The sequence below is a fragment of the Streptomyces sp. NPDC003247 genome (genome assembly GCF_042888135.1).
GTDB lineage: Bacteria > Actinomycetota > Actinomycetes > Streptomycetales > Streptomycetaceae > Streptomyces.
Map to the genome: position 1 here is coordinate 257,860 of NZ_JBIAPF010000009.1, position 115,343 is coordinate 373,202.

Below are 115,343 nucleotides of genomic sequence, written 5' to 3' on the forward strand. Positions count from 1 at the left end.
CGGATCCTGAGCCACCTCCGAGGCCTGGGCCGCGTGCCCGTCCGGGCCGCGATCCCGGTCCTCATCCCGGTCCTGGCCCTGGTCCCGGTCCTGGCACTGACCCTGGTCCCGGTCCCGGTCCCGGTCCCGGTCCAGACCCTGACCCCGGCCCTGACCCCGGCCCTGACCCCGGCCCTGACCCCGGTCCTGGCCCCGGCCCTGCTCCCGGTCCCGGTCGGCTCCCCGGCGCGGCCTCGCGGGTTCCTGTCCCGCGGTCTGCTGATCGTCCATCGTGTCGGCCCGTATGCCGTCCTGGGTGTGGGAGTCGGTACGTCCACTCATGGCGGGCGAGCGTAGCGCCTCGGCCTGAGAGGTCCGGGCGCGGGCGGACATGACGAGGGGGACGCACCGGTGGCGGTGCGTCCCCCTCGGGGGTCCGGCGGGGTCAGCCGACGCCCAGCTTCTCCAGGATGAGCTCCTTGACGCGGGCCGCGTCCGCCTGTCCGCGGGTGGCCTTCATGACCGCGCCGACGAGGGCTCCGGCCGCGGCCACCTTGCCGCCGCGGATCTTGTCCGCGACGCCCGGGTTGCCGGCGATGGCCTCCTCGACGGCGGCGGTGAGCGCGCCCTCGTCGGAGACGACCTTCAGACCGCGCTGGTCGACGACCTCGTCCGGGGTGCCCTCGCCCGCGAGGACGCCCTCGATGACCTGGCGGGCCAGCTTGTCGTTCAGGTCACCCTTCGAGACGAGCTCGGTGACCCGGGCGACCTGCTCCGGGGTGATCGCCAGCTCGTCCAGGGCCTTGCCCGACTCGTTGGCGCTGCGGGCCAGCTCGCCCATCCACCACTTGCGGGCGGAGGCCGCGTCCGCGCCGGCGTCGATCGTGGCGACGATCAGGTCCAGCGCGCCGGCGTTGGTGATCGCCTGCATGTCCGTGGCCGAGATGCCCCACTCCGCGAGGAGGCGGTTGCGGCGGGCCAGCGGAAGCTCGGGCAGTCCGGCGCGGATCTCCTCGACCCACTCGCGCGAGGGGGCCACCGGCACCAGGTCCGGCTCGGGGAAGTACCGGTAGTCCTCGGCCTCCTCCTTCACACGGCCCGAGGTCGTCGACCCGGTGTCCTCGTGGAAGTGGCGGGTCTCCTGGACGATCAGGCCGCCGCCGCCGAGCACGGCCGCGTGCCGCTGGATCTCGAAACGGGCCGCGCGCTCCACGGACCGCAGGGAGTTCACGTTCTTCGTCTCGGAACGCGTGCCGAACTTCTCGGCGCCCTTCGGCATCAGCGACAGGTTCACGTCGCAGCGCATCTGGCCCATCTCCATACGGGCCTCGGAGACGCCGAGGGCCCGGATGACCTCGCGCAGCTCCCGCACGTACGCCCGCGCGACCTCGGGGGCGCGCTCGCCGGCGCCGACGATCGGCTTGGTGACGATCTCGATCAGCGGGATGCCGGCGCGGTTGTAGTCGAGGAGCGAGTGCGAGGCGCCGTGGATACGGCCGGTGGCGCCGCCGACGTGCGTCGACTTGCCGGTGTCCTCCTCCATGTGGGCGCGCTCGATCTCCACGCGGAAGGATTCGCCGTCCTCCAGCTGCACGTCGAGGTAACCGTCGAAGGCGATCGGCTCGTCGTACTGGGAGGTCTGGAAGTTCTTCGGCATGTCCGGATAGAAGTAGTTCTTCCGGGCGAAGCGGCACCACTCGGCGATCTCGCAGTTCAGCGCGAGACCGATCTTGATCGCGGACTCGACGCCGGTCGCGTTGACGACCGGGAGCGCGCCGGGCAGGCCGAGGCAGACCGGGCAGGTCTGCGTGTTGGCGCCCTGACCGAGTGCGGTCGAACAGCCACAGAACATCTTGGTCTTGGTGCCGAGTTCGACATGGACCTCGAGGCCCATGACGGGGTCGTACGACGCCAGCGCGTCCTCGTACGACACCAGGTCGGTCGTGGTGGTCACGGTGAAACTTCCCTCTCAGCCCAGCAGGACGTCGTCGTCGCCCAGCCGCTTCAGCTCGCGGTAGAGGATGGCGAGGCCGGTGACGATGGCGGCGGCGGACAAGGTGGCGTCGATCAGGACGAGCGTGTCGTTCTCGACGCGGGCCTTCTTGAGACGCTTGGCGACACCGATCGCGCCGAACGCGGTGGTGGCCATGGTCAGGTACGTGCCGGACTTGGACTTCTTGAAGCCCTTGGCCTTGGTCAGTGCACTCACAGCGACGGAGCCTCCTCGAGCAGCGGGTGGCCCCACTTTTCCACGAAGGCGGCCTCGACGGCGGCGCCGACCTTGTACAGCCTGTCGTCCTTCAGCGCCGGGGCGATGATCTGGAGGCCGACCGGGAGGTTGTCCTCCGGGGCGAGGCCGCAGGGCAGCGACATGGCCGCGTTGCCCGCCAGGTTGGTCGGGATGGTGCACAGGTCGGCCAGGTACATCGCCATCGGGTCGTCGGCGCGCTCGCCGATCGGAAAGGCGGTGGTCGGGGTCGTCGGGGAGACGATCACGTCGACCTGCTCGAAGGCCTTCTCGAAGTCGCGCGTGATGAGCGTGCGGACCTTCTGGGCGGAGCCGTAGTACGCGTCGTAGTAGCCGGAGCTGAGCGCGTACGTGCCGAGGATGATGCGGCGCTTGACCTCGGGGCCGAAGCCCGCCTCACGGGTGAGGGAGGTGACCTCCTCGGCGGAGTGGTTGCCGTCGTCGCCGGTCCGCAGGCCGTAGCGCAGGCCGTCGAAGCGGGCGAGGTTGGACGAACACTCGGACGGCGCGATCAGGTAGTACGCCGACAGCGCCAGGTCGAAGGACGGGCAGTCCAGTTCGACGATCTCGGCGCCCAGCTCCTTGAGGAGGGCGACGGACTCGTCGAAGCGCTGGATCACACCGGCCTGGTAGCCCTCGCCGCGGAACTGCTTGACCACGCCGACGCGCATCCCGGCGACGCTGCCGTTGCGGGCGGCCTCGACGACCGGCGGCACCGGGGCGTCGATGGAGGTCGAGTCGAGCGGGTCGTGGCCGGCGATGACCTCGTGCAGCAGGGCCGCGTCCAGGACCGTACGGGCGCAGGGGCCGCCCTGGTCGAGGGAGGAGGAGAAGGCCACCATGCCGTAGCGGGAGACGGCCCCGTACGTCGGCTTCACGCCGACCGTGCCGGTGACGGCGGCCGGCTGGCGGATGGAGCCGCCGGTGTCGGTGCCGATGGCGAGCGGGGCCTCGAAGGAGGCGAGGGCGGCGGACGAGCCGCCGCCGGAGCCGCCGGGGATGCGGGTGAGGTCCCAGGGGTTGCCGGTCGGGCCGTAGGCGCTGTTCTCCGTCGACGACCCCATGGCGAACTCGTCCATGTTGGTCTTGCCGAGGATGACGACGTCGGCGGCCTTCAGCTTCTTGGTGAGGGTCGCGTCGTACGGCGGGATCCAGCCTTCGAGGATCTTGGAGCCGACGGTCGTCGGGATGCCCTCGGTGGTGAAGATGTCCTTGAGCGCGAGGGGGACGCCGGCCAGCGGGCCGAGCTTCTCGCCGCGCTCCCGCTTCTCGTCCACGGCGCGGGCCTGGGCCAGGGCACCCTCGCGGTCGACGTGGAGGAAGGCGTGCACCTTCTCGTCGACGGCCTCGATCCGGGCCAGGTGGGCCTCGGTGACCTCGACGGCGGTGAGCTCGCCGGAGGCGATCCTCGCGGCGATCTCGGCCGCGGTGAGCTTGATGATGTCCGTCATGGCGGTTAGTCCTCCCCCAGGATCTGCGGCACCTTGAAACGCTGCTGCTCCTGGGCCGGGGCGCCGGAGAGCGCCTGCTCGGGGGTGAGCGACGGACGGACCTCGTCCACCCGCATGACGTTCGTCAGCGGGAGGGGATGCGAGGTCGGCGGTACGTCTTGGTCGGCGACCTCACTGACGCGGGCGACCGCGCCGATGATGTCGTCCAGCTGTCCCGCGAAGTGGTCGAGCTCTTCGGGCTTCAGCTCCAGACGCGCCAGCCGGGCGAGGTGGGCGACCTCCTCGCGCGTGATGCCAGGCATGCAGCGTTCCTCTGGGGTGAGTATGTGTGGTGTGGGCCCAATCCTAGGGGGCGGGGCCCGCAACCCGTGAAACGGTCGCCGCCCGCGGGGCCCCGGGGTTCGACGCAGGCCCCCGGCGGTCGGTGACGCGGCCTCGTCCGGAGGGCGCGGGCGGGGACGGTGGGGACGGGCGGGGACGGGCAGGGACGGGCGGGCTATTCGTCGGCGGCCGCCGCCGGGAGGACCGCCGCGGGGCGCTGCCAGCCCCGGGAGCCCCGGGCCCGCAGCCAGGCCGTGGTCTCCTCGGGGGGCATCGCCGCGGCCACCAGCCAGCCCTGGACCGCGTCGCAGCCCAGGTCGCGCAGGCGTTCCCAGGTCTCGTCGTCCTCGACGCCCTCGGCGACCACCAGGAGTCCCAGGGAATGGGCGAGGTCGACCGTGCAGCGCACGATCTCCGCGTCCTCGGTGTCCACCGCCAGCCGGGCCACGAAGGAGCGGTCGATCTTCAGCTCGCTCACCGGCAGCCGGCGCAGGTGGACGAGCGAGGAGTAGCCGGTGCCGAAGTCGTCCAGGGACATCTTCACGCCGTGCCCGGTCAGCCCGTTGAGGGTGTCGGCGGCGCGCTGCGGGTCCTCCAGCAGGACGTGTTCGGTTATCTCCAGCTGGAGCGCTCCCGCGGGGACCCCGTGCCGGGCGAGGCGCGCGGCGACGGAGCCGGCGAAGCCGGGGGTGTGGACGTCGCGCGGGGAGACGTTCACCGCGACCGGGACGTACAGCCCCTGGGACCGCCACTCGGCGACCTGGCCGAGCGCGGTCTCCAGGACGTACTCCGTGAGGTGCGGCATCAGCCCGGACGACTCGGCGATCGCTATGAACTCGTCCGGCGGGACCTTGCCCCGCTCGGGGTGCACCCACCGCACCAGCGCCTCCAGGCCGGCGACCTGCCCGTCGAAGCGGACCTTGGGCTGGTAGTGCAGCTGCACCTCGTGCGCGTCGAGCGCGCGCCGCAGGTCGCCGAGGAGGCCGAGCCGGTCGGGGGTGTTGGAGTCGCGCTTGGACTCGTAGACCTCGACGGCCGTGCGGTCCCGCTTGGCCTGGTACATCGCGATGTCCGCCCGGCGCAGCAGCCCCTCGGCGTCGAGGGCGTGGTCGGGGAAGACGGCGACGCCGGCGCTGGCCTCCAGGACGAGGGTGAGCCCGTCGAGGTCGAGCGGCGAGCTGAGGGCGGAGACGAGTCCGCGGGCGACGCGGGCGGCGGAGGTGGTGGAGTCGGCGACGGGCAGTAAGACGGCGAACTCGTCGCCGCCGAGCCGGGCGACCTCGGCTCCGCGCGGGAGGGCGACCCGGAGCCGGTCGGCTATCTGGAGCAGCAGCCGGTCGCCGGCGAGATGACCGAGGGTGTCGTTGACGGACCGGAAACGGTCGAGGTCGATCAGCATGAGCGCGGCCCGGGCGCCGATGCGTTCGGCGTCGTCCAGGGCGGTCCAGATGCGCTCCCCCAGCCACTGGCGGTTGGGCAGTCCGGTGAGCGGGTCGCGCAGTTGTTCCTCGGCCCGGGCGCGGGCCATCCACAGGGTGGAGTCGAGGGCGATGAGCGGGATGGCGAACAGCGGCAGCAGGATCGGCTTGGCCACGGCGACCACGCACACCAGCGGGGCGATGCCGAGCAGGGCGACCGCGACCAGTCCCTGCCGGACCAGGGCGGTGCGGGCGACGGTGGGCAGACCGCCGGCGCGCGGCGCGTGCAGGTACCAGAGCAGGACGCGGGTGACCGCGAGGTAGGCGACGGCGACGAGGGCCACCTGGGGGGCGGTGTAGAGCGTCCAGGTGTCCGGGGTCCACGGTCGCTCGACGGACGGCACCCGGCCGCAGGCGGCCAGCAGCAGCGCGCCGGTGCCGATGCCGAGGATGTCCGCCGCGCCGTGCAGGACGCCCTGCCGCCAGCGGTGGCGCCGGGCTATGCCGACCAGGACGACGACGGTCAGGCTGACCAGTCCGGCCGGTACCCAGCCGTACAGCAGCAGGACGGCGAGGGTGAGGGCGGCGCCGGAGCCGGTGCCGCCCCACCAGCGGGCCCGGCCGAGCATGACCAGGTGTCCGACGATGACGCCGGTGAGGAGGGCCAGCGACCAGCCGGCGGTGCCGGCCGGGAAGAGCGCGTGGTGGCCGGTGAAGGCGCGGTAGAAGCCGGCGCCGAGGACGAACCCGGCCGCCGCGACGACCGCCGCGGGCAGCGGGGGCCAGGACGGGTGCCGGTCGGCGCCGCCGCCGGGCACCACCGCGGCGACGGCTCCGGGGGCGAGCCCGTCGGAGGCGCACCGGGCCATGGAGGCGTGCGGAGCGCCCACGCGCTCCTCCGCGCGTTCGGACCACACCACCCACCGGCTGCCCCACCAGGTGCCGGCGGTCCGGCGTCGGCGCAGCCGTGACTCCGTGGCGGCGCTCTCGGTCGGTTCCATTCCCGTCCCTCTCACAGCCGGCGGTGCCCACGCCACACGGCCCGTTGCCCGACAGCCTCCGGGCGGCGCCGCGTTGGGCGGCCCCTCCCCCTGCTCACCCGGAGCACGAGGATGCCCCGACCGCAGCTGGGCACGGCAGGCGCACATCTCAACAGTAGGCCGCAGAAGGCGTCCACGGGCAGCGGTCGTCGACGGTTGCCCGAATGCGCCCCGGCCACCCGTATGCATCTGATATGCGCCGATCGGGTGGCCTTCAACCGCCGTTGCCCGCTACCGTGTCACTGCTCCGGCGCCGGGAGCGCGGCCCCGGCCGCCGCGTCCGGGCCCTGTTCGAGCAGGACGGTGAAGCCGTCCTCGTTCAGAACAGGCACCTTGAGCTGCATCGCCTTGTCGTATTTCGACCCGGGATTGTCCCCCACGACGACGAACGACGTCTTCTTCGAAACCGAACCGGTCACCTTCGCTCCGCGGCTCTGGAGGGCGTCCTTGGCGCCGTCGCGGGTGAAGTGCTCCAGCGTGCCGGTCACGACGACCGTCAGGCCCTCCAGCGGGCGCGGGCCCTCGTCCTCCGCGGAGCCTTCCTCCTCCGTGCGGACCCCGGCGGCCTTCCACTTGCGGAGGATCTCCTGGTGCCACTCCTCGGCGAACCACTCCTTGAGGGAGGCGGCGATGATCGGGCCGACGCCTTCCGTGCCGGCCAGTTCCGCCTCGCTCGCCCCCTCGATGCGCTCGATGGAGCGGAACTCGCGCGCGAGCGCCTCGGCGGCGACCGGTCCCACGTGCCGGATCGACAGGCCGGTGAGGACCCGCGCCAGCGGCCGCTCCTTGGCGGCCGCGATGTTGTCCAGCATGGCCAGCGCGTTCTTCTTCGGCTCGCCCTGCTGGTTGGCGAAGACCGTGACGACCTTCTCCTCGCCGGTCTTCGGGTCGCGCTTGGGCAGGCCGCTGTCCTGGTCCAGGACGTAGGCCTTGATGGGCAGGAGCCGCTCGATGGTGAGGTCGAACAGGTCGCCCTCGTCGGCCAGCGGCGGATCCGCCGGTTCCAGCGGCTTGGTGAGGGCCGCGGCGGCGACATACCCGAAGTGCTCGATGTCCAGGGCCTTGCGGCCGGCGAGGTAGAAGAGGCGCTCGCGCAACTGGGCGGGGCAGGTGCGGGCGTTGGGGCAGCGCAGGTCGACGTCGCCCTCCTTCATCGGCCGCAGCGGTGTGCCGCACTCGGGGCACTCGGCCGGCATCACGAACTCCCGCTCGGTGCCGTCGCGCAGGTCGACGACCGGTCCGAGGATCTCCGGGATGACGTCACCGGCCTTGCGCAGCACCACCGTGTCGCCGATGAGGACGCCCTTGGCCTTGACGACGTCCTGGTTGTGCAGGGTCGCGAACTCGACCTCGGACCCGGCCACCGTCACCGGCTCGACCTGGGCGTACGGCGTGACACGGCCCGTACGGCCCACACCCACACGGATGTTGACGAGCTTGGTGTTGACCTCCTCCGGCGCGTACTTGTAGGCGATCGCCCAGCGCGGCGCCCGCGAGGTGGAGCCGAGCCTGCCCTGGAGGGGGATCTCGTCGAGCTTGACGACGACGCCGTCGATCTCGTGCTCCACCGAGTGGCGGTTCTCGCCGTAGTACGCGATGAACTCCCGTACGCCGTCGAGGCCGTCGACGACCCGGTTGTGCGTGGAGGTCGGCAGACCCCACGTCTTGAGCAGGTCGTAGGCCTCGGAGAGCCGGGTGAGGCCCTCGTAGCCCTCCAGCGCCCCGATGCCGTGGACGACCATGTGCAGCGGGCGGGTGGCCGTCACGCGCGGGTCCTTCTGGCGCAGCGAACCGGCCGCCGCGTTGCGCGGGTTGGCGAAGGGCTTGTCGCCGGCCTCCACCAGGCGGGCGTTGAGCTCCTCGAACTTCTCCATCGGGAAGTAGACCTCGCCGCGGATCTCCACCAGCGTGGGGACGCCGTCGCCGGACAGCCGGTCGGGGATCTCCGCGATCGTGCGCACGTTGGGCGTGATGTCCTCGCCGGTGCGGCCGTCGCCGCGGGTCGCCGCGCGCGTGAGGCGCCCGTGCTCGTAGGTGAGGTTGACGGCGAGGCCGTCGACCTTCAGCTCGCACAGGAAGTGGTGCGCGGACGCGCCCACGTCCTTGTGGACGCGCTCGGCCCAGGCGGCCAGTTCCAGGTCGTCGAAGGCGTTGTCCAGCGAGAGCATGCGCTCGCGGTGCTGGACCGCCGTGAACTCCGTCGCGTACGCGCCCGCCACCTTCTGGGTCGGCGAGTCGGGCGTGCGCAGCTCGGGGTACTCCTGCTCCAGCGCCTCCAGGGACCGCAGGAGCCGGTCGAACTCCGCGTCGCTGATGACGGGGGCGTCCTTCACGTAGTACCGGAAGCGGTGCTCCTCGATCTGCTCAGCGAGCTGCGCGTGCTGCTCCCGTGCCTCGGTGGGCACCGTCGTGTCCGCTTGCTTGTCGCCGGCCACCGTGTTGTCCTCCCGTTACTCTGGGTTGTCCGCGAGGGATCTCGCCGCCCGGACGCAGTGCGCGAGTGCCTGTCGTGCGTACGCGGGGGAAGCGCCCGCGAGGCCGCACGCCGGCGTGATCGTGACCGCGTCCGCGAGCAGGCCCGGTCGCAGCCCCAGCCTGCGCCACAGCGTCCTGACACCCATGACGCTACCGGCAGGGTCCGACAATGGGCCGTCCGTCCCCGGCACGACACCGGCGAACAGCCGGGTACCGGCTTCCACCGCCTCCCCGATCGCGTCGTCGTCACGCTCGGTGAGCAGGGAGAAGTCGAACGAGATGCCCGCCACTCCGGCCCTGCGCAGGAGCGCGAACGGGACGTCCGGGGCGCACGAGTGGACGACGACGGGACCGTCGCCGTGCACCCCCGCCACGTCCCGGAGGCCGGCCTCGACGACCTGGCGGTCGACGGCGCGGTGGGTGCGGTAGCCGCTGGCGGTCCGCACCTGCCCGCGCAGGACGGCGGTGAGGGAGGGCTCGTCGAGCTGGAGCACCACCCGCGCGCCCGGGACGCGGCGCCGCACCTCCGCGAGGTGCAGGCGCAGGCCCTCGGTGAGGGACGCGGCCAGGTCGCGGCACGCGCCGGGGTCGGAGAGGGCGGCCTCGCCGTTCCTGAGCTCCAGAGCGGCGGCGAGGGTCCAGGGACCGACCGCCTGGACCTTCAGGGGTCCCTCGTAGCCCTGGGTGAACTCCTCCAGCGCGTCCAGGTCCTCCCCCAGCCACGCCCTCGCCCGCCGGGTGTCCCGGCCCGGCCGGTCCCCCACGCGCCAGCCGCTGGGCTCCACGCGCGCGTACAGCTCCACCAGCAGGCCCGCCGTCCGGCCGATCATGTCGGCGCCGGGGCCGCGGGCGGGCAGCTCGGCGAGGAACGGGAAGTCCTCGAAGGAGCCGGTGACGGTCTTGGCGGCCTCCCGGGCGTCGCCGCCGGGCAGGGAGCCGATCCCGGTGGCGGGGCCGAAGGCGAAGTGTGCGTTCACGGGGGAAGCCTACGTAGGTCTCCGGGCGCGCGGTCGCCCCGCCCCGGGCGGCGGCCGCCCGGGGCCCTCCCTCAGCGACCGGGCCGCACCGTCAGGTCGTTGACCTCCGCGTCCCTGGGCAGGTCGAGCGCCATCAGGATCGTCGTCGCGACCGACTCGGCGTCGATCCAGCGGGCGGGGTCGTACTCCTCGCCCAGCTGCTGGTGGACCTTGGCCTGCATGGGGCTCGCCGTGCGGCCGGGGTAGACGGAGGTGACGCGGACGCCGCCCGCGTGCTCCTCGTGCCGCAGGGAGTCGGCCAGCGCCTTCAGGCCGTGCTTGGAGGCGGCGTACGCCGACCATTGGGCGTCGGCCCGCAGTCCGGCCCCGGAGTTGACGAACACCACGTGACCGCGGGCCACCCGGAGCTGCGGCAGGAAGTGCCGGGTCAGCTCGGCGGGGGCGACGAGGTTGACGTTGAGCTGGTGGTGCCAGGACTTGGGGGTGAGGTCGCCGACCGGGCCCAGGTCGACCACGCCGGCGATGTGCAGCAGGGAGTCGACCCGGTCGGGGAGCGTCTGGTGGGAGAAGGCCCAGGACAGCCTGTCGGGGTCGGCCAGGTCGCCGACGAGCGTCCTCGCCCCCGGGAACTCCGCCGCCAGCTCCTTCGCACGTCCCGCGTCGCGCGCGTGCAGCACGAGGTCGTCCCCGCGCGCGTGGAGCCGGCGGGCGACGGCCGCACCGATGCCGGAGCCCGCTCCGGTGATCACATGAGTAGCCATGCCCGCCATGCTCGCACCACCGGGCGCCGCACTCACACGACGCCCTGGCTCTCCTCCAGGTAGGCCAGCGCCCCGACCGGCTCCTCCGCGAAGAACACCAGCTCGGTCAGCGGCCGGGGCAGGAAGCCCTCGGCCTCCATCCGCCGGAACTGCTCCTTGAGGCCGTCGTAGAAGCCGGCGGTGTTCAGCAGGACGACCGGCTTGTCGGTGTGCCCGTGCTTCTTCAGCTCCAGGATCTCGGTGGCCTCGTCGAGCGTGCCCGTACCACCGACCATGATCACGACCGCGTCGGCCTTCTCCAGCAGGAGCCGCTTGCGCTCGGCGAGGTCGCGCGCGACGACCATCTCGTCGGATCCCTGCCGCGCCTTGGCCGCGAGGAAGTCCACCGACACCCCGCACAGCCGGCCGCCCGCCTCCTGGACGCCGTCCGCCACCACCTTCATCAGCCCGACGTCGGAACCGCCCCACACGAGCGTGTGGCCGCCCTTGCCGAGCAGTTCGGCGAACTCACGGGCGGGGCGGGTGTAGCGGTCGTCGAGGTCGGCGGCGGAGAGGAAGACACAGATACGCATGCCGTACACCGTACGCGGGAACACCCGGGCGGCCGCCCGCGCTGTTCCGGTATGGCACAAGGACACACGATCACGATCGAGCGAGCCGCCCTGCGGGTCAGGGCCGTCCACGGCGACCGGGTGCTGGCCGAGAGCGACCGGCCCCTCGTCCTGCGGGAGACCGGCTGTCCGGCGCGGTACTACCTGCCCGCCGAGGACGTCCGCGTGGACCTGCTCACCCCGTCCGACACCCACACCCACTGCCCCTTCAAGGGCACGGCGTCCTACTGGTCACTGCCCGGCGCGCCCGACCTGGTGTGGGCGTACCCCGACCCGAAGCCGGACGTGACCGCGATCAAGGACCACTTCTGCTTCTACGAGGTGACCGTCTCGCCGGTATGACGGCGAGACGACGGTACCGCGTGACGGCCTGACGGCGGGACGGCGGGTGAAGGGGATTCCCCGTGGTGCGGCCGGCGGCTTCCCCGTCGTCACCGGCCGCACCTCCCCCACGCCCCGGCGGGAGCCGTCCTGGCCCCCCGGGACGGCACGACCGAGCCTGTCGATCGCCGGGCGAGGACGCAACGGTGTCCGGCCGTCCCGGACGGGTGACGGCTGTCCGGGCTGGCCACGCCCTTGTCCGGGTTCCGTTCCGGACAAGGGCGGGCCTGTCCGAATCCCCCGTTGTTTCTCAAACGGGAACTGCAACACCATGCGTGCATGGGGAACCTGGGAGAGCTGTCGCCCTACGCGGCCCGGGACGCCGCCGGCTTCGTCGCGTCGATGCAGCGGCTCAAGGAGCGTGCCGGGCTGACCTATCGGGAGCTGGAGGAGAAGGCGGCCCTCAACGGTGACGTGCTGGCGCGCAGCACGCTGGCCGACGTGCTGCGCCGGACGACCCTTCCGCGCGCGGACATCGTCGCCGCGTTCGTCCGCGCCTGCGGGGACGGACAGCGCGTCGACGCCTGGCTCCAGGCCAGGGACCGGCTCGCCACCGCGGACCCGGCAGCACCCACGGCCCCCGCGGACCCGGCCGCCGCCACCACACCGGTCGGGTCGGCTTCGGCCCCGGCCGCCTCCCGCGCCAGGGCCGACGGGTCCCCCGACACCGAGCCCGGCCCCGGCCCCGGATCGCCCGCCCCCTCCGGTCCCCGTCCGGCCCGGTCCCGCACCCGGGTCCTCGTCGCCGCGCTGCTGGCCCCGCTGCTCGTCTTCGCCGCCTGGGTCCTGCTCGCCCACGGCACGGGCTCCTCCGACGACTCCGACGGCTCCGACGACGCGGACGCGGCCGCCGCCGCGAGCACCGCGTCCCGGGCTCCCGTCGACGGCTGGGTGACCGTGCGCCCCGCCAGCGCGCCGGAGCTCTGTCTGACGGACGGACGGGACCGGGGCGGCGCCTACCCGAACGCCGTCGCCGTCCAGCGCCCCTGCGCCGAGGTCCCGGTTCCGCGCACGTACCTGGAACCGGCGGGAGAGGGCCTCTACCGCATCCAGTGGCACCACCCCGAGATGGGCAAGGGCTGTCTGACGGTGATGGAGTCCGGGCCGGTCAAGGGCATGCTGGAGCCCCGCGACGACTGCACGCAGGGGACCCTGTTCCGGCTGGAGCCCGTCTCCGACGACGCCGACGACGGCTTCCGGATGCGGCCGGCCCACGCCGACGACTGCGTCGGACTGGCCGGGGACGGCAGCGCGGAGGGGGCGGAGGCCGTCGAGGAGCGCTGCACGGGCGCGGCCGACCAGCGCTTCCTCGTGCGGGCGGACTGAGCGCGGCCGGGACGGACCGAGCGCGCGGGACGGGCCGTGGCCGCGAGGCAGACCGTGGCCGCAGGACGGACCGTGGCCGCGGCAGGACCGAGCGCGCGGGCGGGACCGAACGCAGGGGCGGGACCGTGGGGCGGGGCGGACCGAGCGCGCACCGGGCGGTCGAGCGGTCGGTCGGCGAACCCGGCCGTCGCCCCGCCCGGCACGGCCCCGCCACCCCGACAACTCCCGCCGGGTCTGACAGTCTGCACAGACATGGACAAGAAGACCCTTTCGCGCGACGGCACCTCCCTCGCGTACGGCATCAGGGGACAGGGCCCGGCGGTCGTCCTCGTCAGTGGCGCGATGTCCACGGGCGCCACCGTCGCACCACTGGCCGGCCTCCTCGCGCAGCGCTTCACCGCCCTCTGGTACGACCGCCGGGGCCGCGGCGAGAGCGGTGACACGGCGCCCTACGCGGTGGAACGCGAGGTCGAGGACGTCGCGGCGCTGATCGACGCGGCGGGCGGCGAGGCGGCGCTGTACGGCGTCTCCTCGGGCGGCGCGCTGGCCCTGGAGGCGGCGGCGAGCGGGCTGCCGGTGAGCCGGGTCGCGGTGTACGAGACGCCGTACGCGGACTTCGCGGACGGCGGCGCCGAGGCGTGCGCCGCCTACACCGAGCGCCTCACCGAGGCACTCGGGCAGGACCGGCGCGGGGACGCGGTCGAGCTGTTCCTGCGGCGGACGGGCCTGGCCGAGAGCGTGATCCGGAACGCCCGCCAGTCGCCGATGTGGGCCGGCATGGAGGCCATCGCCCCCACCCTCGCCTACGACGACGCCCTGATGGGCGACGGCCTGGTGCCCCGGCGACGGCTGGCCTCGCTCGGCGTCCCGGTGCTGGCGGTGGCGGGCGGGGCGAGCCCGGCGTGGCTGCGCGAGGCCGCGCGCGCGGTGGCGGACGCGGTCCCGCACGGCACCTACCGCACGCTGGAGGACCAGACGCACATGGTGGACCCGAACGTCCTCGCGCCGGTGCTGGCGGAGTTCTTCGCGGCATAGATCCACATGCGTGGGCGTCGTCGTCCCGCTCCCGATCTCGTCTCCCCGGGACGACATTCCGCTTCGGCACCGGGCGGCGTCGGGAGTCGTGGCGCTGCCGCGAGGGAGCACCTCACACGGCTCCGCGCTACAACTCCCGCTCCGCCGCCTCCCGTTGCGTCGGCGACGGTTCCGTTCACCAGGCGGCGACCAGCCCGGGGCCTTCCTCCGGGGAGCCGAGCCCTCGGAGACTCCAGCCACCCGTTCGGCCTTGCGATCAGGCCACGGTGGCCTCCGACGGCAGGGCCAGCTCGAACCAGACGGTCTTCCCGGCGGGCCGGTACGGCCCATCGTCCGTCCCGCAGCCGCCCCAGCGGTCGGCGAGCAGGTCGAGGATCAGCAGGCCTCGCCCTCCGTCGGCGTCCGCCGGTACGGCCAGGGGCGGCGCGAGCGGCGGCAGATCGGGGCTCATGTCCCAGACGCTGATCCGGAGTACGGGGTCCAGCCAGTGCAGTCGGACGAAGGCGGGTCCCTTGGTGTGCCGTACCGAGTTCGTCGCGAGTTCGGAGGTCAACAGCTCGGCCCGGTCGACGAGTCCGGCGAGGCCGTGGGCGGCGAGGACGGCCCGGAGGGTGAGGCGGGCAATGCCGGGGGCGCGGGGGTCACAGGGGAAGTGGAGCTCGTAGGTCCAGGGGGCGGTGAACGGGAGGGGGGTGGGGTGGAGCAGGAGTTCGGGATCCTCGGCTTGGGGGGTGAGGGCGGTGGGGGTTGTGGGGGGTCGGGTCACGCGGCACCTCCGTTGGTGCGGGTGGCTGTGGTGAGGCGCGGGGTCGTGGCCCGCGCGGGCCACGGTCTCCGAGTCCATGCCGGTGCGGCGTCATCGGCGGTCCGTAAACCGCCCCTGCGAGCGAGCACGGTTGGGGACGGTCGGCGGTGTGCCGGTGCACTTCCGCCGGGCGGGGCGGGGGGTGGCCTGAGTCACAGGCTAGCCATGCAAATAAAACCCGTGCTACCTCATTCACTAAAACGGGTCATATCTCTGATGCGCGTGGACGATCGCGCACAGAGATCGGCAAACTGTGCGCGCGAGCAAGGAGTTGACCCATGGCACCACGTCACACCCCCACGATTCGTCAGCGGCGCTTCGGCGCTGAACTCAGACGACTCCGTGACTCCATCGGCATGTCCGCCCCTGTTGCCGCCGAGCGGCTGGGCGTGGATCGCACGATGATCTCCAACATCGAGTCCGGCCGCTTCGGCATCAGCGAGGAGCGCCTACGCCGTCTGGCGAGCATCTACGAATGCGACGACGGCGAATTGATCGACGCACTCGCCTCCATGACCGGCGGGCGCGCTCGGGGATGGTGGGACGAGTACCGGGGCAAGATCCCGCCCGACTTCCTGGACGTGGCGGAGCTTGAACATCACGCCAGAAGCCTGCGGACTCTCCAGACCGCCCACGTTCCCGGGTTGTTCCAGACCGAGGAGCACGCCCGCGCGTTGTTCGACCTCTTCATCCCGGCGTTGCCACGGCTGGAGGTCGAACTGCGCGTGGCCCATCGCCTGGCCCGGCACGATGTCGTGGCGGCCGAGCCTGGTGTTCCCTACGTGGGCCTGATCTACGAGGCCGCTCTCCATCTCCGGGTCGGTGGCCGACGCGTGGCCAAGGCCCAGTTGAACCACCTTCTGGAGGAGAGCGAGCGCCCCAACGTCACCTTGCTGGTCATTCCGCTCGCGGCAGAGGGGTTCCCCATGGCCGGGGACTCACTGATGTACGTCACCGCTGCGAGCCCCCACCTGGACACTGTCGAGGTGGACTCAGCCATCGGTGCCGTCTTCTTCGACTCACCGACCCAGCTGTCGCACTTCCGCCGGCGGCTGGACTTGGTCGAACGCGTGGCGTTGAATCCCGAGGAGTCAAGGAACCTCATCCTTGAGATCGCCGGAGATCTGTAAGAGGTGCCCCCGTGCCCAGCCTGAAGTGGATCAAGTCTTCCTTCTCGGAGGCAGCGGGCAATGCCTGCGTCGAGATAGCCACCCCGAGCCCCAATGGCATCGCCCTGCGCGAGAGCGAGAGCCCGGTCCGCGTTCTGAATACGGACCGTGCAGTTCTGGGAGCGCTGATACGGGGCGTCAAGGCCGGGGTCGGCGAGCGGGACGGATCACCCGCCGTTTAGAAAGCCGTTGTTGCCCAGGGTGGAACGTCGGGCTCGGCATCCTGGGCGCAAGCGGCATCCGGACCGGTTGGTGTTCCAGGGCATTCTGTTCGTGCTGCACACCGGGATCACCGGGGAGCATCTGCCGCAGGAACTCGGCTTCGGCTCGGGCATGACCTGCTGGCGCCGACTGGCGGAGTGCTTCGCCCACCTGCACTGGTTCCGCCGTCTGCGGATCCGCTGGGAGATACGCGACGACATCCACGAAGCCTTCCTCAGACTCGCGTGCGCATTGATCTGCCGGAGGCGGCTCAGGTCATCGCGTGGACAGTTCTAGAAGGGTGGCCAGCTAGAACCGGGGGGAGGCTGGGGGTTAACGCGATTCCCGCGACGCATCTCCAACGGCCAGCGCTCGTCAATGACGGCCGCGGCCTCCTTGCAGGCGCCACACGCGTTGCTCCGATCCGGCACCCACCAGTACGGAGAGACCGAGAGGTCCTTGTGTTCTATGCCACACAGGGTCGCTCCGGAATCTGTGTAGGCGTAGGCCGTGTCGTAGGCATGGGCCACGTCCTCAGGGAGGCTCGGCGATTCTGCCCGCTCCCAGCGCCCGTACATGGGCTGGTACTGCGGCCGTGAAACCTCATGGGGATCATGTCCCAGCTCGGTCCACGCGTAGCACCAGGAACAGAACCACCGTTCCTTCACCGGCAGGTCCCACGCCGCTCGCGGTTCCGCTACCGGCGCCTGCCGCATCTCGTGTCCACACACATCACACGTCACAGCCGGATCCTGCCATGGCAAATGCCCACCTACCGCTGGCAGCAGGACCCTGGGCCGAACCACATTCTGATAGGGGTTCTCAGTAGGACCGCACTCTCCAGCGAGCAGGTCCTCGACGACCGCACTCTCGATTACGGCTACCCCGACCGGTCGTCGACGACGCCGAGGCTGACCAGCAGCCGCCACACGTCGGTGGACGGGTCCCGCTGGAGAACGAGGCAGTCCTCGGCATGCCCCGAGCGGGCGGCCCACTTCCTGTCCGACTCCGGGACGCTGTCGCGCGGTACCGCCTTGGGCTTGCGGTTGTCGGCCTTGCAGCCGCCGTGCTCGCACTGGTTCACCAGGGACCGGGCGTGACGCACAGCCTTCCGCGCCGCGTCGTCGTCATCCAGCGCGTCCCGGCGATCGCCCTTGACGCTTTTGTCGTTCTTCACGTCGAAGGACCGGAACGCCGAATGCGCCGCCCGCAGCTTCTTCACGACGTCCTTGTTGCTGCCGCTCTGCCGCCCGCTCATCGCCTGGAAGTGCAGGAGCAGCCACAGGTCGAAGGAAGGGTGCGAGAAGCACACCTGGATGTTCGCGGCGGCCGCGTCCGCGAACGCCTTGGGGATGTCGTTGTGCCGGTCCCGGTCGAACAGAACCCACGCCTCCTCGCCGTCGGCCTGCTTGTGCCCCAGCACGGCGGCGACGGTCCTGGAGGGGATGAGACCGTTCTTGGCGCTGATCGGGTGGATCAGGAACGGCTGCCGCTCGCCGTCCCCTCCGTCGCCGTACCGGGCGTTGAGGTGATCGAGGTACTGCGGCTCGGTCACCTCGCCCTCACAGGCGATGAACAGGACCCGCTGCTCCTTGGAGACCGGCGGCCGGTACGGGACGGGCGCGAAGTGGTCGTTTCTGCTTCCCCTGCGCTTGCGTGACGCCCCTGCTCCCTCGGTCTCTCCGGCCCCTGTGCCGACGCCGTCGTCGTACTGCCGTCCACCCCGCCTGCTCACGCTGTTTCCTTCGCCTCCTGCCATGACAGTTCACGAGCGATCGCCCCCGCGCCGACCCGCGGTACGCCGCCGTAGCGGCCGCGCAGGTATCCGGTCTCCAGGTCCTCGTCCTCCGCCGGGTGGGCGGCGGTCACGGGATAGACGCTGGTCGCCCCGGAGCGCTCCTTCGCCGCGATCCACACCTGTTCCCGGTCCAGCGGACGGTCCAGTACCGCGCTGCCGAGCAGGGTGGCGTCATGCGTCGTGAAGATGAGCTGGGCGTTGTTCGGGTTGGCCTTCGGGTCCTGGAAGATCCGTACGACCTCGGCGGCCAGGGTCGGATGGAGGCTGGAGTCGAGTTCGTCGACCAGCAGGGTCGTGCCGTTGTCCAGCACCGTGAGCATGGGGCCGAGGAACGCGAACCACGCGTGCGTGCCGAACGACTCCTCGCGCAGGAACTCCAGCGGGACGTCCCCGCCGTCCGGAGTGCGGTGCCTGAGCCGGATGCCGCCGGACTCCGGGTCGACGTCGATGCCGGTGATGCCCAGGTCGGCGATGGCAAGAAGCTGGAGGATGCGTTCTCTGTAGGCGTGCTCCGAGTGCTTCGCGGACGTCCCGGTCAGCATGTGCTGGGTGAACGTCGTGCGTCCCGTGATGTCCTCACCCGGCGTGACCAGCCACAGATTGTCCAGGAACCAGCGGTGCAGTGCCGAGAGCACGGGATCATTGAGGGTGGCTCCGGTGGAGAGGAACAGCGCGTCCGCGCGGGTGTACTCCACCAGGTCCGCACGGCGTTTCTCGGCGATGCCCATCCCTTCGAAGACGAACTCCGGGCCTTCGGCGGACGGCCGGCCCGCCTCCCGGTCGAACCAGACCTGGCGCTCGCCGTCGGGATAGGCATGCAGCCATTCGGCCTCGACGCGCTCGTCGGACAGTTCGAAACCGTAGGTGTAACGGATCTTCCGTTGACCGAGGACCAGGTCGACCTCGAAGAGGGTCGTCTCGTCCGCGCTCTCACGGTCGAGTTTGAAGGGCTGACGGGGTACGCCGGGCGACTTGGGCCAGTCCGCGAACGAGGTACGCACCGCCTCGCGCATGGCGGTCATCGCGCTGAGCAGGTTGGTCTTGCCGGACGCGTTGGCACCGAAGACCCCCAGGACCGACAGTCCCGGAACCGGCCGGTGGTCGTACTCGATGCCGGTGTCCCGGGCAGTCCCGTCCTTCAGCCCGGTACCGATCAGTGAGAGTTCGCACTCGTCACGGATCGACCGGTGGTTCGCCACCCGGAAACGGAGGAGCACCCTCAACCTCCTGGCGGACGGGGAGGCGGCCCCGTCGGTCACTTCCCCTTGCGGACGATCCGCAGGGGAAGCCTATGACGGCACCGGGCCCGGGGCCAGCCCCGAAGATCTTTTCTAGGCCACCCCGGCCGTCGCGCGCGTGGTCGACGCGATCGTCGCCGATCCCACCACCCGGGTGCCGTCGTACAGCACGATCGCCTGGCCGGGGGCGACGCCGCGGACGGGGTCGGTGAACGTGACCTCCAGGCGGCCGTCGACGAGTGCCGCGGTCACCTCGGTCTCGCCGCCGTGGGCGCGCAGCTGGGCGGTGTAGGTGCCGGGGCCGGTGGGGGCGGCTCCGCACCAGCGGGGCTTGACGGCCGTGAGGCCCGTCACGTCGAGGGCGGCCGCGGGGCCGACCGTCACGCGGTTGTCGACCGGGGAGATGTCGAGGACGTAGCGCGGCTTGCCGTCGGCAGCCGGGGTGCCGATGCGCAGGCCCTTGCGCTGGCCGATGGTGAAGCCGTACGCGCCGTCGTGCGTGCCGAGCTTGTTGCCGGCCTCGTCGACGATGTCGCCCTCGGCCGTGCCCAGCCGCCGCGCGAGGAAGCCCTGGGTGTCGCCGTCGGCGATGAAGCAGATGTCGTGGGAGTCGGGCTTCTTGGCGACGGCCAGCCCCCTGCGCTCGGCCTCGGCGCGGATCTCGTCCTTGGTGGTGACGGTGTCGCCGAGGGGGAAGAGGGCGTGGGCGAGCTGCCGCTCGTCGAGCACGCCGAGGACGTAGGACTGGTCCTTGGCCATGTCGGAGGCCCGGTGCAGGGCGCGGGAGCCGTCGGGCAGGGTCACGATCTTCGCGTAGTGGCCGGTGCACACCGCGTCGAAGCCCAGGGCGAGCGCCTTGTCGAGGAGCGCGGCGAACTTGATCTTCTCGTTGCAGCGCAGGCAGGGGTTGGGGGTGCGGCCGGCCTCGTACTCGGCGACGAAGTCCTCGACGACGTCCTCGCGGAAGCGGTCGGCGAGGTCCCAGACGTAGAAGGGGATGCCGATGACGTCGGCGGCGCGGCGGGCGTCACGGGAGTCCTCGATGGTGCAGCAGCCCCGCGCGCCGGTGCGGAACGACTGCGGGTTCGCGGAGAGCGCGAGGTGGACGCCGGTGACGTCGTGGCCGGCTTCCGCGGCGCGGGCGGCGGCGACGGCGGAGTCGACCCCGCCGGACATGGCGGCGAGGACGCGGAGGGGACGCTGTGAGGTCTCAGTCATAGCCCTTCAAGAGTACGGGGGCGCGGGGAACCGCGGGCCGCGGATATCCGTTGGGCGGATCGAGGGGCCGGGTGGGCGCGGTGGGCGCCCGGGAGCGGGGACGGGCGCGGGGGGCGAGGATGCGGGACGAAGAGGGGCAGGGCGGGCGTATGGGGGCGCGGGGCAAGGACGCTGACCGACGGCTCGGGCGGCGGGCGCTGCTGGTCGGCGGGGCGGCGGCGGCCGTGGGGTCGGCGGTGCTGGCGCGGGACGAGCTGGCGCGGCTGTGGTGGCGGGTGCCGGGGGTGGAGAAGCCGCGGGTGGAGGGTGCGGTCGACTTCCGGGGCGCGCGGTGGGTCGCGGCGTCGGAGGCCAACTTCCGCTGGGCGGACCGGCCGGACGACTACGGCATCGACCGGGTGGTCGTCCATGTCACCCAGGGCGACTACGCGAGCGCGGTGCGGGCCTTCCAGGATCCGGAGCACCAGGCGGCCGCGCACTACATCGTCGGCCAGGACGGGCGCGTGGCGCAGATGATCCGCGAGCTGGACGTGGCGTACCACGCGGGCAACCGCGCGTACAACGAGCGGAGCGTCGGCATCGAGCACGAGGGCTTCGTGGACCGGCCGCAGGACTTCACCGACGCCATGTACACGGCGTCGGCGCGGCTGACGGCCGGGATCTGCCGACGGTACGGCATACCCGTCGACCGTGAGCACATCATCGGGCACGTGGAGGTGCCGGGGACGGACCACACCGACCCGGGCGAGCACTGGGACTGGGACCGGTACCTGCGGCTGGTGCGGGAGGCGCGCACGGCGTCCGCGTGACCGGGGTGGCCGCTTCCCACGCGGTGGCGGCGGCCCGGGGCGCCCCCCACCGTGTGGGGAGCGGGTCCGGGTCGGGCTCTACGTGAGTCCCGCGGCGCGGGCCCGTTCGACGGCCGGGCCGATGACCTTGGCGACGGCCTCGACGTCGGCCTCGGTGGAGGTGTGGCCGAGGGAGAAGCGGAGGGTGCCGCGGGCCAGGTCCGGGTCGGTGCCGGTGGCGAGCAGGACATGGCTGGGCTGGGCGACGCCGGCGGTGCACGCGGAGCCCGTGGAGCACTCGATGCCCTGGGCGTCCAGGAGCAGCAGCAGGGAGTCGCCCTCGCAGCCGGGGAAGGTGAAGTGGGCGTTGGCCGGGAGGCGGCCCTCCGGTGCCGGGTCGCCGCCCAGGAGGGCGTCCGGGACCGCCGTGCGGACCGCGGTGACCAGGGCGTCGCGCAGGGCGCCGATCTCGCGGGCGAACCGCTCGCGCCGCTCGGCGGCGAGGCGTCCGGCGACGGCGAAGGAGGCGATCGCGGGGACGTCGAGGGTGCCGGAGCGGACGTGCCGTTCCTGGCCTCCGCCGTGCAGGACGGGCACGGGGGTGCGGTCGCGGCCGAGGAGGAGGGCGCCGATGCCGTAGGGGCCGCCGATCTTGTGGCCGGAGACGGTCATCGCGGCGAGGCCGGAGTCGGCGAAGTCGACGGGGACCTGGCCGAACGCCTGGACCGCGTCGGCGTGCAGGGGGACGTCGAACTCGGCGGCCGTCCGGGCGAGTTCGCGGACCGGCATGAGCGTGCCGATCTCGTTGTTCGCCCACATGACCGTGGCCAGGGCCACGTCGGCGGGGTTGCGGGCGATCGCCTCGCGGAGCGCGTCCGGGTGGACGCGGCCGTACGCGTCCACGGGCAGGTACTCGACCGTCGCCCCCTCGTGCTCGCCCAGCCAGTGCACGGCGTCGAGGACGGCGTGGTGTTCGACGGGGCTGGCGAGGACCCGGGTGCGCGCCGGGTCGGCGTCCCGGCGGGACCAGTACAGGCCCTTCACGGCGAGGTTGTCGGCCTCGGTGCCGCCGGAGGTGAAGACGACCTCGCTGGGGCGGGCGCCGAGCGCTTCCGCGAGGGTCTCGCGTGCTTCCTCGACCGTGCGGCGGGCCTGGCGGCCGGCCGCGTGGAGGGAGGAGGCATTGCCGGTGACGCCCAGGTGGGCGGTCAGTGCCTCTGCCGCCTCCGGGAGCATCGGGGTGGTCGCGGCGTGGTCGAGGTAAGCCATGGTGAGGCGATTCTACGGCGCGCCGTCCGCGCGTCTCGGGCGGCCGCCCCCGGAGCGGCCCGACGGGTCGCACGGCGAGCCGACGGCATCCCCGGCGCGGACGGCCCCGGGGACGGCGGCACGCCCTGGGCGAACGGCCTCAGAGGCGGCGGCGGCGCGCCCGGGCGGAGCCGCACACCACGCCTGCCCAGCACCCGGCCTGGACGGCCACGGGACGGCTGCAAAGCCGAACACCGCACCCGCCCCACACCCGGACTGGACGGCCACGGGCACGGCGGCACGCCCCGCACGGACGGCCTCAAAAGCGGTGGCGCGCCCTGCGCGAACGGCCGCGGGAGTGGCGACTCGCGCCGCCCGCCCGTCCGCCCGTCAGAAGCTCCACGAGATCGTCGAGTCCGCCTGTATGAACGCGGCGAGGACCACCAGGTCGGCGACGCCGAGAGTGAGGCCCAGCAGGGCGCGGCCGCGGCGCTCGGTGCCGCGCCACAGCGCCACCGAGGCCAGGACGATGGCGATGGGCCCGAGGAAGACGTTGAGGACCAGGAGGCCCACGAGGCCGAGGACGAAGGACGCGACGGCCATGCCGTCGGTGTCCCGGATGCCCGTGCGGCGGGTGGTGGGCGCGGTGAGGTGCATGGTCGTTCCGCTCCTTCCGGTCAGTGGGTCGAGGTGTGACGGCGGCGGCCGTGGCGCTCGCGGAGCGCGAAGACGCCGAGCCAGGCGGCGATCACGGCGGCGGCGGCCAGGCTGAACCCGAGCGGCGCGTGGGCGACGGTGCCCAGGACGACGCCGAGCAGCAGAAGTGCGACGACGAGGAACAGCACGGGATCGGATCCCCTCCGTGGACGGTCGGTGAACAGTTGTGGGTACAGTTGTTCACTGACTACCCAGTCTAGCCCGCCCCACTGCTTTGCAATGACAGGTAACAGTTGTTAACTAAATGACATGAGTCACACGCTCGGCATTCGTCAGGCACAGAAGCAGAAGACGCGTCAGGCGCTCCTGGACGCGGCGCTGGTGCTGCTGGAGGAGCAGAGCCTCAGCAGCCTGGGCCTGCGCGAGGTCACCCGCGCGGTCGGGGTGGCCCCGACCGCGTTCTACCGGCACTTCCGCTCCACGGCGGACCTGGGCGTGGCCCTGGTCGAGGAGGCGCTGGGCAGCCTGCACCCGCTGATCCGCACCACCGTGACCGCCGCCGACTCCAGCGACGAACGCATCACGCGCGCTGTCGAGTTGATCGCCCGTCATGTTCACGCGTACCCCGCGCATGTCCGTTTCATCGCCCGCGAGCGACACGGCGGGGTCCAGCCGGTCCGCGAGGCGATACGGGAGCAACTGGGCCGGTTCGCCGAGGAGGTGAAGGCCGAGCTGGCCGAGGACGACGAGGCGGAGGGCTGGAGCGACGACGACCTGCTGATGCTCGCGCACCTCTACGTCGACCAGATGCTCATCACGGCCTCGCTGTTCCTGGAGGTCCAGGAGGCGGCGGCCGGCGACGAGCCCTCCGCGGAGGCCCGTGAGCGGGTCGCCCGGCTCGCGACACGGCGGTTGCGGCTCATCACCGTCGGCCGCCACCACTGGCTCGACTGAACCGGGCGGTCCGGCACACGCGGGAGGGCGGCGCACCCACCCCGAGTACGCCGCCCTCCCGCGCCCGCCGGTCCCCCGGCACCCGCCGGTCCCCGAGGCACCCGCCGGTTCCCCGGCACCCACCGGCCCTACTGCGCCCGCCGATTCGACTGCGCCCGCCGGTTCTACTGCGCCTGCTGGCTCTGCTGCGCCTGGCCGCCGCCCGGCCCGCCGCAGCCGCCCTGGCCGCCACCGGGACCGCCGCCCTGGCCGGGCCCGCCGCTCGGCATGCCCGACGGCATACCGCTCGGCATCCCGGAGGGCGACCCCGTCGGCATCCCCGAGGCGGCGCCCGACGGTGCCCCACTCGGCATCCCGGACGGCATGCCCGAGGGCATACCGCTCGGCATCCCGGAGGGCGGCTGACACGTCTGCTGCCCCGAACTGCCGCTGTCCGTGGACGACGAGTCGCTCGAACCGCAGGCCGCGAGGGCGAGCGGCGAGAGCGCCAGGAGGGCCACCGCGGGGACGAGACGCACCGACCCGAGTACACGCTTCATGAGAATCAGCTCCATGGAGGATGAGGAATTCCTGAGGTGCGGTACTCAACCAACGGCGGATAAGCCTTTGTTGGGGTCTTCCTGTTCCCCTCCTGTCAATCGGGCAAAGCGCGGCCCAAGGAACCGCCCTGACCTGGGAGTTCACCACGCCCGACGTCGGCGCACCGGTACAGCTCCGTGACAGAGACGGCCGCCCGCGGCCGTTCGCCGACGGGCCGCGCGGGTCCCTCAGCCCAGCCTGACCCGGGCCAACTGGCGTGACTGCGCCACCAGCCGGTCCTCGCTGTCCCACACCTCGGCGTCCTCCTCCAGGAAGCCGCCGGCGAGGTTGCGGGTGGTGATGGAGACGCGCACGGGTCCCGGAGCCGGACGGGAGCGGACGTGGACAGTGAGTTCGACCGTGGGCACCCAGCCGGCGATGCCCAGGTCGAACGCGGTGGGCGGCAGGGCGTCCACGGCGAGGAGCAGCGAGAGGGGGTCGGCGTCGCGGCCGTCCGCCAGCCCGAACCAGGCCCGCACCTCGCCCTTGCCGGACGGCTGCCCGAGCGCCCAGCCCACGGTCGACGGGTCGAGCTTGAGCATCAGCCGCTCGGCGATGGGCTGCTGGTCGGCGCCGGCGGCGGGGGCGGGCCCGTCCGCGGGGCCGAGGCACTGGCCGATCGGCGGGACGGCGGGGGGCTTCGCGGAGGTGCGGACGTCGTCGGGGAGGGCGTCGAGGTCGCCGTAGGTGGCGAGGACGCGGATGCGTTCGACCTCGCGGCCCTGCTCGTCGTACTGGAGGAGCGACGCCTGGCCGGTGGAGAGGGTGCGGCCGGTGCGGACCGTCTCGGTGCGGACGACCGCCGGGCCGGGGCGGGAGGCGCTGAGGTAGTGCGCGGAGACGGTGAACGGGTCGTGGTGCGGCAGGGTGTCCGCGAGGGCGCGGGCCACGACGGCGAGCAGGTAGCCGCCGTTGACGGCGCCGAAGATCGTCCAGCCGGCCGAGAGGTCGGTGTCGTAGACGCCGGGCTCGCGCGCGGTGACGGCGGTGTCGCGGTCGAACTCGCTGTCCCCGACGGCGGCGGGGGCGGTAGCTGCTTCAGGCATGGCTGAACGGTACAACAAGCGATTACTAAGCGGTAGCTTTTCAAGGGGCCCCAGGGCCCCACCTACTCCTCGCGCACCGTCGAGCGGCGGTTCCACGCGCGCGGCGCCCGCCAGTGGAACCGCATCGCGAGCAGCCGCAGCACGAAGGCGGTGGCCGCGGCGACCCCGCTGGCCAGCGGGGTGAGGGCGTCGTAGCGGATGCAGAGCACCACCATGGTGGCGCCCACGATCGCCGGGACCGCGTACAGGTCGCGGTCCCAGCGCAGCAGGGACGGCACCTCGTTGGCGAGGACGTCGCGCAGCACACCGCCGCCGACCGCGGTGGCCAGCCCCAGGGCCGCCGACGCGGTGAGGCCCAGGCCGAAGTCGTACGCCTTCGTCGTGCCCGTGACGCAGAAGAGGCCGAGGCCGGCGGCGTCGAAGACGTTCACACCGGTCTGGATGCGCTCCACGTGCGGGTGCAGGAAGACGACGAGGAGGGCGGCGAGCAGCGGGGTGAGGAAGTACCCCAGATCCGTGAAGGCAGCGGGCGGTACGGCCCCGATGACCAGGTCGCGGAACAGCCCGCCGCCCAGTGCGGTGACCTCGGCGAGGACGGCGATGCCGAAGACGTCGAAGTTCTTGCGGACGGCCAGCAGGGCGCCGGAGATCGCGAAGACGAAGATGCCGATCAGGTCGAGCGTGTGCTGGACGGAGGGGCTGAAGATTTGCTGGAGCACCCTTCCATTCTCGCCCAGCGATGAGCCCCCGCCTTACATTGCAAGGCGGGGGCTCGGCACTGCTTACTTCTCCTTGGAGGGGGTGTCCTCGGTGGTCGGGGACGGGGTGGGAGACGCCTCCTCGGCCTCCCCGGCCGCCTCCTCCGGGGCCTCCCCGGCCGCCTCCTCCGGGGCCTTCGCCGGAGCCTCCTCCGCGCCCTCCCCGGCCGCCTCTTCCGCCTCTTCCGCCAGTGAGGCCACCGCCTCCTCCGTCAGTGAGGCCACCGCCGCCGACGTCTCCGCCGACCGGGCGAGCACCTCGTCGGCCACCAGCTCCGCCGCCTCCTTCGCGGCCGTCAGCAGGACGGTGTCCTGCGGGGCCTGGTCCGCGAAGTTCTCCGGGTGGTGGCAGGCGACCTGCTGGCCGGGCCGCAGCTCGACCAGCTGGGGCTCGGTGGTCTTGCAGATCTCCGTCGCCTTCCAGCACCGCGTGTGGAAGCGGCAGCCGCTGGGCGGCGAGATCGGCGAGGGCACGTCGCCCCGGAGCAGGATCCGCTCGCTCTTGGCGGTGCGGCGCCTGGGGTCCGGGATGGGCACCGCCGACATCAGCGCCTTGGTGTACGGGTGCATCGGCGTGCGGTACAGCAGATCGCGGTCGGCGAGCTCCACGATCTTGCCGAGGTACATCACCGCGATCCGGTCGGAGACGTGCCGGACCACCGACAGGTCGTGCGCGATGATCACGTACGTCAGGCCGAGCTCCTGCTGGAGGTCGTCCAGCAGGTTCACCACCTGCGCCTGGATCGACACGTCCAGCGCGGACACCGGCTCGTCCGCGACCACCAGCTTCGGGTTGAGCGCGAGGGCGCGGGCGATGCCGACGCGCTGGCGCTGGCCGCCGGAGAACTCGTGCGGGTAGCGGTTGTAGTGCTCGGGGCTGAGGCCCACCAGCCCGAGCAGGCGCTGGACCTCCTTCTTGACCCCGCCCTCCGGCTCGACGCCCTGGAGCCGGAACGGCGCCGAGACGATGGTGCCGATGGTGTGCCGGGGGTTCAGCGAGCCGTACGGGTCCTGGAAGATCATCTGCACGTCCCGGCGGAGCGGGCGCAGGCCCTTGGTGCCGAGGTGCGTGATGTCCGTCCCGTCGAACGTGACCGACCCGCCGGTGGGCTCGATCAGCCGCGTGACGAGCCGGCCCATGGTCGACTTGCCGCAGCCGGACTCCCCGACGACACCGAGGGTCTCTCCCCTGCGCACCTCGAAGTCGATGCCGTCGACGGCCCTGACCGCCCCGACCTGCCGCTGGAGCAGGCCCTTCTTGATGGGGAAGTGCTTGACCAGGCCCTCGACCTTGAGCAGCGGTTTCTCGTCGTCGGTCCGCGGGGCCGGCACGGCGGCCCGGGTCTCAGTCTCGCTCACAGATTCGGCGCAATCTCTTCGGTCCAGATCCGCGTACGGTCCTCGGGCGAGAGGTGGCACGCGGTGAAGTGCCTGCTGCCGACCTCGTGCAGCTCGGGCCGTTCGGTGCGGGTGATCCCGCCCTTGGGGACGTCGGCGTACGGGCAGCGGGGGTGGAACGCGCAGCCCGAGGGGACGTTGATGAGGCTGGGCGGCTGGCCCTTGACCGGCTTGAGCCGGTCGGTCTGGTCACGGTCGATGCGCGGCATCGAGCCGAGCAGGCCCCAGGTGTAGGGGTGCTTCGGCTGCTCGAAGATCTCGTCGACCGGTCCGCGTTCCACACAGCGCCCGCCGTACATCACGAGGATGTCGTCGGCGATCTCGGCGACCACTCCGAGGTCGTGCGTGATGATGACGACCGCGGAGCCGAACTCCTTCTGCAAATCCCGGATGAGGTCGAGGATCTGCGCCTGGACGGTCACGTCGAGCGCCGTGGTGGGCTCGTCCGCGATCAGCAGCTGCGGGTTGTTGACCAGCGCCATCGCGATCATCGCGCGCTGGCGCATACCGCCGGAGAACTCGTGCGGGTAGCTGTCGACGCGCTTGTGCGGCTCGGGGATGCCGACGCGGTCGAGGAGTTCGACGGCGCGCCTGCGGGCGGTCTTCTTGTCGACGGCGTGGTGGACGCGGTAGGCCTCCACGATCTGGCTGCCCACCGTGTAGTACGGGTGCATCGCGGACAGCGGGTCCTGGAAGATCATCGCCATGTCGCGGCCCCGCAGCCGGCGCACCTCGTCGGGGCTCGCCGAGACGAGTTCCTTGCCGTCGAGCCAGATCTCGCCGGACATCCGCACGTTCTTGCCCCGGCTGCCGAGGCGGTGCAGGCCCATGACGGCGAGCGAGGTGACGGACTTTCCGGAGCCGGACTCGCCGACGATGCCGAGGGTCCTGCCCTTCTCCAGCTGGAAGGAGAGGCCGTCGACGGACTTGACCAGGCCGTCGTCGGTCGGGAAGTGCACCTTCAGGTCGCGCACGTCCAGGAAGGCGCGGTCGGCGCCCTCGGCGCGCACGGGCTCGCCCACGGCGGCCCCGGTCTTGGAAACGTCGGTCACGAGAGCCTCACCCGCGGGTCGACGGTGGCGTACAGCACGTCCACCACCAGGTTGCAGAGCACGACGAAGAAGGCGGCCAGCAGGGTGACGCCCAGGATCGGCGGCAGGTCGTTGTCGGTGATGGCCGCTACGGCGTACTGGCCGATACCGGGCAGGGAGAAGACGGACTCGGTGATCACGGCGCCGCCGAGCAGCAGGCCGATGTCCATGCCGAAGACCGTGACGATCGGGGTGAGCGCGGCCCGCAGGCCGTGCTTGAAGACGACCTTGCGCTCGCCCAGGCCCTTGGCCCGGGCCGTGCGGATGAAGTCCTCGCTCATGGTCTCGAGCATGCCGGACCGGGTGAGCCGCGCGTAGACGGCGGAGTACAGCAGTGCCAGCGAGCACCACGGCAGGAACAGGGTGTTGGCCCACTGCGAGGGGTTCTCGGTGAACGGCACGTAGGTCCGCCCGAAGATGCCCAGCTCGTAGCTGAAGACGAGCAGGGCCAGCTGGCCGGTGAAGAACATGGGGAGCGACACACCGGCGAGCGCCACGCCCATCGCGGTCCGGTCGAAGAACGAACCCGGCTTGAGCGCCGAGACGACTCCGGCGGCCACACCCGAGACCAGCCACAGCACGGCGGCGCCCGCGGCCAGCGAGACGGTCACCGGCAGCCGGTCGACCAGCTGCGGCCAGACCTCGACGTGGTTCTTGAAGGAGTAGCCGAAGCAGGGCACCTCACAGTCGGCCGTGGTGGGGCCGAGGTTGTAGGTGGTGCCGGAGACGATCCCCTTGATGAACTCGAAGTACTGCTCGTAGACCGGCTTGTCGAGCCCGAGGTTCTGCTTGACCGCCAGGATGTCTTCCGGCGAGGGGTTCTTCCCGATGTACTGCGCGGCCAGTTGGTCGGGGCTCTGCCCGGCCAGTCTCGGCAGCAGGAAGAAGATGCCGAAGGTGACCGCGGTGACGACCAGCAGCAGGATCACTGCCGCGACCGTCCGGCGGATGATGTACGAGATCACGGGGACCGGCGCCGGCGCCCGCGGACCGTCCGGCCCGCGGGCGCCAATGCCTTCACCTGCCTTCCAGGGCTTCTGCTGCGCGCTACTTCTTGGTCGTGCCGAGGTTCAGAGCGTCGTACTGACCGCTCCAGGCGGCCGACGAGACCACGTTGGTGGCGTACGGCGAGCGGTACAGCAGGACCTTGAAGTAGGTCAGCGGCACGATCACGGCCTCGTCCATCGTCTTCTTGTCGACCGCGGCGTAGGCGGCGTTGCGCGCCGACTCGTCCGAGTTCTGGATGGCGTCGTCGAGCAGCTTGTTGACCTCGGCGTTGTTGAACGCGGAGAGGTTCGTGTTGCCGGACGGGCTGATCGCCTTGCCGTTGAGGATCTGGTTCAGGAAGCCGTAGCCGGTCGGCCAGTCGGAGCCCCACTGCATCATCATGATGCCGATGCCCTGCTTCTTGGCGAACGCCGGGACACCCGCGTAGTCCGTGAAGTACTTGCCGGACGGGTACTGCTTCAGCTCGGCGTTGATGCCGATCTTCTTCAGCGAGTCGATGATCGCGGTGGCCGCGTCGACCTCCTGCTGGCGGTCGCTGCGCGCGGAGATGTAGGTCTTGAAGCCCTTCTCCTGGCCGCAGGCCTTCAGCTGCTCCTTGGCCTTGGCCGCGTCGCCCTTGTTGCCGGTGGTGGCGTAGGCGTCGAACTTCTGGTAGCCGATGACGTCCGGCGGGAGCACGGTGGTGGCGATGTCACCGCGGACCGGGCCGCCCTGCGCGGTCTGCACGGCCACCTTGTCGATGGCGTACTGCACGGCCTTGCGGCACTCGACCTTGTCGAACGGCGCGACCTGGGTGTTCAGCGCCGCGTAGACGAGCCGGCCACCGTAGGTGTTGTCGGTGTTGGCCTTGAGGTCCGCGTCGGCGAACAGCTTGGCCTGGGTCTGGGTGTCCACACCGCGGCCCGCGAGGTCGACGATGGTGCTGCCGTCGATCAGGTCCTGGTCGATGGTGGCCTGGTTGACCTTCAGGTTGACCACGATCTTGTCCGGGTACTGCTTGCGCAGCGGGTCGGTCTTGGCGTCCCACTGGTCGTTGCGGACCAGGGTGACCGACTTGCCCTCCTCGTAGCTCGCGAACTTGTACGAGCCGGAGGAGACGATGTTCTTGACGTAGTCGACGCCGGTGTCCTTCGCCTGCGGCACGGGAGCCGTCTGCGGCGCGGTGACCAGGTAGTCGAAGTCCGTGAACGCCTGCTTGAGCTTGAAGGTGATCGTGTACTTGTCCGGCGTCTCGATGGACGCCAGGCCCTTCGCGCTCTTGTCCTTGTACGGGCCCTTGTAGCTGTCGCCGCCCGCGAGGAACTGGGCGAAGTAGTTCGGGCCGAGGGAGAGGACGTCACGGGCGAAGTTGGAGCGCTCCACCGCGTACTTGACGTCGGCCGAGGTGATCTCGGTGCCGTCCTGGTACTTCACGCCCTGGCGGATCTTGTACGTCCAGGTCTTGCCGCCGTCGGACGACACGCCCTTGGACTCCGCCAGGTCGGGCACGATCTCGTTGCCCTTCTCACCCGGGGCCGGGTTGAAGGTGAGCAGCGGACGCGCGTAGAGCCGGCTGAAGTTGTACATGTACGCGTAGTACGTGTTGCCCGGGTCGAACGAGTCCGGGACGTCGGACATCGCGTAGGTGACCGTGCCGCCCTTCTCCGTCGAGGCGTTCACGACCCCCTTGGTCGCGGCGTTGGCAGCGGCCTTGTTCCCGCTGTCGTCACCGCTGCCGTCGTCGGCCTTGCTACAGCCTGCCAGGAGCAGGCCAGCGCTGCTGATGGCCGCGACTACGGCCAATGCTGACCTTCGCATGTTGGTCGCATTCCCCTTCGTAGGTGGACACTTGGTATGGACGCGGACAGCGTCCGCGACCGCAGACGTCAGCGGCTGCGGGGGTCGAGTGCGTCCCGGAGGCCGTCACCGAGGAGGTTGAACGCCAGCACGGTGATGAAGATGGCGAGACCGGGGACGATCATGTACTGCGGATCGACCTGGAAGAAGTCGACGGCCTGGTTGAGCATGCCGCCCCACGAGGCCTGCGGGGGCTGGATGCCGACGCCGAGGAAACTCAGTGAGGCCTCGAAGAGGATGTTGGTGGGGATCAGCAGCGTCGAGTAGACGATGATCGGCGCCACCAGGTTGGGCAGCAGCTCCTTGAACAGGATGTACGGCCCGCCGGCGCCCATGCCCCGGGAGGCGTCGACGAACTCCCGCTCGCGCAGCGCCAGCGTCTGGCCGCGCACGATGCGGCCCATGTACGGCCAGTTGAAGAAGCCGATGACGAAGATCAGCACGAGGATGTGCAGCGGAAGGCCCTCCAGCCCGAACGCGCCGCCCTGGAGCGTCGCCGAGATGGCGATGGCGAACAGCAGCAGCGGGAAGGCGAGGAAGGTGTCCATGAGACGGCTGATGACGGAGTCGACGCGTCCGCCGTAGTAGCCGGCGACGAGGCCGAGGACGGTGCCGATCACGTTGGACAGGATCGTCGCCCCGAAGGCGACGACGAGGGAGACCCAGGAGCCCTCGAGGATGCGGGCGAGGATGTCGCGCCCGAACTTGGGCTCCACACCGAGCGGATGGTCCCAGCTCATGCCACCGAAGTCCCCCTGGGGAAGGGTGGTGTTGGGGTCGATCAGGTCCTGGTGGAAGGCGTTGGGGTCGAGGCCCAGCAGCGCCTGGAGCGGACGCGACAGGGCGGCCGTCAGGATCAGCAGCACGACGATGACGCCGCCGGCCACCGCCGCCTTGTCCCGCTTGAAGCGGGTCCAGGCGATCTGTCCGAGGGAGCGGCCCTCGATCTGCCGGGACTCGGCGCCCGCCAGTACGGCCTCGGGTTGGGCCTCGGCCTGCGATCCGGTGGTCTCGATCGGTGCCGTCACAAGTGCCCTGCCCCTTCTCGCCGGCGGTGACCGGCCTTCATACCGCCGCTGTCGGCGCTGTGATTCGCTTGCGTGCTGCGCGGCGGCCGCAGGTGGTACGGCCCAACTGCCCAGCCGATCCCCGGACGGGTACGCCTTCACAGGATCGACACGGCCTCGCGTCTGAGAGGCGAGTCTTCAACGCGCTCATGATCACGCGCCAGATCTGTCGACGAAAGTATGCCTAACCGTGATGCCGACATGGGGAATCCGTTATCCGAACGCGGCATGTCGCCTTCCGGAGAGGCAAGGACCCAACATCAGTGCGACACACGCGAGTTGACGCACCACTCAGCGTGACGGAAGCCCCGCTCCGCGGCGCCGTAGCGACGAGGACGGCGAACTTCGCGAAACGGGCGGGCCATCGGGTGATCCCGTGTCACCACGGCCCGGAGGGGGTACCGCCGCGACCGGTTCCTCGGCGGGCCCGACACGCGCGCCGGACACGGGGGGTGACGGTCAGTAGGGGCGCGGGCCCGGGTAGCCGTATCCGGTGGCCGGGGCCTGGGCGGGGGCCGCCGGGGCGTGGGCCTCACGGTCGTAGAACGGGCGGGAGTGGCTGCGCATCCACATCACGACCGGGTCGTAGTCGTCGCTCATGGCGACCGTCGACACCGGCAGCCCCTCCGGCACGGCGCCAATGGACTGCTGCATCATCGCCCGCACCGCGTCCACCGCCGGCGGGGAGGTGTCGTACACGTCGAGGCCCAGGGCGAGGTAGGGCGCGCCCAGCGCGGGCTGCACCCAGGCGCGGCGCAGCGAGCGCAGGGCGGGGGTGCGGTGGGCGTTCTGGGCGAGGAGGGCGTAGAACTGCGGGATCTCGATGGCGGGTTCGGACAGCCGCAGGGGTCCGGCGGGCTGGCGCTCCAGGCCGGTGGCGATCCGCCGCAGATCGAGCCAGGGGATGCCGACGCCGCCGCCGGGGGCGTGCGGGTTCAGCCAGAGGCCGTAGTGGTCCGGGTAGAGCGTGCGCGCCACGTCCAGGCCGTCGACGACCTCGTACGACCTGTTCCAGCCGCTGGCGGAGAGCTCCTGGGCGGAGGTGACGCAGGGGGCGTAGCCGTGGCCCTCGACCTCCATGGTGCCGTACTGGGCGTCCGGGGAGCCGGCCTGTCCCTGCCACAGCAGCATCCAGACCTGGCCGGTGGTCGGTGTCGCGAGCGCGCGCAGGAGCGCCTCGTAGGCGTCGTAGCGCCCGGGCGTGACCTGGCGCAGCATGTGCTCGACCTGCCCGGCCGCGATGCCGCTGGCGCTCACCTGTACCGCCCCTTCTCTCGGTTGCCCCGCGTCGGGGACAAGCTTAGGCGGCTCCGCCGACAACGGGCGCCCACCGAGGGGTGGGTTGTCCGTCGCCGGCGGTCGCGGGGGTGTCCGGGCGGGCGCTCAGCCGGCCCTGGTGTAGAAGGGGCGGACCCGTTCCTTCATCCACCGGCCCACCGGGTCCTCCGTCACGTCGAGGAGGACGAGGTTGACCGGCCACTTCGGGGGCACGGCGCCCAGGGCCCGGCCGAGGGCCTCCAGGGGCAGCGCCCTCAGGTCGCCCTCCCACACGGAGAGTTCCACGCCGACGAACATGACCGGGTCGGCCGTCTCGATGGCGGCGAGGCAGCGGCGGGCCGTGAGGACGACGCCGGTCGCCTCGAACTCGGCCGAGGCCGCGGTGAGGAAGTCGACGGGGTCGTCCTGCCAGTCGGGCTCGAAGAGGCGGACCCGGCCGCCGCTCGACGGGCCGTCCAGCGGGGTGCGCACCGTGCGGCACAGCTCGGCCACGGCCGGCGGGGGCAGCGGCATGCCGACCACGCCGTCCGGGTTCAGCGCGATGCCCACCTGCGGTGGAAGGCCGCGGGCGAACTCGACGGCCGGCGCGATGGTGTACGACATGTGCGAGCCGACGACCTGGCGGAACTGCTCCTCCGAGCTGAAGACGGGCACGAAGGCCTGGCCGTCGAGTTCCAGCGTGGGCAGGTCGAGGGGGCCGCTGTGCGGCCCGCCGCCGCTGGGCAGCGGGATCCACACGAAGCTGCGGCCGAGCACCTCCACGATCCGCCCGCCGGCCTCCGGCACGCCGAGGGAGGCCGAGAGCACCTCCTCCAGCTCGTTGCCGGGCCATCCGCCGTGCGACGGGGGGTGCGCCTGTGCCGGGAAGTCCGCGAAGTGGTCCGCCGGGAAGTCCGCCGGGGGGAAATCCATCTGTCTACCGCCTGCTGGGAACCGCTGCTGGAGCTGAAAGGCTAGCGGGTACCGCCAGCCGACCCCACAGCCCACGGCACGGCACGGCACGGCAAGGGCACCCGCCGGCCGCTGCTTGCGGCGCGGCACCGCAAGGGCACCCGTCGGCCACTGCCCGCGGCGCGGCACCGGAAGGGCGCCCCTCGGCCACAACTCGCGGCGCGGTACCCGAAGGGCACCCCTCGGCCCCAGCCCGAGCCCGCGGCTCCTGACCGGCGGGGCCGGTCGAGGCGGGAGGGAGTCCCCGCGCGGCCCTAGCGCACCCGGGCGCCGGTCCGGTGCCCCACGCGGGCTGCCACCCCGCACCGCCGACCCGGCAGGGCCGGCCGAGGGGCAGGAATACGTCCCCGCGCCACCCGAGCGGGACGCGGGCGCCGGTCCGGTGAACCGTGCGGGCGACCGCCCCGTACGGCAGGGCCGACAGGTCCGGCCGAGGCGGGAGCGTGGGCCCCCGCGCCGCCCTAGCCGGGGCACCCGTCCGGTGCCCCACGCGGGCTGCCACCCCGCACGGCCGACCCGGCAGGGCCGGCCGAGGGGCAGGAGTACGTCCCCGCGCCACCCGAGCGGGACGCGGGCGCCGGTCCGGTGAACCGTGCGGGCGACCGCCGCGTACGGTCGGCCCGGCGGGGCACCGGGTCCGGGCCTGCGGCCTGCCGCGCCCCGCCGCCGGGGAAGGGAGGTCAGGGCGGACAGGGTGGACGAGGGCGGGCGGATCAGCCTGTGAAGGCGATGCGGCGGAGGGCGTCCGCCGCGGGGCGGTCGAGGAGGATCGCCGAGCCCCAGCCCTCGGGGAGGCGGCCCCGCTCGACGGAGCGCAGGAGGCGGGAGGCGGCCCGGCGGTGGCGCAGGAAGGCGTAGCGGGAGACGCCCCGGCCGCGCTCGCGCTGGCCCTCCAGGGCGGTGCCGGGGGTGACGTCGAGCATCAGCAGGTGCAGGGTGCCGCCGCGGCGGCGGGCCTCGCGGGCCAGCCAGGCGCGCACCCAGGCCTGCGTGCCGCAGTCGTGCACCACGACGCCCTCGCCGGTGCGCACGGCGCGGCGCAGCCCGGCGTAGTGGGCGACGCGGACGAGGGGGCGGTAGAGCGCGTAGGGCAGGAAGCGCGGCACGCGGACGTCCCAGCGGTCGCGGGTGTCCTGGGAGTCGATGCGGACGCCCTTCACCGTGCGCCGCATCAGGGTGGACTTGCCGCTGCCCGGCAGGCCGGTGACGACGACCAGGTCGCGGGGGCCGAACAGCAGGCCGTGCGGGCTGTGGCCGGCGCGGTCGCGCAGGTCGCGGACGACGGACGCGCGGGCCGTACCGCACGCCCCCCGGGCCGGGGTCGCGGGCTGCGTGGGCAGTGCGATCGCCGAGGTCGTCGCGTACGCCGTGGTCCTGTTCACCGTCATCGTCCTCCCCTGGGGTCAGACAAGTCTTCTCCCCTTCGAGCGTAAAGAGAAGGTAATGCTCGGTGTCTTCCTGTTTCGTACGCGTCCCGCCACAAGCCGGTTACAGATGCGGCCTGCCGTGACGGGGGCCGGGCGTGCAATGATGGCCGCGCCAACTGCATACCGGCCGTTTGAATCCGCGCGGGAGAGTCCCGGACCCTGTCCGGGCGCCGAAGGAGCAAGTCCCTCCCTTGAATCTCTCAGGCCCCGTTACCGCGCGGGCGAGGCACATCTGAAAAGCGGGCCGCTGCCACAGGGCCCCACCCAAGGTGCAAGTCAGAACCGCGTGATCGTCGCCGATCACCCGCGGTCATGGCGAACCTCTCAGGTTCCGATGACAGATGGGGAGGACTTTCCTCGCCCTCCCCCGCGCCCGGCTGTGCTCGCGCGGGGCCCCTCGCCCTGGGAGACGACCGTCCGATGAGCAGTACCGAACCCTCACGGCAGCGCCGTACCGCGCTCGACGCCGTGCACCGCTCGCTCGGTGCCACGATGACCGACTTCGCCGGCTGGGACATGCCGCTGCGCTACGGCTCCGAGCGCGACGAGCACCACGCCGTCCGCACCCGCGCCGGCCTGTTCGACCTCTCGCACATGGGCGAGATCACCGTCACCGGTCCGCAGGCGGCCGCCCTGCTGAACTTCGCCCTGGTCGGCGACATCGCGTCCGTCGGCGTCGGCCGCGCCCGCTACACCATGATCTGCCGGGCCGACGGCGGCATCCTCGACGACCTGATCGTCTACCGGCTCGCCGACACCCAGTACATGGTCGTCGCGAACGCCTCGAACGCGCAGGTGGTGCTGGACGCGCTCGGGGAGCGCTCCGCCGGCTTCGACGCCGAGGTCCGCGACGACCGGGACGCCTACGCCCTGATCGCCGTCCAGGGCCCCCGGTCGCCGGGCATCCTGGCGTCCCTCACCGACGCCGACCTCGACGGCCTCAAGTACTACGCCGGACTGCCCGGCACCGTCGCCGGGGTCCCGGCGCTGATCGCCCGCACCGGCTACACCGGCGAGGACGGCTTCGAACTGTTCGTGGAGCCGGAGCACGCGGTGGAGCTGTGGCAGGCCCTGACCAAGGCCGGCGAGGGCGCCGGACTGGTCCCCTGCGGCCTGTCCTGCCGGGACACGCTGCGCCTGGAGGCGGGCATGCCGCTGTACGGGCACGAGCTGTCGACCGCGCTGACCCCCTTCGACGCCGGGCTCGGCCGGGTGGTCAAGTTCGGCAAGGAGGGCGACTTCGTCGGGCGCGCGGCGCTCGCCGAGGCTGCCTCGCGCGCGGAGACGGACCCGCCGCGCGTCCTGGTCGGCCTGGTCGCCGAAGGCCGCCGGGTGCCGCGCGCCGGGTACGCGGTGGTCGCGGGCGGCGAGACGATCGGCGAGGTCACCTCCGGCGCCCCCTCCCCCACGCTGGGCAAGCCGATCGCGATGGCGTACGTCGACGCCGCGCACGCGGCACCGGGCACGCCGGGTGTCGGCGTGGACATCCGGGGCAGCCACGAACCGTACGAGGTCGTGGCGCTGCCGTTCTACCGGCGCCAGAAGTAACGGCTCAGAGCGGGGGTCGCCGCCGGGAACGGCCGGTGCGCGTGACCCTGCGCACATTTCCGCTGCTCACGAACGTATTCAGCAGTCCCCCCTTCATCAGCACTCCCCCGCGTACAGGAGAATTCAGGCCATGAGCAACCCCCAGCAGCTGCGCTACAGCAAGGAGCACGAGTGGCTGTCGGCCGCCGAGGACGGCGTCTCGACGGTCGGCATCACGGAGCACGCGGCCAACGCGCTCGGCGACGTGGTCTTCGTGCAGCTCCCGGCGGTCGGCGACTCGGTGACCGCGGGCGAGTCCTGCGGCGAGCTGGAGTCGACCAAGTCGGTCAGTGAGCTGTACTCGCCCGTCGACGGCGAGATCGTCGAGGTCAACCAGGATGTCGTCGACGATCCGGCGCTGGTGAACTCCGCCCCCTTCGAGGGCGGATGGCTGTTCAAGGTACGCGTCTCGGGCGAGCAGGAAGAACTGCTCTCCGCCGACGAGTACACCGCCTACACCGCCGGCTGAGGAGTCGTAGACGCATGTCTGTCCTGAACACGCCCCTGCACGAGCTCGACCCGGAGATCGCCGCGGCGGTCGACGCCGAGCTGCGCCGCCAGCAGTCCACGCTGGAGATGATCGCCTCGGAGAACTTCGCTCCGCTCGCGGTCATGGAGGCGCAGGGCTCGGTCCTGACCAACAAGTACGCCGAGGGCTACCCCGGCCGCCGCTACTACGGCGGCTGCGAGCACGTCGACGTCGCCGAGCAGATCGCGATCGACCGGATCAAGGAGCTGTTCGGCGCCGAGTACGCCAACGTGCAGCCCCACTCGGGCGCCTCCGCCAACCAGGCCGCCCTGTTCGCGCTGGCCCAGCCGGGCGACACCATCCTCGGCCTGGACCTGGCGCACGGCGGTCACCTGACCCACGGGATGCGGCTGAACTTCTCCGGCAAGCAGTTCGACGTGGTCGCGTACCACGTGGACGAGGCCGGCCTGGTCGACATGGCCGAGGTCGAGCGGCTGGCCAAGGAGCACCGCCCGAAGGTGATCATCGCGGGCTGGTCGGCGTACCCGCGGCAGCTGGACTTCGCCGAGTTCCGCCGGATCGCCGACGAGGTCGAGGCGTACCTGTGGGTGGACATGGCGCACTTCGCCGGTCTGGTCGCCGCGGGCCTGCACCCGAACCCGGTCGAGTACGCCGACGTCGTCACCTCCACCACCCACAAGACGCTGGGCGGCCCGCGCGGCGGCATCATCCTCGCGAAGAAGGAGTTCGCGAAGAAGCTGAACTCGTCCGTCTTCCCGGGCTTCCAGGGCGGTCCCCTGGAGCACGTGATCGCGGCCAAGGCGGTGTCCTTCAAGGTCGCGGCGAGCGAGGAGTTCCAGGAGCGCCAGCGCCGTACGGTCGAGGGCGCGAAGATCCTCGCCGAGCGCCTGACGGCCGCCGACGCCCGCGAGGCCGGGGTGAACGTCCTGTCCGGCGGCACCGACGTGCACCTGCTCCTGGTCGACCTGCGCGAGTCGGAGCTGGACGGCCGGCAGGCCGAGGACCGTCTGCACGAGGTCGGTATCACCGTCAACCGCAACGCGGTGCCGAACGACCCGCGCCCGCCGATGGTCACCTCCGGCCTGCGGATCGGCACGCCCGCCCTCGCCACCCGCGGCTTCACCGCCGAGGACTTCGCCGAGGTCGCCGACGTGATCGCCCAGGCGCTGAAGCCGTCCTACGACGCGCAGGCGCTCAAGGCCCGGGTCGTCGCCCTGGCGGACAAGCACCCGCTGTACCCCGGTCTGAACAAGTAGGTCCCCGGTTCTCGGCGGGGCGTCCCGCACACTCGTAGGTGGGTGTGCGGGACGCCCCGGACCGGCGCCACCCCGGTGCGGCGATCCCGCGCCGGTGGCACACGGGTGCGGCGACCTCGCGCCCGGTGACACGCCGAGCCCGCACCACCCCTATGCGGAGACCCCGCACCACCCCGATGCGGCGACCCCGCACCACCCCCGTCCCGAGGAGTCACCGTGGCCATCTCGGTCTTCGACCTGTTCTCGATCGGCATCGGCCCGTCCAGCTCCCACACGGTCGGCCCGATGCGCGCGGCGCGCATGTTCGCCCGCCGGCTGCGCAACGAGGACCTGCTGGCCTCCGTCGCCTCCGTCCGCACGGAGCTGTACGGCTCCCTCGGCGCCACCGGCCACGGCCACGGCACCCCGAAGGCCGTCCTCCTCGGCCTGGAGGGCGACTCGCCGCGCACGGTGGACGTGGAGACGGCGGACGAACGGGTGGAGTCGATCAGGTCGGCGGGCCGGATCCGGCTGCTCGGCGAGCACGAGATCCCGTTCTCCTACGACGACGACCTGGTCCTGCACCGCCGTACGGCCCTGCCGTACCACGCGAACGGCATGACCCTGTGGGCGTACGACGCGCAGGGCGCGGAGCTGCTGACGAAGACGTACTACTCGGTGGGCGGCGGTTTCGTCGTCGACGAGGACGCGGTGGGCGCGGACCGCATCAAGCTGGACGACACGCCCCTGAAGTACCCCTTCCGCACGGGCGACGAGCTGCTGCGCCTGACGAAGGAGACGGGACTGTCGATCTCCTCGCTGATGCTGGAGAACGAGCGGGCCTGGCGGACGGAGGAGGAGATCCGCGCGGGTCTGCTGGAGATCTGGCGGGTGATGCGGGAGTGCGTGGCGCGCGGCATGTCCCGCGAGGGCATCCTGCCGGGCGGCCTGCGGGTGCGCCGCCGGGCGGCGGTCACGGCCCGGCAGCTCCGTGCCGAGGGCGACCCGCACGCCCACGCCATGGAGTGGATCACGCTCTACGCGATGGCGGTGAACGAGGAGAACGCGGCCGGCGGCCGGGTGGTCACCGCCCCCACGAACGGCGCCGCCGGCATCATCCCCGCCGTCCTCCACTCCTACGTGAACTTCGTCCCGGGCGCGGACGAGGACGGCGTCGTCCGCTTCCTGCTCGCCGCCGGCGCGATCGGCATGCTCTTCAAGGAGAACGCCTCCATCTCCGGCGCCGAGGTCGGCTGCCAGGGAGAGGTCGGGTCGGCCTGCTCGATGGCCGCGGGCGCCCTGGCGGAGGTCCTCGGCGGCTCCCCGGAGCAGGTGGAGAACGCGGCCGAGATCGGCATGGAGCACAACCTCGGCCTGACCTGCGACCCGGTCGGCGGCCTGGTACAGATCCCCTGCATCGAACGCAACGGCATGGCCGCGGTGAAGGCCGTCACGGCGGCCCGTATGGCGATGCGCGGCGACGGCTCCCACAAGGTGTCCCTCGACAAGGTCATCAAGACGATGAAGGACACGGGCGCCGACATGTCCGTCAAGTACAAGGAGACCGCCCGCGGCGGGCTCGCGGTGAACATCATCGAGTGCTGAGCTGAGGGGCCCTGAACTGCGCCTTCTTGTCTTTCGGCGCTGTCGCGCTGTCGGGGCCTTTCCTGCTTGCGCGGCGGAAAGTCCCTGGAAACCCCCCTGGGACAGACGCGAAAGTCCCTGAAAACGATGGGCCGGCCCTCACAGAAACTTAGGACTACGGCACCAAGGTCCACGGCATCGAGGTCGACCCGAGCACCCACCAGGTCTACGCCGTCGCCCCGACGGACGACGCGGTGCTGGTCCTGGAACTGGACACCCAGCGCAACAAGCTCTACGTCGACAACTTCGGCGACGGCACGGTCTCCGTCATCAACACCTCCTCCGGCGAAATCACCAAGACCGTCACCGTGGGCACGTTCCCCCTCGGCGTGACCACCGACTCCGACACGGACACCACCCTGGTCGCCAACCGCACGGACGGCACGGTCTCCGTCCTGCGCGGCTGACCCCCGCCGTCCCACGGCGGCATCGACCCGCAACACGGCCCATATCCGCCCGGGGCGCCCATCGCCCGGGGCCACACCGCGTCATGGAAACCGTCCTTTTCCCCGGCGCAGGCGAGAACCCGCATCGCCTGATCAGTGTTTCGGGCACTCCGCACAAGGCTCGAACACCAGAGGACACGCGATCACTGCTCCCACTGTGGGGATTTCATGACCGGCCTTTCATTCGTGTCTCAGATCGCTGCGACACAGTCGCGGAGGCGGCCCAGCCGCTGAGCTGAAGCAACACCAGAACCACACTGAGGAGTTCACCGTCATGCCTGATATCGACGCGGACGACAACACGGTGCCGCACGAGGAGACACCGCTGGGAGCCGACGCCGACCGCCGTGGCTTCATGCGCCGGGTCTTCCTCGCGGGCGGAGCCGCCGCTTTCACCGCCATGGGCGGCGCGGGCGCGGTGGCGTTCGCCGACGACAGCGGCTCCACCGCCACGCCGACGGTGACTCCCAGTGCCAGTGCGAGCGGCACTCCCGGCGGCGGCTCCGGTCACAGCGGCAGTGGTGTCCTCGCGAAGCAGACCATCACCGAGGACTTCTTCGGTCTGACCACCGACGGCAAGCGCATCGACGACCTCTTCACGGTGCACTCCCAGGGCGTCGACACTGCACCGGTCATCTCCGCCGCCACAGCGTTCCTGGCCGGGCTCACCGACGATCAGAAGACCACGGCCCAGTTCACCGTCCAGTCCACCGAGTGGCGGCAGTGGAGCAACCTCGACCCTGGCGAGTTCGAGCGCCAGGGCGTCTCCCTGGCCGAACTGACCGATGCCCAGAACGCCCTGGGCACGGCCATGCTGAAGGCGGCGCTCAGCGCCGAGGGCCTGGAGACCACGGAGAAGATCCGTCGCATCAACAAGGCCGCCGGTGAGCTGGTGGGCAAGAGCGACGTCTTCAACGACGAGCTGTTCTACTGGACCGTCATGGGCACACCTTCGGCGACCGAACCGTGGGGATTCCAGCTCGACGGCCACCACCTGGCCGTCAACTACTTCGTCCTCGGCGACCAAGTGGTCATGAGCCCCTGCTTCTGGGGATCGGAGCCGACCTCCATGGAGATCGACGGCGAGACCGTCTCCGTCTGCCAGGAGGAGGTCGAGGCCAGCCTCGCCTTCATCCAGTCCCTCACCACCGCCCAGCAGAAGACCGCCATCGTCTCGGCCACCAAGGCCAACGAGGACATGCAAGCCGGCGCCTTCGCGGACAACGCGGTGGAGGAGTACGCCGGCATCCGCGCCACCGCCCTCACCGCGGCCCAGAAAGAGAAGCTCCTCGCGGTGGCCGAAGCCTTCGCGGGCCGCGCCAAGGCCGATGTCGCCAAGACCCGCATGGCCGAGATCCGCAACCACCTCGACGACACCTACGCCGCCTGGATCGGCGCGACCGGCGACGACGACCCCTTCTATCTGCGCATCCACAGCCCGGTCATCTGGCTGGAAGTAGATTGCCAGGCGGCCGGTCCCCTCGGCCCCGCCTACGGCAAGACCCGCGCCGACGGCCCCAGCCAGAAGCACGTCCACTCCGTCATCCGTACACCCAACGGCAACGACTACGGCAGGGAACTCCTCCGTCAGCACTACCTCACCTCCCCCCACCACCGGTGAGGGATCACGCCTGACCGAGCCGACATCGTGACCCCCGGTGAGCCGGCAAGCCACCGCCCACCGGGGGTCACGAGCCTTGGCCGCACAGGGCCCCGGCGGCGGCGACCGGCTGTCGGTGGCGGGTCTACTTCCGCTGCTGGAAGATCCATTCCCTGACGCCCTCAATGGTGTAGGCGATCGGCCAGGTCGAGTTGTGCTCGACGGTTCCGAACTTCTCCTTGGAAGCCTCGGTCACGGTTGTGCCCTTCTCGAACGTGACGTAGTTGACCGAGGCGCCCTTCGCCGCGATGGCGTCTACATCCCGGGCGAACTGAGCGGCCGTGGACTTCCCGTTCCAGGTCGCGCGGCTCACCTCCGTGCCGGCCTTCTCGATGACGGACATGATGGCGTCCTCGCCGGGATACGCCTTGGTGTCGCCCTGGGAGACGGTCACGAAGAGGTTCTTCTCGGCGAGTGGGGCAGCCTCGGAGGAGGGCCACTGACCGGCGACGACCCACGAGGCGCCGAACAGGTCGGGATAGTTGATGTTCAGTCCGAGGGTCAGCATCGCGCCCATGGACTGCCCGGTGCAGTACACCCGGTCGGAGTCGATGCTGTACTCGGCCGTCAGCTTCTGAACGAGACGGGCCGTGGCGTCGAAGTACGACGTCGGCTTGTAGTCGTCGCCGACAACCACCTCCGGGTACTGGGGTGCCAGGACGAACGCCGGGCGCTTGGCCTGGTCTTCGGGGCTCGCCCAGCACACCGCGCCGAGCCCCTGCACGAGCGTGGCTGTCGTGACGGTGCTGACCACGCTCGCGTCGTGCATGAACAGGACGAGGGGATACGACTTGCTCTCGTCGAGATCCTTCGGGATGAACAGGTTGTAGGGCAGAGTCTCGCCGGTCTGGGAATCCGTGTACGAGAACTGCTGGAAGTCGTCGACGATCAGGTTCACGGTCTCGGTGGTGACGAGCTTCGTGCTGCCGCCCGAGTAGGACGCGCCGCCGGTGGTCGTGACGCTGCCCGTCCGGGTGACCGTCCCCTTCGCCGCTCTGGCACCCTTGGCTCCGCCCTTCTGGCCGACCTGCGGGCCCCCGGAGGCGGCGGAGCTGCTCCCCGAGGAGGCCGACGGTGACGCCGAGCCGGAGCTCTCGCCCGTGCCCGTCTTGCCGCTGCCGCTGTCGTCACCCCACAACGCCGCGCCGCTGTCGTCGGGGGACAGCTCGACGATGACGTACTTGCCATTGCGCCCCTGATCGGCCAGCGCCGCGGTGGTGTTGGCGTAGACCTTGGTGACGGTCCGTCCGTCGACCTTGAACGACGACTTCGTCAGCTTGGACGTGTCGATGCCGGTGTCGTACTCCAAGGCCACCGCGATGAATTTCTGGCCATCGCCGTAGACCTGAGTGATAGCGGTCACGTTTTTGACATGCTGATCCCCCGATTCGGAATCATCCGAATCGGAACCGCAGGCGGCAGCTCCTGCCGTGATCGCCATTGTCGTGCCCATTACCTGAGCGAGGAACGCTCGCCGCGTGCCCATTATTACAATCCCTTTCGCCAGCGCTAAATACCGTCCCGAGAGAAACAGATTCACCTGAGAATCCCCTTTGTCGGGCTTGGACCTTGTCCTACGTGATGAGGCGGTCGTTGACCGCGGTACGGGGCGGGGAACGCTGCGTGAGATCGACGCCTCGGTTCTGCGGACCTTCAAGGCAGCGCTGCTCACAAGGGTCGAGGTGTCGACCGCAGCTGGAAGCGTGCGCTCGCCGCCGCCGGGCTGATCAAGCCTGTGCGCGAGAAGGTGCTACACGACGGCAACCGGGTTCGCCGGGTCCCGCGCTACGCCGCCCCACGCGAGGACATGTTCCACGTCCTCCGCCACACCTGCGCGAGGGTGCAGCCGGAGGCCGGCGAGTCGGTCGTCAGCCTGTCGAAGTGGCTCGGTCGCCCGGGGCGGGCTCGCGGTGAACATCATCGAGTGCCAGGGAGCACAGGCGGGGGCACTGGCTGCGCGCAGCGGTCGGTTCTGGTCAGTTCTTACGCACACCTCTGTGCCTACGATCCGGTCACCCGGTGCCGCCGCCGGCCCGGGTGGGTGAACCACAGTCGTCGGTGCCGCGTCGTCCGCGCACGCGCGTACGTGGCTCAGAGAGGTTGGACAGTGTCACGGCAGGTGCTCATGGTCTGCCCGGAACGCCCGGACGGCTACCGTACGATCGGCGCGGCCGTGGCGCAGGCGCGCACGGGAGCCGTGATCAGCGTGGCCCCCGGACGCTATGCCGAGAACCTCACCATCCGGACCAGGGTGACGATCGTCGCCGAGGGCGAGCGGGACAGCGTCGAGGTATGTCCGCGTCTCGGCAGCGCGGTGACCGTCATGGCCGAGGAGGTCATGCTCACCGGTCTGCTGCTGCGCGGCGGCGACGAGGACGTGCCGGTGGTCGACGCGCCGCGCGGCCAGGTGGCCCTGGAGCGCTGCACCGTGGTCGGCTCCGGCTGGGCCGCCGTCCTGGCCCGGATGTCGGGATCGCTGGCCATGCGGGGCTGCCGTGTGACCAATCCGGCGGGCGCGGGAGTGGTGGACATCGCGCCGGGCGGCAGTGTCGTCGAGGACTGCCAGATCGAGCATCTGGGCTCGTCCGCGGTCGTCCTCGGCGAACGTTCCCGCACGGTCGTGCGGAACTGCCGGCTGCGCGACGCGCGCGGCAACGGCGTGCTCGCCAACGGCGAGGCGCGGGGCTCGGTCGAGGACTGCGAGATCTCCGCCACCGACAAGCCCGGCATCGCCCTGGAGGCCCTGAGCGGCACCACGGTGCTGCGCACCACCGTCCGCGACGTCTCCACCGGCGTCTACGTCACCTCGACCGCCCGCACGGTCCTGGAGGACGTCACCGTCACCGGGACCTCGGAGGCCGGGATCGTGGTGTCCTCGGGCGGCGATCCCACCCTGCGCCGCTGCCGTACGGTGCGGACGGCGGCGGCCGGACTCGTGGTCGACGAGCGGTCCCGGGGGACCTTCGAGGAGTGCGAGTTCCTGTCGGCGACCGGTTCCGCGATCCGGGTGGGCGGGGGCGCGACGCCCGTCTTCGACCGGGCCGTGGTGCGGGACTGCGCCGACCGGAGGGCCGCCGTGCTCGTCATGGACGACTCCGCCCCCGAGTTCGACCGGCTGGAGGTCGCGGACGCGGCCGGGGTCGCCGTGTCCGTGCGTTCGGGCGCCAACCCCCTGCTGCACAGGGCCGTGATCTCCGCGCCGGGCGGGAACGGCGTGGAGGTGGGCGACGGCGGACGCGGCAGGCTGGAGGGCTGCCGCGTCGAGGGCGCGAAGGGCTCCGCGGTCCTGGTCTCCGAGGGCGGCGGCCTCCATGTGGGTGACAGCCGGCTGCTCGGGTCGGGCGAGGCGGGCGTGACCCTCGCCGCCGGCGGGCGGGTGACCGTCCGGGACTCCGTCGTCGAGGGCAGCTCCGGCTCCGGGATCACCGTGGCCGACGGCGCGGAACTGGCCGCGACCCGCTGCCGGATCACCGGCTCCGGCGCGCACGGGATCCTGGTGTCCGCGGGCGGCAGGGCGGTCGTCTCCGGTTGCGAGGCGTCGGCCGGCCTCGGCGACGGCATCCGGGTGGACTCGGCGGAGGCGGTCTCCGTGACCGGCTGCACCGTGCGCGACAACCGGGGCGCCGGACTGCGCCAGACCCGCGCCGGCGAGCGGCTGTCCGTCGAGGACCTGTCCAGCCACGACAACGCCACCCCGGACACCTGGGGCGCGCCGTTCACCGACGGCGGCGGCCGGGAGGCACCGGCGGGCTCCGGCGCCGCGGGCGGGTCCGGCGGGGCGGGCGGGCCCGGCGGGGCGGGCCGGGGCGCTCCGGCCTCGGGGCCGATGGCCGAACTGGAGGCGCTGGTCGGCCTGGAGGGCGTCAAGCAGCAGGTCTCCACCCTCGTCCACCTCAACCAGCTGGCGCAGCGGCGCGCGAAGCTGGGCATGCCGGTGCCGCCGATGAGCCGCCACCTGGTCTTCGCCGGACCGCCCGGCACCGGCAAGACCACCGTGGCCCGGCTCTACGGCGGGATCCTCGCCTCGCTCGGCGTGCTGCGCTCCGGGCACCTGGTGGAGGTGTCGCGGGCCGACCTGGTGGCCCAGGTCATCGGCGGTACGGCCATCAAGACGACCGAGGCGTTCAAGGAGGCGCTCGGCGGTGTGCTGTTCGTGGACGAGGCGTACACCCTGCTGTCCGACAGCAAGGGGTCCGGCGCCGACTTCGGCCGCGAGGCGATCGACACCCTGGTGAAGCTCATGGAGGACCACCGGGACGACGTCGTCGTGGTGGTCGCCGGGTACACGGCGGAGATGGAGTCGTTCCTCAGCGCGAACGCCGGTCTGGCCTCGCGGTTCACCCGCAGCATCGAGTTCACCGACTACTCCGACGCGGACATGGTCACCATCACGGAGAACATGTGCGCGGCCCACCGCTACGAGCTGCATCCGAGCACCCGGGAGGCGCTCGCCCTGCTCTACCGGCGGATGCCGCGTGACGCCTCCTTCGGCAACGGCCGTGAGGCCCGCCGGGTGTTCGAGGAGATGATCGACCGGCAGGCCGTCCGTCTGGCGGCGATGGTGGATCCGGCGGAGAGCGACCTGGCGCTGCTGCTGCCCGCCGACGTCGGCGCCGACGAGACCGGCACGCCCCAGGACGCGGCCCGTGATCCGCAGACCCTGCTCGCGGGACTGGACGCCATGGTGGGGCTGCACGCGGTCAAGCGGGAGGTCGGCGACCTGGTGAGCGTGCTGGCGGCGGCCCGGCAGCGGGAGGCCGTCGGGCTGCCCGCGCCGAAGCTCAGCCACCACCTGGTCTTCGCGGGCCCGCCCGGCACCGGCAAGACCACCGTGGCCCGGCTCTACGCCGACCTGCTGCACTCCCTCGGCGTGCTGCCGCGCGGCCAGCTGGTCGAGGTGGCGCGCGCCGACCTGGTGGGCCGGTACGTCGGCCACACCGCCCAGTTGACCCGCGAGGTCTTCGAACGGGCCCTGGGCGGCGTGCTGTTCATCGACGAGGCGTACACGCTGACGCCCGAGAACGCGCCCTCCGACTTCGGCCGGGAAGCCGTCGACACCCTGCTGAAACTGATGGAGGACCACCGGAACGACGTCGTCGTCATCGTCGCCGGATACACCGAGGAGATGCGCCGCTTCCTCGCCTCCAACCCCGGTCTCGGCTCCCGGTTCTCCCGCCATGTGCGCTTCGAGGACTACTCCACCGAGGAGTTGGTGACCATCGTGCGGACACAGGCGGCCGAGGCGGGCTACACCTGCGGCCCGGAGACCGTCGAGGCGCTGTACGAGCACCTCGACGCGCTGCCCCGCGACCGGTCCTTCGGCAACGCCCGCACGGCACGGCAGCTGCTCCAGTCGATGACCACCGGGCAGGCCCGCCGGCTGGGGGCGATGGCCTCGCCGGGGCTGGAGGACCTCCAGGCACTGCTGCCGGAGGACCTGGCGGCGTACTGACCCCTCCCCGCGGGGAGTCGGGGAACGCCGTGGCCCGGGTGCGGGCCACGGCGTTCCGCGCGTCAGCGGGAGGAGGGGGACATCAGCGCGGCGGCCGCGGTGTCGGCGAGGGTGAGGGTGCCGGGGGTGGGGGCAGGAGCGGGAGCGTGAGCGGGTTCGGCGGCCGGTTCGGGCTCGGGCTCGGGCTCGGGAGAGGTGTCGGGGGCGGAGGTTCCGGTCGCGGGCGCGGGTGCGGATCCGGTGGTGTCGACGCGGGGGGCCGCGGGGACGACCTCGGAGACCCCGGAGTCGAGTTCGGGGTCGTTTTCGGGTTCGGGTTCGGGGTCGTTTTCGGGTTCGAGTTCGGTTTCGGGCTCGGTTTCGGTTTCGGGCTCGGGTTCGGTCTGGTGGTCCGCGCGGTCGATCGCCCGTCGCAGGGCCTCCGGGTCCACGCACATCGACACCGAGGCCGAGGCGTTGAGGTAGAGCTGGTGGCCCTCGGGGAGGCGGGCCGCGAGGTCGGGTACGTCGTGGATCTCGTACGTCAGCCGTCCCGCGCCGGTCAGATGGGCCTCCGAGGTGAACGCGAGCACCACCGGGGTGCCGTCCGGGGCGACCGCGGTCACCGGCTCACCGGCCGGGGTGACGAAGACCGCGACCTCGGCCCCGGCCAGCAGGTCGGGCACCTCGTCGTCCTGGCCGTAGCCCGCCGCGGCCCGCTGTACGGCGTCGTCGACGGCGTCGGTCGGCCGTGCCCAGCCCCGCGCCGTGGGCGACGGTACGTAGTCCGGATTGTGCCGCCACTCCACCAACTGCCCGGTGTCGTCGGCACGCCACTCCCCCACCACGGTCCACCCCGGCGGCGGCCACTCACCGGTCCAGGCGGGGTCGGGCAGGCCGAACCAGTGGCCGGGGGCCTCCTCGGCGGCCTCGACCACATGCCGGGGCGCGTCGGGCATCGGCGCGCCGGTGCCGGGGTCCCGCGCCAGGTCCTCCGGGTCGACCGGGCGGCTGACGAGCGGCGGAGGCGCGTCCTCGGGCTCCTCCGTCGGGACGTCGGTGTCGTTCGTCATGGGCTGGTTCCTCTGGTGGTCGTCTGATGGTTGTCGGGACGGGGGCGCCCGCTGTCCGCCGGGGTCAGTAGTCCTCGTCCTGATCCGGCGGGGGCGGTGTGCCGAAGCGCGGTCGGCCGGGCGGTGCCCACGTGGTGTGCCTGGTGTGCTGTCCTCTGCGGTGCTGGGGCTGGTGGCTCGACGGGTAGCCGGTGTGGTGCCCGGTCCGGTGACCGGTGGGGTGGCCGGTGTAGACCGTCCCGCCGGACACGTGGGTGCCGCGGCGCGAGAGGGCGGGCGCGGGAGCGGGCGCCAGGACGAACTGCCCTCCGCCGGGCACCGCCCCGCCCCAGCCCTGCGGGGGCACGGTGAGTACCGGCGTGGTCAGGGGCTGGGTCTGGTACGCCGAGGGGGCCACGGGCGAGGGGTCGTACACCGCGTAGGACACCGTCCCGGACGGCGGGCCGTAGTCGACCGTCGGGTAGGGCACCCCGGCGGTCGGCGCGCCGGGGGTGACGGAGGGGAAGGGGGTCGCCGGCACGGTCGTGTAGAAGGTCCCGCCGGTCGACCGGCTCGGTGAACTCCCGTACCACGCACCGTAGGCGGGCTCTCCGCCCGGCCCCGGGGACAAGGGGGCCGGAGGCGGCGAGAAGTCGGACCTCGGGGCCCTGCGCGGACCGGTCCAGGAACCCTCGGCGGGGCTGAGCCCGACGGTCCTGAGGACCTGCAACGGCGCCGCCATGGGGGTCTCGGGGTAGTCGTCGTAGACGCTCGTGCCGTAGGAGGGGTCGGGGATCGTGCGGCGCTCCAGAGCCTCATGCTCGCGTTCCAGGTCCACGCGCATGCGTTCGTCCAGCAGTTCCTCGATGGCCGACCAGGCCGCGTTGCGGGAGCCCGAATGTCTGTCCGAGGTCTTGCCCTTGGCGGACATCGACTGGCGGCTCGCTTCCACACGCTGATGGCTGTCCAGGTCCTTCCGGACACCGGCCTCGATCTTCCGAAGTCGTTTCTCCATGTCGTCGGCGGCGGTCTGCAGCCCGTGCAGGTCGGTCACGCGCGACAGGGCGGTCACATCTCTCTGGGCGTTCTTCAGCATCGTGTCGAAGGCGCGCAGCAGATACCCGTCGTCGGGATTGTCCTCGAACTTGCTGACGTGGTCGCGGCGGACGCGCTGCGCGCGGACGAGGCGGTCGTTCGCCCTCCCCTGGTAGATCGTGGCCACCTCGTGCCATCCGCGTGCGGTGGTGACCGTCTGCTGCCCGAGCTTCTCGATCTTCGCCCAGTCCTGCGGTCCGGACGCCGCCGTGTGGTTCTCCTGGCTGAGGATCCGCCATTCTCCGCCCGGGGACCGCCACAGGAAGTTCGTCGCCTCCGCGTAGACGTCTTCGAACGGAGGCATGTACTTCTCGTCCCCGTACCACGCGAGGACGTTGTGCTCGTTGCGGAACATCCGAGCCGGCTGGATGTTGGACCGGCTTCCGGGCGACTGGTAGTGCCAGGCGGTGAAGTTGCCCGGTATCCCGCTCTCGGTCACCACCAGGGCGCAGCCGTTCATTCCGGGGGTGAAGACGAAGTCGGCGCCGCCCGAGGCGACGGCTCCCGCCATGGGTACCTCCGTGTGGCCTATCAGGTCGGTGTCATGGGCGGAACCGGGCAGGTAGGGGATGAAGAGCGAGGTGAGGTAGCCCTTCTCATCACGCATCCGGGGCGGGGTACGACCCTGCATCATCGTCTGCAGAGCAGAGTCGAACGATCCGTACGCGTGCCAGTACATCTCCACCGCCGGGGTCAGGATGTACACCGGCTCGCCCTTGGTGCCGGTTCGGTTCGGATCCGTGACCAGGACGAACCAGTGCTGGTCCTTGTCCGCCATCCACCGCACGAAGGCGTCCGGATCGACTCCGCGCGTGGGGTTGCGCAGTTGCAGTCCCTCGTGCATGCGGAGGAGCAGCACGTTCTTCTCGAGGAACTTGTCCGGCGCGTTCCGGAATTCCTCGGCCGCCTCCGCCTCGGACCGTCCCAGTCTCTGACTGCTCGACTCCGCCGTGTACGTGACGCGCGGCGGCGGGGCGGAACCGCCGCCACCGCCCTTCTTGCCGAGGAGACCGCCGAAGAGGCCCTTGCCCCCCTTGCTTCCCTTGTCTCCCGTGCCGGCCTTGCCCTTGAACATTCCGCCCGCCAGGTAGCCGCGTTCGGCCCGGGGGCGGCCCTGGGCCAGTCGGCGGGAGAGGTCCTCGGCCTGCTCCCTGTCGTCATGGGCCAGCAGGTCCAGCGCGACCGCGTAGACGGCCAAGTGCCCCGGATCCATGGTGGCGAAGGCGGGCAGGCTCTTGGTCTCCGGTTCGAAGCGCTCCAGTTGCTGGTGGGTGCGGACGATGTTGTGGGCGGCGGTGATGTGTGGGGAGAGCTCGATGTCGAGCGGCCATTCCCCGGCTAGGCGCTCCCGCAGGGCGGCGGTCTCCTCGTCACGGACCTGCTCGTCGCCCTTCTCCTCGTCACCGGTTTCCTCGTCCCGAGGCGGCCAGTTCACGGTGATCGTCGCCGCGCGGTGGGTCAGCGGGTCCTCGTAGAGCGCTCTCGGGGTGTCGTCGTAGGCCGTCTCGAAGGTGAAGTCGGCGAGGGTGAGCGGGGTTCGGGCGGCGGGCTGGAGTTCGCGGAGTCTGCGTTCCAAGGCCGACTTGAGCGCGGCGCTCGTGTCGGCGGCCCGCAGCAGTCCGCTTTCCCGGGTCGTGTTGGCGGCGCCCTTCACCGTGATCGCGGTGGGGCGGCCGCCGGGCCGGCGTTCGCGCAGGGCCCGTACGGCGATGCGGTCGGCCAGGTCCGCGATGTCCCGTCGTGCGCGGTCCGACACCGTCTTCTCGCCCCGGCCGAACAGCACGCGGGTCGGTGTCTCGGCCCGCTCGTGGCGGTCCTCGGTGGCGGGCTCCCGCAGCGGCGTCCACTCGACCTTGTCGCCCGCCTCGGCGCCGAAGGTGACGGACGCGGTACGACGCCGGTACGGATCCATGCGGCGCTGGTCGGCGGTGTCGTCGTAGCCGTAGACCAGGGTGAGGTCGCGCGTGGTCAGCGGGCGCCCGGCGCTGCCCGCCTGGAGGGTGCGCAACTCGGCCGCCAGGTAGGTCTCCAGGAGCCGTGCGACGTTCCTGGCCCGGGCGCGTCCGGTCAGCCCGGCGTGGCCCGTGCTGTTGCCGCGTCCGGTCACCCGCAGGGCGCGCGGGGGGAGTTCGGCGGCGTGGTCGCGCAGCAGCTCCGGCGCGATCCGCCGGGCCAGCTCGCGCAGTGCCCGGCGTTCGCCGTCGGCGGGGGTGCGGGAGTTCTGCGGGAAGTGCACCGTCAGGGGCTGGTCGAGCGGGTGCGCGGGAGCCGGGGAGTCCGTGTCGGGCCGGGGCGGCAGGTCCTTGTCGGTGTCGGGGGACGGGAGGGCGGGGAGGTCCTTGCCGGCGGTGGAGTCGGTGTCCGCGGGCGGGAGGGCGGGGAGGTCCTTGTCGGTGGTGGAGTCGGTGTCCGTGGCGGTGAAGGCCGTTCCGCCGGAGACGTCGGTCTTCGTGCCCAGGGGGCCCGCGTGGATCACGGGAGTCGGCGCTGTGCCCGTCGTGGTGGGGGGCACGGACGGGAACGTCTCGGCGGGGGCGGGCTCCGGCGCGCCGAAGAGGGCGCGGAAACCGGCGTAGGCCTCGTTCTCCGCGTCCGTCGCGGCGCGCGGATTGACGGGTCCCGGGAAGGCGGCGGTGGCGGCGGGGCCGTAGAGCCGTTCCAGGAGGCGTGACAGGCCGGGCACGTTCTCCTCCACCCATGCGGCGCCGTTCCGTCTGCTCCGCCCCGTGTAGGGGTCACGGCCGGTGTTCACGCCCAGGTAGAGGTTGGTCAGCTGGGCGAAGAACTCGTACTCGTTCGTCGCGGAGTAGTTGTCGACGGGGTTGCCGTCCTCGTCCCGCCGGATGCCGTCGGGCCACACCCCGTCGCTGCCCTTGTCGAGCAGGGCGAGGTAGGCGGCGTGCACGAGCGCCTTGTCGGCGGCGTCCAGGCCGTGGTGGTGCACGGCGTGGGCCGTCTCGTGCACGGTGTACGAGTAGCCCTCGGGGGCGGGGAAGAGTCCGGGTATGTCGGGGCTCTCGCCGAGCAGGTTCTCCTCCGGAACGGCCACCACCGTGCCGATGTTGGCACCGCGGATGTCGTCGAGGGCGTCGCCGCGGGTGGTGCTCGCGTCCCGGAAGGGGGCGATCTCCGGCAGGCTCGTCAGGGGCAGGCCCCTGGCCACCAGGACCACGTGCGCGCCGCTCGTGAGGACGCGCGCCGCGACCGCCGGGTCGCGCAGCAGCCTGGCGATCTGCGCGTGGGCGGCGTGCCGCGCGGAGACGGGGCGCTGCACCTGCGGCGGTACGTCCACGATGAGCTGGGCCGCGATGCCGGCGAACTCCTCCGCCGATGTCACGGAGGCGGCGAGGGCGTCGACCAGCTCGGGATCGGTGGCCAGCCGGCGCCGCCGCGCCGGGCTCAGCCAGGACAGGGTGCCCAGCCGCGCCAGGTCCAGCACGGTGCGGACCCGTTCGGCGACGGCCTCGGTGTCCGTGCCGGACGCGGTCCGGCCGTAGACGGTCTGGAGGACGGTCAGCACCCGCGGGTCGTGCTCGGCGATCCAGGCGGCGCCGTTCGGTGCCGGTTGCCCGGTGAGGGGGTCGGTGCCGGTGTTCACGCCCAGGTAGACCGCGCTGAGCCGGGCGAAGTACTCCTCGACGGACGTGTGGGCGGGGGTGCTCCCGGGGGTGGCGGCGGGGGTGGTGGGGGTGGTGCGGCGGACGCCGTCGGGCCAGAGGGCGTCCGCTCCCGCGAACCGCCGGGCCAGATAGGCCGCGCTGAGGGTGGCGCGGGCCGTCTCGTCCAGGGCGTGCCGGTGCAGGGCGTGGGCCATCGCGTGGACCGTCGCGGGGGTGGAGTCGGTGGCGGGGTGGGAGGGCGCCGGCGTGTCCTCCCCCGCCGGTCCGAAGAGGCCGTCCTCGGTGAGGGCGATGACGGGCCGGCCGTTCGGGCCCCGGGTCACGGCCGGACCGGTGGGCGTGGTGCGCGACGCCCGGCCGAGCCGTACCGTCACGCGCGTGCCCTGGGCGAGCAGGCGTGCCGCCGTGTCGGGGTCGGCCAGCGACGCCGCGACCTGCCGGACCGCCGTCGCCCGCGCCTCGGCGGACCGGGACTCCCCCTCGGCCACGTCGACCATCAGCTGGGCGGCGAGCGAGGCGAATGCGGTGGGCTCCAGCGTCGCCTTGAGCTGTCCGACGATCACGGCGTCGGTGGCCATACGGACGCGGACGTCCGTCCGCAGCTCCGTGGCCCGGCCCTGGGCGGCGAGGCTGGTCAGCGACTGTACGGCCCGTGCGCGTTGGGCGTCGGCGGCCTGCTGGGGCGTGACCGGGGCGGGGGTGTGCCGGGTGCCCGCGCTGTCGGACTGGCTGGCGATCGGGGCCGCGTGGACGGGCGGCGGGGAGTCGGTGTCGCCCCCGCGGTCCGCGGGAGCGGGGCCGTAGAGGCGCTGGAGGAGCGGGAGCAGGTGGCGTTCGTGCTGGGCCACCCAGTCCGCCCCGTTGTTCCTGGCCCGGCCCGTGACGCGGTCGAAGCCGGTGTTGGTGCCGAGGTAGACGGAGGTCAACTGGCCGAAGTAGGCGGCCTCGTCGGTGGTGGAGTAGGGGTCGGCGAGGGTGCCGGAGCGGTCGCGGCGGACGCCGTCCGGCCAGGGGGCGTCGGGCCCGGCGGCGCGGCGGGCCCGGAAGGCGGAGCGCACCAGGCGCATGTCCTCCTCCGGCAGGCCGAGGGTGAACACGGTGCGGGCCGTGGCGACGACCGCCTCGCCGCGGTCCAGGGTCGTGTCGTCGTCCGCCCACGCTTCGAGGGCCCGCGGGGTGAGCACGGTGGTCCTGGCGGCGCTCAGCTCACGGACCCGGTCGTAGGACGTGCCGCGGCTCGTCCTGACCCCCTTGAGGTGCCGGAACGGGGCGAGGGCGGTGATGCCCCGGCGGGACGGCGGCGCCGTCAGGGACACGCCCTCGGCGAGCAGCCGTGCCGCGACGTCGGGGTTCCTGAGCAGCGGGAAGAGGACCGCCCGGGCCGCTTCGCGGAGGTCGTCGGCCCGGGTGTCCGTGCCGGGCACGTCCACCATCAGGTGCGCGGCGGTGTCGGCGAACTCCTCGGGGGTCTGCCGGTCCCGGAGGCCGGCCACGAAGTCGCGGTCGAGCGCCAGCCAGCGGCGGTGCTCGGGCGGGAGGGCGTCCAGGATCGCCGCCCGGGCGGCGGGGGCCGCCTGCGCGACGGTGGCCTTCACCTGATCGGCGCTCGCGGGTGCCACCGCGTCGGAGCGTACGGCGCGCAGGACGCCGTCCACGTCGTCGATGTCGGGGGCGTCGGTGATGTCGGCGGTGTCGGCCGCGCCGCCGAACAGGGTGCGTACGCCGTCCAGTCCGCGGGTCTCCTCCCGGACCTGGTCGACGGGGTTGACGGGCGCGCCGATCCCCACCTCCTCGACGGGGCCGTAGAGGTCATGGAGGAGGTCGCGCAGTTCGGGTTCGTTCAGGGCCGCCCAGGCCGGGCCGTTCTCGCGGGGGCGCTGGGTGTCCGGGTCGATGCCCCGGTTCACGCCGAGGTAGGCGTTGGTGAGCTGGGCGAAGTACTCGTGGACGCTGCTGGAGGCGTAGTTGTCCCGCACGTTGTCGACCAGGTCGCGGCGGATGCCGTCCGGCCAGGCGGTGTCGGCCCCGGCGTCGCGGCGGGCCCGGTAGGCGGCCTCGATCCCGGCGCTCTCGGCGTCGTCGAGGACGAGCGTGTGGATGGCGTGCGCCATCTCGTGCGTGGTCGTGGAGTGCCCGTGCGGCACGTCCTTGCCGAAGCTGCTCCCGCCGATCAGGTTCTCCTCGGGGACGACGACGAGGGCGCCCACCTGGACACCGCGGACCTCGTCCATCTCATGGCCGTCGGGGGTCACCGTGCCCTTCTGGTCCTCGAACTCCTCCAGGTCGGTGAGCCGGGTGTCCCTTCCCAGCACGCGCACCCGCAGTCCCGCCGCCAACAGGGCGCGCGCCACACGGGGGTTGCGCAGCATCCGGGCGACCACGACGTGGGCCGCCTCGCGGGCCGCGACCGGCTGGACCACCTGCGGCGGTACGTCGACCATGAGCTGGGCCGCGAACCGCGCGTACTCGTGGACGGGCAGACCGGCGCTCGCCGCCTGCTGGAACGCCGTGTCCTGGCCGAGCAGGGCCCGGTGCTCGGCGGAGAGCCGGACGAGCGAGCCGTCGGCCGTCCAGGTGCGGACGGCCGCGGCGGCGGTCTCGGATGTGACCGGCGGGAGGTCGGGCTCGGACTCCTCGCCGGGCGAACCGGCCCCGCCGAAGGCGTCGTCACCCGCCTCACCGAAGCCGTCGTCGTCCGTCCCGTCGAAGAACCCGGCCGCGTGCTCGCCGTGGGAGGAGCCGCCCCCGTCCGAGGAGGTGGTCGACTGCGGGGGCGGGGGCGGGAGCTGGCCCGGGAGCGGGGGGCCCGCCGGTCCGCTCGCCGGTACGGCCGCCGGGGCCGCGCGGTCGACCTGGTTCTCGCTCTCCTCGGTGAGATAGCCGACGTGCGCCCAGCGGGCGATCTCGTAGGGGTCCATCGCGGCGCCGTGCTCGGTGCCGTCGACGTCGCCGAGGCCGTAGGTGGCGGTCTGGTCGACGGCGGCCTTGGTGAGGGTCAGCGGGCCGGTCAGGAAGGCGCCGCCCGCCGCCAGTTCCTCCGCGTTCCAGCCGAGGATGCCGTCGTCGATCGCGTCGATCACCCGCCGGAAGAACGACGACTCGGGCACCGTCGACATCAGCGCGTTGCCGAACCGTCCGTGCCGCATGGCGTGCGACGCGACGTCCACCGTGCTCAACTCCTCCGGGCGCACGCCGAGTTCGCGGGCGAACTCCTCGCGCTGCTCACGGAAGCTGCGCTGGTCGCGGAACATGGGGCCGATGAGCGGGATGTCGGAGCGGCCCATCCTGCGCGCGTCGGAGAACAGGTCGACCGTGCCGGGTTCGAGGTCGACGTCCGCGTAGGTGCCGCCCTCGTACAGCAGGATGGCCAGCCGGGTGGCGTCGGAGGCGACCGGGAACGCCGTGGGGAGGGTGCGGGCGGTGTCGTAGAGGGTGCGGAGCTTGCGCAGCCGCTGGTTGACGAGCTGGAAGCCGGGGTCGTCGTCGGTCGTGGGCCGGTCCTGCGGGAACAGGTCGCGGACCGCCCGGAATCTGATGCCGGCGGACCGGAAGGCCGCGGCGGTCTCCTCGTCCCAGGTGCTCAGCGGCTTCTCGGTGGATTCGCCGGCCATCGTGACCGGGGTGGTGTCCGACCACAGCTGGACGGTCCAGCCGTGGTCGCGGGCCGCCTCGGACCAGGACAGGATGTTGGCGACGGCGGCGGGGGACAGCGGGCGGCCGACCCAGAAGAAGTTGACGGTCTTGGGCGCGGTCCCGATGTGCGCGGCGCCGGACGCGTGGCGCAGCTCCTCCCGCACCCAGTCCCGCAGCCGCGCGGCCTCGGCGTGGAAGCGGGTGCCCTCCAGCCGGGCGGCGCGCTTGCTCAGCCGGTCGTGCACGATCCGGACGGCGCTCAGCCGCGCGGTCCGCGTGAACGCGGTGACCCGGTCGCGTACCTGCTGTTCCTGTGCGTCGGTCAACGGGCCGTGCCAGCGGGTCAGTTCGCCCACCTTGGTGTCGGCCGGCGGCGGCGCGTGGTGCATCGGGGTCAGCTCGGGGTGGAGGCGGCCGACGGCCGCGTAGAGGTCGGCCTCCTCCCGGGTGGCCTCGACCGGGTTGGCGGGGCCGGTCCTCAGGAGCGTGGGGGTGGTGCCGTAGAGGCGTTCGAGGAGGTCCTTCAGGGTCTCCTCGTTGCCGAGCACCCACTGCCGGCCGTTGTTGCGGGGCTGTCCGGTGGCGGCGTCGAAGCCGGTGTTGACGCCCTGGTAGGCGTTGCTGAGCTGGGCGAAGTACTCGTAGGGGTCGGTGGAGGAGTAGTTGTCGACGGGGGTGCCGTTCACGTGCCGGCGCGGGCCGTCGGGCCAGGGCGCGTCGGGTCCCTCGGCGAGCCGCTCGGCGAAGGAGGTCTCGATGAGGGCGCGTTGGGCGTCGTCGAGGCCGTGCGTGTGGATCATGTGGACGAGTTCGTGGGCGGCGCTCGAATAGCCGTCGGCGTACGCGCTGCCCGGCAGGGCGGAGAGGGTGCCGAGGAGGTTCTCCTCGCTGATCGCGGTGTGCTTGTCGGCGGGGTCCAGGGAGGACCTTCCGCGTACGTCGTCCCAGACCCGCCCGCCGGACAGCACCCGTCCGGCCAGGGCGGTGAACGGCTCCACCCGGGTGAGGGGGACGTCCTTGGGGAGGACGGTGACCCGGGCGCCGCTGAGCAGCACGCGGGCGGCGGTCCTGGGGTCCCGCAGCAGGGCGGCGAGCAGCCGGTGCGCCTCCTGCCGTGCGGACACGGGCTGGTCGAGGCCGGGTGCCACCTCGACCAGGAGGACGGCGGCGGTCGCGGCGAAGTCGTCCTCGGACAGGGAACGGCTCAACTTGTCTACCAGGAGCGGGTCTTGGGCGATCCGTCGGCGTTCGTCGGGGGTCATCGACAGCAGGGCGTCGCGGCGGTCGGCGGGTGTCATGTGGACGAGGGGCAGGGCGAGGCCGCGCAGGCCCCCCAGGTCCGGGACGGCGGCGGGGAGGACGACGCGGGGCGGGACGGTCGCCGACGCGAGGTGCGCGGTGCCGGTGGTGGTGAAGGCCGTACCGCCGGGGACGGGGGGCGGGGCGGGGAGGCCGCCACTGCCGAACGGGCGCTTGGAGGACGGCCGTTCACCGGCCGGGCCCTGATCGGACCGCCCACCGGACCGCCCGCCGGACTGCCCACCCGCCGCGCGCTTCCCGGAGGGCTGCTCGCCGGTGGAGCGCTTGCCCGCGGGAGCCCCGGTGCGCGGGGCCCGGGACTCGGGACCGGGCTGGTGTTCCGCGAAGGTGCGGGCCAGGTCGTCGGTGTCGGCGATCTTCAGGGGGTCGCGCAGGATGGCGGCGGCGACGCCGTACACGGCGCGGTGGGAGAGCGGCAGGTCCCCGAAGTCGGGGCTCTCGTCCTCCCGGAACCCGGCGAGGCGCAGGTGCTTGCGGACGATCTCGGCGGCCATCTGAAGGGCCGCGTGGCGACTCGGGTTGACCGCGTTCTCGTGCTGCCCCCACTCGGTGCTCAGCACGTCCGGTCGCAGTGTCTCCTGCTCCAGGTTGAGCGGCGGGCTGAAGTCGACGGTGATCCGTACGGTGTTCGCGGTCGGCGCCCGCCCGGTCCGCCCGGCCGGGTCCGGTGCCGTGTCGCGGCCCTGCTCCCGGGTCTCGACGCGGAAGTCGCCGGCGGTGACGGGGTGGGTGCGGTACGCGGGCTGCCGGTCCGCCAGGACCTGACCGAGCCCGGCGCGGACGTACTCCACGGCGGCCCGTGTGCGGAGCGCCCCCACGTCCTTGGTGCCGGTGCCGGTCAGCGTGAAGCGCGACCGCTTGGGGGACAGCACCTCCACGGTCAGCACGGGCAGCGGCTGTCCCAGCATGGTGTTGGTCAGCGCCTGTTCCGCGACCAGTTCGACGAGGACGTCCAGCTCCCGCCGCTGGTCGGGGCCGAGGGCGGTGTCACGGGCGGCGAAGGTGAGCACGAGGGGTTCCGGACGCGGGGCGGCGGTCGCGGTCCTGGCCTCGTCACGGCGTCTGCGGGCGGACGAGGCGGCCGCGAGGACCTCGGCGGACGGCTGTCCGGGAGTCGTACCGTCACCCCGTGACGCGGACGGCTGTCCCGGGGTCGTAGCGTCACCGTCCCGCGCGGACGGCCGTCCCGGGGTCGTAGCGTCACCGTCCCGCGCGGACGGCTGTTCCGGCGTCGGGTTGCCGTCGCCCGGTGCGGGCGGGGCCAGGGCGGCGAGGAGGCCCGCGGTCTCGGGTGAGAGGTCGTCGAGCCGGGCGAGCAGTTGGTCGCTGGCGCCGTGACCGCGCAACACCTCGACCAAGGGAGCCAGTTCGGGACGGCCGGGCGGGGCCGCGTGGGCCGTCGTCGACCAGGGGGCCGCGGGCGGCAGGGTGTCCAGCGGGCTGTCGGTCGTCACAGTCCGGTCGGTGATCATCACCGGGGCCGCGCCGATCGGGTTCATCGCCGAGTAGTGGTTGCGGCCCTCGTAGAAGAGGTGCAGGGTGTGCGCGGCGGACGGGTTCAGGGGGTTGGCGAAGGCGAGGTCGTCGAGCCCCTCCACCGGCTGTACGGCGACGATGTTCAGGTCGAGGGCCAGCGCGGTGAGCGCCGGCACCTGGTCGTAGAACGGTGTCGTCCACATGTCGACGTTCCGTACGGCACGGTCGGCGGCGGCGCTCGGCGTGAGCCCGTGCATGTCCTGGAGGCGGGGGAACATCCGGGTCAGCCCCCCGTGCGGGCTGATCAGCTCGGCGTAGAGGGCCTGGCTGCGCGGGGTGACCGTGGCGAGCACGCGGTCGGCCTCCTCCCGCAGGGAGGCGAGCTTCAGGTCCTCCACGAGACGCGCGCGGTCCTGGTCGCGGATCAGGGCGGGGTCCGGGGTGAACCCGGGCAGCAGCGCCGCGGCCATGCCCGCGGTGAAGTCGCCGACGATCGTGCGGTCGGCGGGGTCGGCGATCCGGCGCTTCAGCTCGTTCACATACTGCGGGCGGCCCAGGTCCTGGTCGATGCGGCGGAGTTGCTCGGGCGTGGGCTGCGGCGCCCGGTGCCCGAGGAGGTCCTGGAGCTGGTTGAGGGTGAGGTCGTTGACGAGGATCCGCAGGGACGAGGGACCGGAGTCCAGCTCCGCGCGCCGCGCCACGGCCCTCGGGTCGCTCCCGGTGAGCCAGTCTCCCACCCGGTCGCGCAACTGCCGTACGGTCAGGTCGCTCAGCGGGGAACCGGTCAGCTGCCGGGAGGCACCGGCGAGCATCGAGGTCATGAAGCACTCGCCGTTCGGTTCCACCCGCAGCACCTCGAAGGGGCGGTCGTCCACGGCGACCGTGCGGAACACCTCGCGGGGCGCGTGTCCCGGCAGCGAGCGGTCGGGCCGCGGAAGGGCCGGGGCTGCGGCGTCGGGGCGGCTGCGGGAGGTGCTGGTGGACGCGGCCGGGCGCGGCCGGGCGCCCATGAGGGGCTGCCGCGTCCTGCCCCGGCCGACGCTCGCGGCCGTCTCGGACGACGTGCTGGAGGTCGTGGTGGAAGCCTTGGGGGCCTCGGGGGCCTTGGGGGCCTCGGGGGCGACGGGGCCGGTGGTGCCGGGCGTCGCGGAGTCGGTGGCGGTCCTGGACTGCGCGGGGAGGGGGACGGCGGGCAGGCTGCGGATGCCGCCGGGGCGGACCGGGTCCGTGCCGGACGAGGTCGAGGTGGTGGGAACGGCGGACGGAAGCGGTGTGGAGGTCGTCGTGGTCGCGGTGGGCCGGGCGGGTTCCACGACCGTCCTGGCGTCGGTGTCGCCGGACGTCTGCGGGGTGCGCGGGCCGCGGGGGCCCTTCGTACGCTCCGGGCGGGTCCGGCCGCCGGACGTGCTCGCGTCGCCGCTGCCGCTGCCGGACGCGCCGTACTGCCGTCCGGAGGCTCCCCGGCCGCTGCCGCCGGGCAGGTAGGCGCGTTCCGCGCGGGGCCGCCCCTGGGCGAGCTCACGGGACAGCGCCTCGGCCTGAACGATGTCGCCGTGGGCCCGCAGGTCCAGGGCGACCGCGTAGACGGCGAGGTGACCGGGGTCCAGGGTCGCGAAGTCGGGCTGCCGGGCGGGCGCGAACTCCGCGAGCTTCTGGTGCGTGCGGACGATGTTGTGGGCGGTGGTGATGTCGTTCGGGCGCGGCCTGTCCGCCGCCCAGGTGTCGGCGAGTTGCTCGCGCAGGCCGTCCCAGGAGGGCTCGGCGGCGGGGTCCCCGGACGTCGTGGTCGTCCCCGGGGTCGAGGTGGTGGTCGTGGCGCGGGCGGTGTCCGGGCCCGCGGCGGTACGGCCGGGAGGCGTGGCGGCGGTGCCCCGGCCCGCCTCGTTCGCGGGGGCGGCCGTGCCGCGGGGGTCCGGCGGGGGTGTGCTCCCGGTCGTCGGAGCGGTGCCGGGGGTGGCGGGTGTCGTGGTCGTCGCCGTGGTGACCGGAGTGGTCGTGTGGGGAGTTGTCGTGGGGGGAGTTGTCGTGGGGGGAGGTGTCGTGATCGGCGTCGGGGTGACCTGGGTCGCGGCCTCCTCCTCGGCCGGTTCCGTCGGGGTGCCGGTCCGGTCGGTGTCCGGCGTCTGTCCGGTCTCCTGGTTCTCGCCGGGTACGGCCCGTTCCGTGACGGGCCGGGTGCCCGTGCCGCCGGTCGTCCGGGGGGCGTGCGCCGACTCGGTGTCCGTCGCGCCGGTGCCGGTGGGCGCGGTGACGCGGGGAGCGGTGACGCCGGGTGCGCCCACGCGGTCGAGTACGTCGACGGCGTTGACGTCCGTGCCGAGGTTCGCGCGGGTCTTGGCGCTCACGGCCGGGGTGGTGCTTGCGCCGCGGGTCGTCGTGGAGCCCGTGCCGCGGGACGACGTGGGGACCGGGCTTCCCGGCGCGACCGTCGTCCCGGTCGTCCTGGCCTCCAGGTCCGAACCGTCGTACGCCTGGCGGACGGTGCCGACGCCGCCGCTGACCGCGTCGCCCAGCATGCTCGTCGTCTGCTCACTCACCGCCGACATCCAGAACGTGTTCAGGAACGCCGTCGGCGAGAACGGCGCACCGTAGAACAACGCCATCAGCGCCGCCTCCGGCAACGCCTCCGTCAACCCGTCCGCGATGCCTTCCGAGATCCGCCGCGGCGACGACGCCAGCCACTGCCCGAACGACCGCGACGTGTTCCCCGTCCCGGCGGCCGGCAGATCCCGCCCCGACTTCGACAGCACGTCCTCGGACACGTCCTTGAACAGCCCCCGCGTCTCACTCCGCGTGAACAGCCCGTTGAACCGGTCCGCCAACCCCCGCAGCGGACCCGACAGCCACCCCGCCGCACCACCGAACGCCGCGCTCTGCCACACCGCCCGCCAGTCCACCCCCGACGGCCGCATGTCCGGATCGTTGAACGCCATCAGCCCCAGCCGCACCACCAGCGTCTGGAACGCCTCCTCCAGCGCCTCGCTCAGACTCGGCAGCAGATGCGTCCGCCGCAGGAACAGATCCAGCACCGTCAGGAACACCGCCGTCGAGCGGGCCTTCGCCTCCGCCGCCTGACCCGCCGCCGCCGGATTGATCCACGCCGTCGCCGCCAGGATCGCCAGCTCGATCAGCAGCCGGATCAGCTCGGCGACGATCTGCCACTTGCTCTCCTGGATGTTCAACGACTGGTCACGATGACCCGCCGCCACGTTCCGCAGGCTCCGCTCGTACTCCCGCAGGTAGTTCGTCCCCCCGTCCGCCCCCGTCAGCACCGACATCGCCCGCACGTACTCACGGCCCGCGTCACCCGGCAGCGAATCGCCGATGTGCGCCACCGAGTACCCGATGTCCTCCTCGAGCTTCCGCATCCGCCGCCCGAACTCGGCCAGCTCCTGACTGGAGAGCCTCGCCTTCGTCTCGCTCGCCTGCGGAAACCCCGTGCCGATCAACACGATCAGAACAGCATTCATCGCCTCCGAGACCCTCAGATCACCCATGGTCCGATTCCCGCTCTCAGTGCCTGCCGTACTGGGCCTCTTCGGCCGCGATGCCGTCGTACGCCTCGTTCTGCGCCCGTTCGACGTGTCGCGCGGTGCCCGCGGTGTTGCCGACGATGCCGACGATGGCCTCGACGACCTGCTGGCCGGAGGTGAGGGTCTGCCGGTAGTTCCGCTTGATCTGCGGGCCGACCGTCTCGGCGTAGTCGTCGTCGGTGCCCGCCCAGCCGGTGAGCGTCGTCCTGTGGTGCTCCAGGTCGTCGACCAGGGCGTTGGCGTGGTCGGCGATGTCCGCCAGGAGCTGGGCGCCCCTGCGGGTCACATAGGGGTTGGCTTCGAACGAATTCGCCATGGTGGTTCTCCTCCGTCTCCTCGGAACTTCCCGGCCGTCCCGGTCGCTCCGGTGTCCCGGCCTTCTCGGACTTCTCGGGCCTTCTCGGGCCTTCTCCGGCCGCCTCACGGCTGGGGCGGGTCCTCCACGATCTCGTCGCGCAGTCTGCCGCCCTGCTTCTTCCTGGCCGCGGAGCCGTCCTCGTCGGTGGCGGAGCCGAACAGCCGGTCCCAGTCGATCTCCGCGCCGGGCATGTCGGTGATCCGGGGCACGCTCTCGGAGATCGGCCGGTAGGTGTCGACCACCTGGCGGGCCATCCGGGCGCGGGCCCGGCCGATCGTCTCCATCAGGACGGCGGAGAGCTGGGCCGGTGCCATCGACCGGTACTTGCCGTCCTGGAAGCGCAGGGCCCGCAGCTCGCCCTGGGCGCCCACGGTGACCTCCACCGAGCGGTCCTTGGACGTCACCGTGACGGACGCCTCGCGCAGTCGCCGCTCGGCGTCGGCGACCGCCGCCCTGGTCGACTCCAGGGCCTGGAGGGCCTGGGCGAGGCGGTCCTCGACGGGTTCCATCGGTCTGTCTCCTGAGAAGTGTGGTGGGCGTGGGGGCGGGTCAGTCGTCGCGGCCCAGGACCGCGGGGGCGGCGGCCTCGTCGGTCCCCCAGATCTCCTCGTCCTCGGAGAGCCAGGTGGTCCGGGTGCGTTCCTCGCTCTGTGTCTGCTGGCCGCCCTGTCCGGCGCCCGGGGGCATGAAGGGCATGCCCGAGCTGGTGGTGGCCCGCGCGGCGGCCTGTTCGGTGGTCGTCGCCGACCGGGCTGCGGAGGTGCGCGCGGTGCCGTTGACGGCGGTGTCGCTGTCGGAGTAGCCGGACCGGACGCGTTCGGCGGCCGCGGTCATCTCGCTGTTGAGGCCGCCCATGCGGGAGGCCGCGGCGAGCGCTCCGGGGTTGAGGCCGGTCGACCCGGTGAGGCCGTCGCCGGCGGAGACGCCGCCGAGGGCGCCGGAGAGCGAGGAGGTGTAGGGGACGTCGTCGTAGAGGAAGTCGCCGTCCAGGGCCGTGGTGGAGGAGCCGGTGGTGGAGCCGAGGCCGTTGAGGGCGTTGTCGAGCGAGCCGTTGAGGCCGGTGGTGAGGGAGGAGGTGGCGACGGGGGTGGGCGCGGTGGGGTCGGCGGTGACCTCGGTGCCGTCCGGGTAGGTGGTGGTGACGGAGCCGTCGGCGTTCTGCACGGAGGTGCTGCCGTCGGCGTTGACCAGGGTGCTCGTGCCGTCCGGGTCGACGGTGAGGGTGCTGCCGTCCGGGTACTCGGTGACCTGGGTGCCGTCCGGGCTGGTGGTGGTCGTGCTGCCGTCGGGGTTGGTGACGGTGATGCTGCCGTCGGGGTTGACCTTCGTGGTGCCGGTGCCGGACGAACCGATGCCGTTCAGGGCGCTGTTGAGCAGCGAGGTGTAGGCGGGCGAGGCGCCGAGGGCGCCGTCGGTGCCGGTTCCCGTGCCGCCGTCCGTCGTGCCGTCGGAGCCGAGGAGGTTGTTGAGGTCGCTGTTGAGGTCGGAGGTGACGGCGCCGGTGTCGATGCCCCCGGTGTCGGTGCCGCCGGTGTCGGTGCCGCCCGAACCTCCGTCGCCGAGGAGGCTGTTGAGCGCGTCATCGGTGGACGAGCCCATGTCGTTCAGCGCGTCGTCGGTGGAGGAGGCGATGTCGTTGAGGGCGTCGTTGACGGAGGAGTTCTGGCCGTTCAGGATGTCGGCGATGTCACTGACGTCGAAGTCCGAGTCGCCTTCGCCGTCGTCGCCGGTGCCGCCGGTCGTGGTGAGGGTGGCGGACGGCGCCTCCTCGAAGCCGTAGGCCGGGTCCCAGTCGGTGTTCATCAGCTTCGACCAGACGCTGCTGAGGGTCGTCGTGGCGGTCTCGGCGGCCGGGTCGAGGTGGGCGGTGACGTTGTTGTTCCAGCGCTTGACCGCCTCCTGGCCGATCTTGACCCAGCTGGCGGGGTCGGTGAGGCTGCCGTAGGCGGGGACGTTCTCCTTGAAGCCGTCGGTGAGGTCGTACCAGTACTCGGTGCCGCCGTAGGAGGTGCCGTAGTAGTTGGAGTGGGTGACCACCTTGCCGGCGTTGTTGGTGTCCAGCCACTGCTTGATCTCGGTGAGGAGTTCACGCATCACGTCCTCGGCGTTCCAGTGACCGCCCGGGGCGTTCGCGGAACCGTCGGGCGCGGTGCCGGTGGTGGGGCCGTTCTGGTCGCCGTGCCACTTGATCCAGGCGTCCTTGAGGGTCTTCACGGCGGCGCTGAGGGCCTGTTCGGCCTGGATCAGGCCGTCGCCCTGGAAGGTCTTGCTGACGTAGCCGTCGACCACGCTGGCGTTCTGGGTGCTGAAGCCGTGGGGCGCCAACTGCTCGTGGTAGTGCTTGTACTGCTTGCGCAGGGTGTCCAGGAGGTTGACGAAGACCCCGGCCGCGTTGCCCTGCCAGGCCGCGTTGTCGCGTCCCATGGCCTGGACCCAGCCGTCGAGCCGGGTCTCGTGCTCCTCGAAGAACAGCTTGGCCCGGTCCAGGGACTTGGCCCGGTAGGAGAAGGTGCCCAGGTCCACGGAGTCGGCCTCGGCGACGGCCAGTCCGTCGAAGGAGTAGCCGGTGGTCTTCCAGGGGGAGGCGCCGAGCTGGTCCAGGAGGGACGCGACGCCGTTGGAGAACTTGTGGAAGTTGGTCCCGCTCACTCCGCTGCCGGTCTGCCACGCGTACGTGATCTTCGCGACGTACAGGTTGAGGGCCTTGGCGTTGGTGACGGCGCCCGAGTCCCCCGTACCCGCGAAGAACAGCACGTAGTTGCCGCCGAGCGCGGCGAGGCGCTGGGCGGCGGCGGACGCGTCGGTCTTCCCCACGTTGCTGATGGTCACGGAGAACCAGGGGATGTCGACGGCGTCGTCGGCGCCGCCGTCGCCGCGGTTGCCCTTGCCCTTGAGGTCGTCGGTGACGGTCTCCCTGGCCGGAACCTTCCATCCGGTCATCAGGTAGACCGCCTGCTCCCACTTGCCGTCGTCTGCCATGGTGCTTCGAACTCCCGGTGGGTGGAGGTCAGGAGAGGCTGGTGCCGCCGAGGTCCTGACCGACGTCGGCCATGGACGAGATGAACCGGTCGGTGGCCACGGCCTGCAACGAGGAGCCGGAGGCGGCGAGCAGGGTCGTCACGGTGTCCCTGAGGTCCCGGTCCATGTCGTTGAAGAGCTTCTTCTGCTTGACGAAGACCAGGTCGACGGCCTTCGCCAGGGCGACCGTGTCGGTGCGCAGGGAGTCGCCGTGGACCGTGCCGACGGTCCCCATGGGGCCGATCGTGAGCTGCTTGTTCGGGGCCGCGCTGAGCACCGAGTGAAGGGTGAACAGCGACTCGACGGGCGGCTCGTCGGCCGTGTCGTTGCGGATCTTCGTGAGGTCCGAGCCGAAGGTGGTCAGTTCGTGCTCGACGAACGAGGTCACCTGGGTCGCGTCGAGATGCGTGAGGTCTGCCATGTCCGTTCTCCCTTCCGGGGCCACGGGCCGCCGGGTCTCTCGGTGCGGTGGTGGCCGGGACGGGGCCGGGGAGACCGGCCCGGCCCCGGGCCGGGGTCAGGACAGCTCGCTCCACATCTGGGTGAGGCTGTTCTCGGTCTGCCGGTAGTTGTTGGAGACCTCGCCGAGCAGGGTGGCGTGGGACATCAGCAGCTGCTCCATGGCGGTGACCGCGTTGTTCCAGTCGCGCTGCGCGTTGGTGTAGGCGTCGGCGTCGGTGCCCTGCCAGGTGCTCTTCAGCTCGGTCAGCTCGGCCTCCAGGGTGTCCAGCGTGGTCTCGATGGCCCTGGTCTGCTGGATCAGGTCCTCCACGCCCTGGTCGACGTGGTTGTACTCGACGTGGATGACACCGTCGGCACTCATGGCAACTCCTCGGGTCGTAAGGGTGGTGTCCGGTCGGCCGGCCGACGGGTCAGCCGGTCAGCTGGCTGTAGGCGGCGTCCGAGGTGCTCTGTGAGCTGCGCACCATGTCGGTGTTGGCCGCCTGGGTGGTGTTGTGCTGCTGCATCGTCGTGTTCAGGTGGTCGATCAGTCCCTGGAGCTTGTTCAGGATGATCTGCGCCTGGGTGTCCCACTGCTGGAGCAGCTTCTGGAACTCCCGGCCGTCCTCGGAGGCGGCGCTGTAGCTGGTGGCCAGGCCGCCGGCGGTGGTGTCCACGTCGGTCTTGCAGCGCTGGATGCCCGCGTGGGCGGTGGTGAGGGCGTTGATGCCGAGGAGTGTCGACGACGCCGACGACTGCTGGATCGGTGTGCTCACGGGTTACCTCGTTCCACTGGGTGCGGTCGGATGCGGTCGGTGCGGATGGCGCCGGAGCGCCTGGGCGAGACGGTCCGGGACGGTCCTGGTCAGTCCTCCTCGCCCGCGGCGAGGCCGGGGACGGCGGCGGCGCCGGAACCGGTGGGGGCTCCGTCGGCCGGTCCTCCCGGCGTCCCCGGAGCCCCTTCGCCGGCCGGGCCGCCGGAGCAGTCCCCCGCCGACGTGGTGCGTGCGGCGGTGGCGCCGGAGGCCGCGGCGGGGTCCAGGTCGGGGCCGGTCGGGAGCATCTCCAGGAACGTCGAGGGCAGGACCGCCGGTTCCGTCCCGCCGTAGCCGAGGTCCTCGACGGCCTGCCCGGAGGGCATGCGGTACTTCACTCCCGTGTCGGTCACCAGGTACGTGGTGTCCCCCAGCTCCCCGCCGCCCGCCCCGAGGACGCGGACCACGGCTCCGGCGCCCGGCCGTACGGCGATGGCGTCCACGGGGGAACAGGCGGCCTGCACCCCTTCGGGTGCCGCGGCGGGCGAGGTGTCCAGGGTGGAGACCACGGCGACGCTCGTCCCGGGTCCGCCGTCCGTGGACTCCACGCTCACGCAGAGGTTCTGCCGGTCGGCGGCCTCCACCAGCCGGGGCGGGCCCGAGGGCCACTGCGCGGAGGCGGTGTCCTCGGTGGCGGTGTCCTCGATGGCGGTGTCCTCGATGGCGGTGTCCTCGGTGACGGTGCGGGCGAGGTGGGCGTCGAGCGTGTCGGTGGCCAGCGCCACCGCGGTGGGCGGCTCGCCGCCGTAACCGTCCTCGCGGGTGCGGGGATCGCCGAGCACCAGGGCCGCCTGGGTGGCGTCCACGGGGCGCAGGCCCTGCCCGGTCAGCAGGTAGTAGCGCACCGGGCCGTCCGGGACCTGCACGGTGAACACCTGGCCGACGCGGGTGGCGTGTCCGTCGAGCGACGGGCCCGCCGTGCCCCGTCCGGGGACGTCGAGGGGTGCCAGGTCGGGGCCGAGGGGCAGGCTGTTGAGGAACTCCGCCGAGACCGCGCGGGCGACCGCGTCGCCGTAGCCGAGGGCGCGCTGGGCGCCGTGCTCGGTGTCCAGCGGCAGCCGGCGCCCGTGCCAGACGAGGAACCGTTCCCCGCCGGGGGCGGTGACCAGGAGGGCCTGTCCGGTGGTGAGTCCGTCGCCCTCGGGCGGTGCGGAGCCGATGACGAGGGTCGTGGTGGCCGACCGCTCGCCCTTCGCCGTCCGGTAGATCCCCGAACAGACCAGCCAGGGGCCCGCGTTGACGTCCGAGGTGCCGGGCAGGTCGTCCGGGGCGCCGGAGATGCCCACGGCGGTCCCGCGCGGGACGCCGTCGAGGGAGGCGCCGGAGACCAGGCGGGTGGTGAGGTCGGAGCCGCCGATCAGCCGTGCGGAGGCGTAGTTGCGGAGGGGGTGCAGGACGCCGTCCTGGTAGATGTACCGCGTGCCGGTGTCCTTGCTGACGATGAGGGCGTCGGCGCTCCGCCAGGAGTCGTCGCCGCCGGGCGACAGCACCCCGAACAGGACGCATCCCGCCGCGGCCAGGGCGCCCAGGAGGAGCCCCCAGGCGGCACCGCGGCTGGTGCGGCCCATCGGGCTCTCCGCCGCGTCCGGGTCGGTGAGCAGCATGCCGGAGGTGAGGCGGCTCATCATGAAGACGTGCGCCTCGACCTGGTCGCGCTTGGACTGCACCGGCTCCTCCTTTCCTTGTCTTCTCTGGCTCTGTCGTCGTCACGCCCCGCGAGGCGGCCCGCCGGCTCCCCGTGTCACGCCCCGCGGGCCGGCCCGTCGGCTCTCCGTTCACGCCCCGCGAGGCGACCGCACCGGCTCCCCGTCCCGGCGCCTGTCCGCCCCCGCGGGTCAGCCGAAGACGCCGCGCATCCGGCCGTAGACGCCGAGCACCCACAGCACCAGCGGCAGCAGGGCGATCGCGGACGCGGAGTGCAGCAGTTCGGCGGCCCGCCCCCAGTGCGGGACGAGGCGGCGGCCCGGCAGTGCCCAGCACAGGACGGCCAGCGTGGCGGCCAGGGCGCACAGGAGCACGACGAGCAGCAGCCGGTTCCCGGTGCCGGAGCCCAGGGCGAGGGACACCACGAGGACCGCCGCGCCCCACAGTCCGGGCAGCAGCACCGACACGCGCTGCACGGCGTTGCCGATGCCCCGGCTGTGCAGGGCGAGCAGCAGGGCGAGGACGAAGGAGGTGACGCGGGCCGGGGTGGTGGGTTCCGTGCCCAGGCAGGTCAGGGCCCCGGCGTTGATCACGCCCACCGCCGCGTACAGCGCGGTCATCCAGCCCTCGGCGCGGATCGTGCGGGCGACGAGGCGTTCGCCGGGTTCGGGGTCGATGCCCTGCTGGAGTTCCCCGGCGTTGGTGGGCAGCGGGGGCATGCGCAGGCCCGCCAGCCAGAACGCCACGGCCGGGACGCTCGCGCCGAGCAGGGTGGCGACGACGGCGACGAGCGCGACGGCGTGCGCGGCCGGGAGGTCGGTGAGGACCATGAGCAGACCGGCCAGCCAGACGGCGACCGCCACCACGGCCGAGGCGAGGAAGAAGCGGGCCGGGCCGGAGATGAGGATCAGGGCCAGTCCGGCGCCGGCCGCGGACGCGGCGGCGGCGGACAGCAGGCGGCTGCCGGTCGCGGCGGGGCCGTCGCCCGCGCCCAGTACGGGCAGCAGCCAGCCGGTGGCGCCGAGGCAGGGTCCGGCCATCAGGGCGAGGGCGGTGGCGGTGCCGTTGTCGGCCATGGCGCGGCTCGCGGCGGCGGCGCCGGCGAGCAGCAGCAGGCCCATCGCCGCGGCCGTGCCGGCGCGTGCGGCGACCGGGGCGCCGGGCAGCACGAGGATGGCCAGGGCGACGGCCACGGAGCCCACCAGCAGGGTGCGCAGCAGCCGGCGGGTGGCGTCCTCGGACCACTGGTGGGGGCGCTCGCGCAGGGTGCCGGCCATGCCGTCCACCAGGTCGTCGAAGTGCGCCTCGGGGAGGGTCTCGACGCCTGGCCGCAGGTAGAGGGTGTCGCCGTCGCGGAGTTCGAGGGACTGGGCGGTGGCCTCCAGGTCCAGCGGGGGGCCGCCGAGCCGCTGGAGGATCCAGCCGCCGTGTTCGAGTCCGGACTCCTCCAGGCCGTCACCGGCGTAGCCGATGACGACGGGCAGCAGATCGGCGATCGGGACGTCCGAGGGCACGGCGAGGTCGACGGACCGTTCGGACGTCCGTATGGTCACCCGGCAGAGGCTGGCCAGGGCGTTGTCGCTCACGCTCCTGCCTTTCTTCTTCGACGGCCCGTCGTGTGGGCGGGCGCGGGCTGTGCGGGGACGGGTCCGGGCGGTCCGGCCCGGACCTGCCGCGCGCACCTCACCCGAGGCGCTCGGGGCCGCGGAACCGGGGTCCGGCCGCTCGCACGAGAGCGCCGGGGGCGATGGTAGGCAGGCGTGTGTGAAGGAAAACTGACCGAAGGGCCTCACCGGCCGGCCCGCGGCACAAAGGCGCCAGGGCCGGTCTCCCCCGCGCGCCGCGCACGCCCCCGCGCGGGCCTCCGCCCGTCCCGTCGGCCGGTGGGCGCGCGCATTTTTTACGCACTGACGGGTGCCTAGGATCCCGGGTGAGGTTCGTGGAGATGCTCCCGGCCGCGGTCGGGGCAGCCACACCGTGACGCCTGCGCCGTCAGGTCCGGGACGTGCGGCCGGCCCGCGGGGCCGGCGGCCGAGCAGGATCTGTGGTGGCCTGCCCCGTGCGGCGCTCGCCGTCCGTCGGCCGGGGGCGCGTGGAGGGACCCGAACCCGCCGGATCCCCACCGAAGGAGCACCGTCCCGTTGTCCGTTGAACTCTTCCGCAGGCCGGCCCGCCGTCGCGGTCCCGACATGCCCCAGGGTGAACTGGCGCTCCAGGAGCCGCCGACCCTGCCGGAAGTGCAGGCGGACGCCTCCGCCGTCTGGACCTTCCTGCCGATGGGCATGATGTCCGCGTCGATGCTGGTGATGTTCCTGCGGCCGGGCGAGAACTCCGTCCTCAGCTACATCGCCATGGGCATGATGATGCTGTCCATGGTGGCCATGCTGGTCGGCCAGATCATGCGCGGCCGGGGGGAACGCAAGCGCCGCACCAAGGGCGAACGGCGGGACTACCTGCGGTACTTGGCGCAGGTGCGCAGGAAAGTGCGGCGCGCGGTGCTCGAACAGCGGGAGGCCCTGGTCTGGCGCCATCCCGCCCCCGCCGTGCTGTGGTCGATGGTGCGCACCACCAGGCTGTGGGAGCGCCGCCCGGCCGACGACGACTTCGCCGAGGTGCGGATCGCCGTGGGTGATCAGCGGCTCGGGGTGCGTCTCAGTCCGGTCTCCACGAAACCCGTCGAGGACCTCGAACCGTTGAGCGCGCACGCCCTGCGCCGGTTCATCCGCGCCTACTCGACCGTTCCCGACCAGCCCGTCGCGATCTATCTGCGGGCCTGGTCGAAGGTGCTGACCCGGGGTGACGAGCACCGCATCCGGGCGGCCGGCCGCGCCCTGGTGGCCCAGCTCGCCGCCTTCCACTCCCCGGAGGACCTGTGGGTGGCGCTGTGCGTGTCCGACGAGCGGCAGGCCGACTGGGAGTGGCTGAAGTGGCTGCCGCACTGCCAGCACCGGCACGACCGGGACGGCGCCGGTCCCGCCCGCCTCGTCGCTCCGTCCCTCACCGAACTGGAGAACCTGCTCGGTGCCGAGTTCCAGGAGCGGCCCCCCTTCGACCCGGACGCGGTTCCGGGGCGCGAGGAGCCGTTCACCGTCGTCGTCGTGGACGGCGGCCGGGTCCCGGCGGGGCACCGGCTGGACGGACAGGGCTTCCGCAACTGCGTCGTCGTGGACCTGGGGGGCGCGCTGACCTGGCGGCCGGGCCGTACGACGCTGCGGCTGGACTTCGCCGGCGACGAACTGCGCCTGGTGCGGACCGACCGCAGCCGTCAGGAGCAGACCACCGCGCTGGGCCGTCCCGACCGGATGGGCCCGGCGGCGGCCCGGTCGCTGGCCGCGCTCCTCGCCCGGTACCGGCCGAGCCTGGCCACCGACAGCACGGAACCGCTCGCGTCCGACATCCAGCTGACCTCGCTGCTCGGCATCCCCGACCTGCACCGGCACGATCCGGCGGGCTACTGGGCGGGACGCACCGGCGCCACCGACCGGCTGCGGGTGCCGATCGCGGTCGGCGCGGACGGCGCGCCCGTCGAGCTCGACATCAAGGAGTCGGCGCAGGGCGGCATGGGCCCGCACGGCATGCTCATCGGCGCCACCGGCTCCGGCAAGAGCGAGCTGCTGCGCACGCTCGTCCTCGGCCTGGCGCTGACCCACTCGTCGCAGACCCTGAACTTCGTGCTCGTCGACTTCAAGGGCGGCGCGACCTTCCTGGGCCTGGAGGACCTGCCGCACACCTCGGCCGTGATCACCAACCTCGCGGACGAGGTCGCCCTCGTCTCCCGTATGCAGGACGCCCTGCACGGCGAGCTGATCCGCCGTCAGGAACTGCTGCGGGCGGCGGGCAACTTCACCTCCGCCCTGGAGTACGAGAAGGCGCGGGCCGCGGGCACGCCGCTGGAGCCGCTGCCGAGCCTGTTCGTCGTCGTGGACGAGTTCAGCGAACTGCTCGCCTCGCACGGCGAGTTCATGGAGCTGTTCGTCATGATCGGCCGGCTCGGGCGGTCCCTGGGCGTGCATCTCCTGCTGGCCTCCCAGCGCCTGGACGAGGGCAGGATGCACCAGCTGGAGAGCCACCTCTCCTACCGCATCGGCCTGCGCACGTTCTCGGCCATGGAGAGCCGCGGGGTGCTCGGCGTGCCCGACGCCTACCAGCTTCCCTCCCAGCCGGGCAGTGGGTACCTCAAGAGCGGTGTGGAGGCACTGACCCGGTTCCGGGCCGCGTACGTCTCCGGCTCCTACCGACGGCGGCGCGGCGCCCTGGCCCGTGCGCAGGTGGCCGGTCAGGTCACCCCGTGGAGCGTCGGGTGGGTCGCGCCGCGGCAGCTGCCCGAGTCGGTGGTCAGGGCGGAGGAGGAGGCCGCCGCCGCGGAGGAGGCGAGCGCGCGGAGTCTGCTCGCCACGGCCGTGGACCGGCTGCGCGACTCGGGTCCGGCGGCCCGCCAGGTGTGGCTGCCGCCGCTCGACCTGCCGCCGACCCTGGACCAGCTGCTGCCCCCCACCGCGCCGGACGCCGAGCGCGGTCTGACGGTCGCGGCCGGCGGGGCCGGCGCCGACGCGGTGGCACGGGGCGGCCTGCGCGTGCCGATCGGGGTCGTGGACCGGCCCTTCGAACAGCGCCGCGACCCCCTTGTCGTGGACCTCTCCGGGGCGGGCGGCCACGTCGCCGTCGCGGGCGGCCCGCAGAGCGGCAAGTCGACTCTGGTGCGTACCCTCATCACCGCCCTGGCGCTCACCCACACTCCCCGCGAAGTGCAGTTCTACTGCCTCGACTTCGGCGGCGGCAGCCTGACCGGGCTCGCCGGACTGCCGCACGTCGGCGGAGTGGCGGCACACGTCGACGGCGAGCGGATCGGCCGTACCGTCGCCGCGGTCGCCTCGCTCCTGGCCGACCGGGAGCGCCTCTTCCTGGAGCACGGCATCGACTCCATGGCGACCTACCGCAAGCGGCGCGCGGCCGGCGAGTTCCCCGACGAGCCCTACGGCGACGTCTTCCTGGTCGTGGACGGCTGGGGGACCCTGCGGCAGGACTTCCTCGACCACGTGGCCACCCTGTCCCAGTTCGCCCTGCGCGGACTGAACTACGGCGTGCACCTCATCGTCACCACCACGCGTTGGGTGGAACTCGCCGCGCAGGTCAGGGATCAGGTGGGCACCCGTCTGGAGCTGAAGATGGGCGACCCGATGGAGTCGGTGATCGACATCCGGCGGGCCCGCTCGGTCCCCCGCGTCCCCGGCCGCGGCCTGACGCCCGAGTCCAAGCTGCACTTCCTCGCCGCGCTGCCGCGCCTGGACGGCGTGCAGGACCACAAGGACCTGGCCGAGGGCGTCGCCGAGGTCGTCCGGGCGGTCGGCGAGCACTGGCAGCGGCCTCCGGCTCCGCCGGTGCGGATGCTGCCGGTCCGGCTGCCCGCCGACGAACTGCCGCCCGCCGAGGGCGACCTGCGGATCGCGCTCGGTGTGGAGGAGGACAAGCTGGCCCCGGCCTGGCACGACTTCGCCGAGCATCCCCACCTCGTCGTCGTCGGCGACGCGGAGACCGGCAAGACCAACCTCCTCCGTCTGGTGGCCAAGGGCATCACCGAGCGCTACACCCCCGCCGAGGTACGGATCCTGGTCGTCGACTACCGCCGGGAACTGGTCGAGGCGGTGCCGGAGGAGTACCGGCTCGGCCACGCGGTCTCCGTCGACCAGCTGCGCGAACTGGCCGACGGCGCGGGCCGCGCGCTGCGCAGCCGTATGCCGGGGCCGGACATCGCCCCGTCCCGGATGCGGCAGCGCGACTGGTGGCGGGGTCCCACCCTGTTCGTCCTGGTCGACGACTACGACCTGATCAACGCGCCGCTCGGCCGCAGCCCCTTCGAGCCGCTGCTGGACTTCCTGGCCCTCGGCTACGAGATCGGCTTCCACCTGGTCGTGACCCGTTCCGCCGCGGGCGCCGGCCGGGGGCTGGGCGACCAGGTCCTGCGCCGGATGCTGGAGATGAACACCCCCGCCCTCCTGATGTCGTGCCCGCCCTCCGAGGGCTACCTGTTCGGCAGTGTGAAGCCACGCGTCCTCGTCCCGGGCCGGGCACTGCGCATCACCCGCCGCAAGACGTTCCAGGTGCAGACGGGGCTGCTGGCGGAGGACTGAGACGCCGTGGGGTCCGGCCCCGGGCCGGACCCACCCGGAGGGGCCCCTCACACGACGCCGTGTGGGGGGCCCTCACCCCTGCGCGGCGCTGTCGCGCCGACCGCGCCGGGCGCGGACCGCGCCCCGGACGGCGGCCGCCGCCAGCACCGCCAGCAGACCGGCCGCTCCCACGAGCAGGGCGACCCGGCGCGGCCCCGGGTCCTCGCGGGGCAGCGACAGCACCACCCGCCCCGCCGCCGCCTTCCGCGGCGCGGTGGCCCGGTCGCCGTCCGGTACGACGGTCAGTGCGGCATAGGTGTCCAGGCGGGGCACGTCCGCCGGGTACGCGGTCCCGGTCAGCCGCCGCGCGGTCTCCTCGGCGCTCAGGTCCGGATACCGGGACCGTACGAGCGCGGCGGCGCCGGCGACGTAGGCGGTGGCGAAGGAGGCACCGGTGCCGGTGAAACTGCCCGCGCCGCGCGGACCGGTGCCGACGACCTTGTCGCCCGGCGCGGCCAGGTCTGCCCCGACCGGCTCCGGCGCGCCGTCGGGGCGGGTGCCGTCGGGGCCGAAGTCCAGGACGGAGAGCACGCCCTCGTCCGACGCGGGCCAGAAGCGTGCGGACCGGGCCGCGTCCCCCGTGCCGCCGGACGCGTCGGACGCGCCGGAGGCGGAGGCGGCGGCGGTCGCGTCCGACGCGGTGTCGGGCACCGCCGCGGCGACCACCAGGCAGTCCCGCCCGGTGGCGTACCGCACCGCCGCGGTCAGCTCCTCGCTGCCCCGGGACAGCGCCAGCGGCACCGCGATCACCCCGGCCCGCGCGTCGGCCGCCGCGCGGATGCCGGCGGCGACCAGCCCGGCGTCGGTCCGGCCGCGCGCGTCGGTGCCGCGCACGGCGAGGACGCGGGCGTCCGGGGCCATCCCGCCGAGGTCGGCGCCGGTGCCGTCGTCGTCCGCCGCGACGAGGCCCGCGACGAAGCTGCCGTGTCCGACGCAGTCCTCGTCGGCGTCCCCCACCGCTTCGACCCGGCCGCCGAGACCGTGGGCGCCCGGCTCCACCCCCGAGTCGACCACCGCGACGGTGACTCCCGCTCCCCGGGAGTACGCCCGGACACCGGACAGCCCGAGCACGGCGTGGGTCCACGGGACGACCGACATCGTGGTCGGGGACGGCCCGGTGCACGCGGCGCCGGAACCCAGGGAGCCGGGGACGACGGGCAGCCGTACGGTCGCGGCGGACGCGCTCGGTGCCGGTGACACCTCGTCGGCCCACGCGACGGGCGCGGAGCAGACGGTGAGGGCGAGGGCGCACAGGCCGGCGGGGACGGCGTGCGGGGGGACGTGGGCGAGCAGGGTGGGCCGAGCCGTCCTGCGCGGCCGGGAGAGGGGCATGTTCGGTCCAGTCCTTCAAGGGTCGGGGCGGCGGCCGGAGCCGGCCGGAGCGGGAACGTCTCCGGTCACACGCGGAGGAAGGCGCCGGTACCCGGCGGACTTGCCGGCGCGGCGGCCGCGCGCTCGTGACCGGCGCCGTACGGCCGCGGCGTCCTCGGCCGGTCGGCCGGCAGTTCGTGGCGCACGAGGTGACCGAGCAGCCGGCGCACGGCCGCGGCACGTGCCGGGGCGCTGTCGGTCGCGTGCACCAGCGCGTGCGCGTAGGAGCGCTCCAGGGGCCGCAGGGTGAAGCGGCCCGGTCCGCACTCGTCGAGCAGGTGCACTCCGGTGAGCGCCGACAGAAGGACGCGGGCCGGGCGGGGTTCCACACCGGCCAGGGCCGCGGCCCCCCCGGTGCTCACCTCGGGCTCGGGGTGGAGGGCGAGGAGCCGGAACAGACGGGCCGCGTCGGCGACGAGGGTCCGGTAGGAGCCGTACAGGCTCCGCCGCACCGTCCGCAGGTCGGCCTCGTCGAGGGAGGGGGACGCCGACCCGCCGGGCACCGCGGCTCCCGACGCCGGCTTCCCGGGTGCGTCCGTGATCCGCCCGGCGGCCAGGTGCAACGCGAACGGCAGCCCGGCGCAGCACTCCACGAGCCGTCCGATCCCCTCGCGGTCCGCGGCGAGCCGGTCGGCGTCGACGCGCGTGGCCAGCAGTTCCAGGGAGCCTTCGGGGGTCAGCGGGTCCAGTACGACCCGGTGGGCACCGTCCGCGGCGACCAGCCCGGAGAGCTGGTCGCGGCTCGTCACCAGGACCGTGCACCCGTGCGCGCCGGGCAGCAGCGGCCGTATCTGCTCGGCGTCGCGGGCGTCGTCGAGCAGCAGCAGGAAGCGGCGCCCGGAGAGCACGCTGCGCCACAGGGCGGTGTGCGCGTCCAGATCGTCCCGGTCCTCGGGGAGCCGGGCCGGCGGCACGTCCAGCGCCTCGAGCAGGCCGCGGATCGCCTCGCCCGGCGCGACCGGCGGGGCGGACGGGTCGAAGCCCCGCAGGGAGACGTGGATCAGTCCGTCCGGGAAGCGGTCCGTCAGCCGGTGGGCGACCTCGGTCGCCAGGGCGGTCTTGCCGACCCCGGCCTGACCGCAGACCGCGGCGAGGGTCATGGTCTCGTCCCCCGGCCGGGCGGCCACGGCCGCGGCGAGCAGCCGCGCCGCCTCGGCCGCTCGCCCGACGAACCCGCGCGGAGCGACGGGCGGGACCCCGCCGTACGAGATCAGCCGCCGGCCCGCGTCCGCGCCGCCGGCCCGCGCCGGTCGGGGCGTGGTGTCGTGCGCGGGCGGGCGGTGCCGCGGCCCGCCCGTCGGCCGCGGCGCGGGCCACCGGTCTTCCGCCGTGTCCCGCGGTGGCGTCGCGGCGGCGGGAGGGGGAGGCGTCGTGCGCGCGGGGCCGTGTCCCCCGCGCGGCGCCGGGGCGGGGCGGCCGGGGCCCGGACGCTCCGCGCGCGCGGTGACCGGGTGGTTGGCCGGGTGGTTGGCCGGGTGGTGGGCGAGGCCGCGGAGCACGCGCTCGTGGGCGGCGCGCAGTTCCGCTCCCGGGGTGACGCCCCGTTCCTCGGCGAGCCGGGTCCGGGCCGCGTGGCAGACGTCCAGGGCTTCGGCCTGGTGTCCGGTGGCGGCGAGCGACAGGGCCAGTCTCGCCAGGACGCCTTCGTCGAGAGGGTGCCGGGCGCCGCAGCGTTCGAGCGCGGGCAGGACGCGGTCCGCCAGCCCGTGCCGCAGCGCGGTGTCCGCGGCCTCCCGTACGGCCGCCACGTACTCGTCCTCCAGAACGGTGAAGACCCGGTGGCCGCGGGCGACGGCCGGGACGCCGGCGACGACCGGCCCCCGCCACAGCGACACGGCCTCGACGAACCGCTCCACGGCTTCCTCCGCGGCTCCCGCGAGGTCCGCGTTCTGGGCGAGTTCGCGCAGGTGACGGAAGCGGGACAGGTCGACGTCGTCGGTGCCGACCCGCAGCCGGTAGCCACCGAAGACCCGGACGAGTCGCTGTCCTTCGGCGCGGTTGGGCAGTCCCGGCTCCAGGAGGCGGCGCAGCATGCCGATGTGCCGGTGGATCACGTTGGTCGCGCTCACCGGCTGCCCCTGGCCCCACAGCACGTCGGCGATCTCACCGACGGGAACGGGCCGTTTCACGCGGACGAGCAGCACGGCCAGGGTGGCGCGCTGCTGCGGGGGGCCGAGATCCAGCTCGGCACCCTCACGCCAGGCGCGCACCGGTCCCAGTACGGAGAAGGACGGCGCCGCGGGTTCCTGCCGCATCACCTGCCCTCCCGCCCCACGGTCCTCACCCCAGTCGCCACTTCTGGTTCTGCGCCCCGGTGCACGTCCACAGCTGGAGCCGGGAGCCGTTGGCGGTCTGCTGGTCCTTGACGTCCACGCACTTGTCCGCCCGGACGTTGACCAGGTCGCCGGCGGCGGTGAGCCGGAACCGCTGGGCCGAGCCGCCGTCGCAGTCCGCCATCCGGATCGTGGCGCCGTCGGCCACCGAGCCCAGGGCGACGTTCATGCACAGGCCGAGCGACCGGACCGAGCCGTCCGAGTAGAAGGACCACTGCTGCCACTTGGCGCCGGTGCAGTCCCAGATCTGGATCGGGGTGCCGGCTTCGGCCACGCCGTCGGTGACGTCGGCGCAGCGACCGGACGCCGAGCCGGTCAGGGGGCCCACCGACTGCACGGTCGGGACCGACGCGGTGTGGGCGGTGGTCGACGTCGAGGCCGTGGACTTGGCGGGCTGGTCGCCGCCCGACGCGGACGCGGCCGTGTCAGCTGCCGCCGCCGCGGCGGGGTGCGTGGCGGCGCCGGAGGCGGTGTCGGGGCTCGTACCGGTGTCGGGCTCGTCCTTGGCGCTCTTCGGCGACGTCGAGGCCGTGGCGGGCCGGGTGCCGGTGGTGGGCTTGGCGGAGGCGGCGGCGGAGGGAGCGACGCCGGGGACGCCGCCGGGGCTGCCCCCGCTGTCCTGCGAGAAGTCGCCCTGAGCCGTCCGGGCGGCCTCCGACTCGTGTCTCTCGCTTCCCCCGCCGACCAGGAGGACGGAGCTCCCTGCCACCAGGAGAGCCAGCAGGGAGACGCCGACGACCGCTTCGCGGGAGAGCCGTCGACCGCCGTTCCCGGCACCGCCGTCGCCGCCGTCCTCCTCCGGGTGCGCGGCGAGCGCCGCCGGTCCGGAGGCACTCGTTCCCTCGGCCCGACCGCCCGACGCCTCGGCGCGGCCGTCGGCGGAGCCGGTAGCAGGGTCCGGTGCGGTGGCGTCGTCGGCGGAGCCGGTAGCGGGGTCCGGTGCGGTGGCGTCGACGTCGGAGCCCGTGCCGGGGTCCGGTTCGGTGGCATCGACGTCGGAGCCCGTACGTGGATCCGGCTCGGTGGCGTCGTCGTCGGCGGCCGGCCGTCGGGACGCGGCCGTGACCGTGACCGTGTCCGCCTCCGCGTCCGCCTCCGCGTCCGTGGCCGTGACCGTGGCCGCTGCTCCTGACGTGGCCGGACTCCCCACGGTGGCGCCTGCCCCGGCCGGGGCCTCCTGCTCCGGGGTGTCCTGCTCCGGGCTCTCCTCGGTCCGGGCGGAGGGTGCTCCGGTGTGGACGGCGGTCCGGCCGGCGGTCGTGGTCCGGCCGGCGAGTTCGGTGTCGCCGTGCCCCCGGGCGGGGTCCCGCTCGTCGGCGCCGTCCGCTCCCGGCGGCTCCTGCGCCGCCACCGCGAGGCCGCTGGACGGAGACGAGGTCACGTCCCCGGAGCGTTGTGTCGCCCCGCCCCTCATAGTCCACTCTCCTGGATCAAACGTGTGACCGGCGGTACGCGCACATGCGCTGCGACGCCGCGCCCGGGCCGTCCGGCAGACGACGGGGCGACAGTCCGCCCGTCCGCCCCGGGCCAGCGTAGGTCGGTCCAGTGACAGGAAACTGACCCGCGCGAACGGCGGACCGTGGGGGTTCCGCGGACGGTCCGCCCTCCCGTACCGCTCTCATGTGGACGACTCCGACGTGAGACGCAGCGTCGTGCGCGCCCCCGGTTCCCGGCCGGTCCGGCCTCGCGGAGGCAGGGCGCGGATCCTCGACCGGACCCGGTCGGCGGCGTCCCTCACCTCGGGCGCCACCTGGTCCATGGCGTCCCGGACCGCGAGCGCGCGCGCCCAGGCCCTGCGGGCCGCGGCCGGGGCGGCCGCGGAACGGTGCGCGTCGCCGATCCGGACCAGACAGCGGAACTCCTGGTGCCCGTCCCCGGCCGCCCGGTACAGCTGGAGGGCGCGCTGGTGCCCGGTGAGCGCGCGGCGGGGATGGCCCAGTACGTCGTGGCAGTGGCCGAGCGCGCTCCAGACCGCGGCCTCGGCGTGCGGCTCGGCGAGGCCGCGCAGCGCTTCGAGGGCCTGCCTCGTCACGGCGAGCGCCTGCCGGTGCGCGCCCAGCAGGAGGTACGTCCCGCCGACCGCGACGAGCGCGCCGGAGGCGCCCACCGGGTCACCGGCTTCCCGGTGCTTCTCCACGGCCCTCTTCCCGTGGCCCAGCGCGTCGTCGAGGTGGCCCTGCCGCTCGTAGACCTGGCTGAACCTCTGGTGTGCGAGGGCCTGTCCCGGCAGGTCTCCCAGTTCGGCGAAGAGGTCGTGGGCCCGGCTGAGATGGGTGTGTGCGTCGTCGGGGCGGCCGAGGTGCCCGATGAGCTCTCCGAGCGAGCCGTGCGCGTGGGCCAGTGCCACCGGATCGCACAGGTGCCGGGCCGAGTCGAGGGCCGATCGCCACGGCGTGGTGTCGTCGTACCGCAGCCCCTGCTGCTGGAGGAGGAGTTCGACCACCCGGGCGAGCCGCCAGGCGTGCTCGTGGAACCCGTTGCGGGACGCCAGGCCCACCATGCCGGCCAGTGCCCGGCGCTCGGCGCCGCACCAGGCCAGTGCCTGGGCGGCGCTCCCGTGCTCGATCACCGTGACTCCGGGCAGGGCGGGGGGCGGCGCGGGGGCGATCCTGTTCGGGGAGAGGCGCGCGAGGGCGTCGCCCGCCGTGTGGAGGTGGTGGTCGAGCAGGCGCCGCAGGGCCGGCCGGGACGCCTCGGCCTCGGGGTGGACGTCGTCCCGCGCCGGTGGACACCGGTCCCCGGCGGGGCCGTCCGGCACCGGTTGCCGGGCGGTTCGCGGTACGGCGGCCGCGGGCGCGTGGTCGGCGGCGCGGGCGAGTTCGCCGGCGTACGTCCCGACCAGCCGCAGCCAGTGGTACCGGTCGCCGGGCCCCTCGGTCAGCAGGCCCGCGCGGACCAGTTCGCCGAGCGGCCGGCGGACCCGCTCCACCGGCAGCCCGGCCGTGCTCGCCGCCGCCGCCGTGGAGATCGTCGTGCCCGGGCAGGCGGCGAGCAGCCGGAAGACACGTGCGGCGGCCGGGGAGAGGGTGCGGTACGAGGTGTCGAGGGCCGCCCGCACCTCGGGCACGGTGTCCAGGCCGGTGCCCGTCGAGTGGATCTCCTCGGCCAGTACGGCGAGCGGGAAGGCCGGTCCGGCGGAGGCGCGTGCGGCGACGGCGGCCAGGGCCAGCGGCAGTCCGCCGGTCAGGGAGACGAGCGGGCCGACCGCGTCCTCCTCGGCGGCGACACGGTCGCCGCCGAGCCTTGCGGCAAGACAGTCACGGGCTTCGTCGTCGTCGAAGGGCGCCAGGCCGAGGAAGCGGATGGCCCGCGCGTTCCCCGCGATCTCCCGCAGCGGGTCCCGGCTGGTGACGACGGCGAGGCAGCCGGACGTGTCGGGGAGCAGGTCCCGTATCTGGGCGGCGTCGCGGGCGTCGTCGAGGAGGACCAGGACCCGGCGGCCCGCCAGCGCCTCCCGGTAGCGCCGGACCCTCTCGTTCCCGGGTATGTCCCCCGGCGACAGACCCAGCGCGCGCAGGAACCCGCACAGCACCACGACAGGGTCGGTCGGTGGGGTGTCCGGGCTGTGGCCCCGCAGGTTCGCGTAGAGCTGTCCGTCCGGGAAGCCGGGTGCCGCGCGGTGCGCCCAGCGGCGGGCCAGCGCGGTCTTGCCCACGCCCGGCGGCCCGCTGAGGACGACCGCCTCGGGCGGCCGGGCCGCGGTGCCGCAGGGCCCCGGCAGCAGCGCCAGCTCCCGCTTGCGGCCCACGAAGACGGGCAGGCCGGGCGGGAGCTGAGCGGGTACGGAGTACGTGACCGGCGGCAGGGCGGGCCGCCCCGGCGAGGTGGACGAGGTGGGGCCCGCGCCGGTGGCGGCCGGCGTGCCGGCGGCCGGGCCGAGGACCTGCCGGGCCGCCGCACGCAGTTCCCGGCCCGGCTCGATGCCCAGGTCGTCCGCGAGCCGGGCCTTGACCGCACGGTAGGTCCGCAGCGCCTCCCGCACCCGGTCCGTCGCCATCAGGGCGTACAGCAGTCGTGCGTGCACCGGCTCGTCGAGGGGCCGTTCGGCGGCGCAGCGACGCAGCGGCCCGAGCAGTTCCCCGATCGTGCCGCAGTGCAGCGCCACGTCCGCGGCCTCCTTGACCACGGCGTGGCGTTCCCGGTCCAGCGCCTTGAAGGCCGGAGCGGTGTGCGTGGAGGGCGGGAGGCCGTCGAGCGGGTGGCCTTCCCAGAGCGCCAGCGCCGCCACGTACGTCGCCACGCTCTGCCGCGTGGAGCCGTCGTCCCGCGCCCGGCGGGCCTCCTGGGCCAGCTGCCGGAAGCGCAGCAGGTCGAGGGAGTCGGCGTCGGCGTCCACCCGGTAGCCGCCGGCTCCGCGCAGCAGCCAGCCGCCGGACCGGCGCGCCGGCAGATCGGGTTCGAGGGTCCTGCGCAGCAGGCCGATGTGCCGGTAGACGAGGGTGAGCGCGCTGACGGGAGGCTCGTCGCCCCACAGGGCGTCGACGATCTGCTCGACCTCCATCGGCTGGCCCGGGCGGGCGAGCAGCAGGGCGAGCAGCCCCCGCTGCTGGGGCGGCCCCAGGTCCAGGGCGACCCCGTCGCGCCAGGCACGGACCGGCCCGAGCACGGAGAACCACAGTCTTCCCGGCTCGGGTGCGGTCCCGCTCTCCCCTGTGACACCCGTCGGCATGTCCCCTGGCCTTCCCCGCTCCGGCACCGACGTCGTCCCCCGACCGTCCCGCACCCAGATCCATTGCGGGTACGAACGCTGGGCGACGTGACTTGGAACCGACTTGGCACCGACATGGCGGGGGGCCGGGCGCGCGCCGCGGGGCGGCGAGGAGGGACGGGACGTCGTACGACGTCGTGGTGGGCTCGTCGGACCGCTCCGGCCGCGCGCAAAATCCGGGCCAGGCACAGTGCCACTACCGCGGACCGCTCCGGCCGCGCGGAGGATCCGGGCCAGGCACAGTGCCGCTACCGCGGACCGCTCCGGCCGCGCGGCGGATCCGGGCAGAGGATCCGGGCGGCGGATCCGGGCGGCCGGATCCGCGGCGCGCGGTTCCTCACGTCGCGAAGGTCCGCCGCCGTGCCGAGGCCGCCGACAGGTCCGCCGCGGCCCGGCGCGCGGCGGCCACGTGGTGGGGCGAGTCCCAGGCGAGCGCGACGCGTTCGGCCAGCGCGTAGGCGTCGGCGGCGGCCTGTTCCTCACCGACGAGCCGGTAGAGGTCGCCCAGGGGGTGGGCGAGGGGGCGGGTCGCGTACGCCCCGCCGGCGGTGCCCCCGAACTGCTCCCGGACGGGCAGCAGATGGTCGATGAGCAGGGCCGCGGTGCCGGTGTCGCCCTGGCGGAAGGCCAGTTCGCAGCGGTAGTCGAGTTCCACCCCGTAGAGGTGGTCCCTCACCGGTCGCGGTGCGAGGGGGACGGCCCGCGCCTCGTCCAGCCGCCCCAGGCGGGCCAGGACGAGGGCGTGCATCACGGCGACGGGGGTGCCGACGACCGCGTGCAGGTCCCGGATGGCCGTGGCGATGTCGGCCTCCCGCCCCTGCGTGAGCCGGATGGCCCACAGGCCCAGTGTGCGGGGGGCCGTGGCGTAGTGCGCCCCGATGTGCTGGAACAGGCCGACCGCCTCGTCGTAGCCGGCTTCCGCCTCGTCGAAGCGTCCCCCGACCGTGGCCAGCATGGCCGTGGTCATGACGTTGATGGCCTGCGCCCACCGCATCCGGTAGCGCTGGGCGAGTCCCAGGCCTTCGGCGGTGTGCCGGCGGACCGCGTCCGGATCGTTGCGGGTGGCGGCGGTCATGCTGTCGAGGTGCTCGCACACCCAGCGGTAGGCGGGAAGGTCGTGGTCCCGGGCGAGCCGGCGCAGTTCGTCGACGAGCGGTTCCCGCTCGTCGCCCTGCACCTCGTGCGGCAGCAGCTGGGCGGACGTCATCAGCGCGGAGGCCAGCAGGCGCGGTGCGCCGTCGGCCCGGGCCAGGGCCAGTTGGGCGTCCGCCGCCTCCAGGGCTCGCTGCGGGTCCTCGGCCGCCACCGCGTCGACGAGGACCTGGAGCACGCGGGCACGGGTCGGACCGTCCAGGGAGTCATCGGCGGCGAGCCGTTCCAGGCGGGCCAGCGCGGTCCGGTCGTAGAAGCCCTCCAGTCTGCTGCGCCAGTGCGAGGGTTCGGTCCAGGCCCCGTAGACCGCCGCGACCAGGTCGTCGCGGCCGGCCCGCACGGCCAGGTCGACCGCGCGCTGCCGGGTGTGCTGGGCGGCTTCCGTGGCTCCGGCCCGGATCTGTGCGCCCAGGAGCCGCACCAGAAGGGCGACCACGCCGTCCGGGTGCCCCTCGGGGTCCGCCGTGGCCGCGGTGTGCGCCTCCAGCGCCTGCTGGATCAGCCCGACGGACACGTCGTGGGCGTACCGCCGCTCGGCCGTCTCGGCGGCGCGCAGCGCGTAGTCGACGGCCAGGGGCGCGTTCGCCGTCCGGCCCGAGCGGGCGAAGTGGTGGGCCAGCGCGGCGAGGTCGTCCGGGCGGTGGCGGCGCAGTTCCTGGGCTATGCGGTCGTGCAGGCGGGAGCGGCGTATGCCGGACAGGTCGGTGTACACCGTGTCGCGGACCAGTGCGTGCACGAAGCGGACCCGGCCGGGTCCGGGCTCGGTCAGGAGGTCCGCCGCCAGGGCGGCGTCGAGCCCCGCGAGGACGGTGTCCTCGTCGCCGTCGGCCGCGTCGGTCAGCAGGGCGACCTCGGCCTCCAGTCCCACGACGGCCGCGAGCTGCACGGCGGAGCGCGCACCGGCGGGCAGGAGCGCCAGGCGCCTGCGCAGGACGTCCCGGACTCCCCGGGGGACTTCGGATACGGCCACCAGGGCGCCCTCGCTGGCCAGCAGGCGGGCACTCTCCCAGACGTAGAACGGGTTGCCGCCGGTGCGCTCGGCGATCGCCGTCACCGTGGTCCCGTCCACGGGTTCGCCGCAGACGGCGTCGACGACGGTGGCGACGTCCCGCGTCGACAGGCCGCCGAGCGCGATCCGGTGCGGGAGACGGCGGGCGAGGTGGGCGAGGGTCTTGGCCAGCTGCTCCCCCACCTCGGCCGGGCGGTAACTGGCCACGGTGAGGAGGGGCACGCCGGTGACCGCGGCGGTCGCTTCGAGCAGGGCGAGCGTCTGGCCGTCGGCGCGGTGCAGGTCTTCGAGGAGGACCGCCAGCGGCTGCCGGGCCGCCGCGTCCCGCAGCCAGGCGGCGAAGGCGCGGTGCATGCGGAAGAGGCCGGCGGTCGCCTCGTCGCGCGTCGTGGCGGCCGTGGCGTCCGGCTCGTGGAGCAGGGCCGCCAGTTCCCGGGGCTGCGCCGGGGGACATTCACGGGCGAGTGCGCCGAGCGCCTCCACCCAGGCCCAGGCGGGCGGCGCACCTTCGTACTCCGGGCAGCCGCCGGACACCACGGTCCAGCCGTCGCGCCGCAAGCCGTCGGCGAGCCGCCCGAGCAGGGCGGACTTCCCCGCCCCCGCCTCCCCGGTGACCAGCACCATGTCGCCCGCGCGCCAGGCCGCCCGTGCGGCGGCGTCCACGGCGCGCAGTTCGTCGCTCCTGCCGACGAAGAGGTCGTGCCGGCCTCCGGGTGCGCCGGGCGGGGCCTGGGCAGGCACGGCGATCGCCGGCGGCGGTGTCGGGCCGGCCGCGCGCAGCACGTCGAGCCGCTGGGAGAGGACCGCGTGCTCCAGTTCGGCCAGGGCCGGCGACGGATCGCAGCCGAGTTCGTCGCGCAGTACCGTCCTGGCCCGACGGAGCGAGACGAGGGCGTCCGCCTGCCGGCCGTCGGCCCAGTGGGCGAGCGCGAGCAGTCGCCATCCCTCCTCCCGCAACGGGCTCTCCCGCACCAGGATCTCGGCCGCCGACGCCGCCTCGGCCGCGTGCCCGGTCCGGAGATCGGCCGCGACGGCGAGTTCGCGGGCCTCGGCGTGCAGTGCGCCGAGGCGGACCACTTCGGGCACGGCCCACGTCTCGTCCGCGTGCTCCATGAAGGCGGGACCCTGCCACCACCGCAGTGCCTCGGCGAGCAACTCGCGTGCCTGCGCGGCCGGCACGCGACGCGCACGGCTCACCAGGGCCTCGAAGCGCCAGGCGTCCACCGCGTCCTGCGGAAGCCGCAGCGCGTATCCCGGAGGGGAGGTGATCAGGACGGAGGCGGGGGTGCGCGGGGGCCGCTCGGGTTCGAGCAGGCGGCGCAGGTTCGACACATAGGCGTGCAGGGACACGGACGCCTTGGCCGGTGGCGCCCCGCGCCACAGGTCGTCCGCCATGCGGTCGGCGGAGACCACGCCCTGGCGGGCCGCGATCAGCAGCGCGAGGACGGCCCGTTGCCGTGGGGGTCCCAGATCGACCGGCTTCCCCTCGACGTCGGCACCCATGGAACCCAGCACTCGGATACGCAGCACGCTGCGGGAATCTACCCGAGCGGCGTACGCGGCTTCTCAACGAAAGCTAAACGCCCTTCCCGCCGGCGGGCGTCCCCGGGCCGGACCGGGACGGCGGCAGCGACACGGACGGGTGACAGAGGCGGACGGGCAGGTTCCGCCGACGCGCCTCGGGGCATCAGGTAAGTCCTCATCCGGCCCCGGAATCAAGGGAGTTGAGCATGCTCCGTGGCATAGACGTCAGCGCCTACCAGTCCTCCTCCTTCGACACGGACGACATCTCCTTCGTCTTCATCAAGGCGACGGAGGGCCGCACGTACGTCAACCCGAAACTCTCGGCCCAGACGAAACACGCCCGCGAGGCCGGGCTCGTCGTCGGCTTCTACCACTTCCTGTGGCCCGGCAACATCACCGCCCAGGCACAGCACTTCCTCTCCCAGGCCCCGGAGCGCGCGGGTGACATCCTCGCCGTCGACTGGGAGACGACGGGCGAGGGCACCCACGCGAGCAACGCCGAGAAGGACCGTTTCATCCGGAAGGTGAAGCAGTTGAGGCCGCACCACCGGGTGATCCTCTACTGCAACCGGAACTACTGGCTGAACGTCGACGACACCTCCTACGCCGGCGACGGCCTGTGGATCGCCGACTACGTCACGGCGGGCGAGCCCCGTATCAAGGCCGACTGGCGCTTCCACCAGCACACCGACGACCCACTCGACAAGAACGTGGCGGACTTCGCGAGCAGGGCGGCGCTACGGGCGTGGGCGACCCCGGACTGAGGACCGAGCCGGCCGGGGCCGGTCGCCCCCGCCGGACGGCCCGGGCTCAGCGGCACCCGGACGGCCCGGGCTCAGCGGTACCCGGGCGGCCCCGGGAACGGCGGTACGGCCCGGGCGGCCCCGGGATCGGCGGTACGGCCCGGGCGGCCCGGCGGCGGTTCGGGTCAGCCCGTGAAGTCCGGGGTGCGTTCGGGGCTCGCCTCCGCCAGGGCCTTGGTGACCTCGGCGACCCCGGCGCGCAGGCCGTAGACCGGGGTGTTCGGCTGCTGGCGCCAGGAGTCGTCGATGCCGCCGCCGTCGACCGTGTCGAAGCCGAGCTCCTCGACGAGGGCCCGGACCTTCGCCTTCGCCGCCTCGTCGTCGCCGGCCACCGGTACGGCGATGCGGTCGGGGGCGCCCGCCGGGCGGTGGCGGTCCAGGATGTCCTGGGCGTAGGTGCCGTTGAAGACCTTGACCACCGGGTGGCCGATCCGCCGTTCCGTCCAGCGGCTCTCGGTGATGCCCCCGTCCTCGATCTCCGCGATCCGGCCGTCGCGCTGACGGGGGTAGTAGTTGTTGGTGTCGATCACCGCCGCGCCCTCGGCGGCGCCGTCCAGGAAGCCGGCCGGGAGGTCGGGGATCGCCTTGAGGGGGATCGTGACGACGACGATCTCCGCGTCGCGGGCCGCCTCCGCCGCCTCGACGGGGGTCGCGCCCGTCTCCTGGGCGAGCTCCTTGAGCGTGTGCGGACCCCGGGAGTTGGCGACGGAGACCTCGTGCCCGAGGGCGGTCAGCCGCCGGGTGAGATTGCCGCCGATGTTGCCGGCGCCGATGATGCCGATCTTCATGACAGACCCTTCCAGGTTGATTCACCTGCACGTGCGCGACGCATGCATACGCATACATCTGGTGGGTGAACCCCCCGGGACCGCCCGCTATTCCGGGCCCGCGCCGAACGGGTCCTCCAGTTCCCGCGCCAGCACCTCGGCCGCCCTCTCCGCGTCCCCCTCGGCGACCGCCCGCAGCAGGCCCTCGTGGGCCTCGTCGCCGGTGCCCGGGTCGTGGTCGCGCAGGCCGGTGAGGGCGAGGAGGTCGACCAGGCCCTCGCGCAGGACGGGGACGAACTCGGTGAACAGGTCGGCGAGGACGGGGTTGTGGGCGGCGGCGACCACCGCCGCGTGGAAGGCGATGTCGGCGTCGACGAAGGCGGTGTCGTCGGCGTCCGCGGCCGCGCGCCGTCCGGCCAGGGCCGCCTCGATGGCGGCGACGTCCTCGGCGGTGCGGCGCCGGGCGGCCAGCCGCGCCGCGTGCACCTCCAGGGCCGCCCGGACCTCGTACACGTCGGTGACCGCGGCCCGCCGCAGCCGGGCCGGCCAGTCCTCGGCCGGCTCGGTGGCGATGACGAAGACGCCCGAGCCCTGGCGCGGCCGTACGAGCCCGGCGCCGGCCAGCGCGCGCAGCGCCTCGCGGACCGTGGAGCGCCCCACGCCGAGGTCCTTGGCGAGGGTGGTCTCGCCGGGCAGGCGGGTGCCGACCGGCCACTGTCCGCCGGCGATACGGGCGCGCAGCCGCTCCACGACCTGTTCCACCAGGGGACTGGGACGGACGGGGCCGAGGGACATCGCTTCACCAACCTGCACACGGGACGACGGGCTTCACAGCAATTCTCACTTGTCTGAGGACCTGAGGAGTCGCTAGCGTACCGGCCATGACGTTCCGCGGTCTCCTTCTTCTCGGCTGCCGCGGCGGGGCCTGACGCGACCGGCACCCCGCCGCGGGTCGCCGTGCTGCCGGTCACCGTCCGACCGAACCGGCCGATCCGGCCGAGACCGAGGCAGCGAACCGCAGATGTCGAACGTCGTCCCGCCCCAGCCCCCCACCCCGGCCCCCGCCCCGCCGTGGAACCCGCAGCGTCCGAGCCCCATGCCCCACCACCGCTACCGCCCCTTCCAGGACCGGGTGAGCGTCCCCGCCTCCGACCGGAGCTGGCCCTCCGCCCGTCTCGAGCGCGCCCCGCTGTGGGTCCCCGTCGACCTGCGCGACGGCAACCAGGCGCTCGCCGAGCCGATGGACACCCCGCGCAAGCGCCGCTTCTTCGACCTGCTGGTCCGCACCGGGTTCAAGGAGATCGAGGTCGGCTACCCGTCGGCCAGCCGCACCGACTTCGACTTCGTACGGCACCTCGTGACGGCCGGCGCCGTGCCGGACGACGTCACACCGGTCGTGTTCACCCCGGCCCGGCCGGAGCTGATCGACCGGACCTTCGAGGCGATCGAGGGGCTGCCCCGGGCCGTCGTCCACCTGTACATCGCGACCTCCCCGGTGTGGCGGGAGGTGGTGCTCGGCCGGAACCGGGACGAGGTGTGGCGCACGGTCCGCGAGGCCGCCACGCACATGGCCCGCCGCGCCGGCGACGACCCGGGCGTCCGCTTCCAGTTCTCCCCGGAGACCTTCAACCTCACCGAACCCGACTTCGTCCTGGAGCTGTGCGACGGCCTCACCGCACTGTGGGACGCGAGCCACGACCGCCCGGTCACGCACAACCTGCCCGCGACCGTGGAGATCGCCACCCCCAACGTCTACGCCGACCAGATCGAGTACCTGCACCGGCACCTGGCCCGCCGCGACCGCGTCATCCTCTCCGTGCACCCGCACAACGACCGCGGCACCGGAGTGGCCTGCGCCGAACTCGCCGTGCTGGCCGGGGCGCAGCGGGTGGAGGGCTGTCTGTTCGGCAACGGCGAGCGGACCGGCAACGTCGACCTGGTGACCCTGGCCCTCAACCTCTACGCCCAGGGCGTCGACCCCATGGTCGACCTCGGCGACATCGACGCCGTCCGGGAGACGGTCGAGCACTGCAACCGGCTGCCCGTCCACCCCCGCCATCCGTACGCCGGCGAACTGGTCCACACGGCGTTCTCCGGCACGCACCAGGACGCCATCGACAAGGGCTTCGCCCATCACGCCCGCAGGGCGGCCGAGCTGGGGCTGCCGGAGCGGGAGGCGCCCTGGTCGGTGCCGTACCTGCCGATCGACCCGGCCGACCTGGGCCGCTCGTACGAGGCGGTCATCCGGGTCAACTCCCAGTCCGGCAAGGGCGGGGTGGCGTACCTGCTGCGCACGCACCACGGGATCGACCTGCCGGCGGCGATGCGGCCGGACTTCTCCCGGGTCGTGCAGGAGGCGACGGACGACAGCGGGCGGGAGGCCACCCCGAAGGAGCTGTACGAGCTGTTCCGGGCCACCTACCTGGCGGACGGGGAGCTCCGGCTGGACGCCTGGTCCACGCACCGGCAGGCGCCGGGCGTGCACCGCTTCACCGGCACCCTGCGCCACGGCGACGACCGCGCCGGCGACCACGAGGGCACCGGCGCGGGGCCGCTGTCCGCCTTCGTCGACGCGCTGGCGGGCGCGGGGTTCACGGTCGAGGTGCTGGACCTGACGGAGACCGGCCGGGACACTCCGGCCGGGACGGCGACCGCGGCCTCCACAACCAGCACGGCCTCCACAGCCACCGCGGCCTCCGCAACCAGCACGGCCACGGCGACCACGGCGCCCACCGACCCGGCCGCCCGGACGGCCTTCGCCCGGTGCCGGGTGAACGGGGTCACCGTCTGGGGCGCCGGCCAGGGTCCGACCGGGCCGGCCGCCTCCGTCCACGCCGTGCTGTCCGCGGTGAACCGGGCGGCACGATGACGACCGGTACACCGCCGGCGGAGGTCCTGCGGGCCCGGGACGTCCACCTCGTGCGGGACGGGCGGCCCCTGCTCCAGGACGTGTCGCTGACCGTGCGGGCCGGTGAGCACTGGGCCCTCCTCGGGGCCAACGGCGCCGGGAAGTCCACCCTGCTCGGTCTGCTCGGCGCCCGGACCCACCCCACGCGCGGCACGGTGGACGTGCTCGGGCGGCGGCTGGGCCGGGTGGACGTCCGGGAGCTGCGGGCGTACGTGGGCCACGTCGACCCCCGTCACCCGCTGACCGAGCCGCTGCGGGTCCGGGACGTCGTCCTGACGGGCGCGACCAACTCCGTGGCCCCGCTGCCCCGCTGGCGCCCGACCCCGGAGCAGGAGGCGCGGGCCAAGCGGCTGATCCGCACCCTGGGCCTCGCCGGCCACCGCGAGGCCCGCTGGCCGACCCTGTCGCAGGGCCAGCGCGGCCGCACCCTGATCGCCCGCGCGCTGATGCCGCGGCCCCGGCTGCTGCTGCTGGACGAACCGGCGACCGGGCTGGACCTGCCGGGCCGCGAGCGGCTGGTCGAGGCGCTCGACGCCCTGCGCCATGACCACCGGGAACTGGCCACGGTCCTGGTCACGCACCATCTGGAGGAGCTTCCGCCCGGCACCACGCACGCCCTGCTGCTGCGCGACGGCCGTGCGCTCGCCCAGGGCCCGGTGGCCGACGTCCTCACCGGCGACCTGGTCGGCGCGTGCTTCGGCCTGCCGCTGGTCCTGGCCCGGCACGGCGGCCGGTGGACGGTGCGCACCACGGGCGCCGGCACCGCATGACGAAGGGGGGCACCCGCCGGGTGCCCCCCTTCCCCCGCGCGTCACTTGTCGAGGTACGCCCAGAACTCGTCGAACGAGAGGACCTTGTCCCCGTTGAGGTCGCGGCTCTTGATGACGGCCTCGGCGACCGACTCGGTGACGTTCCAGTCGCCGCCCTGGGCGAGGGCGGTCTTGAACTCGGCAGCGGTGATGAATCCGTCACCGTCCGTGTCGATCCGCTGGAACTGTGTGCGCGCTTCTTCGATGTCCGCCACCGATCCGCCCCTTTTTCCTAGCTTGCTGCCGTGCTGACGCAGGTCAGATTAACGGTCCGGGTGGGCGCGGAGCGCGGCGACCACCCACGCGAACTCCCCCTCGTACGCGGACTGCCCCTCCAGCCCGTTCACGACGGCCGACAACTGCCGGTAGCGGGCGACGCGTTCATTGGCGACCGCGGTCAGCCGCTCCAGTACGGCGGACCGGTCGGTGTCGCCGAGGAGGCCGCGCAGGATGCCGTCGGCCTCCGGGGCGTCGGGGGCGACGCCGTCGCGCAGGGCCTGTCCCGCGAGCTGCACCAGCCTGCTCATGAACCACAGGGAGGTGCCGGGCGGGACGTCGGGTCCGCGGTCGGCGGCGTTGAACTCGACCGTCTGCCGCATCAGCGCCCGGAACTCCGGGTCCTGGATCAGTTCGGCGAGCTCCACCCAGGCGTCGACCTGCTCGGGGGTGGGGTCGTCGGGCAGTTCGGCGGCGTGGAAGCGCAGCCGGGTGCGGATGTCGGGGTCGGCGGTGTCGAGGCCGTCGAAGACCTCCGCCAGGAACTCCTCGACGATCCGCCGTCGCTCGGCCGCCGACAGGCGGGCCAGTCTGTTCATCAGGGTCGTCTCCTCCGCGGTCGAGCCGCGTCGCGCCACGGTCGACAGCACCGCACGGGTCACCTTGAGGGAGCGGATCTGCGCGTCGAGGGCGGCCACGTGCGCGGCCGCGACCTGCGCGACCGTGGTCTCCCCGGCCAGCACCCCGCGCACGTGGTCCAGGCCGAGGCCCAGTTCACGCAGGGTGCGGATCAGCTCCAGGCGGGCGGCTGCCTCGGCGTCGTAGAGGCGGTAGCCGCCCGGGGAGCGGGTGACCGGGGTGAGGACGCCCTCGTCGGACCAGTAGCGGATGGTGCGCACGGTCAGTCCCGTCGCGCGGGCCAGCTCGCCGATGGTGAGAAGTCCGGTGCCGTCGTCGATCATGTGTGTGAGTCTGTGCCTTCCAGCGGGTGGAGACTCAAGGAGCGGGTCGAGACTCCGAGAACGGAGCGAGGAGCACGGTGGAGACCTTGCGGGACATTCTCGACGCGACGGCGCGGGGTGTCTTCCCGCCGGCGGACGGCGGGACGACGATCGTGCCGCAGCCCGCGCCCCGCGACGCGGGCGTGCTGGCGTTCACGGCGCACTCCGTCGTCTTCACGGACGAGGATCCGCGGTGGGTGCGCGAGGCGCTGGCGGGGGTGGAGTGCGACGCGCTGGCGGCGCCCATGAGCCCGCGGTTCCTGACGGTGCTCATGGAGCGCACGGGCCGCGTCTGCGAGAACGTCGACGCGCTCCTGGTCGGCTCCCCGCTGCCGGGTGGGCCGCCGCCGGGGCTGACGGAGATCGAGGACGCGGACCATCCCCGCGTGGTCTACGCCCGCCGGCGGCGGGACGACGTACGGGCCTGGACGGCGGACGGCGGGGTGCTGGTGCTGGGCCGCGGGGTCGCCGGCCGGCTGGAGGTGTCGGTCGAGGTGGACGAGGGCGTACGGCACCGGGGACTGGGGCGGGCGCTGGTGGCGGCGGCCCGCCGTCTCGTCGACGAGCCGCTGTGGGCGCAGGTCACGCCGGGGAACGCCCGCAGCGCGCGGGCGTTCCAGGCGGCCGGTTACCGTCAGGTCGGGGCGGAGGCGCTGCTCACCGCCCGCCGGTGAACGGGCTCAGTGCCAGGCCTCGAAGTGCGGGTTGCTCTGGCAGCCGCTCATGATCTCGACCTTGGTCGTCTTGTTCACCGGGCAGACGCCGATGATGTACTTCCGGTCGATGCCGCCGGGGAAGGCGACCTCGACCTGGTCGGCCCAGCGGTGGGTGTCGCCGATGGTCTTGTTGACGTCGATGCCTCCGGGGGCGTCGATGTAGTAGTTGTAGCCGGACTTCCACCACGTCTTGTACAGGTCGTGGTCGTACGTCGTGGACACGTACGGGGAGGGCTGGTTGACCAGGACGTACTTCTCGATGTCGTACTGCCCGTCGACCACGTCCCGGGGGTGGAAGCCCTCCTTGAAGACGGTGTCGGGGCCGCGGCCGTCGCTGCGGTAGAGGGTGCCGCAGGTCGTGCGCCAGACCGGGGCGGGGGTGATCCGGCCGAGGTCGACGCCGCGGTCGGCGGCGGCCTTGAGCTTGTCGTCGAAGAGGGGGCAGGCGGGGGCGGCCTTGGCCGGGGCCTGGGCGCGCGGTTCCGCGGCGGCCGGGGTCGCGGGGACGGCGGCCGCGGCGGTGGCGAGGACGGCGGCCAGGGAGAGGACGGCGGCGGCTGCCCGCCGCCGCGCACGAGTGGTGATCATGCGGGGGACGATCCCGGTTCCGCGGCGGCGGGTCGTGGACCCTCACCCGTGCGTGGCGTGTCAACTGACCTGCGGTCAGCGGAAGATGCCGGTGTGGCCGAGCGAGTAGCGGCCCGGCTGCGGGTAGACGGCGAGGCCGTGCGGGCCGGCGCCGACCGGGATGCGGGCCAGCTGGACGCCGGTGCGGGTGTCGATGGCGTACACCTCGTCGTCGTACCGCCCGGACAGCCACAGGACCTTGCCGTCCGCGGAGACACCGCCCATGTCGGGGCTGCCACCCTGGGGCAGCTTCCACTTCTTGGTCAGCCGGCCGAGGGTGAAGTCGAAGACGGAGACGGTGCCCTCGCCGCGGTTGGAGACGTACATCTCCCGGGAGTCGCGGCCGACGTAGAGGCCGTGGCAGCCCTTGCCGGTGGGCAGGAGGGTCGGCTCGGTGAACTTGTCGCCGTCCAGGACCCACATGCCGTCGGCCATCATGTCGGCGATGTAGAAACGTTTCCCGTCCGGTGAGATCTTCACGTCCTGCGGCATCGCGCCCTCGAAGGGCAGCTGCTGCTGCCCGACGACCTGCATCTTCTCGGTGTCGACCTTGAGGATCTCGCCGCTGAACTCGCAGGAGACGATGAAGTAGCGGCCGTCGGCGGAGAAGTCGGCGTGGTTGACGCCGTAGCAGGTGACCGGTTCGGCCTTCATCCGCTTCATGGTGTGCGGGTCGAGGAAGACCAGCTCGCGGTCGAGGGAGGCCATGACCACGGCGTACTTGCCGTTGGGCGTGAAGTAGAGGTTGTACGGGTCGTGCACCTCGACCTCCTCGCCCGCCTTGCCGGTCCGCGGGTCGATGGGGGTGAGGGTGTGGCCGCGGTTGTTGTTGACCCACAGGGTCTTCAGGTCCCAGGAGGGCACGACGTGCTGGGGCTGGCGGCCGACCTTGATGGTCTCGATCACCCGGTACGTCGCCGGGTCGATGACGGAGACGGTGTCGGACTCGGTGTTGGGGACGTAGACGCGGGACGGGAAGCCCTTGACCACGGGCGAGAGCCGGCCCGGACGGTCGGCGGCGTAGACGTCCTCGGGGTCGAGGACCGGGGGCATGCCGGGCAGGCCCTGGGCCGCCGCCTTCCGGGTCGGGGCGGGGACCGTGGTCCCGGTGGACTCGGGCGCCGCCTTCCCGGTCCCGGCCCGGGGTGCGGTGCCGCAGGCGGCGAGGGCGGTGAGGGCGGCGCCGGCGAGCAGGGCGCTTGTCACAGTCGTGCGGTGCATCAGCTCAGCAGCTCCGTGGTGGTGACCGCGCGCAGACCGCGGCGGTGGAGTTCGGCCAGGACGGCGGGGAGCGCGGCGACGGTGTCCGCGTACCCGAAGTGCAGGCTCACGACGGATCCGCCTCGGATGCCGTCGAGGACCGTGCGGGCGACGGCGGGGCCGCCGGGGGAGGTGAAGTCGAGGGAGTCGACGTCGTAGGAGAGGACGTGCGGGTAGCCGGCGCGGCGGGCCAGGGCCGCGACGGCCGGGGAGGCGCGGGCGGTGCGGGAAGGGCGGAACCAGGTGCCGATCGATCCGGTGAGCCCGCGCAGCCGGTCCGCGCACGCGGTGATCTCCCGCTCCGCCTCCGCCGCGGGCAGGGCGTTGATGTCGAGGTGGCGGTGGGTGTGGTTGCCGAGGTCGTGGCCGCCGTCGAGGATGCGGCGGGCGAGGGCGGGGTGCTCCTCCAGCCAGGTGCCGACGGCCAGCACGGTGACCCGGGCGCCGTGCCGCTCGGCCTCGGCGAGGAGGGCGCGGGCGGTGGCGGGGTCGCCGTTGCCATGGAAGGTGAGGGCGACGCGGGGTCGGTCGCGGGGGCCGTGGGTGATGTGGGCGGCGTGGCCGGGGTAGGCGCGGGGGGCGGGGGCCGCCGGGGCGGGGGTGGCGGCGGGAGCGGGGGTGGGGGACGCGGGAACCGGGCGGGCGGCGGCGCCGGAGGAGGGGGCGGCCGGGGCGCACGCGGCCGCCAACGCGCTCCCTGCGACGATCCCGGCGCCCGCCCGGAGCGCGGCTCGGCGGTCGGTCGAAGTCACCCGCACCATTTAAGGGGCAATGAGCTACAAAACGGGCTATTCACCCATTGGCGCCGGGAGGGCGTCGAGCGGTGGCACGCTGGAGTCCCCCTACGCCGGATGGTGAATCCCGTGAACTCCTTTGCCGCGACGCCCTCTTCGCACGTCTCGTTCCGGCTCGGGGTGTGGCAACGCGCGCTGCCCATAGCGCTCGGGATCCTGGGCGGCACGCTGTTCCTGTACGTCGTGCTCGCGGTCACGCACGGTGGGATGCCGACGCCGGGTGAGCTGAGACAGATGGCGTCCGTGGCCCCGCTCGCCGTCGTGGTCGCCACGTTCCTCCAGCGGAGGGACGGCGTGATCCTGACGCCGGACGCGCTGGTGGTCGCGGGCCTGCGGCGGCGACGGATCGCGTGGGCGCACATCCAGCGGCTGGAGGTGCGGCGGAGTCTGGGCTGGCGTCAGGTGATCGTCTGGACGGTGGACGGACGCGGTACGACGCTGCGGGCGCCGGCGTCGCCCGGGGATCCGGACTTCGAGGCGAAGGTGAGGACGCTGGTGGAGTGGTGGGAGACCCGGCGGTCGACGCCGGCCGGGTGAGCGGGGCGGCCGGGTGAGCGGATCGGCCGGCTGAGCTGATCGGCCGGCTGAGCTGATCGGCCGGCTGAGCTGATCGGCCAGCTGAGCTGATCGGCCAGCTGAGCGGATCGGCCGGATGAGCGGGCCGACCGGACCGAGGACGCCGCGCCCCCGCCCCCGCCCCTACCCCACGACCCGCAACAGCAGCACCGCCCGCGCCGGTACCGTCACCTCCGCCCCCGCCCGGTGCGTCACCCCCGGTGCCTCCGCCTGCTCCTCCCTCGACGTGTCGACGACCACCTCGTACCGCTCCGCCCACGGCGGGCCGGGCAGGACGAAGCCCACCGGGCGGTCCCCCGCGTGCAGGACGGCGAGGAAGCTGTCGTCGGTGATCGGCGCCCCCCGCTCGTCGCGCCCCGGGATGTCCCGGCCGGACAGGTACATGGCCAGGGTGGCGGCGGGGGCGTACCAGTCGCCCTCCGTCATCTCCGTGCCCCGCGCCGTGAACCAGGCCAGGTCCCGCAGCCCGTCCGCGGAGTGCGCCCGCCCGGAGAAGAAGGCCCGCCGGCGCAGGACGGGGTGCCGGTGGCGCAGGGCGATCAGACGGGAGGTCAGGTCGAACAGGGCCTGCCAGCCGGGATCCTCCAGCAGCCCCCAGTCCAGCCAGCTGATCTCGTTGTCCTGGCAGTAGGCGTTGTTGTTGCCCCGCTGGGTCCGCCCCAGCTCGTCCCCCGCGACCAGCATCGGCACGCCCGTGGACAGCAGCAGCGTCGTCATCAGGTTCCGCAGCTGCCGCCGCCGCAGCGCCCGGACCCGCTCGTCGTCCGTCTCCCCCTCCGCCCCGCAGTTCCAGGCGCGGTTGTCGTCGGTGCCGTCCCGGTTGCCCTCGCCGTTGGCCTCGTTGTGCTTGCGCCCGTAGGAGACCAGGTCGCGCAGGGTGAAGCCGTCGTGCGCCGTCACGAAGTTGACCGAGGCGTACGGGCGCCGTCCGCCCCAGGCGTACAGGTCGCTGGAGCCCGACAGCCGGTACCCCATCTCCCGTACGTCGGGCAGCGCGTGCCGCCAGAAGTCGCGCACGGCGTTGCGGTAGCGGTCGTTCCACTCCGTCCACAGCGGCGGGAAGGCGCCCACCTGGTAGCCGCCCGAGCCCACGTCCCACGGCTCGGCGATCAGCTTCATCCGCCGCAGCACCGGGTCCTGCGCGATGACCGCCAGAAAGGGCGAGAGCATGTCCACGTCGTGCATGGAGCGGGCCAGGGCCGCCGCCAGGTCGAAGCGGAAGCCGTCCACCCCCATCTCCGTCACCCAGTACCGCAGCGAGTCGGTGATCAGCCTCAGCACGTGCGGCTGGACCACGTGCAGGGTGTTGCCGCAGCCGGTGTAGTCGGCGTACCGGCGCGCGTCGGACTGGAGCCGGTAGTAGCCGCGGTTGTCGATGCCCTTCAGCGACAGCATGGGCCCGAGCTCGCCCGCCTCCGCCGTGTGGTTGTAGACGACGTCGAGGATCACCTCGATCCCGGCCGCGTGCAGCGCGCGCACCATCCGCTTGAACTCGCCGACCTGCTGCCCGGTCGTCCCGGAGGAGGCGTACGCGGCGTGCGGGGCGAAGTAGCCGATGGAGTTGTAGCCCCAGTAGTTGCCGAGCCCCCTGCGCAGCAGGTGGTCCTCGTGGGCGAACTGGTGCACCGGCAGCAGCTCCACCGCCGTCACGCCCAGCTTCACCAGGTGCTCGACCGCCGCCGGGTGCGCGAGGCCCGCGTACGTGCCGCGCAGCTCCTCGGGGATGCCGGGGTGCAGCCGGGTGAAGCCGCGCACGTGCAGCTCGTAGATCACGGAGTCGGCCCAGGGGGTCTTCGGGCGGCGGTCGTCGGCCCAGTCGTCGTCATCGTGGACGACGACGCCCTTGGGGACGTGCGGCGCCGAGTCCCGTTCGTCGCGCACGGTGTCGGCGACCTGCTGCTGGGGCCAGTCGCGGACGTGCCCGTACACCTCGGGCGGCAGGCGGAAGTCGCCGTCCACGGCGCGGGCGTACGGGTCGAGCAGCAGCTTCGCCGGGTTCCAGCGGCCGCCGGTCCAGGGGTCCCAGCGGCCGTGCACCCGGTAGCCGTAGCGCTGGCCGGGCATCACCCCGGGGACGAAGCCGTGCCAGATCTCATGGGTGAGCTCGGTGAGCCGGGCGCGGGTCTCACGGCCCTGCTCGTCGAAGAGGCACAGGTCGACCGCCTCCGCGCCGCCCGCCCAGAGGGCGAAGTTGGTGCCCGCCACGCCGTCCGGGCCGACCCGGAACCGGGCGCCGAGCGGCATGGGCGCGCCGGGCCGCACGGGGACGCCCGGCGTCCTGCGCGGTGCCCCGTTCACGACGGCGGAGGCAGCGGTGCGCTGCTCCGCCACCGTCTCCTGCTCGGCTGCGCTGGACACCGTTGCGCCTCCCGCGGCTCGTGGCACGACGCGGGCCAAGGGCGTACGGCGTCCCGGCCGCGGCTCCCCGTAGCGTCGTCCTCCCCCCTGTTCTGCCCAGAGCGTGCCTCGCACTCACGTTTCCCCGGAGCGGGCCCGTCGTTGGGTACCGCGTGAGGCACGTACAACGGCGCGCGCGGCGCGCGGGGGCCGTCCTGGCCGCCGTCATGACATGGGCAGCACTGCTGGCGGGGGCCGCCGGCTGCACCGGGGACCGCCCCGGCGGGCTCGACCGGATGCTCGGGAAACCGCCGGCGCCCGAGGAGGTCGTCCGCGTCACGCCGGAGGACGGCGCCAAGGGGGTACGCCCGGACGGCGGGCTCGGGGTGCGGGTCACCCGAGGGCGCCTGGAGTCGGTGAAGGTCGTCCGGTCGCAGGACGCGCAGGAGACCCGGGTGCCGGGCCGGATCTCCGCGGACGGCCGCAGCTGGCGCCCGGACGACGGCCGGCTCGCGCTCGCCGCCCGGTACACGGTCGACGCGGTGGCCGTCGACGACGACGGCCACCGCTCCGCCCGCCACACCACGTTCACCACGTACGTCCCCGAGGAGCGCTTCATCGGGTACGTCACGCCCGAGAACCGGGCCACCGTCGGCACCGGGATGATCGTCTCCCTGGAGTTCAACCGGGAGATCGAGCACCGCGCCGCCGTCGAACGCGCCGTCGAGGTCACGGCCGACCCGCCCGTGGAGATCCGGCCGCACTGGTTCGGCGGCGGCCGCCTCGACTTCCGCCCCGAGGACTACTGGCGGCCGGGCACCGAGGTCACCGTCGCCCTGCGCTTCCGCGACGTCGAGGGCGCGCCGGGCGTCTACGGGCTCCAGGACAAGACGTTCTCCTTCACCGTCGGCCGCCACCAGGTCTCCGTCGTCGACGCCGCCCGGCACACGATGAAGGTGCGGCGCGAGGGCGAGCTGATCGCCACCGTGCCGGTCACCGCCGGGGCGCCGAAGACGACGACGTACAACGGGAAGATGGTGGTGACCGAGATGCTGGAGCTGACCCGTATGAACGGCGCCACGGTCGGCTTCCGGAAGAAGAACGGCAAGAGCGAGTACGACATCCCGGACGTGCCGCACGCCATGCGGCTCACGGCCTCCGGCACCTTCCTGCACGGCAACTACTGGGCCGAACCGCAGGTCTTCGGGCGGACCAACGTCAGCCACGGCTGCGTGGGGCTGCGGGACGTCAAGGGCGGCGGCCCGGACACGCCGGCGGGCTGGTTCTTCGACCGTTCCCTCGTCGGGGACGTCGTCGAGGTCGTCCGCAGCAAGGACAAGCAGGTCGCCCCGGACAACGGGCTCGGGGGCTGGAACATGACCTGGGAGGACTGGACGCGGGGCAGCGCGGTGGAGTGACCCTTTCCTCCCGGGGGCGAAGTTGGGACGGAACGGTGACATGTGGGGGCCGTCCACGCCGCTGACCTTGTGGTTAATATGCGCGCAGCGCGGGGGACACGCCCGCGTGCGGGCCTGACCGGCCCGGGGGAGGGGAGAACGGACTTGAACGTGCGACCGATATCGGGGGCATCGGTTGGCGGGCGCTCACGCGGCCGCAACAGGGGGCTGGCACTGATCGTCGGAGGGCTGCTGCTGGCCGTCACGGCCTGCGGCGGTGGCGGGGACTCCGACGCCGGCTCGCAGAAGGCGGGCGACGTGGCGGCCTCCGGCTCCGCCACCGCGCAGAGCGGGCAGTCGGAGGCGGTCGTCACCATCGCCCCGAAGGACGGCGCCCAGTCCGTCGACACCAGCGGCACCCTCAAGGTCACCGCCGCCCAGGGCAAGCTGACCGAGGTCGTCGTCAAGGACGCCGACGGCGCCACGGTCGACGGCGCGATATCGGCCGACGGCTCCGGCTGGACGCCCGCCACCCATCTGGCGGCCTCCACCCGCTACCAGGTGCACGCGGTCGCCAAGGACTCCGCGGGCCGCACGGCCGCCGAGGACTCCTCCTTCACCACGCTGAGCCCGCAGAACACCTTCATCGGGAACTTCACGCCGGAGGACGGCTCCACGGTCGGCGTCGGCATGCCGTTCTCGGTCCGCTTCACGCGGGGCATCACCGCGCCGGACGCCGTCGAGAAGGCCATCACCGTCACGACCGAGCCGGCCGTCGACGTGCAGGGCCACTGGTTCGGCAACGACCGCCTCGACTTCCGCCCCGAGCAGTACTGGAAGGCCGGCACCAAGGTCACGGTCGAGCTGAACCTGGACGGCGTCGAGGGCCGCAAGGGCGTCTACGGCAAGCAGTCCAAGACCGTCTCCTTCACCATCGGCCGCAACCAGGTGACCGTCGTGGACGCCAAGAAGCACACCATGAAGGTCACGCAGGAGGGCAAGGTCGTCAAGACCATCCCGGTCACCACCGGCAAGCCCGGCTACGCCACCTGGAACGGCCAGATGGTCATCAGCGAGAAGTTCACGGTGACCCGGATGAACGGCGACACCGTCGGCTACGACGGCGAGTACGACATCAAGGACGTCCCGCACGCCATGCGGCTGACCAACTCCGGCACCTTCGTGCACGGCAACTACTGGGGCGGCGACGCCTTCGGCAACTACAACGCCAGCCACGGCTGCATCGGCCTGCGCGACGTGCGCGGCGGCTACGACAGCGGCGTACCGGCCGCGTGGTTCTTCAACCACTCGATCGTCGGCGACGTGGTGGTCGTGAAGAACTCCACCGACCCGACGGTCGACCCGTCCAACGGCCTGAACGGCTGGAACATGTCGTGGGCGGAGTGGACGAAGTAGGTTCCACCGCCCGGCGGGCCCGGTGCCGTGACCCACGGCACCGGGCCCGCCGTCGTCTGTGCCCGCGCTCGTGGACGGCCCCCGGCCGGATGTGACCCACCGCATGGGACCGACCGACGTTAGTTGTCATGCCCCACCTGCCCGGGGGACGACCCCCGGACCCCCGGCCGGGTGTGACCCACCGCATGGGACCGGTCGACGTTAGTTGTCGTGCCCCACCTGCCCGGGGGACGACCCCCGGACCCCCGGCCGGGTGTGACCCACCGCATGGGACCGGTCGACGTTAGTTGTCGTTAACCTGCTTGCATGACCGTGAATCTCGAAGTCTCCGAGGGCGTCGGCACGCTGCGTCTGGACCGCCCGCCCATGAACGCGCTGGACGTCGCCACGCAGGACCGGCTCAGGGAACTCGCCGAGGAGGCGGGCCGTCGTGACGACGTACGGGCCGTCGTCGTGTACGGCGGCGAGAAGGTGTTCGCGGCGGGCGCGGACATCAAGGAGATGCAGGCCATGGACCACACGGCGATGGTCCTGCGCGCCCGCGCCCTGCAGGATGCCTTCACCGCGGTGGCCCGTATCCCCAAGCCGGTGGTGGCGGCCGTGACCGGCTACGCGCTGGGCGGCGGCTGCGAGCTGGCGCTGTGCGCGGACGTCCGCATCGCCGCGGACGACGCGAAGCTGGGCCAGCCCGAGATCCTGCTCGGTCTGATCCCCGGCGCGGGCGGCACCCAGCGCCTCGCCCGGCTGGTCGGCCCGTCCAAGGCGAAGGACCTCATCTTCACGGGCCGGATGGTCAAGGCGCAGGAGGCCCTGACGATCGGCCTGGTGGACCGGGTGGTCCCGGCCGGCGAGGTGTACGCGCAGGCGCACGCCTGGGCCGCGAAGCTGGCGCAGGGACCGGCGATCGCGCTGCGCGCGGCGAAGGAGTCGATCGACACGGGCCTGGAGACGGACATCGAGACGGGCCTGGCGGTGGAACGCACCTGGTTCGCGGGCCTGTTCGCGACCGCCGACCGCGAGACCGGCATGCGGAGCTTCGTGGAGGAGGGTCCCGGCAAGGCGAAGTTCCTGTGAGCGAGCGTGAGCGAGCGGGCGGTGAACGGTGAGGCAGCTCTCGCCAAATCTGGGTGAAACGGCTTGCAATTGACGGGCCGTCTTACCCGGCTCCCTCGATGGGGCGGTTTACGGGAGCCTTAAGGCACCCTTAAGCGAGCTGCGCCGAGGGAGCCCGCCCCCTCACCTCCGGACGCTTCGTCGTCGCAGGTCGGCGCATGGTTTCCAGGCCTCGGCATGCCAACGGCACATGCCAGGTGACGTGTGGGGAACGAGGGCTCCCGGGGGGCGCATTCCCCGGGAAGCACCACGGCGACGTCGCCGGACGGCCATGATGGGGGCATGGCGGGGCTGGAGGGTTCTGAACAGCCGCGAGGGCACGGGCGTGTGACCGCGGCACGCTGGTCGCCCGCGGTCGAGGACGAACGGGCGCTCAAGGCGCTGGAACTGTTCGGCAACCCGACGGAGGCCGAGGTTCCGCTGCCGTCCCGTCCCGAGTCCGCCGCCACCGCCCGGCGGCTCGCCCAGGTCGTCGTCCTGCGCCAGTGGCAGCTCACCCCCAAGATGACCGAGGACACCGTCCTGCTCGTCTCCGAACTCGTCGGCAACGCCGTCCGCCACACCGGCGCCCGCACCTTCGGCCTGCGGATGCGCCGCCGCCGCGGCTGGCTCCGCGTCGAGGTCCGCGACCCCTCCCGCGGACTGCCCTGTCTGATGCCGGTCCAGGAGACGGACATCTCCGGACGGGGCCTGTTCCTCGTCGACAAGCTGTCCGACCGGTGGGGGGTCGATCTGCTGCCCCGGGGGAAGACGACGTGGTTCGAGATGCGGGTGGCGGACCGGTGACGAGCACGCCTCCGGCAGGGCGGAGGCCGCGGGTCCCGCTCCGTGGACGGCGCCTTGACGGCACGGTCCGACGATGGCACCGTTCGCGATCATGAGGATCCCCGCTGACCACCGCCGCGCGTGCGTCGCGCTCGTGGAGCGGCGTCACGTCGACCTGTGCCGGCAGTCCAGCGCCATCTGTCGCTGAGCCGTAGCCCTCTCGCCGCTCCCCCCCTTCTCCCTTTTCTCTTTGCTTCTTCTCTTCGCTTCTTCTCTTCGCGCGCCCTCCCCCGGGGCACGCCGATCACGAGGATTCCGCATGCCCGAAATATCCCGTCGTACCTTCGGCGGCCTGGTCGGTGGCGGTGCCGTGACCGCGGTCGCCGGTACGGCCGGCAGCGCCGAAGCCGCTCCCGAGTCCGCGTCCGCCTCCGCCTCCGCCTCCGCCTCCGCCGAGCGTCCGTTCCGGGCCCGTTCCGCCGCCGGTTCCGGCGGGCGGCCCAACTTCCTGTTCATCCTGGGTGACGACCTGGGCTGGGCGGACCTGTCGTCGTACGGCGCACCGCACATCAAGACGCCCAACCTGGACCGGCTGGCCGCGCAGGGCGTGCGGTTCACGAACGCCTACTCCGGCTCCGCGACCTGCTCCCCCACCCGGTTCAGCCTGTACACCGGCCGCTACCCGGGACGTACGCAGGGCGGGCTCGCCGAACCCATCGGCAACAAGACGCAGGGACTGGACCCGAACCACCCGACCCTGGCCTCCCTGCTGAAGAAGGCCGGCTACTCGACCGCCCTCATCGGCAAGTGGCACTGCGGCTGGCTGCCCGACTACAGCCCCACCAAGTCGGGCTGGGACGAGTTCTTCGGCAACTTCGGCGGCGCCCTGGAGTACTTCTCCAAGCTGGGCCAGCTCGGTGACTACGACCTCTACGAGGGCGACGCCGAGTACAAGGACCTGCGCTACTACACGACCGTCCTCACCGAGCGGGCCGTGGAGTACGTCTCCCGGGACCACGACGAGCCCTGGCTGCTCAACCTCAACTTCACCACCCCGCACTGGCCCTGGCTGGGCGAGGGCGACGAGGAGACCGGCGCCGAGATCGCCGCGAAGATCCGCGCCGGCCAGGTGCTGAGCGGCCTCCTGCACAACGACGGCGGCTCGGTGGAGAAGTACACCGAGATGGTGGAGAACCTCGACGCCTCCATCGGCAAGGTGCTCACCGCGCTGAAGCGCTCCGGCCAGGAGCAGAACACCGTCGTGGTCTTCGCCAGCGACAACGGCGGCGAGCGGTTCTCCTACCTGTGGCCGCTCAGCGGCGCCAAGTCGGAGCTGCTGGAGGGCGGCATCCGGGTGCCGACCATCCTGCGCTGGCCCGCCCGGGTCGACGGCCACCAGGTCAGCGACGAGCCCGTCTTCTCCCCCGACTGGACGGCGACCCTGCTGGAACTGGGCGGCGCCCGCCCCGCCTCGACGCACCCGCTCGACGGCCACAGCCTCGCCGGCTATCTGCTGCGCGGCGAGGAGGTGCCCGAGCGCGACCTGTTCTGGCGGGTGCGCGGCAACCGGGCCCTGCGGCGCGGCGACTGGAAGTACTACCAGGACTCCTCCGGCACGGACCACCTGTACGACCTGGCCCAGGACCAGCGCGAGCAGGCCGACCTCGCCACCGACCGGCCGGAGCTGCTCGCCGAGCTGAAGGCCGCGTGGGAGAAGACCGCGGGCGGGCTGCTGCCGTACCCGGCGGCCTGACCGGCGACCACAGTCGACGGACTTCATTCGATCGAGTGACGCAGAGCTACGGGCTTGACCACCCGACGCCGTGTTCGGCACCCCGAACGCGCAGGTCGCGGCGGTCGGGCCCGGGGCCCGTCCGGCCGAAACTCGGTGGGCGATGTCGGTGGCGGTCCGTAGGCTCGCGGTGATGCCGACGACATACCCCACCACCAAGAACCGCTCCGCGGTGAGGACGTTGCTGCGCCTGTGGCCGTACGTGCGGCCCGTGCGCGCGCGGCTGTTCACCGCCGCCTTCGTCGCGATCGTCGCCTCCTGTACGGCGCTGGTGATCCCGCTCGTCCTGAAGTGGATGGTGGACGGCCCGGTCGCCGACCGGGACCCGGCGGGCGTGTGGCTGGGCGCGCTGTACCTGCTGCTGCTGGGCGTCGCCGAGGCGCTCCTGTTCGGGCTGCGGCGGTGGCTGGTCGCCCGGCCGCTGTCGCACGTCGAGGCGGAGATGCGGGCGGACCTCTACCGCCGCCTGCAACGGCTGCCCATGGCCTTCCACGACCGATGGGCCTCGGGACAGCTGCTGTCCCGCGGCACCACCGATCTGATGCTGCTGCGTATGTTCCTCGCCTTTCCGCTGACGTTTCTGCTGGTCAACGGGGTGACGATTCTCGTCGGCGTGGTGATCATGCTGGTGCAGGACTGGACGCTGGGTCTGATCGTCCTCGGTCCGGCCGTGCCCGTCGTCGTCACCTGCGTGCTCTTCGAGACCCGCTACACGCGCGTCGCGCGGCTCGCGCAGGACCAGGTCGGCGATCTGACGACGGTCGTCGAGGAGAGCGTGCTCGGCATCCGGATCATCAAGGGCTTCGGACGGCACCGCAGCCAGGCGCGGGCGTTCCGGCAACTGTCGCAGACGCTGCGCGGGACGGAGCTGCGCAAGGCCCGGCTGCTGGCGACGCTCTCGGGGATCATCGTCGCGCTGCCCGAGGTGGCCGTCGGGGCCGCGCTGGTGCTGGGCGCCGTGCGGGTGGCGGACGGCGAGCTGTCCGCGGGGACGCTGGTCGCCTTCCTGTCCACGGCGCTGGCCCTGCGCTGGCCCGTGGACTCGATCGGCTTCCTGCTGGCGATGAGCCAGGAGGCGGCGACGGCGACGGAGCGGTACTTCGAGGTGATGGACGAGCGGCCGGAGTCGTCGACGGCCGCCACCGACCGTTCGACGGCCGTGGTCGGCCGTTCGGCCCCCTTGAACGGGGAGGGTGACGGGGCCGGTGAAGGCCTCCGCTTCGAGGGCGTCGTCTTCCGCTACCCCGACGCCGCCCCCGACTCCCCTCCCCTCCTCGACCGTGTCGACCTCCACGTCCGGCCCGGTGAGTCCATGGCGCTCGTCGGGGCCACCGGGAGCGGCAAGACCACCCTCACCGCCCTGGTCCCCCGGCTGCACGAGCTGACGTCGGGGCGGATCACGCTGGACGGGCAGGACATCACCGCGCTGCCCCGCGAGGAACTGCGGTCGAAGGTGGCCGTCGCCTTCGAGGAACCCACCCTCTTCTCCGCGAGCGTCGGGGAGAACGTGCTGATGGGCGCCGACGACGACCGGGCCGGCGCCGACGAGCTGGGACGGGCGCTGGCGGTGGCGCAGGCCGAGTTCGTGCATGCCCTGCCGCAGGGCACCCGCACCCAGGTCGGCGAACAGGGACTCAGTCTCTCCGGCGGTCAGCGGCAGCGGATCGCGCTCGCCCGGGCCGTCGTGGGACGGCCCCGCTTCCTCGTCCTGGACGACCCGCTGTCCGCGCTGGACGTCCACACGGAGGCCGCCGTGGAGGCGGCGCTGCGTCAGGTCCTCGCCGACACCACCGCGCTGATCGTCGCCCACCGCCCCTCCACCGTCCTGCTCGCCGACCGCGTCGCCCTGCTGTCGGGCGGCCGGATCACCGCCGTCGGCACCCACCAGGAGCTGCTGCGCACCAACGCCGAGTACGCCCACCTCATGTCCGGGGACCAGGAGGCCGACCGACGATGACCACCCCCACGACCTCCTCCCCCACCGTCGACGAGCCGGACCCGCCCCGCGAGCGGGAGGCCGGCGACCCCTTCGACCGGGACGTCCTGCCCACCCCGCCGGGCGCCACGGCCACGCTGCTGCGGTCGCTGCTCGCCCCCATGAAGGCCCGCGTCGCCCTCACCACGCTCCTGCTGCTGCTCCAGCAGGCGGCCGTGCAGGCGGGCCCGCTGCTGGTGGCGTACGCCATCGACCGCGCCGTCCCCGCGTTCCGGGACGGCGACACCCGACCGCTGGCCGCCGTGGGCGTCGGCTACCTGCTGTGCGCGCTGGCCTCGGGCGGACTCCAGACCGCCTTCCTGATCGCCGCCGCCCGGGTCAACCAGGACGTGCTGCTGGACCTGCGCGGGCGGATCTTCCGGCACGCGCAGGCGCTGAGCGTCGACTTCCACGAGCGCTACACCTCGGGCCGGCTGATCTCCCGTTCCACCACGGACGTGGAGTCGCTGCGCGAACTGCTCAACGAGGGCCTCCAGGAGCTGGTCGGGGTCGTCCTGTCCTTCGTGTACATCTCGGCGATGCTGCTCTGGCTGGACCTGGGGCTGGGAGCGGTCGCGGTGGCGTCCTTCGGGCCGCTGTACCTCCTCGTCCGGATCTACCGGCGGCGCGCCGCACGGGTGTACCGGGCGCGGTCCACCGCGATCGCGGCTGTGATCGTGAAGTTCGTGGAGACGATGAACGGCATCCGCCCGGTGCGCGCGTTCCGCCGCGAGGCCGTCAACGACGCCGGGTTCCGGGTGCTCAACCAGCGGCACGAGCGGACCAACGGCGACGCGCTGCTGGAGATGGCCCGGTACGTCACCGGATCGCGGCTGGTGGCGAACACGGCCGTCGCGGCGATCGTGCTGTGGGGTGCCCACCGGGTGGCGGACGGCTCGCTGGAGCTGGGGGTGCTGGCGGCGGCGGTGCTGTACCTGCGGCGGCTGTACGACCCGATCGACCGGCTCGGCATGTTCCTCAACTCCTACCAGTCGGCGGCGGCCTCGCTGGAGAAGATCGCCGGGCTGCTGGCGCAGACGCCGTCGGTGCCGGAGCCGGCCGCGCCCGTGGAGCTGCCGGCCCGCCGCTCCGGGTTCCCGGGCCGGGAGGTCGTGTTCGACGGCGTCGGCTTCGGCTACCGCACCGGCGGCGAGGTGCTGCCCCGCTTCGACCTCACCCTGCCGGCCGGGCAGACCGTCGCCGTGGTCGGCTCCACCGGCGCCGGGAAGTCCACGCTGGCCAAGCTCCTCGCCCGCTTCTACGACCCCACGGCGGGCCGGGTCCTCCTCGACGGCGTCGACCTGCGCGACCTCGCGGTGCCCGAACTGCGGCGCGGGGTGGTCATGGTGACGCAGGAGGCGTTCCTGTTCTCCGGCACGGTCGCCGAGAACATCGCCGTCGGGCGGCCCGACGCGACCCGGGAGGAGATCGAGCGGGCGGCGAAGGCGATCGGCGCGCACGAGTTCATCGGCGCCCTGCCCGACGGCTACGACACCGACGTCCGCAAGCGGGGCGGCCGCATCTCCGCCGGTCAGCGCCAACTGGTCGCCTTCGCCCGGGCGTTGCTCGCCGACCCGGCCGTACTGATCCTCGACGAGGCGACCAGCTCCCTCGACGTCCCCGGCGAGCGGGCCGTACAGGCGGCGATGGCGACGGTGCTGGCGGGCCGGACGGCGGTGGTGATCGCCCACCGGCTGTCGACCGTGGAGATCGCCGACCGGGTCCTCGTCATGGAACAGGGCCGGATCGTCGAGGACGGCAGCCCCGCCGAACTGATCGCGGGCACCGGCCGGTTCGCGGACCTGCACCGCGCCTGGCGGGACAGCCTGGCCTGACCGGGCCACCTCTACGATGGAGCCGTGCCCGGCGATCCGGACCTGGTCCGGGTCGGCGGCTCTTCAGGGGGAATTGATCGTCGAACTGCTGCGCGAGCAGACAGAGGAGATCCGCCCACCCCTGAGCCACCGTGCGTCCAGCGCATACCACTGCACGACTTAGCCGCCGGTCACAGAGCGCGCGCCCCGGCGTTGGTCATGCCCGGTCAGGTGGGATTGCACTGCTGAAGGGGAAGCCTCGTCCTGCCTGGTTCGCCCTCGGCACCCTTCTGGAAACGGAAGGAGTAGCAGCGGTAGGCGCGTGAGGGCAAGGTGCCGAAGAAGCTGGAGTCCTGGTAGGTCGCGAAGAGCTCGACGACGGTGGTCAGCGACTGGTCCGACGGCGCGTAGGAGACGAGAGTGCCGGAGTTCCGCTGGGCGATGGCGCGGATCCGTTCCTGGCTCGGGTAGCTGCCGCGCGTCTCGCCCCGCACGTCGTCCTCGTACGACTTCGCATGCCTGGCTATCTGCTCCAGTGCCTCTTTCTCATGGCGCTCGTTGGCGCTGTTCTGGCGGTGGGCCATGAACATGAGCGTTCCCGCGGCGAGCAGCACGAGGACGATGGGCACCATGAGGGCCACCATGCAGCCGGGGGCCGGTACCCCGCCGCGGTCGGACCGCGACGGAGCACCGGCAGAGGAAAGAGTCCGATTCACTGGCCCTCTCGCTTTAGTGCGGCGGGACCCAGCATCATGAACGCCTGCGCGTAGGCGGTGGTACCCGTCTTGTTCGCGTGGTAGCTCTCACGGCTCAGGCAGTTGTCCCCCCAGAACCACCAGCACAACGGCGTCGCGGGGTCGTCCTGGTGGAAGTCGCCGTCACCGTTCGGCCCGGCCACCACCCCGTTGATGCCTTCCGTCGCGTCGCAGATGCGCTTGCCCTCGAACGCCGACTGCGGCGACTTGTAGCGCACGTTCTCCGCGGACATGGAGGTCGCGAGCTCGCTCTGTCTGTCCTCGAAGTACTGGGCCATGTCGTTCAGGATGACACGCTGAGACGCGCTCACCAGCGTCGAGCAGGCCTCCGTACGGCTGAAGAGCAGGGGATACCCCATCAGCGAGATCGTCGCGTTCGGCGCTGCGGAATGGATGTTGCTCAGCAACGTCCCGGTCTGCGTCACCGCGTCGTCGATGTCCGCCTGCATCGAGGCTTCGTCGGGACATCCGCTCTCCACACAGGCCTGGATCTTCTTGTCGAACCGGGCGTCGTTGCCGCCGATGGTCAGCATCACCAGGGTCGTGTCCGAGCTGAGCACCCCCGAGTCGATCTGCAGCTTCTCGTGGAAGTTTCCGTCGAAGCCCCAGGTCTCCTTGCCCGTGGTGCCGTCCACGGGCGTGCCCGAATCCGCCTGCCACGTCTTGGCTCCGGAACAGGCGACGAACTGGAAGTCCAGACTCGCGTCGTAGCCGTCCGCGAGCGTCCCGACGGTCTGAGACTGGTTCGGGAGAGTCACCTTGCGCGGCCATGCGTTCGGGCTGCGCCGACAAGCGTTCCAGCTGGTCTCCCCGTGATCGCGGTCGCTGACGTGGTAGTAGTCCCCCGAGCCCTCGCCGGAGGTGTAGGAGTCGCCCATCGCGACGACCACGTCCTGCGGTTTGCCCGGGAGGCTCTGGAAGGCGACCGAGCTGTACGCCACATCCTCGTCGGCGGTGCCGTCGTCGGCGGTGTTCGTGAGCTCCACCTGGGGAGTCCCGGTGAAGTGGTAGACACCGAGCTCGGCCCAAGTGTTCGCGCTGTAGTGGGTGTTGATGTAGCGCTCCCGGTCACCGCCCGCCACCCCGCGGATGGTGTAGTGGGCCTGCTGGGTGTGGGCGCCGGTATCGGGCAGGTGCACGAACACCCGGGCCCAGCCGTTCAGGTTCTGGCCGAGAGTCCAGGTCCCCTTGACCGTCATCACCCCGTTGTCACCGCCGAGGTGGGCGGCGTTGCGGGTGTGGGCGTACCAGAAGTGGCCGTCGTATCCGCCGCCTATCTGGTACAGGTCGCCCTTCGCCTCGTACTGACCGAGGCCGGGGCCGACCGAGCCGTCGGAGTTGAACGTGAACTCGAAGCTCCCGTCGTCGGTACCGGTCGTACCGCACGAGCTGTAGGTGTTCGTGTTGTCGGGCACGGAGTTCACGACCAGCGCGCCCGCGGGCAGACCGTCGTTGGTGCAGGTCGGAGTGCCGTACTGGAGCCGGGTGCCGCGGCCCGGTTCGGCGACCAGAGTCACGTACTTGATGTTCTCGAAGCCGCAGGTGGTCGTGCAGTCACTTTTCCAGGTGGCGTTGGACTCGTGCCACCAGTACTGGGTGTAGCAGGCCGCGTCAGGGCAGTCTGGCGGGTTGGCGGAGTCGCACGTGTTCTTGCTGTTGCAGAACGTGTCGAGCGACGGCGTCGCGTGCGCGCGGTTGTACTTCGCGCTGCCCACGACCGAGTAGGGATCGGCCGTGCCGTTCCAGTAGGCGGGGCGGAAGCCGGCGGACGAGAAGCCGGACTCGCCCGGCCAGTCCTGCCGGCCGGAGGTGGCGTAGGAGACGCCGGTGTCCATGGACCAGGAGGCCCAGCCCAGCACTTTCTCCTCGTACGGCCAGTCCTGCGGATGCGCGGCGTCCTTGGCGGCGTCCGGGTCGATGTCGGTGTTCATGAAGGCCGAACGGGACGGCGGATACACGGGGTTGGCGGGGTTGTTGTACCAGCCCAGGCCCCAGTTGCCGTTCGCCGACTCGGCGCTGCGGGGATTGAAACCGAGGTTGTAGTTCCACAGGGCGGCGAACCAGTTCTCGGGCTTGGCCGGGTCGTCGTTGTTGACGGTGATCGTCTGTGCCGACTCGTGGAGCTCGTTCCATTTGTCCGCGAGGATGTACAGGGAGGCGGCGATGTTCACCGAGTAGTCCAGGGCGACCGCGCGCTGGGTG

The 115,343-nt window shown here is 72.8% G+C and carries 81 protein-coding genes, 3 pseudogenes and 1 riboswitch (1 of these 85 running past the window's edge); of the genes and pseudogenes, 32 read left to right on the forward strand and 52 right to left on the reverse strand.

Going from position 1 to position 115,343, the window contains the following annotated elements:
- Positions 1–336 (forward strand): annotated as a pseudogene (locus ACFYWQ_RS29315) (hypothetical protein); the annotation flags it as partial.
- Between the two features lie 88 nt (positions 337–424).
- Here the strand turns inward: ACFYWQ_RS29315 and gatB are convergent.
- The 9 genes from gatB to ACFYWQ_RS29360 form a co-directional block, all read right to left on the reverse strand.
- Entirely contained in the window at positions 425–1,933 is a 1,509-nt protein-coding gene (gene gatB, locus ACFYWQ_RS29320) for an Asp-tRNA(Asn)/Glu-tRNA(Gln) amidotransferase subunit GatB (protein WP_389520408.1), read from the reverse strand.
- 15 nt (positions 1,934–1,948) lie between these two features.
- On the reverse strand, positions 1,949–2,188 hold the full coding sequence (locus ACFYWQ_RS29325) for a hypothetical protein (protein ID WP_389520410.1): 240 nt from the start codon (positions 2,186–2,188) through the stop codon (positions 1,949–1,951).
- Complete coding sequence (gene gatA / locus ACFYWQ_RS29330) at positions 2,185–3,678, reverse strand: Asp-tRNA(Asn)/Glu-tRNA(Gln) amidotransferase subunit GatA (protein ID WP_389520412.1); 1,494 nt, start codon at positions 3,676–3,678, stop codon at positions 2,185–2,187. Before gatA ends, ACFYWQ_RS29325 begins: the two co-directional genes overlap by 4 nt.
- Positions 3,679–3,683: 5 nt before the next feature.
- A complete protein-coding gene (gene gatC / locus ACFYWQ_RS29335; protein ID WP_095936815.1) occupies positions 3,684–3,980 on the reverse strand; it encodes an Asp-tRNA(Asn)/Glu-tRNA(Gln) amidotransferase subunit GatC in 297 nt (98 codons plus the stop codon).
- Positions 3,981–4,174: 194 nt separating this feature from the next.
- Positions 4,175–6,418 carry a putative bifunctional diguanylate cyclase/phosphodiesterase gene (locus ACFYWQ_RS29340; RefSeq protein ID WP_389520414.1) on the reverse strand — a complete coding sequence of 748 codons (2,244 nt, stop codon included), beginning with the start codon at positions 6,416–6,418 and terminating at the stop codon, positions 4,175–4,177.
- A gap of 278 nt (positions 6,419–6,696) precedes the next feature.
- Positions 6,697–8,892, reverse strand: a complete 2,196-nt coding sequence (gene ligA / locus ACFYWQ_RS29345; protein WP_389520416.1) for an NAD-dependent DNA ligase LigA — start codon at positions 8,890–8,892, stop codon at positions 6,697–6,699.
- A gap of 15 nt (positions 8,893–8,907) precedes the next feature.
- Positions 8,908–9,909: a methionine synthase gene (locus tag ACFYWQ_RS29350; RefSeq protein ID WP_389520418.1), complete on the reverse strand. Its 1,002-nt coding sequence runs from the start codon at positions 9,907–9,909 to the stop codon at positions 8,908–8,910.
- Between the two features lie 71 nt (positions 9,910–9,980).
- A complete protein-coding gene (locus ACFYWQ_RS29355; protein ID WP_389520419.1) occupies positions 9,981–10,679 on the reverse strand; it encodes an SDR family oxidoreductase in 699 nt (232 codons plus the stop codon).
- Between the two features lie 23 nt (positions 10,680–10,702).
- On the reverse strand, positions 10,703–11,242 hold the full coding sequence (locus ACFYWQ_RS29360; protein WP_389520421.1) for a TIGR00730 family Rossman fold protein: 540 nt from the start codon (positions 11,240–11,242) through the stop codon (positions 10,703–10,705).
- 51 nt (positions 11,243–11,293) lie between these two features.
- Between ACFYWQ_RS29360 and ACFYWQ_RS29365 the strand changes: the two genes are divergently transcribed.
- The 3 genes from ACFYWQ_RS29365 (at position 11,294) to ACFYWQ_RS29375 (ending at position 14,023) form a co-directional block, all read left to right on the forward strand.
- On the forward strand, positions 11,294–11,623 hold the full coding sequence (locus ACFYWQ_RS29365) for a DUF427 domain-containing protein (protein WP_389520423.1): 330 nt from the start codon (positions 11,294–11,296) through the stop codon (positions 11,621–11,623).
- A 318-nt stretch (positions 11,624–11,941) separates the two neighbouring features.
- Positions 11,942–12,988, forward strand: a complete 1,047-nt coding sequence (locus ACFYWQ_RS29370; RefSeq protein WP_389520424.1) for an RICIN domain-containing protein — start codon at positions 11,942–11,944, stop codon at positions 12,986–12,988.
- Positions 12,989–13,240: 252 nt separating this feature from the next.
- Positions 13,241–14,023: an alpha/beta fold hydrolase gene (locus ACFYWQ_RS29375; RefSeq protein ID WP_389520426.1), complete on the forward strand. Its 783-nt coding sequence runs from the start codon at positions 13,241–13,243 to the stop codon at positions 14,021–14,023.
- Positions 14,024–14,279: 256 nt separating this feature from the next.
- Here ACFYWQ_RS29375 and ACFYWQ_RS29380 read toward each other — a convergent pair whose 3' ends face one another.
- A complete protein-coding gene (locus tag ACFYWQ_RS29380; protein ID WP_389520428.1) occupies positions 14,280–14,789 on the reverse strand; it encodes an ATP-binding protein in 510 nt (169 codons plus the stop codon).
- Positions 14,790–15,106: 317 nt separating this feature from the next.
- On the opposite strand from ACFYWQ_RS29380, the gene ACFYWQ_RS29385 reads away from it, so the two are divergent.
- The 4 genes and pseudogenes from ACFYWQ_RS29385 to ACFYWQ_RS29400 form a co-directional block, all read left to right on the forward strand.
- Positions 15,107–15,958, forward strand: coding sequence for a helix-turn-helix domain-containing protein (locus ACFYWQ_RS29385; protein WP_389520429.1), 852 nt, complete (start codon positions 15,107–15,109; stop codon positions 15,956–15,958).
- Positions 15,959–15,969: 11 nt separating this feature from the next.
- On the forward strand, positions 15,970–16,179 hold the full coding sequence (locus ACFYWQ_RS29390; RefSeq protein ID WP_389520431.1) for a DUF397 domain-containing protein: 210 nt from the start codon (positions 15,970–15,972) through the stop codon (positions 16,177–16,179).
- Positions 16,180–16,186: 7 nt separating this feature from the next.
- Positions 16,187–16,357: pseudogene (locus ACFYWQ_RS29395) on the forward strand (transposase); the annotation flags it as partial.
- A gap of 21 nt (positions 16,358–16,378) precedes the next feature.
- A pseudogene (locus ACFYWQ_RS29400) lies at positions 16,379–16,495 on the forward strand (IS5/IS1182 family transposase); the annotation flags it as partial.
- 583 nt (positions 16,496–17,078) lie between these two features.
- On the opposite strand, the gene ACFYWQ_RS29405 reads toward ACFYWQ_RS29400, so the two are convergent.
- From ACFYWQ_RS29405 to mnmA, 3 genes are all read right to left on the reverse strand, one after another.
- Positions 17,079–17,933 (reverse strand): RloB family protein, encoded by an 855-nt coding sequence (locus ACFYWQ_RS29405; RefSeq protein WP_389520433.1) that lies wholly within the window; start codon positions 17,931–17,933, stop codon positions 17,079–17,081.
- A complete protein-coding gene (locus ACFYWQ_RS29410) occupies positions 17,930–19,213 on the reverse strand; it encodes an ATP/GTP-binding protein (RefSeq protein WP_389520434.1) in 1,284 nt (427 codons plus the stop codon). Before ACFYWQ_RS29410 ends, ACFYWQ_RS29405 begins: the two co-directional genes overlap by 4 nt.
- 114 nt (positions 19,214–19,327) lie before the next feature.
- The gene (gene mnmA / locus ACFYWQ_RS29415) at positions 19,328–20,452 is read right to left on the reverse strand and encodes a tRNA 2-thiouridine(34) synthase MnmA (protein ID WP_389520435.1); all 1,125 of its coding nucleotides are present in this window, start codon (positions 20,450–20,452) and stop codon (positions 19,328–19,330) included.
- Positions 20,453–20,571: 119 nt separating this feature from the next.
- Between mnmA and ACFYWQ_RS29420 the strand changes: the two genes are divergently transcribed.
- On the forward strand, positions 20,572–21,261 hold the full coding sequence (locus ACFYWQ_RS29420; protein ID WP_389520436.1) for an N-acetylmuramoyl-L-alanine amidase: 690 nt from the start codon (positions 20,572–20,574) through the stop codon (positions 21,259–21,261).
- A gap of 78 nt (positions 21,262–21,339) precedes the next feature.
- Here the strand turns inward: ACFYWQ_RS29420 and ACFYWQ_RS29425 are convergent, their stop codons facing one another.
- From ACFYWQ_RS29425 to ACFYWQ_RS29435, 3 genes are all read right to left on the reverse strand, one after another.
- Positions 21,340–22,509 (reverse strand): cysteine desulfurase family protein, encoded by a 1,170-nt coding sequence (locus ACFYWQ_RS29425; protein WP_389520437.1) that lies wholly within the window; start codon positions 22,507–22,509, stop codon positions 21,340–21,342.
- 369 nt (positions 22,510–22,878) lie between these two features.
- Entirely contained in the window at positions 22,879–23,145 is a 267-nt protein-coding gene (locus ACFYWQ_RS29430) for a DUF4190 domain-containing protein (RefSeq protein ID WP_389520439.1), read from the reverse strand.
- Positions 23,146–23,165: 20 nt separating this feature from the next.
- Positions 23,166–23,333 (reverse strand): hypothetical protein, encoded by a 168-nt coding sequence (locus ACFYWQ_RS29435; RefSeq protein WP_389520440.1) that lies wholly within the window; start codon positions 23,331–23,333, stop codon positions 23,166–23,168.
- Positions 23,334–23,454: 121 nt separating this feature from the next.
- Between ACFYWQ_RS29435 and ACFYWQ_RS29440 the strand changes: the two genes are divergently transcribed.
- Complete coding sequence (locus ACFYWQ_RS29440; protein ID WP_389520442.1) at positions 23,455–24,099, forward strand: TetR family transcriptional regulator; 645 nt, start codon at positions 23,455–23,457, stop codon at positions 24,097–24,099.
- Positions 24,100–24,366: 267 nt separating this feature from the next.
- Positions 24,367–24,504, forward strand: a complete 138-nt coding sequence (locus ACFYWQ_RS29445) for a hypothetical protein (protein ID WP_389520444.1) — start codon at positions 24,367–24,369, stop codon at positions 24,502–24,504.
- A 362-nt stretch (positions 24,505–24,866) separates the two neighbouring features.
- On the opposite strand, the gene ACFYWQ_RS29450 is transcribed toward ACFYWQ_RS29445, so the two are convergent.
- From ACFYWQ_RS29450 to ACFYWQ_RS29495, 10 genes are all read right to left on the reverse strand, one after another.
- A complete protein-coding gene (locus tag ACFYWQ_RS29450) occupies positions 24,867–25,724 on the reverse strand; it encodes a thioesterase family protein (RefSeq protein ID WP_389520446.1) in 858 nt (285 codons plus the stop codon).
- Positions 25,725–25,786: 62 nt separating this feature from the next.
- On the reverse strand, positions 25,787–26,443 hold the full coding sequence (locus ACFYWQ_RS29455; protein ID WP_389520448.1) for a trimeric intracellular cation channel family protein: 657 nt from the start codon (positions 26,441–26,443) through the stop codon (positions 25,787–25,789).
- A 63-nt stretch (positions 26,444–26,506) separates the two neighbouring features.
- Complete coding sequence (locus tag ACFYWQ_RS29460) at positions 26,507–27,841, reverse strand: ABC transporter ATP-binding protein (protein ID WP_389520449.1); 1,335 nt, start codon at positions 27,839–27,841, stop codon at positions 26,507–26,509.
- The gene (locus tag ACFYWQ_RS29465; protein WP_389520450.1) at positions 27,838–28,932 is read right to left on the reverse strand and encodes an ABC transporter ATP-binding protein; all 1,095 of its coding nucleotides are present in this window, start codon (positions 28,930–28,932) and stop codon (positions 27,838–27,840) included. The genes ACFYWQ_RS29460 and ACFYWQ_RS29465 overlap by 4 nt, the downstream gene beginning before the upstream one ends.
- Positions 28,929–29,936, reverse strand: coding sequence for an ABC transporter permease (locus ACFYWQ_RS29470; protein ID WP_389520452.1), 1,008 nt, complete (start codon positions 29,934–29,936; stop codon positions 28,929–28,931). The genes ACFYWQ_RS29465 and ACFYWQ_RS29470 overlap by 4 nt, the downstream gene beginning before the upstream one ends.
- An 82-nt stretch (positions 29,937–30,018) precedes the next feature.
- Positions 30,019–31,776, reverse strand: coding sequence for an ABC transporter substrate-binding protein (locus ACFYWQ_RS29475; protein WP_389520454.1), 1,758 nt, complete (start codon positions 31,774–31,776; stop codon positions 30,019–30,021).
- 68 nt (positions 31,777–31,844) lie between these two features.
- Positions 31,845–32,843 carry an ABC transporter permease gene (locus tag ACFYWQ_RS29480; RefSeq protein ID WP_389520455.1) on the reverse strand — a complete coding sequence of 333 codons (999 nt, stop codon included), beginning with the start codon at positions 32,841–32,843 and terminating at the stop codon, positions 31,845–31,847.
- A gap of 498 nt (positions 32,844–33,341) precedes the next feature.
- On the reverse strand, positions 33,342–34,139 hold the full coding sequence (locus tag ACFYWQ_RS29485) for an enhanced serine sensitivity protein SseB C-terminal domain-containing protein (protein WP_389520456.1): 798 nt from the start codon (positions 34,137–34,139) through the stop codon (positions 33,342–33,344).
- Between the two features lie 126 nt (positions 34,140–34,265).
- Positions 34,266–35,072, reverse strand: a complete 807-nt coding sequence (locus tag ACFYWQ_RS29490) for an enhanced serine sensitivity protein SseB (protein ID WP_389520458.1) — start codon at positions 35,070–35,072, stop codon at positions 34,266–34,268.
- A 752-nt stretch (positions 35,073–35,824) separates the two neighbouring features.
- Positions 35,825–36,499: an AAA family ATPase gene (locus ACFYWQ_RS29495; protein WP_389520460.1), complete on the reverse strand. Its 675-nt coding sequence runs from the start codon at positions 36,497–36,499 to the stop codon at positions 35,825–35,827.
- Between the two features lie 171 nt (positions 36,500–36,670).
- Positions 36,671–36,764: riboswitch (glycine riboswitch) on the forward strand.
- Between the two features lie 194 nt (positions 36,765–36,958).
- Here ACFYWQ_RS29495 and gcvT point away from each other — a divergent pair.
- From gcvT to ACFYWQ_RS29525, 6 genes are all read left to right on the forward strand, one after another.
- The gene (gene gcvT, locus ACFYWQ_RS29500; RefSeq protein ID WP_389520462.1) at positions 36,959–38,086 is read left to right on the forward strand and encodes a glycine cleavage system aminomethyltransferase GcvT; all 1,128 of its coding nucleotides are present in this window, start codon (positions 36,959–36,961) and stop codon (positions 38,084–38,086) included.
- A 130-nt stretch (positions 38,087–38,216) separates the two neighbouring features.
- The gene (gcvH, locus tag ACFYWQ_RS29505; RefSeq protein ID WP_385068641.1) at positions 38,217–38,594 is read left to right on the forward strand and encodes a glycine cleavage system protein GcvH; all 378 of its coding nucleotides are present in this window, start codon (positions 38,217–38,219) and stop codon (positions 38,592–38,594) included.
- A 14-nt stretch (positions 38,595–38,608) separates the two neighbouring features.
- Positions 38,609–39,871, forward strand: coding sequence for a serine hydroxymethyltransferase (gene glyA / locus ACFYWQ_RS29510; RefSeq protein ID WP_389520463.1), 1,263 nt, complete (start codon positions 38,609–38,611; stop codon positions 39,869–39,871).
- Positions 39,872–40,087: 216 nt separating this feature from the next.
- Positions 40,088–41,455, forward strand: coding sequence for an L-serine ammonia-lyase (locus ACFYWQ_RS29515; RefSeq protein ID WP_389520465.1), 1,368 nt, complete (start codon positions 40,088–40,090; stop codon positions 41,453–41,455).
- Between the two features lie 233 nt (positions 41,456–41,688).
- Positions 41,689–41,901: a YncE family protein gene (locus tag ACFYWQ_RS29520; RefSeq protein WP_389520466.1), complete on the forward strand. Its 213-nt coding sequence runs from the start codon at positions 41,689–41,691 to the stop codon at positions 41,899–41,901.
- 313 nt (positions 41,902–42,214) lie between these two features.
- Entirely contained in the window at positions 42,215–43,561 is a 1,347-nt protein-coding gene (locus ACFYWQ_RS29525) for a DUF3500 domain-containing protein (protein WP_389520467.1), read from the forward strand.
- A gap of 124 nt (positions 43,562–43,685) precedes the next feature.
- Here ACFYWQ_RS29525 and ACFYWQ_RS29530 read toward each other — a convergent pair whose 3' ends face one another.
- Entirely contained in the window at positions 43,686–44,963 is a 1,278-nt protein-coding gene (locus ACFYWQ_RS29530; RefSeq protein WP_389520468.1) for a hypothetical protein, read from the reverse strand.
- Between the two features lie 744 nt (positions 44,964–45,707).
- On the opposite strand from ACFYWQ_RS29530, the gene ACFYWQ_RS29535 reads away from it, so the two are divergent.
- Positions 45,708–49,052, forward strand: a complete 3,345-nt coding sequence (locus ACFYWQ_RS29535) for a right-handed parallel beta-helix repeat-containing protein (RefSeq protein WP_389520470.1) — start codon at positions 45,708–45,710, stop codon at positions 49,050–49,052.
- A gap of 62 nt (positions 49,053–49,114) precedes the next feature.
- Here ACFYWQ_RS29535 and ACFYWQ_RS29540 read toward each other — a convergent pair whose 3' ends face one another.
- The 10 genes from ACFYWQ_RS29540 to eccD form a co-directional block, all read right to left on the reverse strand.
- Positions 49,115–50,104 (reverse strand): type VII secretion system-associated protein, encoded by a 990-nt coding sequence (locus tag ACFYWQ_RS29540; protein WP_389520472.1) that lies wholly within the window; start codon positions 50,102–50,104, stop codon positions 49,115–49,117.
- A 64-nt stretch (positions 50,105–50,168) separates the two neighbouring features.
- Positions 50,169–64,724: a hypothetical protein gene (locus ACFYWQ_RS29545; RefSeq protein WP_389520474.1), complete on the reverse strand. Its 14,556-nt coding sequence runs from the start codon at positions 64,722–64,724 to the stop codon at positions 50,169–50,171.
- A 16-nt stretch (positions 64,725–64,740) separates the two neighbouring features.
- Complete coding sequence (locus ACFYWQ_RS29550) at positions 64,741–65,076, reverse strand: hypothetical protein (RefSeq protein WP_389520475.1); 336 nt, start codon at positions 65,074–65,076, stop codon at positions 64,741–64,743.
- Between the two features lie 104 nt (positions 65,077–65,180).
- Entirely contained in the window at positions 65,181–65,627 is a 447-nt protein-coding gene (locus ACFYWQ_RS29555) for a YbaB/EbfC family nucleoid-associated protein (protein ID WP_389520476.1), read from the reverse strand.
- A gap of 40 nt (positions 65,628–65,667) precedes the next feature.
- On the reverse strand, positions 65,668–68,097 hold the full coding sequence (locus ACFYWQ_RS29560) for an AAWKG family protein (RefSeq protein WP_389520478.1): 2,430 nt from the start codon (positions 68,095–68,097) through the stop codon (positions 65,668–65,670).
- A 28-nt stretch (positions 68,098–68,125) separates the two neighbouring features.
- Positions 68,126–68,557, reverse strand: coding sequence for a type VII secretion system-associated protein (locus ACFYWQ_RS29565; RefSeq protein ID WP_389520479.1), 432 nt, complete (start codon positions 68,555–68,557; stop codon positions 68,126–68,128).
- A gap of 96 nt (positions 68,558–68,653) precedes the next feature.
- Positions 68,654–68,959 carry a WXG100 family type VII secretion target gene (locus ACFYWQ_RS29570; RefSeq protein ID WP_389520480.1) on the reverse strand — a complete coding sequence of 102 codons (306 nt, stop codon included), beginning with the start codon at positions 68,957–68,959 and terminating at the stop codon, positions 68,654–68,656.
- Between the two features lie 49 nt (positions 68,960–69,008).
- Positions 69,009–69,353, reverse strand: coding sequence for a hypothetical protein (locus tag ACFYWQ_RS29575; RefSeq protein WP_389520482.1), 345 nt, complete (start codon positions 69,351–69,353; stop codon positions 69,009–69,011).
- 89 nt (positions 69,354–69,442) lie between these two features.
- On the reverse strand, positions 69,443–71,059 hold the full coding sequence (gene eccB / locus ACFYWQ_RS29580) for a type VII secretion protein EccB (RefSeq protein WP_389520484.1): 1,617 nt from the start codon (positions 71,057–71,059) through the stop codon (positions 69,443–69,445).
- A gap of 168 nt (positions 71,060–71,227) precedes the next feature.
- Entirely contained in the window at positions 71,228–72,622 is a 1,395-nt protein-coding gene (gene eccD / locus ACFYWQ_RS29585; RefSeq protein WP_389520486.1) for a type VII secretion integral membrane protein EccD, read from the reverse strand.
- A 555-nt stretch (positions 72,623–73,177) separates the two neighbouring features.
- Between eccD and eccCa the strand changes: the two genes are divergently transcribed.
- Positions 73,178–77,164 carry a type VII secretion protein EccCa gene (gene eccCa, locus ACFYWQ_RS29590; RefSeq protein ID WP_389520488.1) on the forward strand — a complete coding sequence of 1,329 codons (3,987 nt, stop codon included), beginning with the start codon at positions 73,178–73,180 and terminating at the stop codon, positions 77,162–77,164.
- 72 nt (positions 77,165–77,236) lie between these two features.
- Here the strand turns inward: eccCa and ACFYWQ_RS29595 are convergent, their stop codons facing one another.
- The 5 genes from ACFYWQ_RS29595 to ACFYWQ_RS29615 all read right to left on the reverse strand — a co-directional run bounded on the left by ACFYWQ_RS29595 (position 77,237) and on the right by ACFYWQ_RS29615 (position 89,306).
- Positions 77,237–78,535 (reverse strand): S8 family serine peptidase, encoded by a 1,299-nt coding sequence (locus tag ACFYWQ_RS29595; RefSeq protein WP_389520489.1) that lies wholly within the window; start codon positions 78,533–78,535, stop codon positions 77,237–77,239.
- Between the two features lie 65 nt (positions 78,536–78,600).
- On the reverse strand, positions 78,601–80,829 hold the full coding sequence (locus ACFYWQ_RS29600) for a BTAD domain-containing putative transcriptional regulator (protein ID WP_389520491.1): 2,229 nt from the start codon (positions 80,827–80,829) through the stop codon (positions 78,601–78,603).
- A 25-nt stretch (positions 80,830–80,854) separates the two neighbouring features.
- A complete protein-coding gene (locus tag ACFYWQ_RS29605; protein WP_389520493.1) occupies positions 80,855–82,288 on the reverse strand; it encodes a ricin-type beta-trefoil lectin domain protein in 1,434 nt (477 codons plus the stop codon).
- A 237-nt stretch (positions 82,289–82,525) separates the two neighbouring features.
- Complete coding sequence (locus tag ACFYWQ_RS29610; RefSeq protein ID WP_389520494.1) at positions 82,526–85,576, reverse strand: BTAD domain-containing putative transcriptional regulator; 3,051 nt, start codon at positions 85,574–85,576, stop codon at positions 82,526–82,528.
- Between the two features lie 376 nt (positions 85,577–85,952).
- On the reverse strand, positions 85,953–89,306 hold the full coding sequence (locus tag ACFYWQ_RS29615; RefSeq protein ID WP_389520496.1) for a BTAD domain-containing putative transcriptional regulator: 3,354 nt from the start codon (positions 89,304–89,306) through the stop codon (positions 85,953–85,955).
- Between the two features lie 200 nt (positions 89,307–89,506).
- Between ACFYWQ_RS29615 and ACFYWQ_RS29620 the strand changes: the two genes are divergently transcribed.
- Entirely contained in the window at positions 89,507–90,064 is a 558-nt protein-coding gene (locus ACFYWQ_RS29620) for a glycoside hydrolase family 25 protein (RefSeq protein ID WP_389520498.1), read from the forward strand.
- 164 nt (positions 90,065–90,228) lie between these two features.
- Here the strand turns inward: ACFYWQ_RS29620 and ACFYWQ_RS29625 are convergent, their stop codons facing one another.
- Both ACFYWQ_RS29625 and ACFYWQ_RS29630 read right to left on the reverse strand, forming a co-directional pair.
- Positions 90,229–90,891, reverse strand: a complete 663-nt coding sequence (locus ACFYWQ_RS29625) for an NADPH-dependent F420 reductase (RefSeq protein ID WP_389520500.1) — start codon at positions 90,889–90,891, stop codon at positions 90,229–90,231.
- 87 nt (positions 90,892–90,978) lie between these two features.
- Entirely contained in the window at positions 90,979–91,665 is a 687-nt protein-coding gene (locus ACFYWQ_RS29630) for a FadR/GntR family transcriptional regulator (protein ID WP_389520501.1), read from the reverse strand.
- 226 nt (positions 91,666–91,891) lie between these two features.
- On the opposite strand from ACFYWQ_RS29630, the gene ACFYWQ_RS29635 reads away from it, so the two are divergent.
- Both ACFYWQ_RS29635 and ACFYWQ_RS29640 read left to right on the forward strand, forming a co-directional pair.
- Positions 91,892–93,739: a 2-isopropylmalate synthase gene (locus ACFYWQ_RS29635; protein ID WP_389520503.1), complete on the forward strand. Its 1,848-nt coding sequence runs from the start codon at positions 91,892–91,894 to the stop codon at positions 93,737–93,739.
- Positions 93,736–94,548, forward strand: a complete 813-nt coding sequence (locus ACFYWQ_RS29640; RefSeq protein WP_389520505.1) for an ABC transporter ATP-binding protein — start codon at positions 93,736–93,738, stop codon at positions 94,546–94,548. The genes ACFYWQ_RS29635 and ACFYWQ_RS29640 overlap by 4 nt, the downstream gene beginning before the upstream one ends.
- Positions 94,549–94,589: 41 nt before the next feature.
- On the opposite strand, the gene ACFYWQ_RS29645 is transcribed toward ACFYWQ_RS29640, so the two are convergent.
- Together ACFYWQ_RS29645 and ACFYWQ_RS29650 are read right to left on the reverse strand one after the other, a co-directional pair.
- Complete coding sequence (locus tag ACFYWQ_RS29645) at positions 94,590–94,802, reverse strand: EF-hand domain-containing protein (protein WP_385068663.1); 213 nt, start codon at positions 94,800–94,802, stop codon at positions 94,590–94,592.
- 48 nt (positions 94,803–94,850) lie between these two features.
- Complete coding sequence (locus ACFYWQ_RS29650) at positions 94,851–95,765, reverse strand: MerR family transcriptional regulator (RefSeq protein WP_389520507.1); 915 nt, start codon at positions 95,763–95,765, stop codon at positions 94,851–94,853.
- A gap of 77 nt (positions 95,766–95,842) precedes the next feature.
- Here ACFYWQ_RS29650 and ACFYWQ_RS29655 point away from each other — a divergent pair, with 77 nt between their 5' ends.
- Positions 95,843–96,478 carry a GNAT family N-acetyltransferase gene (locus tag ACFYWQ_RS29655; RefSeq protein WP_389520509.1) on the forward strand — a complete coding sequence of 212 codons (636 nt, stop codon included), beginning with the start codon at positions 95,843–95,845 and terminating at the stop codon, positions 96,476–96,478.
- A gap of 6 nt (positions 96,479–96,484) precedes the next feature.
- On the opposite strand, the gene ACFYWQ_RS29660 is transcribed toward ACFYWQ_RS29655, so the two are convergent.
- From ACFYWQ_RS29660 to ACFYWQ_RS29670, 3 genes are all read right to left on the reverse strand, one after another.
- Entirely contained in the window at positions 96,485–97,108 is a 624-nt protein-coding gene (locus tag ACFYWQ_RS29660) for an ADP-ribosyltransferase (RefSeq protein ID WP_389520511.1), read from the reverse strand.
- Positions 97,109–97,183: 75 nt separating this feature from the next.
- A complete protein-coding gene (locus tag ACFYWQ_RS29665) occupies positions 97,184–98,368 on the reverse strand; it encodes a YncE family protein (protein ID WP_389520512.1) in 1,185 nt (394 codons plus the stop codon).
- Positions 98,368–99,168: a polysaccharide deacetylase family protein gene (locus ACFYWQ_RS29670; protein ID WP_389520514.1), complete on the reverse strand. Its 801-nt coding sequence runs from the start codon at positions 99,166–99,168 to the stop codon at positions 98,368–98,370. Before ACFYWQ_RS29670 ends, ACFYWQ_RS29665 begins: the two co-directional genes overlap by 1 nt.
- Positions 99,169–99,270: 102 nt before the next feature.
- On the opposite strand from ACFYWQ_RS29670, the gene ACFYWQ_RS29675 reads away from it, so the two are divergent.
- Positions 99,271–99,738, forward strand: a complete 468-nt coding sequence (locus tag ACFYWQ_RS29675; protein ID WP_389520516.1) for a hypothetical protein — start codon at positions 99,271–99,273, stop codon at positions 99,736–99,738.
- Positions 99,739–99,900: 162 nt separating this feature from the next.
- Here the strand turns inward: ACFYWQ_RS29675 and glgX are convergent, their stop codons facing one another.
- A complete protein-coding gene (glgX, locus tag ACFYWQ_RS29680) occupies positions 99,901–102,135 on the reverse strand; it encodes a glycogen debranching protein GlgX (protein ID WP_389520518.1) in 2,235 nt (744 codons plus the stop codon).
- 152 nt (positions 102,136–102,287) lie between these two features.
- Between glgX and ACFYWQ_RS29685 the strand changes: the two genes are divergently transcribed.
- The 8 genes from ACFYWQ_RS29685 (at position 102,288) to ACFYWQ_RS29720 (ending at position 112,407) form a co-directional block, all read left to right on the forward strand.
- A complete protein-coding gene (locus ACFYWQ_RS29685; RefSeq protein WP_389520520.1) occupies positions 102,288–103,532 on the forward strand; it encodes an Ig-like domain-containing protein in 1,245 nt (414 codons plus the stop codon).
- A gap of 144 nt (positions 103,533–103,676) precedes the next feature.
- Positions 103,677–104,927 (forward strand): Ig-like domain-containing protein, encoded by a 1,251-nt coding sequence (locus tag ACFYWQ_RS29690; protein ID WP_389520522.1) that lies wholly within the window; start codon positions 103,677–103,679, stop codon positions 104,925–104,927.
- A gap of 306 nt (positions 104,928–105,233) precedes the next feature.
- Positions 105,234–106,001, forward strand: coding sequence for an enoyl-CoA hydratase/isomerase family protein (locus tag ACFYWQ_RS29695; RefSeq protein ID WP_389520524.1), 768 nt, complete (start codon positions 105,234–105,236; stop codon positions 105,999–106,001).
- A 321-nt stretch (positions 106,002–106,322) separates the two neighbouring features.
- Positions 106,323–106,826 carry an ATP-binding protein gene (locus ACFYWQ_RS29700; RefSeq protein ID WP_389520525.1) on the forward strand — a complete coding sequence of 168 codons (504 nt, stop codon included), beginning with the start codon at positions 106,323–106,325 and terminating at the stop codon, positions 106,824–106,826.
- 91 nt (positions 106,827–106,917) lie between these two features.
- The gene (locus ACFYWQ_RS29705; RefSeq protein WP_384651063.1) at positions 106,918–107,013 is read left to right on the forward strand and encodes a putative leader peptide; all 96 of its coding nucleotides are present in this window, start codon (positions 106,918–106,920) and stop codon (positions 107,011–107,013) included.
- 111 nt (positions 107,014–107,124) lie between these two features.
- Positions 107,125–108,558, forward strand: a complete 1,434-nt coding sequence (locus tag ACFYWQ_RS29710; RefSeq protein WP_389520526.1) for a sulfatase — start codon at positions 107,125–107,127, stop codon at positions 108,556–108,558.
- A gap of 172 nt (positions 108,559–108,730) precedes the next feature.
- Positions 108,731–110,554 carry an ABC transporter ATP-binding protein gene (locus ACFYWQ_RS29715; RefSeq protein ID WP_389520528.1) on the forward strand — a complete coding sequence of 608 codons (1,824 nt, stop codon included), beginning with the start codon at positions 108,731–108,733 and terminating at the stop codon, positions 110,552–110,554.
- A complete protein-coding gene (locus ACFYWQ_RS29720; RefSeq protein WP_389520529.1) occupies positions 110,551–112,407 on the forward strand; it encodes an ABC transporter ATP-binding protein in 1,857 nt (618 codons plus the stop codon). The genes ACFYWQ_RS29715 and ACFYWQ_RS29720 overlap by 4 nt, the downstream gene beginning before the upstream one ends.
- Before the next feature lie 206 nt (positions 112,408–112,613).
- On the opposite strand, the gene ACFYWQ_RS29725 is transcribed toward ACFYWQ_RS29720, so the two are convergent.
- Both ACFYWQ_RS29725 and ACFYWQ_RS29730 read right to left on the reverse strand, forming a co-directional pair.
- Positions 112,614–113,018 carry a hypothetical protein gene (locus ACFYWQ_RS29725; RefSeq protein ID WP_389520530.1) on the reverse strand — a complete coding sequence of 135 codons (405 nt, stop codon included), beginning with the start codon at positions 113,016–113,018 and terminating at the stop codon, positions 112,614–112,616.
- Positions 113,019–113,098: 80 nt separating this feature from the next.
- On the reverse strand, positions 113,099–115,343 hold the 3' portion of the coding sequence (locus ACFYWQ_RS29730) for an SGNH/GDSL hydrolase family protein (protein ID WP_389520531.1). It continues 1,784 nt past the right edge of the window; only the last 2,245 of its 4,029 coding nucleotides appear in the window; its start codon lies off the right edge, out of view — the gene reads right to left on this strand; its stop codon occupies positions 113,099–113,101.

Bases quoted from the DNA above. Each gene is read 5' to 3' on its own strand.
- ACFYWQ_RS29365 (WP_389520423.1), top strand. From the start codon at position 11,294: ATGGCACAAGGACACACGATCACGATCGAGCGAGCCGCCCTGCGGGTC.
- ACFYWQ_RS29695 (WP_389520524.1), top strand. From the start codon at position 105,234: ATGACCGTGAATCTCGAAGTCTCCGAGGGCGTCGGCACGCTGCGTCTG.
- ACFYWQ_RS29650 (WP_389520507.1), bottom strand. From the start codon at position 95,765: ATGATCGACGACGGCACCGGACTTCTCACCATCGGCGAGCTGGCCCGC.
- ACFYWQ_RS29440 (WP_389520442.1), top strand. From the start codon at position 23,455: ATGAGTCACACGCTCGGCATTCGTCAGGCACAGAAGCAGAAGACGCGT.
- mnmA (WP_389520435.1), bottom strand. From the start codon at position 20,452: ATGACTGAGACCTCACAGCGTCCCCTCCGCGTCCTCGCCGCCATGTCC.
- ACFYWQ_RS29550 (WP_389520475.1), bottom strand. From the start codon at position 65,076: ATGGCGAATTCGTTCGAAGCCAACCCCTATGTGACCCGCAGGGGCGCC.
- ACFYWQ_RS29355 (WP_389520419.1), bottom strand. From the start codon at position 10,679: ATGGCGGGCATGGCTACTCATGTGATCACCGGAGCGGGCTCCGGCATC.
- ACFYWQ_RS29420 (WP_389520436.1), top strand. From the start codon at position 20,572: ATGCGGGACGAAGAGGGGCAGGGCGGGCGTATGGGGGCGCGGGGCAAG.
- ACFYWQ_RS29630 (WP_389520501.1), bottom strand. From the start codon at position 91,665: ATGTCCCTCGGCCCCGTCCGTCCCAGTCCCCTGGTGGAACAGGTCGTG.
- ACFYWQ_RS29545 (WP_389520474.1), bottom strand. From the start codon at position 64,724: ATGGGTGATCTGAGGGTCTCGGAGGCGATGAATGCTGTTCTGATCGTG.
- ACFYWQ_RS29700 (WP_389520525.1), top strand. From the start codon at position 106,323: ATGGCGGGGCTGGAGGGTTCTGAACAGCCGCGAGGGCACGGGCGTGTG.
- ACFYWQ_RS29725 (WP_389520530.1), bottom strand. From the start codon at position 113,018: ATGGTGCCCATCGTCCTCGTGCTGCTCGCCGCGGGAACGCTCATGTTC.
- ACFYWQ_RS29490 (WP_389520458.1), bottom strand. From the start codon at position 35,072: ATGGATTTCCCCCCGGCGGACTTCCCGGCGGACCACTTCGCGGACTTC.
- ACFYWQ_RS29610 (WP_389520494.1), bottom strand. From the start codon at position 85,576: ATGCCGACGGGTGTCACAGGGGAGAGCGGGACCGCACCCGAGCCGGGA.
- ACFYWQ_RS29635 (WP_389520503.1), top strand. From the start codon at position 91,892: ATGTCGAACGTCGTCCCGCCCCAGCCCCCCACCCCGGCCCCCGCCCCG.
- ACFYWQ_RS29600 (WP_389520491.1), bottom strand. From the start codon at position 80,829: ATGCGGCAGGAACCCGCGGCGCCGTCCTTCTCCGTACTGGGACCGGTG.
- ACFYWQ_RS29555 (WP_389520476.1), bottom strand. From the start codon at position 65,627: ATGGAACCCGTCGAGGACCGCCTCGCCCAGGCCCTCCAGGCCCTGGAG.
- ACFYWQ_RS29450 (WP_389520446.1), bottom strand. From the start codon at position 25,724: ATGCCTGAAGCAGCTACCGCCCCCGCCGCCGTCGGGGACAGCGAGTTC.
- ACFYWQ_RS29670 (WP_389520514.1), bottom strand. From the start codon at position 99,168: ATGGTGCGGGTGACTTCGACCGACCGCCGAGCCGCGCTCCGGGCGGGC.
- ACFYWQ_RS29660 (WP_389520511.1), bottom strand. From the start codon at position 97,108: ATGATCACCACTCGTGCGCGGCGGCGGGCAGCCGCCGCCGTCCTCTCC.
- ACFYWQ_RS29705 (WP_384651063.1), top strand. From the start codon at position 106,918: ATGAGGATCCCCGCTGACCACCGCCGCGCGTGCGTCGCGCTCGTGGAG.
- ACFYWQ_RS29710 (WP_389520526.1), top strand. From the start codon at position 107,125: ATGCCCGAAATATCCCGTCGTACCTTCGGCGGCCTGGTCGGTGGCGGT.
- gatA (WP_389520412.1), bottom strand. From the start codon at position 3,678: ATGACGGACATCATCAAGCTCACCGCGGCCGAGATCGCCGCGAGGATC.
- ACFYWQ_RS29475 (WP_389520454.1), bottom strand. From the start codon at position 31,776: ATGCGAAGGTCAGCATTGGCCGTAGTCGCGGCCATCAGCAGCGCTGGC.
- ACFYWQ_RS29625 (WP_389520500.1), bottom strand. From the start codon at position 90,891: ATGAAGATCGGCATCATCGGCGCCGGCAACATCGGCGGCAATCTCACC.
- ACFYWQ_RS29720 (WP_389520529.1), top strand. From the start codon at position 110,551: ATGACCACCCCCACGACCTCCTCCCCCACCGTCGACGAGCCGGACCCG.
- ACFYWQ_RS29495 (WP_389520460.1), bottom strand. From the start codon at position 36,499: ATGACGGTGAACAGGACCACGGCGTACGCGACGACCTCGGCGATCGCA.
- ACFYWQ_RS29340 (WP_389520414.1), bottom strand. From the start codon at position 6,418: ATGGAACCGACCGAGAGCGCCGCCACGGAGTCACGGCTGCGCCGACGC.
- glyA (WP_389520463.1), top strand. From the start codon at position 38,609: ATGTCTGTCCTGAACACGCCCCTGCACGAGCTCGACCCGGAGATCGCC.
- gcvT (WP_389520462.1), top strand. From the start codon at position 36,959: ATGAGCAGTACCGAACCCTCACGGCAGCGCCGTACCGCGCTCGACGCC.
- ACFYWQ_RS29620 (WP_389520498.1), top strand. From the start codon at position 89,507: ATGCTCCGTGGCATAGACGTCAGCGCCTACCAGTCCTCCTCCTTCGAC.
- ACFYWQ_RS29360 (WP_389520421.1), bottom strand. From the start codon at position 11,242: ATGCGTATCTGTGTCTTCCTCTCCGCCGCCGACCTCGACGACCGCTAC.
- ACFYWQ_RS29430 (WP_389520439.1), bottom strand. From the start codon at position 23,145: ATGCACCTCACCGCGCCCACCACCCGCCGCACGGGCATCCGGGACACC.
- gatC (WP_095936815.1), bottom strand. From the start codon at position 3,980: ATGCCTGGCATCACGCGCGAGGAGGTCGCCCACCTCGCCCGGCTGGCG.
- ACFYWQ_RS29385 (WP_389520429.1), top strand. From the start codon at position 15,107: ATGGCACCACGTCACACCCCCACGATTCGTCAGCGGCGCTTCGGCGCT.
- ACFYWQ_RS29370 (WP_389520424.1), top strand. From the start codon at position 11,942: ATGGGGAACCTGGGAGAGCTGTCGCCCTACGCGGCCCGGGACGCCGCC.
- ACFYWQ_RS29540 (WP_389520472.1), bottom strand. From the start codon at position 50,104: ATGACGAACGACACCGACGTCCCGACGGAGGAGCCCGAGGACGCGCCT.
- ACFYWQ_RS29570 (WP_389520480.1), bottom strand. From the start codon at position 68,959: ATGAGTGCCGACGGTGTCATCCACGTCGAGTACAACCACGTCGACCAG.
- ACFYWQ_RS29595 (WP_389520489.1), bottom strand. From the start codon at position 78,535: ATGCCCCTCTCCCGGCCGCGCAGGACGGCTCGGCCCACCCTGCTCGCC.
- ACFYWQ_RS29640 (WP_389520505.1), top strand. From the start codon at position 93,736: ATGACGACCGGTACACCGCCGGCGGAGGTCCTGCGGGCCCGGGACGTC.
- ACFYWQ_RS29665 (WP_389520512.1), bottom strand. From the start codon at position 98,368: ATGCACCGCACGACTGTGACAAGCGCCCTGCTCGCCGGCGCCGCCCTC.
- ACFYWQ_RS29525 (WP_389520467.1), top strand. From the start codon at position 42,215: ATGCCTGATATCGACGCGGACGACAACACGGTGCCGCACGAGGAGACA.
- ACFYWQ_RS29565 (WP_389520479.1), bottom strand. From the start codon at position 68,557: ATGGCAGACCTCACGCATCTCGACGCGACCCAGGTGACCTCGTTCGTC.
- ACFYWQ_RS29560 (WP_389520478.1), bottom strand. From the start codon at position 68,097: ATGGCAGACGACGGCAAGTGGGAGCAGGCGGTCTACCTGATGACCGGA.
- ACFYWQ_RS29445 (WP_389520444.1), top strand. From the start codon at position 24,367: ATGCCCGACGGCATACCGCTCGGCATCCCGGAGGGCGACCCCGTCGGC.
- ACFYWQ_RS29715 (WP_389520528.1), top strand. From the start codon at position 108,731: ATGCCGACGACATACCCCACCACCAAGAACCGCTCCGCGGTGAGGACG.
- gcvH (WP_385068641.1), top strand. From the start codon at position 38,217: ATGAGCAACCCCCAGCAGCTGCGCTACAGCAAGGAGCACGAGTGGCTG.
- ACFYWQ_RS29425 (WP_389520437.1), bottom strand. From the start codon at position 22,509: ATGGCTTACCTCGACCACGCCGCGACCACCCCGATGCTCCCGGAGGCG.
- ACFYWQ_RS29375 (WP_389520426.1), top strand. From the start codon at position 13,241: ATGGACAAGAAGACCCTTTCGCGCGACGGCACCTCCCTCGCGTACGGC.